Source organism: Delftia lacustris, from assembly GCF_040267515.1.
GTDB lineage: Bacteria > Pseudomonadota > Gammaproteobacteria > Burkholderiales > Burkholderiaceae_C > Comamonas > Comamonas tsuruhatensis.
In genome coordinates, this window is the sequence record NZ_CP141274.1 from 4132082 (window position 1) to 4246652 (window position 114571).

Genomic DNA, 114571 nt, shown 5'->3' on the forward strand with positions numbered 1-114571 from the left:
TGAAGCCGCGCCGCCATGAGACCTGTCGCCATCCTCCAGCACGAATCCACCCAGGGCCCCGGCGTTCTGCGTGAACACCTGGAGCAGCAGTGCATTCCCTATCGAATGTTGCAGCCCGCCCTCGATGGCAGAGCCCCTGTGCATGCCGCCGACTACAGCGGCATCGTGGTGCTGGGCAGCAACCATTGCGTCAACGAGGGCCTGCCCTGGATGGAGGATGAACAGTCCCTGCTGGCCGACGCGCTGCGGCATGACGTTCCCGTGCTCGGCCACTGCTTCGGCGCGCAGATGCTGGCGCGCGCCATGGGCGCCAGGGTCTGGCGCAACCCCTGCCCCAACATTGGCTGGAGCCGCATCTGGGTGACGGCCGCCGCCCAGCAGCTCATGGACCTGCCGCGCGAGGCCACGATCTTCCATTGGCACTACGACACCTTCGAGATCCCGCGCGGCGCCGTGCGCACCATGTACGGCAGCCATTGCCTGAACAAGGGTTTTCGACATGGCCGGCACTGGGCCTTCCAGGGCCACATGGAGGTGACTGCCGCCAGCGTGGCTGCCTGGTGCGCCGAAGGCCATGACGAGCTGCTGCGCGCACGCGGCCCCGCGGCGCAGACCGAGAGCGAGATCCTGCGCCACCTGGACCTGCGCATTCCCGTGCTGCACGCCCTGGCCCACCGCACCTACCGGGCCTGGACGTCACAGCTGCAGCGGCCCGTGGTCGTGCCCCTGAGCGCGGCCAGCCGGTAAACCTTCCAGGCCAGGCAATCCCTGGTGAATACCCTGGGTGCGCTTGACGCAGCTTTTGCGTGCAGGGAAACTTTCTATACGAAATAGAAAACTTTCGAATCGAAAGAATCCATGCAGGAACAAGGCAACAGTTCACTCAAGCGCAGGCTGCAGATCGTGGAGCTGGCGCGCAAGACCGACGAGGTGCGGGTCGAGGCGCTGAGCGTGCTCTTCGGCGTCTCCACCGTCACCATCCGCAACGACCTGCACTACCTGGAGCAGCAGGGCTATGTGGTGCGCGCCTTCGGCAAGGCGCGCTACAACCCGGCCCTGCTCAAGACGGCGGCCGAGCTGCCCGGCGCCCACGCCGCCGCACAAGGCCCGGCACAGGCCCAGGTGGCCCAGGGCGCCCTGGGCTGGATTGAAGACGATGCGTCCGTCTTTCTTGGCGGTGGCCGCATCACCCACCGCGTGCTGCCGCTGCTGGCCAGCCGCCAGGGCATTGCGCTGACGCTGCACGACCTGTCCATGGTGGCGACGGCTCGGCAGTTTCTCGATTGCGCCATCCACGTCACGGGCGGCTCGATGGCCGGCGACGAGCCCTGCCTCATCGGCCCCGGCGCTGAAACGGGCCTGCGCGGCCGGCCGCTGGACATCTGCCTTTTCGAGATCTGCGGCATCGACGAGCGCAACCGCCTGCTGTGCCGCGACCCGGGCGCCGCGCGGCTGTACGCGGCAGCCGTGGAGCACAGCGCCAAGGCCGTGGCGCTGGCACTGGATCTGGACAGCACCTCGGGCGGACACCCGGTCTGCGACATCGCTCAACTCGACGGCCTGTGCGCGCACCAGGACATGGAGCCCGGCGCCTTCGATCTGCTGGAACGCCACCGGCTGCAGGCCACCCACAAAGCCGAGGGCCGCATCGAGTTCGCCAGAAGCTGAGTTTTTCCACAACGACAGAGGGAGGGAGACCGCCATGGACCGCAACACGTTTCTCCGGCGCATGCTGGCCGGCGCATTCACATTCGGCCTGCCGGCCAGCCCGGCGCTTGCACAGCCGGGCCCCGGCCCCGCGCGCACCCTCGGCGTGTCCCTGCTCACGCAGCAGCACCCGTTCTACCTGGAGCTGGCCCAGGCCATGCAGCAGGAAGCCGCGCGGCAGGGGCTGAAGCTGGACCTGAGCATTGCCAACCAGGACCTGGGCAAGCAGATCTCCGATGTGGAGGACTTCGTCAGCAAGAAGGTCGATGCCATCATCCTGTCGCCCGTGGATTCACGCGGCGTCAAGGCCGCCGTGCTCAAGGCCGCCGCCGCCCGCATACCCGTGATCACCGTGGACATTGCGGCCAGCGGGGTGGAAGTGGCCTCGCACGTGGCCACCGACAACCGCGCCGGCGGCGTGCTGGCCGGCCAGCTCATGGCCCGCGCCACGGGTGGCAAGGGCCAGATCGGGGTGCTGCACTACCCGTCCATACAGTCCGTGGTCGATCGCGTGGAGGGCTTCAAGTCGGCCATCGCGGCCTTCCCCGGCATGAAGATCGTCTCGGTACAACCCGGCATCACACGCGCCGAGGCCCTGTCCGCATCGCAGAACATGCTGCAGGCCCACCCCGACCTGGCAGGCATCTTCGGTTTTGGCGACGATGCGGCCCTGGCCGCGCTGGCCAGCGTCAAGGCCGCCAGAAAGCTGGAGCAGGTGAAGATCGTGGGCTTTGACGGCATGGCCGAGGCCCGCGCAGCCGTGGACCGCGAACCGGCCTTCGTGGGCGTGATCCGCCAGTACCCCGACCAGCTGGGACTGCAATCCGTGGCCCTTGCCGCGCAATTGCTGTCGGGCAAGCCGGTGGAAAAACTCCACCCCGTGCTGCCCGGCGTGTACACGGCTGCCGCCAGGTAAATGAACCTGCGGAGCCCGCCATGCCAGGCCCCACTGCACACAGCCGCCCAGGCCGTGCCATGCTCGACGCCGTTGCGCCGCCCCCCATGCTCGAAGCCCGGGCGCTGGCCAAATCCTTCGGCGCCGTGCAGGCGCTCAAAGGCGTTTCCTTCCGCCTGCGCGCAGGCACGGTGCACACGCTGCTGGGCGAGAACGGGGCCGGCAAATCCACCCTGCTCAAGATCCTGGCCGGCGTACACCGGCCCGATGGCGGACAGCTGCTGGTGGCCGGCGCCCAGGCCCGGCTCGGCAGCCCCGGCGATGCGCAGCACCACGGCATCGCCATCGTTCACCAGGAGCTGAGCCTGGCGCCCAACCTCAGCGTGGCGGACAACCTGTTTGCCGCGCGGCTCCCGCAGCGGGCCGGCTGCGTGGACCGCCGCGCACTGCGCCGCGACGCCGCCGCGCTGCTGGCCCGACTGGGCATGGACCTGGACCCCAACGCGCAGGTGGCCGAACTGTCGCTGGCCCAGCGCCAGCTGGTGGAGATCGCCAAGGCGCTGTGCCAGCCCTCGCGCATCGTCATCATGGACGAGCCCACGTCCTCGCTCAGCGACAGCGAGGCGCAGATTCTCTTCACCCTCATCGCCCGCCTCAAGGCCGAGGGGCGCGCCATCATCTATGTCTCGCACCGCATGGACGAGATCATGCGCATCTCGGACGAGATCACCGTCATGCGCGATGGCAGCTCCATCTGCACCCTGGCGCGGGACGAGACCGACATCGGGGCGCTCATCGCGCTCATGGTAGGGCGCCAGATGCAGGACATCTATCCGCCGCGCGGCCCCGCCCCTGACCGCAGCACGCGCGCCCTGCTCCAGGTGCGCGGCCTGGGCCTGGCCGGGCGCTTCGAAGGCATTGACTTCGAGGTCCATGCGGGAGAGATCGTGGGGTTCTTCGGGCTGGTGGGCTCGGGCCGGTCCGATGTCATGGATGCGCTGTTCGGCATGCACCGCTGCACGGGCAGCATCCTCATGCACGGCCGGCCGCTGCGCCTGCGCTCGCCGGCCGACGCCATCGGCCACGGCGTGGCTTTCGTGACCGAGAACCGCAAGGAGCAAGGCCTGGTGCTGGACCAGTCCGTGCAGCACAACATCTGCATGGTGCAGGTGCACAGCGGGCGCGGCGGCGCACTGCTCACCGACGAGGCCGCCGAGCAATCGCTGGCCCGCGCCTGCGTGCAGCGGCTGAAGATACGCGTTGCCGGCCTGCACCAGCCCGTGCGCCAGCTGTCGGGCGGCAACCAGCAAAAGATCGTGTTCGCCAAATGGCTGGCCATGCGGCCCCGGCTGCTGGTGCTGGACGAGCCCACGCGCGGCATCGACGTGGGCGCGAAGTTCGAGATCTATGCCCTGATCCGCGAGCTGGCAGCGGCCGGCACCGCCGTCATCCTGGTGTCGTCGGAGCTGCCCGAGGCACTGGCCCTGAGCGACCGGCTGCTGGTCATGCGCAACAAGCGCCTGGTCCAGAGCATGGACACCCTCCATCTGCGCCAGGAGACCGTGATGGCGCACGCCACCGGAGCAGGACTGCCATGACCCCTTCCGAACTGAGCATCACCGCATCTGACTACTCCAAGGCCTCCAACGCTTCCGACGCCGCCGAAAGCATCCCGAACCGCCAGGAAACATGGCGAGACGGCTTGCGAGGTGGCTGGCGATCGCTGCGGCGCCACGCCGGCACCCTCATGGGCCTGGCCGCCCTGGTGCTGCTGTTCTCCCTGCTGTCGCCGGCCTTTCTGACGGGCGGCAACCTGCGCAACGTGCTGCTGCAGGTGTCCATCATCGCCATCGTGGCCTTCGGCATGACCTATGTGCTGCTGCTGGGCGAGATCGATCTCTCGGTGGGATCGGTGGTCGCCCTGGCAGGCAGCGTGGCCGGCCTGATGCTGGGCCAGGGCCTGGCGCCCGCCCTGGTGCTGCCCGCCGTGCTGCTGTGCGGCCTGCTGCTGGGCGCGGTCAACGGCTCGCTGTCGGCGCTGCTGCATCTGCCGTCCTTCATCGTGACGGTGGCGACCATGGGCATCTTCCGGGGGCTGGCCTATATCGTCTCGGGCGGCATGCCGCAGCCGGTGGACAGCGAAGCCTTTCTGTGGATCGGCAATGGCGAGCTGCTGGGCATGCCCGTGCCCATCTGGATACTGGCCGCGCTGCTGGCTGCCAACCACTTCGTGCTGTCGCGCACCGTGTTCGGCCGCAAGACCTATCTGGCAGGCGGCAATGCCGAGGCGGCCATCTATGCAGGCATACGCGTGAGGCGGCTCAAGATCGCCATCTTCATGCTGTCGGGGCTGATGGCGGCCGTGGGCGGCCTGCTGCTCACCTCCCGCCTGTACTCGGCCCAGCCCAACGCGGCCATGGGCTGGGAGCTGGACGCCATTGCCGCCGCCGTGCTGGGCGGCACGCGCCTGGCCGGAGGCCACGGCAGCGTTGCGGGCACCTTGATAGGGGCGCTGATGATCGGCGTCATCAACAACGGCATGAACCTGATGAGCGTGCCCTACTTCTATCAGCTCATCGTCAAGGGCAGCGTGATTCTGGTGGCCGTGTGCATCGATGTGCACAGCAGGCGCAGGCGCTGACGCATGGGCCGGCGGTGCAGCGAACGGCGCACGGGGTTTGATTCCAAAGGGAGGGAGAGCATGCAATCCATCATGACCATGGGCGAGATCCTCGTCGAAATCATGGCCGAGCGAAAAGGCCAGAGCTTTCGCGTGCCGGGGCCGCTGGCCGGGCCCTATGCCAGCGGGGCGCCCGCCATCTTCATCGACCAGGTGGCCCGGCTGGGGCATCCGGCCGCCATCATCGGCTGCGTGGGCGATGATGATTTTGGCTGGCTCAACATCGACCGCCTGCGCCGCGACGGAGTGGACACCAGCGCCATCGCCGTGTGCCAGAACGCCGTCACGGGCAGCGCCTTCGTCACCTACCGCGACAGCGGCGAGCGCGACTTCATCTTCAACATCACCAACAGCGCCTCGGCCCAGCTGCAGCCCGAGCAGGTCAACCAGGCCGTGCTCAAGGACTGCGCGCATTTCCACGTCATGGGCTCGTCGCTGTTCTCGTTTCGCATCATCGATGCCATGAAGAAGGCCATCGAAATCGTCAAGGCCCAGGGCGGCACCGTGTCCTTCGATCCGAACGTGCGCAAGGAGATGCTGCGCATCCCCGAAATGCGCGAAGCCCTGGCCTACATCCTGGAGTTCACCGACATCTTCCTGCCCAGCGGCCACGAGGTCACGCAGCTGGCCCGCTCGGCCGACGAGGCCGGCGCCATCGCCGAGATCTTCGCGCGCGGCGTGCGCGAAATCGTGGTCAAGCGCGGCGCCGACGGCTGCAGCTACTTCAGTGCCGACGAGCGCATCGACCTCGACGCCCTCCGCGTGAACGTGGCCGACCCCACGGGTGCGGGCGACTGCTTTGGCGCCACCTTCATCGCCTGCCGGCGCCTGGGCAAGACCGCGCTGCAATCGCTGCGCTACGCCAATGCGGCTGGCGCGCTGGCCGTCGCAAGCAAGGGGCCGATGGAGGGGACATCCGGCTTTGCGGGGCTCGACGCACTGCTGGCACAACAGCCGCAGCACCTGCGGCATGCGGTGATGGAGGGCTGAAACCATGCCCGCCCACCTCACCCACCTCACCCGCCTGGCGCAGTCACGCTCCGGGCAAACGCCAGCAGCCGCAGGCGATGCGCGCGCAACAGGCAGCGCACTCGGCATCTACTCCATCTGCTCGGCCCATCCCCTGGTCATCGAGGCCGCCATGCACCAGGCGCTGGACGACGGCACGCCCCTGCTGGTGGAAGCCACCGCCAACCAGGTCAACCAGTTCGGCGGCTACACCGGCATGCAGCCCGCCGACTTTCGCCGTTTCGTGCTGGCCATTGCCGACCGCTGCGGCCTGCCGCAGGACCGCGTGCTGCTGGGCGGCGACCACCTGGGCCCCACGGCGTGGACACACCTGCCTGCCGCCGAGGCCATGGACCTGGCGCAGGACCTGGTACACGCCTATGCGGCGGCCGGCTTCGTGAAGCTGCACCTGGACGCCAGCATGGCCTGCGCGGGCGACCCCCAGGCACTGGACGACGCCACCGTGGCCCGCCGCGCCGCCCTGCTCTGCCAGGCGGCCGAGCAGGCCAGCACCTGCCCCGCGCCCGGCCCGGCCTACGTGATCGGCACCGAAGTCCCCGTGCCCGGTGGCGCCGCGCATGCGCTGGAGCATGTGGAAGTCACCGCGCGCGCCGACGCCCAGCGCACGCTGCAGGTGCACCGCGACGTCTTCGCGCAGCAGGGGCTGGACGCTGTCTGGCCGCGCATCATCGCGCTGGTGGTGCAGCCGGGCGTGGAGTTCGATCACACGCGCGTGGTGGACTACGCGCCAGCCGGGGCAGCCGACCTCCGGCAGTTGCTGCGCCAGCATCCGCAACTGGTCTTCGAGGCCCACTCCACCGACTACCAGCGGCCCGAGGCCCTGCGCCAGCTGGTGCAGGACGGCTTTGCCATCCTCAAGGTCGGCCCCGGCGCCACTTTTGCGCTGCGCGAGGTGCTGTTCGCGCTGGCCTCCATCGAAGAGCAGCTCATCGACGCGCACCAGCGCTCCCACCTGCCCGCCGTGCTGGAGTCCGCCATGCTGGGCCGCCCCGCCAGCTGGGAACGCTACTACCGCGGCGAGCAGCCCGATCCCGGCGCCCAAAGGCTGCTGCGCATCTACAGCTACAGCGACCGCATCCGCTACTACTGGGCCGACCCCACGGTGAACGCCGCCGTGGCGCGGCTGCTGGACAACCTGTCCGCCTGCGCCCTGCCCGAGAACATGCTCAGCCAGTTCCTCCCCGCCCAATACCAGGCCGTGCGCGCCGGGCGGCTGACCCCCTCACCCCACGCGCTGGTGCTGGACCGCGTCCGCGAGGCGATCAGGCCGTATGCGGCGGCTTGTGGGAGCTGCCCTGACAATCCAACGCGGGGTGGTTGCCATGCACAAACTCACACTTGATCTGGATGACGTCACGTACGGCTTGTTGGAGCAGGCAGCCAAGGCCCAGGGCATGTCAAAGAGCCGCTGGATGGCCCTGGCAATTCAGGACCACTTCAGGGGAGAGTGGCCTCAGGACTGTCTGGAATTGGCGGGCCGTTTCGCTGACTTTCCGCTATGCAATGAGCCGGCGCAGCTCACAGCTGCCCCGCTTCCCCCCTGATCAAATCCCACACGCTTTGCGCCACGGGCGACAGCTCGCGCTGGCGGCGGCGCACCAGCATGATGTCGCGCTGAACGCGCGGCAGCAGGGGACGGCTTGCGAGGGCGTCGGGGGTGGTGGCGCCACTCGCGGGAGTTCGCCATGCCTGCGGCACGGCCAGTTCCGGCACCACGCTCAGGCCCAGGCCGGCCTGGAGCATGCAGAAGATGGTGGTGGTGTGGCCGACTTCCTGCACGACGGCGGCCTCGGCGTCGTGGGCCTGCAGCGCGGCGTCGATCAGGCGGCGGCTGCCCGAGGCGTGGTCCAGCAGTACCAGCGGCTGGCCGGCCAGGTCGCTCCAGGCCACCTGACGCTTGCGGGCCAGCCGGTGCGTGGCCGGGCAGACCAGGCAAAAGGGCTCGCTGAGTATGGTTTCGCAGTACAGGTCATCGCGGCCCTGCGGGTCGATGACCACGCCGAAGTCCACCTCGCCGCTGCGCACGCTTTGCAGCACGTCGCTCTGGATGCGGTCCAGCAGCAGCAGCTCGATGCCCGGCGCCTGCTCGCGGCAGCGCGCAATGCAGCGCGGCATCAGGTGGGCAGACAGCGTGGGGCTGCTGGCCACGCGCACCTTGCCCAGGCGCTGGGTGGCCAGGCCGCTGACTTCGAGCAGGCACTCATCCAGCGCGTCCAGCACGCGCGTGGCATGGCCCTGCAGCAGGCGGCCGGCGTCGGTCAGCTCCACCTCGCGCGTGGTGCGGTGCAAGAGCTGCACGCCCAGGGCCTGCTCCAGCTCGGTGACATTGCGGCTGACGGCAGGCTGGGTGAGCGCCATCAGCTCGCCCGCGCGGCTGAAGTTGCGGCTTTCCGCCACGGCAAGGAAGGCGCGCAGCTGGCGCAGGCTGATATTCATACGGAAAAATTATAAAACCATCAGATAAATCCATTTCTCTTTTCAATGGCCGTGGCGTCCAATCGGGGCCTTGCAGCCTGGCTGCACGAACCGATAGTTAGTTGGAGAGAGTTTTCCCATGGCACGCCCCCGCTTCGCCCCTGACAATTTCACGCTGATGCTGCTGTCCACCGTGGCACTGGCCAGCTTCCTGCCCGCCTCGGGCGCCGTATCGCAATGGCTGGAGGTGGCGACCACGCTCATGGTCAGCCTGCTGTTCTTCCTGCACGGCGCCAAGCTCTCGCGCGAGGCCATCTTTGCCGGCATAGGCCACTGGCGCCTGCACCTGACCATCTTCGCGGCCACCTTCGTGCTCTTTCCCCTGCTGGGCTGGGCGCTGCGCCCCGTGCTGGAGCCCCTGGTCACGCCCGAGATGTACATGGGCGTGCTCTTCCTGTGCACGCTGCCGGCCACGGTGCAGTCAGCCATCGCCTTCACGGCCATGGCGCGCGGCAACATGCCCGCTGCCGTGTGCAGCGCATCGGCCTCCACGCTGATGGGCATCGTGATCACGCCCATCCTGGTCAGCATGCTGCTGCACAAGAGCGCCGAAGGGGGCGATGCGCTGCAGGCCATCGGCAAGATCGCGCTGCAGCTGCTGCTGCCCTTTGTGCTGGGCCATCTGCTGCGGCCCGTGATCGGCGGCTTCATCTCGCGCCATGCCAAGCGCGTGAAGTTCGTGGACCAGGGCTCCATCCTGCTGGTGGTGTACACGGCCTTCAGCGCCGCCGTCATCAGCGGCCTGTGGCAGCAGACGCCCCTGCCTGCGCTGCTGGGCCTGCTGCTGCTGTCGTCCATCCTGCTGGCCCTGGTGCTGGTCATCACGTCCTGGACGGCGCGCCGCCTGGGCTTTTCCAAGGAGGACGAGATCACCCTGGTGTTCTGCGGCTCCAAGAAGAGCCTGGTCAGCGGCGTGCCCATGGCCAAGGTGCTGTTCGAGTCCAGCGCCGTGGGCGCCATCGTGCTGCCGCTGATGATCTTCCACCAGCTGCAGCTCATGGTCTGCGCCGTGCTGGCCCAGCGCTATGCACGCCGGCCCATGCACCCCGAGGCGATCGAGGATGGCGCCGTGCCCGCCAGCGCTGCGCCGGCCGCCAAGGCCGGAACGGCGCCGGCCAAATAAGGCACTGGCGCGCTCCCACAACGAAAAAGCCTGGCTCTCGCGCCAGGCTTTTTTGCATCTCAGCCCTTCAGGGCCAGGTTGTTGAGCTTGTCCAGTCGTTCAGGCCAGGTTCCCTGCTGCGCCGACTGCAGCAGGATGCGCGTCCAGGCGATCCAGGCGTCCCACTGCACGCGCTTGTCCCAGGCATTGCCCCAGCCGCTGAAGCACTGCAGCGCGCTGGTGGCTGCGCGCGCGGCGTCGTCGGCGCGGCCGGCAGACAGGTAGAGCTGGGCCAGTACCATTTGCGGCTCGCCCACCCAGGGGTTCAGGCGCACGGCGCTTTCCAGCACGGCCGTGGCGGCGTCCAGGTCCACCAGCGGCTGGTCCAGCTGGATCACCGACCAGTACAGCGACACGGCAGCGGCCTCGTCGCCGGGCGACAGCTGCCGGCTGCAATGGTCGAACACCGGCGGCAGCGGCAGCTGGGCGCGCAGCGCCGGGTGCTGCAGCGCACGGCCCAGGTCACTGATCTGGCTGAGCATGCGGCTGGCAGGCCGCATGGGACCGGGCCACAGCGAGGCCGCCCAGTGCACGCCCTGCTGCCGCTGGTTCTGCACCTGCGGAAACTGCGAATAGATGTCTTCCTGCCAGCTGAACCACTGCTCCATGGCATCGGCCATGCTCACGATGGTGAAGGCCGCCACCTCATAGGCGCTCAGGCGCTGGCTGCGGCCGGCGGATTCCAGCGCCATGGAGCCGTCTTCGGCCAGGTCGCCGGCCAGGATCTTCTGCATGAACTGCGTGCGGCTCATGGTGCAGAACAGGTAGACCAGGTGCTCGGCGCCCTCGCCCACCAGTTCGCGCAGGCGGCCGCGCTCGCTGCCCGCGTCGAACTTGACCAGGTCCACGAAGGCGTTGCCGTAGACGCTGTGCAGCAGGCCCAGCAGGCGCACGTCGCGCGGCTGGCGCCACAGCGCCAGCGAACGGGCCACGCCCGCCAGGTGGTGGCGGAAGGTGCCGGCCTTGTGCCAGTCCCGGCCCACGCCGCGCGCCAGCACCACGGGCAGCACAGGAGCGAGGTCGGCATCCTTGGCCAGCCATTCCTCGTCCAGCAGGTCCTGGGCGCGCGTGAACAGCGCATCGTCAAGTGTCTGGAACAGTGTCGGGACAGGCAGGCTCATGCGGGCACCTCCATGGCAGCGGCGGGCCGCTGGGTATATTGCGCCACCCAGCCCGCCGTATCGGCGAACAGGCGCAGCGCCTTGATGCGCCGCGTGGCGGTCAGCGTGAAGCGGTGCTCCACGCCGGCCGGTATGCGCAGGTAGTCGCCGGGCTGCACGCGCAGCACGCGCTCTTGGCCGTGGGCATCAAAAAATCCGAACAGGCCTTCGCCTTCAAGGACGTAGCGCACCTCGTCATCGGCATGGGTGTGAGGCTTGTCGAAGCGCTCCAGCGCCTCGTCCAGGCCCGGCGTGCCTGGGTGCAGCACGACCAGGTCCATGCTGTGGTAGCCATGGGCCACGCATTCGTCGACCACCAGCATGCCCACGGCCTGGACCACGGTGGCCTTGCCGCCGTCGTCCAGCTGGGCCTGCGCCAGCAGCGCGGCCAGGCCGGGCTCGGGCGCCAGCGGGCGGTGCTGCCATTGCACGCCGATGGCGGCCACGAAGTCCGCGTCGGAAACCCGGTGGGATGCGAGGCTGCCCATGCTCTTACCAGGCCGCCGTGTAGGCGCCCTTGAACTGCGTGTCGATGAACTGGCGCACCTCGGGCGACTGATAGGCCTTGACGAAGGCCTGCAGGCCCGCGTCCTTTTCATGGCCGGCGCGCGTGGCGATCAGCACGGTCACGTACGGCGTGTCCGTGGCTTCCAGCGCCAGCGAATCCTTTTGCGGCGACAGGCCTGCGGCCACGGCGTAGCTGCTGTTGACGGCGGCAGCGTCCAGGTCGTCCAGCGAGCGCGCCAGCTGGGCGGCCTCCAGCTCGACGAACCTCAGCTTCTTCGGATTGGCCGTGATGTCCAGCACCGAGGCACGGGCGCCCGCGCCGGTCTTCAGTTCGATCAGCTTTTGCGCGGCCAGCACCATCAGCGCACGCGAGCCATTGGTGGGGTCGTTGGGGATGCCCACGCGCGCACCGCTCTTGAGGTCGGCCAGGCTTTTGATCTTCTTGGAGTACACGCCCATCTGCTGGTTGACCGCACGGGCCACGGGCACGAGCTTGTAGCCGCGGTCCTTGTTCTGGGCGTCCATGAAGGGCTGGTGCTGGTAGATGTTGGCATCCAGCTCACCCTGCGACAGCGCCGCATTGGGCTGGATGAAGTCGCCGAACTCGACCAGCTTCACCTTCAGGCCGTTCTTCTCGGCCACTTTCCTGGCCACCTCGGCGATCTGGGCATGCGGGCCCGAGGTCACGCCGATGGTGACCGAGCCGTCGGCCGCATGGGCCGGCAGCGCGGCCATTCCCGCCAGGGGCAGGACGGCAGCCAGGGCCAGCGATTGAAGCAATGCGCGCTTTTTCATGGAATCCCTCTTTCAGACAATCTCGCGGCAGCTTGCCGCCCCGGCCACGCCAGCCGCACCGGCCGCCGGGGTGTGTGGATCAGCGGTGGCTCAACCTGCGCACCGCCCAGTCGCCCAGGCTCTGGATGGCCTGCACGAAGAAGATCAGGATGATGACCACGGCCAGCATCACATCGGGCAAAAAGCGCTGGTAGCCGTAGCGGATGCCCAGGTCGCCCAGGCCGCCGCCGCCAATGGCGCCGGCCATGGCCGAGTAGCCGGTCAGGCTCACGAAGCTGATGGTCAGGCCCGCCACGATGCCGGGCAGCGCCTCGGGCAGCAGGATCTTCCAGACGATCTGGCCCGTGGTGGCGCCCATGGACTGGGCCGCTTCCACCAGGCCGTTGTCCACCTCGCGCAGCGCGGTCTCCACCAGGCGCGCCACGAAGGGGGCTGCCGCAATGGTCAACGGCACCACGGCCGCCCAGGTGCCGATGGACGAGCCCGTGATCAGACGCGTCAGCGGGATGATGGCGACCAAAAGGATGATGAAGGGGGTGGAGCGCAGGGCATTGACGATCCAGCCCACGATCTTGTTGGCCGGGCCGTTCTGCAGCACGCCGCCGTGGTCGGTCAGGCGCAGGAACACACCCAGGGGAATGCCGATCAGGCCGCCCACCAGGCCCGAGACGCCGACCATGATGATGGTCTCCCACAGCGAGCTGACGAACAGCTCCAGCATCATTTCCGAAAAATTCTCAAACATCGCTCAATCCCTGGTGGAAACGATCTGCACCTGCACGCCGGTGGCGCGCAGATGGTCCACGGCGGCATCGATCTTTGCCGCGTCGCCGCTGGCGAAAACGGCCAGCGAGCCGAAGGTCTGCTCCTGGATCTCGTCGATCTGGCCATGCAGGATGGACAGGTCCAGCCCCAGCTCGCGGATCAGGTGCGACAGGATGGGCTGGTAGGCGCTCTCGCCCGCATACGACAGGCGCAGCAGCCGGCCTTGCTGGCCGGGCGCCAGCTGGGCGGCCAGCGCATTCACGCGCACGGCCACCGACTCCGGCAGTTGCTGGGGAACGATCTCGTCGATCAGGCTGCGCGTGATGGCCTGCTGCGGGCGCGTGAACACGTCGATCACGGGGCCCAGCTCGGCAATCTCGCCGCCGTCAATCACGGCCACGCGGTCGGCGATCTGCTTGATCACCTGCATCTGGTGCGTGATCAGCACCACGGTCAGGCCCAGCTCCCGGTTGACCTTGCGCAGCAGGTCCAGGATGGAGCGCGTGGTCTCGGGGTCCAGGGCCGAGGTGGCTTCGTCCGACAGCAGCACCTTGGGGTGGCTGGCCAGCGCGCGCGCAATGCCCACGCGCTGCTTTTGCCCGCCCGAGATCTGCGCCGGATAGCGGTCGCGCAGCGCGCTCAGGCCCACCAGGTCCAGCAGCGGGTCCACGCGCTTCTTGATGTCGTCGGCCGACATGCCCGCCAGCTCCAGCGGCAGCGCGGCGTTGTCGAACACCGTGCGCGAGGACAGCAGGTTGAAATGCTGGAACACCATGCCGATGTCGCGGCGCGCCGTGCGCAGCTCGGCATCGCTCAGCTGCATCAGGTCACGGCCGCCCACCAGCACCTGGCCCGAGGTCGGGCGATTGAGCAGGTTCAGGCAGCGCACCAGCGAGCTTTTGCCCGCGCCGCTGCGGCCGATGATGCCGAACACCTCGCCCGACTCGATCTGCAGGTTGATGCCCCGCAAGGCATGGACGGGCCCGGTGGGGCCCTTGTAGGTCAGGGAAAGATCCCGAATCTCGATCATGAAAAAACGCCGCGGCGCAGGACGGCCTGGGGACGCCGCTGCGCATTGTTGGGAAGTGGGAGCAAATATAGGTTGCGCGTATAAAAACGCAAACTATAAAAAAATAAAGTAATAAGAAGCTCCGGTTATGCCCGGGACTTCACTACTTTCTGCACAACCCTCAACTATGCCTGAATGTGGACACGCCCTTGCCCTGCCGGGCTATGCGCGGCGCCACGGAGCACTGCGGAAAGGCCGTTCTTGCGGCGGCGTCTGATTGACAGTGCGGCCGGCACGCTGCCGTCGCGGCCTGGCGGCCCCGGCCCGCTCCTGCTTTTGACGATGGCAGGCACCCGCCGCTGCCGCCGCGCTGACGCCAGAAGCAGCCTTTGCTGACAGGCCGCGCGGCATGCGCCCTCCTACAGTGGGCTCAACCCCACAGGAGAAGAGCGCCATGCGCCCAGAACAACACTCCGGCGCCGGCAGCCAGGCCGGCACGGCTCCCTTGTCGCGGCGCGGCTTTCTGCAGGCCGCCAGCATCGCAGGCGTCAGCGTCTGGGTGGCGCCGCTGGCCAGCCAGGCCTATGCAGCCCTCTTTGAAGACCGCGTGCTCGGCAGCGTGGCCCGCGAGCCGGCCACGCAGCTGCCGCGCATGCGGCTCGATGGGCGCTCCAAGGTCATGGGCGCCAAGGTCTTCGCCCGCGACATCCGCGCACGCGACATGCCGCACTGGCCCCAGCAGCAATCCCATGCCTTCATCGTGCGCACCACGCTGGCCGACCGGCTGTTCGACGGCATGGACCTGTCTTCCCTGGACGGCGAGCTGACACCCGACCGCGTGGTCACGGCCGACGACCTGGCGCGCGACGGCCTGGCCTTTCCCGAGTTCTATGGCGAAGACATGCTGCTGCACGCAGGCAAGACCCCCGCCTACCTGGGCCAGGCCGTGGCCATCCTGATCTACCACGACTTCGCGCGCTTTCGCTTTGCCAAGGAAAGGCTGCAGGCCACGGCCGGCGTCATCCGCTACGGCCGCATCACGGGCGCGCTGGACCGTCCGCCCTGGGGCGTGTTCCGCTATGTGCGCCAGGGCGGTGCCACGGCCTTTGACGACGACGTGTTCTCCAGCCTGCGCGATGCCCCGCTGTTCCCCGCCGAACGCAAGCCGCTGGTCTGGCCGCAGATCTCCAAGGCCGACGCGGTCACGGCACGCGGCCTGCGCGCGGCCGAGCAGATCGCCCAGGAGCTGGCCACGCCGCCCGCCGACTGGCTGGTGCTGCAGCGCCACTACGCCACGCAATCGGTGGACACGGCCGCGCTGGAGCCCGACAACGCCAACTGCTGGTATGACGCGGCCACGCAAAGCCTGCACATGGTGCTGGCCACGCAGTCGCCGCACGAGGTGGCCGAATGGGCTGCGCAGATGGTGCAGGCCAGCAGGTTCCCGCTCAAGAAACTCTTCGTCCACCCGTGCTACACGGTGGGCTACGGCTCCAAGGACCACGCGCCCATGCCCTACTACGGCCTGGTCTGCGCGCTGTATGCGGACGGCAAGCCCGTGCGCCTGGCCAATGACCGGTTCGAGCAGTTCCAGTCCTCGCTCAAGCGCCATGCCTTCGAGATCGACTACACCATGGCCATCGACAGGAAGACCGGCCTCTTCCAGAGCCTGGTGGCCAACATGACGGCCAATGGCGGCGGCCGGGCCAACTTCTCGCCCTCGGTCGCCATGGTCGGCGGCACGGCGGCGCAGTCCATCTACTACTTTCCCAAGAACGACATCACCGCCGTGGCCCTGGCCAGCCGCGCGCTGGACGCGGGCTCGGCACGCGGCTACGGCACGCTGCAGAGCATGGCGGCCACCGAAATGATGGTGGACGAAATCGCCGAACTGCTGCAGATCGACCCCATCGAGCTGCGCCTGCGCAACGTGCTGACCTCGGGCGCCAAGAACACCCAGGGCGCCATTGCCGCCGGTGCCCTGCGCGCCGACGAGGTGCTGGAGCGCGCCCGCCGCCATCCGCTGTGGACCGAGCGCGCCAAGCGCAAGACCGCCTACGAGGCCAGCCACCCCGGCCAGCGCTACGGCGTGGGCTTTGCCTGCGTACAAAAAGACTTCGGCACGGGCGGCGAGGCGGCCTTCGCCCGCATCGAAATATCGCCCCAGGGCCGCGTGCTGCTGCACCACTCGGGCACCGAGATCGGCACGGGCATGGGCACCTCGCAGGCCCAGCTGTGCGTGCAATGGTTCGGCAAGCCCGCCGACGAGCTGCAGACCGCCTGCCTGGACTGGCCGGAGCTGCCGCTCAAGGCCGAGGGCGACAACTACACCATGCCCCAGGCCGACCAGGACCGCTTCGCCACCCGGCCGCTGTGGACGCCGGTCTACGCCTCGCCGGCCAGCGCCAGCAACTCGGCCTACTACTACAGCCACGCCACCAGCGAGACGGCGCGCGTGGTCTTCGAGCACGGCCTGTGGCCGGCCGCCGTCGCCATCTGGAGCCAGGGCACGGGCGGCGGCCAGAAGGCGCCCTACGTGGTGCGCCGCGAGGACGCGCGCTGGGTCAACGGCATGCTCACGGCCAACGGCATGCAGCCGCTGTCCCTGCAGGCCCTGGCCCAGAAGGCCCATGCCATGCAGCTGGTCACGGGCGCCGTGGGCCATACCTTCAACCGCTGGCAATGGGCCGAGGCGGACTTCGACATCCTGGGCACCAGCGCGCGCCGGCCGCTGGACGCGCTGGCCGTGCGCCTGGGCAGCGCGCCCGATGCTGGCGCCGTCACGCCGGCCCCTGACACCACCGACACGCCGCAGGCGGCCACACCCGTCGAGGCCTCTGTCACCGCGCGGCGCAGCGCCGCCGGCTACCGCATGATTGCGCGGCGCAACCTGTTCTATCCGCCCATGCAGCGCAACAACGCGGGCGTCACCTACTACAGCGCCAATGCGGCCCTGGTCGAGCTGGCGGTGGACACGGGCACGGGCGCAGTCGAGCTGCTGGCCCACCACTCCATCATGGAGTGCGGGCGGCCCATCGTGCCCGAGCTGGTGCACGGCCAGCTCGAAGGCGGCATCGCCATGGGCATAGGCCATGCGCTGTACGAAACCATGCCGCTGTACGAGGGCGGCCCCGGCGACGGCAACTGGAACTTCCACCGCTACCACCTGCCGCGCGGCAGCGAGGTGGCGGTCTGGAAGCAGACGGCCGAGCTGCTGGCACCTCTGTCGGACACCGATCCGCCCAAGGGCATTGCCGAGGTGGTGATGATTCCCATCGTCGCCGCCATCGTCAACGGACTGCATCACGCCATAGGCAAGCGTTTCCATGACCTGCCCGTGACCCCGCAAAAGATCAGGGAGGCACTCGCACCATGAGCCTTGTCCCGCGCCCCTTGTCGCTGACCGTCAACGGCCAGAGCGTCGGCCCCATGGACGTGCCCGAAGGCATGCCCATGATCGACTTCCTGCACGAATACCTGAACCTCACCGGCTCGCGCCTGGGCTGCGGCATCGGCGAATGCCGGGCCTGCACCATCATCGTGGACGGGCCCGAGGGCAGCCGCGAAATGCGCACCTGCATCACCGGCGCCCACTACTTCCAGGGCCGCAAGGTCCGCACCATCGAAGGCATTGCCGACCCGGCCGGCGCGGACACCGCGCCCCTGCCCTCGCCCGGCGCCTCGGGCCAGCCGCGCAAGGTCATCGCCATCAGCCCCGTGCAGCAGAAGTACCTGGAGCATTTCAGCTTCCAGTGCGGCTACTGCACGCCGGGCTTCGTCATCGCCGCCACGGTGCTGGTCGAGCGCCTGGCCAAGGCACCCATCCGCGCGGCCGATGTGGAACAGGTCGTGGGCGAGGCGCTGCAGCCCCACCTGTGCCGCTGCACCGGCTATGTGCGCTACTACGCGGCCGTGAAGGACCTGGTCCTGAACACGCCCGGGCTGACCTTGAAAGGATGAGCGCCATGTCCGCCGCCGACCCCAGCGCAGCCGCCGCCGCGCCACCCGCAGACTACAGCGGTGCCCGCCCCCCGCCACCGCGCAGGCCCAGGCGCCGCTGGCGCGGGCTGCTGCTCGTCCTCCTGCTGCTGGCCGTGCTGTTTGCCATTGCCGCCGTCTGGGGCAACCGGCCCCATGTGCCGCAGCGCGAGCCGCAGGCCGTGCACCGCAGCCCCCAGCAGCTGGCCCAGGGCCTGTACCTGGCGCGCGCCGCCGACTGCATGGCCTGCCATGACGGGGTGGGTGGCATAGGTGGCGCCCGGGAAGGCCAGCCCTTTGCGGGCGGCAAGCCCCTGCCCACGCCCTTCGGCACCCTCTACGGCACCAACATCACCCCCGACCCCGACCACGGCATAGGCCGCTGGACGGCCGAGGAATTCCACGCCGCCGTCACCCGCGGCACGGCGCCGGGCGGGCGCCAGCTCTACCCGGCCATGCCCTATGCCTCCTACCACCTGATGAGCCGCGAAGACTCGGACCTGATCTACGGCTACCTGATGAACATCCGGCCCGTGGCCCAGCCCAACACCAAGCCCGCCCTGCCCTTCCCCTTCAACCTTCGCGTGCTGATGTTCGGCTGGAAGACGCTGTTCCTGTCCAGCGCGCCGCTGCCCGTGGGCTCGCAGGGCCAGAGCCCGGCCTGGCTGCGCGGGCAGTACCTGGGCAATGTCATGGGCCACTGCGCCGAATGCCACACGCCGCGCGGCATGTTCGGCCAGATGCAGAAGGACCGCTGGCTGCAGGGCGGCACGCTGTCGCTGTTCACGGCCCCCGGCATCACCGCCGAAGCCCTGGCCGCACGCGGCTGGACGCGCGAGGGCATGGCCCAGTTCCTGCAGACGGGCTTCTCGGCCCACGGCAGCGCCTTCGATGAAATGCACGAGGTCATCGCCAACAGCACCCGGTACCTCACGGCCGAGGACATGACGGCGCTGTCCACCTTCCTGCTGGGCGACAACCCGCCCGCGCCCCAGCCCCTGCCGGCCGCCGCGCCCCCGGACTCCGGCACCGGCAACAGCGCGGGCAACAGCGCCGGCAACAGCGCCGGCAATGGCGCGGTCAACGGCGCGGGCACGCTGGACGCGGGCCGGGGCCACTACATGGCGCTGTGCGCCAGCTGCCACGGCAGCGAGGGCCTGGGCCGCAGCCTCACGATGCCCCCGCTCAAGGGCAACAGCACCGTGCGCCAGGCCGACGCCCGCAACCTGGTGCTGGCCATCCTCGTAGGCCTGCCCAAGCACCCGGCCACCCAGCAGGGCCCCACGCCCCTGCCCGGCATGCCCGGCTTCATGCAGGAGCTGACCGATGGCGAAGTCGCCGCCCTGGCCAACTACACCCGCACCGCCCTGGGCGGCCAGCCTGCCGACGTGACCGCCGCCCAGGTGGCCGACCTGCGCAGCGCAGCCGGAAAGTCAGGGCACAAGGCTGCGCCGTGAAACACCGGCTGTTCTACGGAGCCCAACCCGTATGCCCGCGCCTGCGGCGTGGCGGTTGCGGGGTTGCAAGCCTGCCGAAGGACAGGCTTGCTTCGTCATCTGACTCGCCGTGATGTTTGAGTGAAGCGCGCAGCGCGCAACGAGTTTCACGGCGAACCCCGCAACCGCCACGACGCAGGTTGCCCGCAGCGAAGCGGAGGGTCGCGGACATCCGGGTCGCCTTCTTTGATCTGACCTTTCTTGGCGAATCAAGAAAGGGCAGTCGGCTGCCGGGCCGAGACCCGGCCTCGAAAAACAACCACCCGGCAGGGGGAAATGAGCCCCCCTGCACTCGCTGACAAGCCGCGGTCACAGCCCCAAAACACAAGCCCATTGTTTCCACCACGGAACCAACCGCGTTCCACCACCCTCCTTTGCCAGCCGCCCCTGTCTCCCTAGAGTGAAAGCAAAAGGAGACAAGCATGTTCGAAGCCAATCTATTCCAGGGCCAGCGCGTCCTGATCACCGGGGGCGGCACGGGGCTGGGCCTGGCCATGGCGGCCAAGCTGGCGGAGCTGGGTGCCGAGCTGCACCTGTGCGGCCGGCGGCATTCCGTGGTGCAGCAGGCCTGCGAGATGCTGAACAACGACACGGGCGCGCAGGCCTTTGCGCATGAACTCGACATTCGCCAGCCCGAGGCCGTGCACACCGTCATCGACCGCATCTGGGCCGAACACGGCCCGCTGACGAGCCTGGTCAACAACGCGGCCGGCAACTTCGTCAGCCGCACCGAGGACCTGAGCATCAACGGCTTCCATGCCATCTCGGACATCGTCTTCCGGGGCACCTTCTACGTCACCCAGGCCGTGGGCCGCCGCTGGATCGCCGAAGGGCTGCCGGGCTCGGTGCTGTCCATCGTCGTCACCTGGGTGGATACGGGTTCGCCCTTCGTCGTGCCCTCGGCCATGTCCAAGGCCGGGCTGGACGCCATGACCAAATCGCTGGCCGTGGAATGGGGCCCCAAGCACATACGGTTCAACGCGATTGCACCGGGCGTGATTCCCACCCAGGGCGCCAGCCAGCGCCTGCGCCCCAGGATCGACGGCAACGAGGACTCGGCCGACCGCCGCCGCCTGGACAACCCCACGCGCCGCCTGGGCACGGGCGAGGACATCGGCAACATGGCCGCCTTCATCCTGGCCCCGGGCAACACCTGGCTCAACGGCCAGACCATCACGCTGGACGGCGGCGACGCCCTGGCCAACGGCGCCTACTTCACCGAATACCAGGCCTGGGACGATGCCGACTGGGCGCGCGCCCGGCAGATGGCCAAGGCCGCCAACCAGCCCAACGTCAACGATGGGGAGCAGGAGGCCACGCCCACATGAGCACCGCCGCCACGCCCCATTCCACCCTGGTCTTCGAACAGCGCACGCTGACCGGCGCCGCCCAGCAGCAGCGCGGCCGCCAGCTGGCCCAGGGCCTGCGCAGCCTGGGCCTGGCCGAAGGCGACGTGCTGGCCGTCTTCCTGCGCAACGGCATCGAATACGCCGACGTGGTCCATGCCTGCCGCATTGCGGGCATCTACTACTGTCCCATCAACTGGCATTTCACGGCCACGGAGATCGACTACATCCTGGCCGACAGCGGCGCCCGCGCCCTCATCACCAGCCAGGACCTGCTCGACGGCCTCAAGGGCGAACTCTATGCGGACCTGCCCCGGCGCGTCGCCCACGCACGCGAGCCGGAGCAGGACTACGAAACCTGGCTGGCCGCCCAGGCACCCTACGACGGCCCGCTGGTCGCGCCGCGCGGCCACATGGCCTATACATCGGGCACCACGGGCCGCCCCAAGGGCGTGCTGCGCAAGGCGTTTCCCGTGGAAGAACTGCCCCGGCGCCTGGCCGTGAACCAGGCGCTGATCGCCACCGCCTACGGCCTGCAGCCCGGCGCGCGCACCCTGCTGACCGCGCCCATCTACCACAGCGCGCCCAGCCTGTACTTCCAGAACGCGCTCATGCTCAGCGAGCTGGTGGTGCTGGAGCAGCGCTTCGACCCCGAGCGCTTCCTGCAGCTGGTGCAGGAGCACCGCATCGACACCGCCTACATGGTGCCCATCATGTACGTGCGCCTGCTCCGGCTGCCGCGCGAAGTGCGCGAGCGCTACGACATCTCCTCGCTGCGCTTCATCGCCTCCACCGGCTCGCCCTGCGCGCCCGAGGTCAAGAAGGCCATGATCGAGTGGATGGGACCCATCATCAACGAGACCTATGCCTCCAGCGAGTCGGGCCTGGTCACCTTCATCGGCTCGGCCGACGCCCTCACCCACCCGGGCAGCGCGGGCCTGCCGCTGCAGGACGCCGAGGTCCGCATCCTCGACAGGCAGGGCCAGGCCCTGCCCACGGGCGAGGTGGGCCTGATCTACGTGCGCCAGCCCGCCTATGCCGACTTCACCTACAAGGGCAACGAAGAGGCCCGCCGCAAGATGGACCAGGGCGGCCTCATCACCCTGGGCGACATGGGCTACCTGGACGAAGAAGGCTTTCTCTACGTCTGCGACCGCGACTCGGACATGGTGATCTCCGGTGGCGTGAACATCTACCCGGCCGAGATAGAGAACGAGCTGCTCAAGCACCCCGGCATAGCAGACTGCGCCGTCATCGGCGTGCCCGATGCCGAGTACGGCGAACGGCTGCTGGCCCTGGTCGAGCCCGGCCAGTCAGGCACACTGCCCGAGGCCGAACTGAAAGAATGGCTGCGCGGCCGGCTGGCGGCCTACAAGCTGCCGCGCAGCTTCGTCTTCCAGCGCCTGCCCCGCGACGACAACGGAAAGATCGCCAAAAGAAAGCTGCGCGACGCCCACTGGGGCGCGACGCAGCGCAAGATCTGAACCCGCCAACACCGAAAGAGAAGGAGACAACGCATGAACAAGGCCATTGCATTGCTGCTTGCCGCTGCGGCCACCGCAGCCGCAGCCCCCGGGTTCGCCCAGTCCGACTACCCCAGCAAGCCCATCAAGCTCATCGCCCCGTATGCGCCGGGCGGCTCGGTCGACGTGCTGGCCCGCACCCTGGCCACGCACCTGTCCACGGAGCTCAAGCAGTCCGTGGTCGTGGAGAACCGGCCGGGCGCCAACACCATGATTGCCGCCTCGGCCGTGGCGCGCTCGCCGGCCGACGGCTACACCCTGCTGCTGGCCAGCAATGCCAGCATGGTCCTCAACCCCTTGCTCTACAAGAAGCTGAGCTACAACCCCGACCGGGAGCTGAAGCTCACCAACATCCTGGCCGAGGCCCCGCTGGTGCTGGTCACCAACAGCCAGACCGGCATCAAAAACGTGGCCGACCTCAAGGCCTACTCCAAGGCCCACGCGGGCAAGCTCAACTACAGCTCGGTCGGCCTGGGCAACCCGCTGCAGCTGACCACCGAGCTGATCAAGTCCCGCCTGGACGTGGCCGCCACCCACATTCCCTTCAACGGCAGCGCGCCGGCCCTCACCGCCCTCATGGCCAACGACACCCAGCTCATGGTGGACGTGGCCGGCACCTCCCTGCCCCACATCAAGGCCGGCAAGCTGGTGGCCATTGCCACCACCGGGCCGGAGCGCTCGCAGTTCCTGCCGCAGACGCCCACCATTGCCGAATCGGGCGTGCCGGGCTTCAGGGCCTCCACCTGGTTCGGCATTGCCGTGCCCGCAGGCACGCCCGCGGACGCGCGCAACACCCTGCAGGCCGCCGTCAACAAGGTCATGCTCAACCCCGAGTTCGCCAGCGCCCTGGGCAACCAGACCCTGGCCGCCAGAAAGCCCCAGACCCAGGCCCAGCTCGACGACTTCCTGGCCGCTGACGGCCAGATGTGGCGCAAGGTGATCGCGGACAACGCGATTGCGCTGGAGAACTGAAGACCGAAAAGGTGATGAACTAAGGGCCTAAGGACCTAAGGGCCGGACACCTCGGCCTGCTCCACGAAGCGCAGCAGGCTGGCCCTGAGGAACTCGGTCATCACCTTGACGGCATGCGAGGGCCGGCGGTCCTCGGCCGTGATGATGTACAGCCGGTCGCCCAGGCCGGACACCGTCCAGTCCGGGCACACGCGCTGCACCGCGCCCGATCGCAGCTCGTCCATCACCATGTAGTTGGGCAAGGTGGCCACGCCGCTTCCCCGGAGCATGGACTGCTTGAGGAAGGGGAAATGCTCGCTGGTGATACAGGGCTCGCACTTGAGCGCAATCTCCTGCTGCCCCTTTTTCACCGAGACGGCATAGGTCTTGCCGTCGCCGGGCGGCGTCAACAGCACGCCGTGGGGAATCTCGGCGGGGTCGTGGAACGGCCGCGCCTTGGCATAGGCGCTGCTGGCATACAGGCCAAAGCCCACCGGCCCCAGATCGCGCGCCACCAGGTGCTCCTGCACGTCGCGCGCCACGCGCACGGCCACATCCACCTGGGCGCTCATGGGATCGCTCACCCGGTTGGAGAACAGCACGCGGATGCGCACCTGCGGGTGCCGCTTCTGGAACGCCAGCAGCATGTCGGCCAGGTACAGCTCGCCCAGGCCCGTGGGAATGCTCAGCCGCACCGAGCCCGTCACCACATGCTGCAGCGCGTCGATGGCGCCCTGCGCCGCCTCCACCTCCTGGATGATGCTGCGCCCATGCTCGTACAGCACCTCGCCCGCCGCCGTCAGCAAAAAGCTGCGCGTCGTGCGGTGCAGCAGGGTCACGCCCAGCGCCGTCTCCAGCGCCTTGAGCTCCTTGCTCACCTTGGAGCGCGTGATGTCGCGCTTGCGCGCCGCAGCGCTGAGGCTGCGCGCGTCCACGATCTCTACGAAATTGCGGATGAGGTTGATGTCCATGGCTTGGGAGCGGCAGGTCAGGCGGGCGGCCTTGTTCGCGGCCTTGTTTGCGGCCTTGTGCGCGGCCGCAGGCAACGCGCCCGGACCGCCACCCCCGGACTATGGCACCGTCACGACGCCTGGCCCCGCCACCCGTGGGCGCCGGGACACAGGGCTTTCCCCGGTGCCATCAGTCCAGGCTGATCTGCGACGAAGAGGCCACCTGCTTCCAGGTCGTCACATCCTTGAGGATCACCGCGCCGAACTGCTCCGGTGTATTGGCCACCACCGTGCCGCCCAGCTCCGCCAGGCGCTGGCGCAGTTGCGGATCGGCCAGGGCCTGCACGCTGGCCTTGTGCAGCTTGTCGCGGATGTCCTTGGGCAGGCCCTTGGGCGCCAGCAGGCCGTTCCAGGCCTGCACGGCGTAGCCGGGCACGCCGGACTCGGCAAAGGTCGGCACATCGGGCAGCTCGCTGCTGCGCTGGGCCGTGGCCACGGCCAGCGGGCGGATCTTTCCGGACTTGATGTGCGGCAGCGAAGCCGGCAGCGGCTCCCACAGCATGGACACCTGGCCGCCGATCAGATCGGTGAAGGCCGGGCCCGCGCCACGGTAGGGCACATGCATGATCTGCACGCCCGCCTTGGCCTTGAACAGCTCCATCGCCAGATGACCCAGACCGCCCGCGCCCGAGGACGCATACGACAGATGGCCCGGCTGCGCCTTGGCCAGCGCGATCAGCTCCTTCAGATTGGCCGCCTTGACCGAGGGATGCACGCTGAGCACGCCCGGCACCGTGATCACCTGGGTGATGGGCGTGAAATCCTTCACCGCGTCATAGGGCAGCTTGGTGTAGACGGCCGGATTCGTGCCGTGCGTGCTGGACGTGGCGCCCAGCAGCGTATAGCCGTCCGGCTTGGCATCGGCCACGAAGCGCGTGCCCAGCGAGCCACCGGCACCGGCCTTGTTCTCCACGATCACCGAGGCGCCCAGCACCTTGCCCAGCTGCTGCGCGAACAGGCGGTTCACCACATCGGCCGTGCCGCCGTGCGGGAACGGCACGATCAGGCGGATGGGCTCGGCCGTGGGCCAGCCCGCATCGGCCGCCAGGGCCGACTGCGCGGGCGCCAGGGCGCCCAGGGCCAGGGCCGCCGTGGTTGCAGACAGGCTGCGGATCATGAAATTGCGGCGTTGCATGAGATTTTTCTCCTCGTTGAAATTCTTCGGGACCAGCACCGGCCAGTCACTGGCAAGTCATCGGCCCAGGCGCTCCAGCCAGGCCAGCACCCGGCCCAGCACCTCGTCGCCATTGGTGTCCAGCATGCAGAAATGCGAATTGCCGGTGATGCCTGCGGCCGGCAGGTCCAGCACCTCGGCACGGCCGCCCAGGCGGCGCAGCAGCTGCCAATACACATCGGTCTGCGCGCGGTACTTCTGCCACTGCGGGCTGTGCGCGAAATGGTCGCCCCACACCGCCAGGTGCGGGATGGCCGATGCAGGCGCGAAGGCATCCGCCCCCTGCTGACCCTGCTGCCCTTCTTGCACCACCGGCATGCCCGTAGGCTCCACGCCCACCACGGCGCGCACCAGGTTCGGCTTGCGGATGGCCGCATGCGCGGCAAAGCCACCGCCCTGGCTGTGGCCCATCACCACGCAAGGGCCGAACTGCTCCAGCAGCGCGTCATAGGCCGCCATGGCCATGGCCTCATGCCCCAGCCAGCGCGGCACCATCTGCCGCACCAGGGCGTCAAAATTCTCATGTGGAAACCGCTGGCCGACGAAGGGCTCGCCCACACCGTCGCCCGAAGGCGCGCCATGGCCTATGCGAAACAGCGTCCATGCCTCCTCGGCACTGCGGAACACGGGCGCCTCGGCATAGATCTCGGGGAACATCGCCCAGCCCGCGCGGCCGCGCTCCACGGCATCGCAGACCACCACGTCGTGGCCGGCCTCCAGCAGCCGCCACAGCCAGCCCTGGCGCCCATCGGGCGTGGACTCCCACTGCGCACCCGTCATGCCGCCGCCATGCCACAGCAGCACCGGCAGGGGGCTGCGCGGACGCGCCAGCCGGTACTCCATGGCGTACATCTGGCCCACGGCGTAGCTGCCATTCATGTCCAGCGGCCGCTCGCCGCCATTGCGCACCACCTCCCTGTGCTGGATCGGCAGATCCCGCACCGTGCGCTGCGCACCGCCAATGAAATGGCTTTGCATCTTCCTGAGGCAAACTTCAGGCATAACAGGGCTTCTCTCGCATGCCGCCATGCTAGGCATGCCCCGCCTTGGTGCTGTGCCGATTGCGGCGGCGCTGTGCCGGATCAGCACAGCCCTGCACCCACCCTACCCATGCACGAACTCAACCTCAAACTGCTGCAGGACCTGCAGGCCCTGGCCGACACCGGCAGCCTCTACAAGGCCGCCGAGCGCCGCCACATCACCCACCCGGCCTTCGGCCGCCGCATCCGCGCGCTGGAGGAATGGGCGGGCACGCCCCTGGTCGAGCGCGGCCACCAGTCCACCACGCTCACGGCCGCCGGCAAGACGCTGCTGGCCTCGGCCCATGAAGTGCTGGGCATCCTGGAGCAGACCCACGGCCTGCTGCAGCGCCCCCACCGCACGCGTGATGAAACCATCACCATCGCGGCCGGCCGCACGCTGTCGCACACCGTCCTGCCGGGCATCATCACCGCCCTCAACCAGGCCATGCCCCAGCTGTGCTGGAAAGTGGTCACCACCAGCCTGGACTACGGCGTGGAAATGCTGCTGCAAGGCAAGGTGGACCTGCTCATGTGCCACGCCCAGCCCGCCATCGAAGGCAGCCTGCAGGGCCACCACCTGGCCTGGCTGCCCGTGGGTCAGGACACGCTGATCCCCGTCAGCATCCCCCTGGTCCCCCAATTGCCCAAGTACGCCCTGCCCGCCCACGGCGGCGGCCCGCTGGTGCCCTACCTGGACTACGCGCAAAGCATGTCCCTGGGCAAGATCCTGCGCAGCCACCTGCACGAGCTGTGCGACACCACGCGCCTGCGCACTGTCTACGAGGCCGACCTCGCCGACTCCCTGCACGCCATGGTCCACCAGGGCCTGGGCCTGGCCTGGCTGCCGCTCACCCTGGTCAAGACCGACCTGACCGATGGCCGCCTGGCCCGCGCGGCCGGGCCCGACAAGGACGTGCCCATCAACGTGCGGCTCTACCGGCGGCCTGCGGCCCAAAGCAAGCCGCTCACGCGCAGGGTGTGGGCGGGGTTGGAGAATCTTTATGGGAGGAGTCAGAAGTCGTGAGGCGGGTGGGTCAGTTTGTGTGACTTGGCGGCTGCGGCCTTGCGTTGTTTAACGTCTGTAAATTTGAGCGCCGCGCGCTCTTCTTGCCCCTGCCGGGCGGTTTCTTTTAGAGGCCGGGTCTCGGCCCGGCAGCCGACTGCCCTTTCTTGATTCGCCAAGAAAGGTCAGATCAAAGAAGGCGACCCGGTACGACTCACACTCATAGGTGACACATCAGTACAAGGACATGGGTAACAGATCCAAGCTTGGCAGCTGGAGCCAACAGCAGCCAAGGAGCGATCACCATGCCCTGGAAGGAGTGCGCACCCATGGACGAGAAACTGCTCTTCATAGCCGACCACCTGCGCGGTGGTGCGCCGCTGAGCGAGCTGTGCAGGCGCTACGGCATCAGCCGCAAGACGGCCTACAAGTGGGTTGAGCGTTACCGCCAACTGGGCATGGATGGATTGCAAGAACGCAGTCGCAGGCCCCACGGGAACAATCAGGCGATCAGCTATGCACAGCGCCGGGCCATCATTGAGCTGCGCACGCAGCAAAGGTCACAGATGGGGCCCAAGAAGCTGCACGCTTTGCTCCTGCAGCGCTGGGGCCCACAGGAGACACCCAGCAAAACCACCATCTACAACGTGCTGAAGGCTGAGGGGCTTGTTTGCAGCAGGCGTGTACGCAGACGCTCGGTGCCTACGGCCCAGCCCTTGCGAACGAGCAAGCAGCCCAATGGGGTGTGGAGTGCAGACTACAAAGGCCAGTTCAAGACAGCCGATGGTCACTGGTGCTATCCATTGACCATCATGGACCACGCCAGCCGTTATTTGCTGGCCGTGCATGTCTACGACAGCCCCAACTACGAGGATGCCAAACGCAGCTTCGAACAGGTGTTTCGGCAATACGGACTGCCCGAGCGCATACGCAGTGACAACGGTCCGCCGTTCGCGACTACTGGCGTGGCGGGCCTGTCACGCCTGGCGATATGGTGGATAAGGCTGGGCATCAGGCCGGAGCGCATCGAGAGGGGCAAGCCACAGCAAAACGGTCGCCACGAGCGGATGCACCGCACGCTCAAGCATGCCCTGGGCAAAGAGCCTGCGGCGGACAAAGCGGCATTGCAGATGCAGCTCGATGCCTTTGTGGAGCACTACAACCAGCAGCGCCCGCATGAGGCCTTGCAGCAAAGCATGCCGGCCCAGCATTACAGCGACTCGACCAGGCCATACCCCTCAAAGCTACCCGAGCTGCAGTACCCGAAGCATTGGGAAAGGGTTCGGGTCAGCCACAACGGCTTGATCTACTGGCGAGCGCTGCGGGTCTACATAGGCTACCTGCTGGCGGGGCAGTGGATCGGGATGCAGGAGGTGGCCGCTGGCCAGTGGGATGTGTATCTGGGGCCGGTGCGACTGGGCTGCTTCAACGAAGAGGATGTGCGAGGACCGCAGAAGGACTATGTGAGCTTGAAGTGTTACCCATGTCTGTGAGCTGAGTTGTTACCCATGTCCTTGACACGTACAACCCGAATGTCCGCGACCCCTTCGCTTCGCTGCGGGGCAACCTGCGTCGTGGCGGCTGCGGGGTTCGCCGTGAAACTCGTTGCGCGCTACGCGCTTCACTCAAACATCACGGCGAGTCAGATGACGAAGCAAGCCTGTCCTTCGGCAGGCTTGCAACCCCGCAACCGCCACGACGCAGGCGCGGACATACGGGACGGGACGGGACGGGTCGCGGCGGGCGCGCCCAGGACTTTCCCCTTGGCCCCGCTGCAGCCTTGAACTAGCATGGCCTGCACCGCCCCGGCCGGGGCGGCTCTCCTTTGGGTATCGATGAGCTTTCCCGTTCAGATTCCGATCCGAGTCCCCTGCCCTCCGGGCGCCTGCATCTGCGAGCACGACGCCCTGCTCGCCGACTCCATGGCCGACCAGCGCATCCTGCGCCTCACCAAGGAAGAGGAAAAACGCCTGCTGCTGCGGCTAGAGCAGATCACCAGCCTGCAGGACCTGCGCCATGTGGAGCAGCGCATGTATGAGCAGCTCGGCATCCGCGTGCACATCGAGCCCGGCGCCAGCGAAGTGCGCACCGTGCGCGGCATACAGATCGAGGTCCTGCCCATGCGCGGGCTGTGCAGCAAGACGCGGCAGGCGATTCCTGCGGCGATTCGGCGGGGGATGGAGAGGACGCCTGAGGTGGCGTTTGAGTTGTTGGATGAGGGGGGGTTGTTTGGGTGAGGTTTAGCGTCTTGGACACACTCGATCACCAATCAATAAATTTCTAAGAAATATATCTACCGCCTGCTCAAATTAATTTTTTACTTCGTTCTTTAGAAGACCAAGTGCTTGGTATTGCTTTTCAATTTCCGCCAAAGAAAGATAGTGGTTGAACCATTTGTTGGGCGCACGAATATACTGCACATAGATGATTGGGTTTCCGGGTTTGCTCCTCGAACTACTGAAGTCTACGGTTGAGACTTCCTGGCAGTATGGCTCCCTGCGTACGATCTCGGCTGCCTTGTATAGATAGTCGGCGTACTGCTTCTGCTCAGGCTTCAGATAATCAAGGTATATCGCACCATCGTTGATGGGAGCAACATTCTGTCTGTACCTCGGTGCTGATTTATATTTGTCTGGCAATTTTTCCGTATGCAAGGAGTACGAAGAAGGCTGACTTATGACTTGCTCATAAACAACATCTCGCCCCGCTAAGGCCTCCATTACAGAGTGCTGTGTGATCTTAGTGCAGCGGAGGCCAAAATAAACCACCTTAACAGCCCTGTAGTCGTGTTCGTGCAAGCCGGGAGGGGTAGTTATGACGCGCACTTCCTCCTCGTATGCCCATGGCTTCGACTTAACGCCGAGCATTTTCGTCAGAACATCAAAATGGGACTCGGATTTTATCAGGTCAGCGGGCAGTATGGCTGGGGCCGTGTTGCTGTACTGAACGTCAAGAAAATGATGAACGTTAGGTTCAAACTCAACTAATTTTTCTAAGTCATACCCAATGCAGAATCCGCGATGAGAGCCGCCGTAGTGCGCCCAAATCAACTCTTGCAGAGGGTTATAGCTGAGCGAAAAAACCCCGCTCTTGTCAACAAATTCAAGAACCTTGCTCGCCGCATCAGAGACTTCGTCAAATGATGCACAAGCCGTAGGCGCGTTCGCTGCCACCCAACCCCGTATCGCATCAAACTGAGCGTCGAGTGGCACACGATCAAAGCGCCCTTCGAACGGATCATTCAACGTATGACGCTCAGCCGCATAGAACGTTGCATTTTGAAGCGATACCAAATCGCGCTCGAGTGTGGTGAAGTCGCCGCTACGGTACTTATAGGCGAGGCGCCTAGTTGGATTATTCACGATGCACAATGTTTTTCATAACAGGTGATTGAAAGGCCGTAGGCCGGAAATCATCCTCTCGATGGATTGTTGATTAATCACGCGACACTAATATTTTTCCTAATGCAGCAAAAACCAAGCTTGTTTTTTAGGATCTTTATAGAAGTAGGCAACATTGAAAGGTGATTTTTTATAATTCCCACGCCCCAGCGATGGCCAGTCTCTAAATCGGCTTATTTCTTCGTCATTGGCAGGTGAGTCAGAGAAATCCAGTAAGACCAACAATGCTAGACCATCATGTTTCATTAATTTCTTCATCTCATTTGAATTGACCGACGAAGAGATTGTAGATTTTGCTTTTCCTTTATTTCGAACCGCCAATTCAACAGCAACATTGTCGATCAGATAATCAACACGCCCCCCTCCACTCAACGATCCAGGGAGAACTACGGAGGCCTCTGGCACAATTGACTCTCCAAAGTAGCCCAAGAGGAATGTTCTGACCAACGGCTGTAACTCACGCTCTGTAAAATCTTTCAATTTAAGACTTTTACAAAATTCTTTGCGATGCATTGAAATGAAGAGTAACTCAAATGCTTTAACCACCTCTTTAACAGTGACTGCCACTAGATAAACCTTTTAAAATATTAACATGATTCCGACTATGCCCATCCATAGACCGAAACTGGAGCCTGCGGTCTAAATTAGATGACGAAAATCTCTTACCGCATATCACTGCGGCGAATGGCATGTATAAGTTTATATTACTAATAATACGTCTGATTTCTGCTGTTGCCGACTCAGAACCGAGAGCTAGCTTGCTACGAATGCTACAAATTAGACTTGACATCATCCTGACTGACCGCTTTAGAGCGCTGATTAGAGTGGCTAACACCACTTCGTCACAGGCCCCCGCAGAGCAGTTATGCTCGCTGCCCTCATGGCACGACGACCTGTAAGCAAAGAACTGTGGCGACAGCTACAACCCCTCATCCCTGCCTTCGTACCTTCCGCCAAAGGCGGTGCGCGCAAGCTCGCAGTCAGCGATGAAGCCGCCCTCAACGGCATCCTGTTTGTGTTGCAAACAGGCATTCCGTGGGAAGACCTTCCCCAATCCCTTGGGTACGGCAGCGGCATGACTTGCTGGCGCCGCCTGCGCGACTGGAACGCTGCTGGTGTCTGGGAGCAGCTGCACCAGGCCATGTTGACTCGCTTGCGTGAACATGACCAGATTGATTGGAGCCGGGCTAGCATTGATGGCTCCTCGGTACCAAGCCCCCGGGGGGCCAGGAAACGGGCCCCAACCCCACGGACAGAGGCAAGCTCGGCTCCAAGCGGCACATCGTCGTAGATGCCAGAGGCATCCCGCTGGTGATCTTGGTCAGCGGCGCGAACCGGCACGACTCCAAGATGTTCGAGAGGTGCGTGGACGCGATTCCTGCGATTGCAGGCTTGGGAGGGCGCCCCCGCAAAAGACCATCGAAGTTGCACGCCGACAAGGGCTATGACTACAAGCGTTGCCGTGCGCACTTGAGACAACGGGGCATCGCCAGCCGCATTGCCAGGCGAGGCGTTGAGAGTAGCGAGCGACTGGGCAAGCATCGCTGGGTGGTGGAGCGGACCCATGGATGGTTTGCAGGCTTTGGCAAGTTGCGAATCCGCTTTGAAAGACGACTGGATATCCACGAAGCGCTGCTAAAACTGGCAGCGGCGATCATCTGTGCACGCTTCGTGGATCGGTGGTGTTAGCCACTCTTAGGAGACTACTCCCCCAACATCTCCCTCACGCACTCCCTCACCTCCCCACTCGCCCTCCCATACCTGAGCAACAACTCCGCCACCTCATCATCCGTATCCGAATGGAAAAACGCCATCGGCACCTTGAGCACTTCCGCCAACTTGCGCACGGTCAGGAGGTCCGGTCTGTGTTTCCCCAGCTCATAGCGATTGACCCGTGGCCAACCACAAACTGGTAGGCACCTGCCTCAAGTCCATCCGGCAGTCCCCATCTTCTTGAACGCCCTGTCAATCAGCTACGCAACTCGTAGTATCTGCGTCAAGAAAAACCGGCACGCATCATCCCTTTCTGAAGGAGATGCCATGTCAGACGCCAATGGAATGCTTCGTGGAGAGTCGAACCCATGAAGCACATCCCCCCATCCCCTCCCCCCGAAAACACCCACGCCCAGAAGCTCGCAACCGCGCTGCATGAAATGGACCGCTTTGTGCAGCAAGGCTGTGCCGAGGTTTCCGCCCTGGCCCAGTTGGCGCTGGCCTGGCTGGAGATCCCCGAGGGCCATCAGCGGCTGGACGTGGTGGCGCAGGCGCTGGTGACCATTCGCAACAGCGCTGAATCGCTGGCGGAATACGCCGGCAGCGAAGCCCGGGTGATGAACTGCGAGTACGAGGACCAGGCGGAGGTGCGCCGCAGCGAGGCGGCCAAGGTGGCTGCCGAAGAGGCCGGGCATGTGTACACCGTGGTGGGGCCTGGGGCAGCGCGGGGCGTCAGGTAGTCCCGGAGGCCATGGGGCTGCGCCCCGTTGCACCCTGCACGGCCGTCTATCCCTTGCGCGTGCGAAACAGCAGCCACAGCAGATACACCCCGCCCAGCAGCCCTGTCACCAGCCCGATGGGCAGATGCAGGCGCACGGGCGCCCACTGGCTGAGCATGTCGGCCGCCAGCAGCAGAACGGCGCCCATGGCTGCCGCCGTGCACAGGGGCACGTCGGGCGACAGCCCCAGGCGCCTGGCCACCTGGGGCGCGGCCAGCGCGATGAAGGCGATGGGCCCCGCCGCTGCCGTGGCGATGGCGGTCAGGGCCACTGCAGCCATCACCATGGTGAGCCGCGTGCGCGGCACGTTGACGCCGAGCTGGGTGGCGGCATCGTCTCCCAGCTCCAGCAGGTTGATGCGGCGGGCGCACCACAGCACGACGGGCACGATGGCGATGAAGCCCAGCGCGGCGGGCACGACATGCGCCCATGTCCGCGCGCTGAGCGAGCCGGCCAGCCAGCGCTGCGCGGCGACGGCCCGGTCCAGGTCCCCCATGACCAGCAAGATGGTATTCAGGCCCGAGAGCGTGGCCCCCACGCCTATGCCCACCAGCACCAGCCGGTAGCCGCCGGCAGCACGCCGCCCTCCGGACAGCGCAAGCACGACCGCCGCCGTGGCCATGCCCGACAGCACGGCGGCCAGCGATGTCCACAGCGGCCCGGCGTCACCCAGCACGATGAGCGCAATCGCCCCGCTGGCCGCGCCGGTGGTGAAACCGATCACGTCCGGCGAGCCCAGCGCGTTGCGGGAGATGGACTGGAAGATGGCGCCCGCCATGCCAAGCGACGCGCCCACGAAGACGGCCGTGAGGACACGCGGCAGCCGCACCCGCTGCACGATGCGCTCTGCTGCGGGGTTGGAGCCCGTGCCCAGCAGGCTGTCGAGCACTTCGGCGGGGCTGAGGGGCAGGGTTCCCGTGCCCAGCAGCAGCACACCCAGCACCAGGGCCAGCACGACCAGCGCCATGCCCACGGCCAGCGGCCTGGGCCGCCAGAGAAACGAACAGGCTCCCCAGCGCACGACGGATGTGTTCACGGAGGTCTTCATAGCCTGCTCAACCGGTATCTGCACGCCACCCAGACAAAGAACGGCCCGCCGATCAGGCAGGCGACGATGCCCGCAGCCACTTCGGCAGGCGCCGCGACGACGCGGCCCAGCACATCGGCACCCAGCAGCAGCACCGCCGCGTAGAGCGCGGACAGCGGCAGTATCCAGCGGTAGTCCGGCCCGCACGAGAGGCGTGCAAGATGCGGCGCCACCAGGCCGACGAAGGCGATGGGCCCCACGGCCGCCGTGGCCGCCCCGGCCAGCAGCATGACCGCAAGGCAGGCCAGTTGCGCGGTGGCGCGCACATTGACACCCAGCGCCAGGCCCACGTCATGCCCCAGCGCCATGGCGTTGAGCTGGCCGACGATGGCCCAGGCCGCCGCCAGCCCCGCCGCCACGGCAGCCGCCAGCACGGCGGCGCTGGCATAGCCGCTGCCCTCCAGGGAACCGGCCGCCCAGTGGCGGAAGCCGTCGAAGACTTCCGGGGGTGCGTTGAGCAGGATGATGCCGGCGCTGGAGGTGAGCATGACCGACAGGCCTGCCCCGGCCAGGACCAGGCGCACCGGGTGCGCGCCCGCGCCCCGGGACTGGCCGAACGCGAAGACGGCAGCGCCCGCCAGCCCCGCGCCGGCAAAGGCGCACCAGACGTACTGGAGCACGGACGTCAGGCCGAAGGCCGTCATGCCGATGAGCACGGCCAGCGCCGCACCCGCGTTGACGCCCAGCAGGCCCGGCTCCGCCAGGGGATTGCGGGTGACGGCCTGCATGAGCGCGCCGGCCACGCCCAGCGCCATGCCGGCCAGGATGGCCACCACGGTGCGGGGCATGCGCAGCAGGCTGACGATCAGGTGCTGGTCATCACGCAGGTTCGGAGCCCGCAGCGCGCCGAGGATGTCGGCCAGCGCAATGTCGCGCGAGCCGACGGTGATGCCGAGCACGGCAATGATGGCCAGCGCCAGCAGCCCGCCTGCAAGGCCCAGCCAACGCCTGCAGTGCAGGGAGGAGCGCGAACAGGAGCGCTGGGCAGGCCGCGCCACCGCGCCTAGGAGCCGTGCACGCATGGCTCAGCGGAAATGGCTTGCCACGGCGTCGACCATCTGCTGCCCCGAGTAGTAGTCGATGCGAAACGAGGTTGGGCCCAGCGGATAGACGCGCCGGCCGGCAACGGCGGGCAGGTTGGCCAGCAGTGGGTCGTCCAGGAAGGCCTGCACATCGCCCTGCGAGGCGCCGAGCAGGAAGACGGAGTCGCCGGTGATGGCGGCCGAGAGATTCTCGCGGGAGATGAATTCGAAGTCCGAGGCGCGTGTGACCTGGGCGGCCAGCGCGGGCGGCAGGCCCTCCACCTTGAAGCCCAGTGCGGCCAGCAGCCGCGCATGGGGGCTGGCGGCGCGTCCTATGGAGTAGCTGCCGGCCAGGTTGTAGGCGACGATGCTGACGGGCCGGACCGGGGGCGTGATGGAGGCGGCGGTCTGCGCCACATGGGCATCGAAGCGGGCAATGGCTGCGGCGGCCTGCTTCGCATGGCCGGTGATGCGGCCCAGCTCGGTGGCGATGTCCTGCCAGGACTGGCTGGAGTAGTCGACCACGACCATGGGCACGCCCTGCGCCTGCAGTTCGGTGCGGTGCTGGGCCACGCTGTCGGCCCCGGTGGCGGAGGCCACCAGCAGGTCGGGGCTGGCGCCGATGGCGGCCTCGATGTCGAATTGCAGGTTGCGGTAGAGCACCTGCACGCCGCGCTTGTCGGCAACCGCGGCCCATTGCGAGAAAAAGCCCTTGTCGTCGGTCATGCGGCTGGGCGTGGTCGCGGCGGTCGCGACGACTGGCGCATCGATGGCCAGCAGGATGCCGGTCACGCTGGGCGAGGTGGAGACGATGCGCCGGGGCAGCGGTGCATGGTCTGCGTGTGCTGCAGCCGGCGCATCCGATGTATGCGGTGCGGCGCCCGCCACGGGAACGGCGGCGCGTGGAAACCATGCGAAACAGGCCAGCACTGCCAGTGCGGCGGCCGCGCCCAGGGCGGCAAGTTGGAGTCTGTTCATCTCGATCCGAAGCGACGGGGCCGGGCGCCAGGGCGGCGTCTTCAGCGTATTCCGTATTGTAGAATTCATTCCACATTGCAAACACCGAAGGACCTATCGATTGTGGGAAATGACCGGCCATGACGCAGCGCCTGAGTGCTGATGCGGTGACGCTGCGCTACGGCGAGCGCACGATTTCGCAGGGCCTGTCCCTTGCCATTCCCGATGGCTCCTTCACCGTCATCGTGGGGCCGAATGCCTGCGGCAAGTCCACCCTGCTGCGCGCGCTGTCGCGGCTGCTGGTGCCGGTGGCCGGGCAGGTCATCCTGGATGGCCGGCACATCTCGCAATTTCCCGCCAAGGAGGTGGCGCGGCGCCTGGGCCTGCTGCCGCAAAGCGCGGTGGCGCCCGAGGGCATCACGGTGGCGGACCTGGTGGCGCGGGGGCGCTACCCCCATCAATCCTTCCTGAGGCAGTGGACGGACGCGGATGAGCAGGCCGTGGCCGAGGCCATGCAGGCCACCGATGTGGCAGCACTGTCCGACCGCCTGCTGGACGAGCTGTCAGGCGGCCAGCGCCAGCGGGTGTGGATTGCGATGGTGCTGGCGCAGCAGACGCCGATCCTGCTGCTGGACGAGCCCACGACGTTCCTGGACATCGCCCACCAGATCGAGCTGATGGAGCTGCTGGCGGATCTCAACGACGCCGGCCGCACGGTGGTTGCGGTACTGCACGACCTCAACCAGGCCTGCCGCTATGCCTCGCACCTGATCGCCATGCGCGACGGGCGCATTGCCGCGCAGGGCGCGCCCGGGGCGATCTTCACGGAGCAGTTGGTGCAGGAGGTGTTCGGCCTGCCGGCCGTGATCATTGCAGACCCTGTGTCGGGGACGCCCCTGGTGGTGCCCAGGGGGCGCAGGGCCGTGAATGCCGTGGAGCGCGCCGCAGGGAACTGAGGCGCCCGGGCATTTCTCCCCGCGCGGCTTTCAAGGCGAATCTGCGCTGAAGGCCCGCCCGCCCGTGGACTGGTTGATCAGGCTGGCCTCGCGGAACAGCGCGACCCGGTCTTCCGGTGATTTGAGCTGGCCCAGGTCCGAGACGGTGGTGACCGCGCAGACGATTTCATGCTGCGCATCGAACACCGGCGCCGCCTGGCCCGTGACGTTGGACAGCAGGTGGCTGGTCATCTCGGACCAGCAGCGCTCGCGCACTTCGTCGAGCACGGCCTTGGCCGGCGGCTTGCCACGGAAATGGGCGGGCTGCTGGCGCCTTGCGGCGTCGATGGTGGCCTTGGGCAGGAAGGCCTGGAACACCAGGCCGCAGGCAGTGTTGTCTATGGGCAGGATGTCGCCCAGCGCCAGCGGGTTGATCGAGAAGTAGGCGCTGCGGTACCAGCGCACCAGGGTCGGCCCCCGGTCGGTCCAGATGGCCACGCCGCCGCTGAGCGCATGGCTGTGCGTCAGCGCCTTCATGCGCTGCGCCGCAATCTCCACCGCATCCACACGCTTGAGCGCGCCAATGCCGATGCTCAGCGCCGCGCTGCCCAGGTCATACAGGCCGCTGGCCGGGTCCTGCTTGGCCAGGCCTTCCTTGACGAGGCTTTGCAGGTAGCGGTGGGCCGTGGAGCCCCCCGTTCCCGTTCGCCGGGCCACCTCGCCCAGCGCCAGCTCGCTTTCGGCATTGGCCAGGACCATGAGAAACCGGGTGGCGATGGAGACGGACTGGATGGTGCCGGAGCGCTTCTCGCCGGCTGTCGTCTGAGGTGTTGTTGTTTTCAAGGGCTGGGCTTTCTTGCCTGTACCAGGCGCATCGCAGGTGGGGGCGCAGGCGCCGCCGGTGTCGATGATACCGGCTCTGCCGAAGGCTCTGCACGGGTGCGCGCACACCATTTCTCCGCTGTTTCTTCCTTCCGCATGTGGGAATGCATTCCCTACTGTGGAATTTCAATGCATGATGGCGACCTTTGAAAAATACGAATCATTCTCATCAAAGGAAGATGCTGTGAAGCTGTGTTTCCATCGCAGGCTCCCGTCCCGGGCGGGCGCCATCGCACTCTCTACCCTGATGGCGCCGGCCGGCGCCTTCGCTCAGGGCGCGTCGGGTTCCGGGGGGGAATCCAACGCGCTTGAAGCGGTCGTGGTCAGCGGAGAAAAGGTCAGGCGCGAACTCAAGGACACGGCCTCCTCCGTGTCGGTCAAGGCCGGCAAGGACCTGGCCCGGCAGGAGTCCGGCAATGCCTCGGTCCACGAGGTGCTGCACGACGTGCCCAACGTGGTCTACACCGACACGGTGGGCGCGCCCATCATCCGAGGGCAGGACACGCAGGGCCCCAACAACGGCCAGAACGTCTTCTGGGGCGGCACGGTGCCGCGCGCCACCATCAACCTGGATGGGCACTACCTCAACTACAACGAGATGTTCTTCGGCGCGACCTCGGTCTGGGATGTGGAGAGCATCGAGGTGTTCCGCGGCCCGCAGACCACCTCGCAGGGCGCCAATGCCATTGCGGGCGCCATCGTCGTGAACACCAAGGACCCCAGCTTCAAGCGCGAAGGGGCCTACCAGCTGGAGGCGGGCGACTACCACTCGCGGCGTGCGTCCATCGCCGTCTCCGGCCCCGTGGGCGAGGAGCTGGCCGCGCGGCTGGCCGTGGACTACTCGGGGCGCGATACCTTCATCGACTACACCAATCCGCAGTTCCAGCGGGGCCAGGCCGATCAGGATTTCCGCGCGCTGAACGCACGCATGAAGTTCCTGTGGCTGCCCAGCAGCGTTCCGGGCCTGGAGGCCAAGTTCACCTATTCCCACAACGACAGCAACCGCCCCAGCCAGGAGGCGGCGTCCGCTCCGTTCAACGCGCTGGAGCACTGGACCACGACCATGCCCAGCTGGAAGCAGAAGACCGACACCGGCATCCTCGACCTCAGCTACGAGCTGGGCAACGGCGTGCGGCTGGTCAACCAGTCCCAGTATTCGCGCTCGTCCGTGCAGCGCTACACGGGCATTCCCGGCGAGGGCGATGCCGATATCCGCCAGAACAATGTCTCCAATGAGTTCCGCGCCCTGGTGGGCAGCGACAAGGACCGCCTGAGCGGCTTCGGCGGCGTCTACTACGCGCGCACCGGCACGGACGAAAGCCTGCTGCTGCGCGGCCTGTCCGCCTTCGACGACACGAAGAAGAACCTGGGCGTCTTCGGCGAGCTGAACTGGCGCCTGGCCGACCGCTGGACCCTGACCAGCGGCCTGCGCTACCAGCACGACGAGGTGGTGCGCAATGGCACCTCCGTGCTGGCACCCACCGCCCTCGACTACACGAAAACCTTCTCGGCCCTGCTGCCCAAGCTGTCCCTGGCCTATGCCGCCACACCGCGCTGGACCGTGGGCGCGCTGGTCAGCCGGGGCTACAACCCGGGCGGTGTGTCGCTGAACCTCACCAGCCGGCAGTGGGCGTATTTCAAGAAGGAGTCGATCTGGAACTACGAGCTGTTCAGCCGCGCCAGCCTGCTCGATGACCGGCTGATGCTCAACACCAACCTGTTCTACATGGACATGCGGGATGCGCAGTACAACATCCCCGTGGTCATCTCCCCGGGCGTGGCCCAGTCCTACACCATCAACGCGGAGAAGGCCCATGCCTACGGCTTCGAGCTGGGCGCCGACTACCGCGCGCTGGACAACCTGCGGATCAAGGCCGGCGTGGGCGTGCTGCGCACCCGCATCGAGGAAATGGGCAGCAACCCCGGCTACGAGCACAACCGCTTCGCCCGCTCGCCCGGCTACAACCTGAGCCTGGGCGTGAGCTGGGACGCCAGCCCCCGGTTCAATGTCTCCGGCCAGGTGCGCCACCTGGACGGCTACTACTCCGATACCGCCAACACGCGCGCCTATGCGGTCGGCTCCAACACCATCGCCGACCTGCGCATGACCTATGCCTACAGCGCGCGCGTGCAGCTGTACGGCTATATCAAGAACGTCTTCGACAGGCGCGCACCGACGTATCTGCAGCAAAACCGCGGCATCGGCGGCATCGAGGCCAGCATGACCGCACCGCGCATGATCGGCGTGGGCGTGCGCGGAACGTTCTGAGATGGGAATGGCACCAGACATGACAACCCGCAAACCCCTGCACATCGGCCTTTCGCTGGCCCCCACCTGGCTGAGCGGCGACGCCTGGCGGCGGCCCGGCAGCAATATCGAAGGGCTGTACTCCAGCGACTTCGCCCTGGACCTGGCCCGGCGCGCCGAGGCCGCGCACCTGGACTTCGTCTTCCGCCCGGACGTGAGCTTTCTGCCCATGGAGGCGCTGGAGACGGGCGCGGGCTTCGCCAGCCTGGACCCCACGGTGCTGATGGCCGCGCTGGCGCGCGAGACCTCGCGCATCGGCCTGGTGTCCACGGTATCGACCACGTTTTTCCCGCCCTATGCGGTGGCGCGCCAGCTGCAGTCGCTGCACTGGATCAGCAACGGCCGCGCCGGGTGGAACATCGTCACGGCCCTGCAGGGCCACGAGAACTTCGGGCTGCACGCCATGCCCGATGCCGATGAACGCTATGCGCGGGCCGCAGAGTTCACCGACGTGGTGCGCCGGCTGTGGGCCAGCTTCCCCAACGAGGCCTTGAAGATCGACCGGGACAGCGGCCGCTACGCCGATGCCTCGCTGGTCCACCCCATAGACCATGAGGGACCGCACCTGAAGGTGCGCGGCCCCCTGAACCTGCCGGCTTTCGGCGGCCCGCGCATTCCGCTGGTGCAGGCGGGCGCGTCCAGCACCGGGCGCGACTTTGCCGCATCGGTGGCAGACATTGTCTTCGCGCCCACGCCGGACCTGGACGCGGCGCTGGAGCTGCGCCGGGACCTGTCTCAGCGCGCCCAGCGCCATGGCCGCCGGGCACAGGATGTGCGCCTGCTGCCCGGCCTGAGCCTGTACCTGGCCGACACCCGCGAGCAGGCCCAGGAGATGTTCCAGCAGACGCACGGCCGGGTGGACAGGGGCCGCAAGCTGGCATCGATCAAGGCCATGGTCGGCCTGGACCTGACGGACTGGCCCGCAGACCGGCCGATCACCGCAGCCGACCTTCCGCCGCCCGTGGCAACCCCGTCCAGCCGCACGCATGCGGGCCTGCTCAGGCGCCTGATGGAGCGCGAGTCATTGCGCATCGACGAGCTGCTGCAGCGGCCGGAAATCCTCTCCGCCGCGCACTGGCAGGTGGTCGGCACGGTGGACGATGCCGTGGCGCAGATCACCGAGTGGAGCGCCGCTGGCGCCATCGACGGCTTTCTGGCCGCGCCTGGCGGCTCCGTCGAGTCCCTGCATTGCGTGCTGGAGCAGCTGGTGCCGCGCCTGGTGGAGGCCGGTCTGTTCCGCTCCCGCTACACGGGCACCACGTTCATGGAGCACCTCGACGAGTCGAGGTAGGGGCTGCGCCCTGCCCTCGCCTGGCCTTCACTGCGCCCGCGTGTCGGACCCGCCATCGGGCTCGAACGCAAAGCCCACGCCGTACACGGAGCGAATCCACTCATGGCGGTCGTCCGCCGCCTTGAGCTTTTTGCGCAGGTTCTTGATGTGGCTGTCGATGGCGCGTTCGTTCACGTCCAGCGTGTCGGCGCAGGCCAGCTCCAGCAGCTGCGCGCGGGAGTACAGGCGGCCGGGCTGGCGCATCAGGGCCTGCAGCAAGGTCAGCTCGCGCTTGGTCAGCGGCAGCACGCTGCCGTTGAGCATGGCGCGGCCCTGCTCGGGCAGCAGCGTCAGGCGTTGCTGCGCGGGGCCGGGGCCGGCACTGCGGCGCAGCACGGCCTTGACGCGGGCCACGACTTCGCGCGGTGCGAAGGGTTTGCAGATGTAGTCGTCCGCGCCCAGCTCCAGGCCCAGCAGGCGGTCCATTTCCTCGACACGCGCGGTGAGCAGGATGACGGGGCTGGCGCTGTGGGGGCGGAACTGGCGCAGGATGTCCAGGCCGTCCAGCCCCGGCAGCATGATGTCCAGCACGGTGAGGTCGGGCGGGGAGCGCAGCATGCGGTCCAGCGCCTCGCGCCCGTGGCGGATGTGCTCGACTTCGTAGCCTGCATGGCGCAGGTAGTCGATGACGATGGCGGCCATGTCGGTTTCGTCTTCGACCAGGAGGATGCGGGCAGGCTTCATGGCGCGGGATTTTCCAGCAAGGGCAGCCACAGCGTGATGCGCAGGCCGCCCAGCGGCGAGGCAGCGGCCTCGATGCTGCCGCCATGGGCCTGGACGATGGTGCGGCAGATGGCCAGCCCCAGGCCGGAGCCGCCCAGGCCGTCGCCATCGCGCACGCGGGAGGCGTCCACGCGATAGAGGCGGTCGAACAGGCGCGGCAGGTGCTGGCTGGCCACGCCGGGAGCCGTGTCGTCCCAGCGCAGCTGCAGCATGCTGCGGTCCTGCATCTGGACGATTTCGGCGGACACCTGCAGCCGCCCGCCCGCAGCCGTGTAGCGCAGGCTGTTTTCCAGCAGGTTGGCAAACACCTGGTGCAGCCGGTGCGGGTCGCCCTGCACCAGCGGCGGCGGAACGCGCGCGACCAGCTGGTCCACGGTGGAGCGGTCCAGGCCGATGCCGACCTGCTCGAAGCCGGGCCGCGCGCCGTCCAGCGCCTCGCCCAGCAGGGTCAGCACATGCACGGGCACATGGCCCGAGCCGTGCAGGGCCTGCGGGTCGTCCAGGCTCACGCGCAGGTCGCTGACCAGCCGTATCAGCCGCATGATCTGCCGGTGCAGGCGCAGCGCCATGCGGTCGTCCATGGGCAGCACGCCGTCCTGCACGGCCTCGACCTCTGCGCGCATGGTGGACAGCGGTGTGCGCAGCTCATGCGCCACGTCGGCCAGCCAGCGCTGGCGCGAGGCCTCCATGGTGGCCAGCTGCACGGCCATGTCGTTGAAGGTTTCCGCAAGGCGGGCCAGTTCCGCATCGCCCCTGATGGCCACGCGCGTGTCCAGCCGCCCGGCCGCAATGCCGCGCAGGCCGTCGACGAAGGCGGTCAGCGGCTCCAGCCAGCGCCGCGTGAGCCAGGCCGACAGCAGCAGCGCCAGCAGCAGGCCGGCCAGCCCGGTCCAGGCCACAAAACCCATCTGCTGCGCGAGGAAGGCGCGGTCCAGGTCGCGCTGCATGCCCTGCCCTGTCTGCACGGGGGACAGCACGATCTCGCCAATGGCCTGCCCGTTGGCGGCGCGCAGAACGCGGTGCGCCGCACCGGGCTGCGGCGCCATGCCGGAGATGAGTTGGCCCTGGGCATCCAGCAGGCCCACGCGCGCCCACGGGCCGCCGAAGGGGCGGTCCGGAGGCGGGCCGGGGCGGTCTGTACGGTCGGAGCGATCTGATCGATCGGCAGGCTCTCCGCCTTCCGGCCCAGGTGGCGGCGGAAACTCCGGGCCCGGCCCCGGGCCGTGGCTTCCCTCAAAATCAGGCCTCGGCTCCGGCATGGGCATGGACATGGGCATGGGGGGCCGTGGCCCGGGCTCGCCCGCAGGAAAGCCCCGGCCCATGCCTGCGCCCGGGCGCACCATGTCGCGCCAGAAACCGGGGTTGGCGCGCGCCACATCCCAGCCGCCATTTTGCTCATGGTGCTGGACCAGCCGCTCGGCCAGCCCGTCCATGCCGGTCAGCTCCACCTCGGCCATGTAGGGCCCCAAGCCCCTCTGCAGCCCCAGGCGCGAGAAGCCGAGAAACACCAGCAGCAGGGCCACCAGCAGCACGGCCAGGGCGAAGAAGGCCTTGTGCTGCAGCTTCAGGCGTGGGAGGCGGAGGCTCATTCAGTTGCTGCGTCAGACGGCAATGCCGATGGATATCGTGGCGGTGTGGCCATTGGTGGTGTCTCCGGTGAAGGTGGGCGTCTGCCAGGCGATCTGCTCGCTGGTGTTGTCGCCGAAGACATTGTCCGATGTCACGCTGACCCGCGACAGGTTGGAGACGCTGGCGCTGTAGCCGCTGACACCGGCATAGACGGCGCTGGCGATGTCCTTGGGCATGGCCATCTGCGAGGTCAGCAGCTTGTTGGTGTAGCTGCCGGCCGTGTTGAGGCTGCGGAACACCTCGAAGTGCATGTGCGGCCAACGCCCGTCATAGCAGCCCGGGAAGATGGTCACAAAGGTGCATTCGCCATTGCTGTCCGTCGCCTGCACGCCGCGCAGGAAGTTCTGGTTGAGCAGGTCGGTGGAGTACAGCGAATACTCGCCCTCGCGGGTGCAATGCCACAGGTAGATGGCATAGCCTTCCAGCGGGCTGCAGTTGGTGCTGACGTTGACCAGGGTGATCCTGAGCGTCAGCGGCAGGCCCGCAGCCGTGCCGCTCATGCCGCCAAAGCTGCTGCGCAGGTCGCTGCGCACCACGCCGCTTTGCGACAGCACATTGACCAGGCTGCCGCGCGAGCCGTTGGAGCCGTCGGCGGGGTAAGGGCCTTCGGTTTCCGTGGGATCGACCATGCAGGTGCCGGTCGTGGTTCCCGTACCTGTGCCCGTTCCTGTGCCTGTGCCCGTACCCGTGTCGGTGCCCGTTCCTGTCCCGGTTCCGGTGCCCGTGCCGGTTCCTGTCGAATCACTGGAATCACCACCGCCGCCACAGGCGGACAGAAGCGCTGCAGCGCCGCCAGAGGCCATCAGGCCCAGCATGCGGCGCCGGTCGAGCAGGCGGCGCGCCATGACTTGCAGATCGTGCTGAAGGCCCAGGTCGTGGGCAAGATCATCGGCATCGTGAGAGTGGTTCATGGGGATGGCTTTTCATGAGGGCCTGTACGCAGGCCCGTGGGGTTGCAGACAGCCCGGCGGCGTGGCCCGCCGGGCCACGCGATCACTGCTGCGGATGGGGCGGCGGCCCACCTGCGCCGGGCCCGCCGGCCGGCATGGCCACCAGCTGCCCGTTCAGGCTGCGGCAGGTGCCGGCCAGCGTCTTGCCATCGGGCATGGTCAGCGTCACGCTGTCGCCCTCGGCCTTGCCCTGGCAGGCCGTATAGGCCTCGGGCGGCGGCGACGGCGGATTGCCATGCCCCCCGTGGCCCTGCGCATGGCTGCAGGCCGCCGCGAAGGCCGCCACAGCCAGCACCAGGGCCGGGCGAATGCGTGAAGCGTTGGTTTGCGAGAAATCAATCATGGTCTTTTCCTGGAGTTGCCAAGGAATTCTTGCGACCAATCTGGGGGGAAATTGGGAGAAGTGACCGTGATCGAAATGCATGCGGCAGGCGGCAAAGATCGCACCTACGGCCTGGAAGGCCAGCAGCTCAGCCTGGCCCAGTTGAAAAACGCGCTCTCCAAAAAATCAGCCGCTCACAACGCCAGCGCCACCCCGCTGAGCCGCGCCAGCGCCTGCAACTCATTGATCAGCGCAGACGACAGAGGGATGCCTTCGGCGCGGCGCTGGAGCTCGCATTCATGCTGGCGCAGTCCGGGATAGCGGCCTTGGGTGCCCTGGGCCGCTAGCAGGCCGGTGATCCAGTTGGCCATGTAGTTGTCAAATCCCTGGGGTGACGGTGCGGCCAGGGCTGGGTTGATGACCAGCAGAAAGGCGCAGGCGTTGGCGGTGGAACCTTCCGCCGATCCGGGTACAGCGGGCTGGAACAGGCCGCCGCCCAGCGCGCCCGCCAGGCATTCGACCACCATGGCAAGGCCCAGGCCCTTGTGGCCGGCCATGGGCTGCATGGCGCCCTGCAGTGCGGCGTGGGGATCGGTGGTGGGATGGCCGTGTGCGTCCAGCGCCCAGTGCGGCGGGATTTGCGCATGGCCGTCGCGGGCGGCAGCCATGACGGCGCCGCGTGCGACCGCACTCAGGGCCATGTCGAAGACCAGTGGCGGCCGTCCGGCCACGGGCGCGGCGAAGGCGATGGGGTTGTTGCCCAGCGCAGGCCGCGTGGCACCGGGCATGGCCATGATGGACGGCGTGCGCTGGCACAGCAGGGCCATGCAGCCCTGTTCCACGGCGGGCAGCAGCAGCACGCCCAGGGCGCCGAGGTGACCGCAGGCCTCGATGTGGCAGGCCACCACGGCCTGGCTTGCGGCCCTGTCCAGGCAGGCTTGCAGCGCCAGCTCCAGCACGGGCTGGCCCAGGGCATGGTCGCCATGGCAGCGCAGCAGGCCGTTGCGCTCCTGCAGGCTGGGCTTGGCCCGGGTATGGATGGTGCCTTCGCGGATGCGCTGCACATAGGGCGGCAGCCTTGCCACGCCATGCGTGTCCACGCCGCGCAGGCTGGTGCGCACCAGTGCCTGGGCGGTGGCCTGCGCGTGGCATGCGCTCACATCAAAGGCCTGGAGCACGCCAGCAGCCCAGGCTTGCAGCGCTGCGGCGGGCATGCGCACGGCGTCGGTCAGCGGGTTCAGGGAATCAGTCAATGCGCTGCAGCTCCTGGCGAAAGGACATTGCACGCTCCACGTAGCTGGCGGCGCTTTGCAGCAGGCCCGCGACTTCTTCGTCACTGAGCGTACGCACCAGCTTGGCGGGGGCGCCAAGAATCAGCGAGCGCGGAGGGAACTGCTTGCCTTCGGTGACGATGGCGCCGGCACCCACCAGGCTGTGCGCGCCGATGACGGCACCGTTGAGCACCACGGCCTGTATGCCGATGAGCGAGCCCTCCCCCACGCTGCAGCCATGCAGCATGGCCTGGTGGCCCACGGTGACATGGGCAGCCAGGGTGAGCGCGAAGCCGGGATCGGCATGCAGCACGGCGCCTTCCTGCACGTTGCTGCCCTCGCCTATGCGCACGGGTTCGTTGTCGCCGCGCGCCACGGCGCCGGGCCAGAGGCTGGCGCCCTCGCCCAGTGTGACGTCGCCGATGAGCGTGGCCTCGGCCGCCACATAGGCGGATGCGGGCAGCCGCGGTGCCTTGTTCCGATAACGATAGAGGGCCATGCGCTTACTCCAGCGTGACATTGGCTTTCTTGACCAGGCGCGCAAAGCGTTCCTGCTCGGAGCGCAGGAACTGGGCTGCCGCCTCGGGGCTGTTGAGCACGGTGTATTCGTCGCGCCGTGCAAAGCCGGCCTTGACCTCGGGGTCGGCAAAGGCAGAGGCGATGCTGTCGTGCAGGCGGCGCACCTGGGCGGGCGGCATGCCCTTGGGGCCTATGGCGGCCACCCAGCCGGCGATGTCCACGCCGGGAAAGCCCTGCTCTGCCACGGTGGGCACATCGGGCAGCGACGCCACGCGCTCGCGGCCCATGATGCCGATGGCACGCAGCGCGCCGGATTTGAGGTGCGCCTGCGCCGTGCCCACGGCGATCACGCCGAAGTCCACCTGCCCGCTGAGCAGGTCCACCACCATCTGGCCCACGCCCTTGTAGGGAATGTGGCGTGCCGTGGTGCCGGCCGCGTCCAGAAAGACTTCGGCCGCGAGGTGGAAGATGGTGCCGTTGCCGGACGAGGCGTAGTTGAGGTCGCCGGGCCGCGCCTTCATGAGCGCCTGCAGTTCGCGCGCATTGCGCGCCGCCACCTTGGGGTGGACGACCAGCACAAAGGGCGAGCCGCCGACGATTGACAGCGGCGTGATGTCGGCCAGGCTGTCGTAGGGCAGCTTCTTGAACACGCTGGGGTTGACGGCGTGGTTGTTGGAGATGAAGGCGATGGTGTTGCCATCGGCCGGCGCCTTGACCAGGGCCTGCGTTCCCGTGATGCCGCCCGCGCCCGGCAGGTTCTCCATGACCACGGGCTGGCCGCCCAGCGAGCGCACCAGCGCAGTCTGGGCCGAGCGCACGATGGTGTCGGCGCCCGAGCCTGCCCCCACGGGCAGGATGACGCGCAGCGGCGTGCCATTTTGGGCGCGCACGCCCAGGGCAGCGGCCCCCAGCGATGCGCCGGCCAGGGCCAGCAGGGTGCGGCGGCGTAAGGGATGGGACGAGTGCATGGGGTTGTCTCCTTTTTGTGTTGTCTCATGCGCGCCGGGGTGGTTTTTCTGCGGCCTTCGGCGCCCGGGGTTGGCTGTCAGGTCCGTGATGCAAGGGCTCCGAGGATTTCTTCGGTGTGCTCGCCAATCCCGGCCAGCGGCATGCGCACGCCGGGACGGTGGCCGTTCATGAGCAGGGGCAGCAGCACCACGTCGGTCTGGCCGCCGTCTTCGGTCTGCATGGAAGCCAGGCCGCCGCTTTGGCGCAGGTGCGGGTCGTCCACCAGTTGCTCGGGACGCGTGATGGGCGCGTAGGGAATGCCTGCGGCCTCCAGCTGCGGCGCAAGCAGGGCCGATTCATGGCTGGCCAGGATGGCGCCCAGCTCGGCCAGCAGTTGGGGGCGCACGGCCACACGGGCGGCGTTGTCGGCGTATTCGGGGCGCTGCAGCAGGTCGGCGCGGTCCAGCACGCGGCACAGGGTGGCGAACTGCTTGTCGCTGACGGCGCCGATGAACAGCTGCTCGCCACCGGCCAGGGTGAACACGTCGTAGACGCTCCAGGCCGACACGCGCGAGGGCATGGGCGGCGGTGCCTCGCCCGTCATCAGGTACTGCTGCATGTGCTGGGAGGACAGGAAGACGCAGTTCTCGAACAGCGCGCTTTGCACCTCCTGGCCGCGCCCGGTGCGCTCACGCTCGCGCAGGGCGGCGAGCACGCCGATGGCGCCGAACATGCCGCCCATGATGTCGTTGACGCTGGTGCCCGCGCGCAGCGGCCGGCCCACGGGGCCGGTCATGTACGACAGGCCGCCCATCATCTGCACCACCTCGTCCAGCGCCAGGCGCTTCTCGTAGGGGCCGGGCAGAAAGCCCTTGTGGCTGACGTAGATGAGACCGGGCGCGCGCTGCGACAGCGTGGCGTAGTCCAGGCCCAGGGACTGCATGAGGCCGGGGCGGAAGTTCTCCAGCACCACATCGCTGCCAGCGGCCAGCTCGGCAGCGGTGGCGCGGCCCGCTTCGGTGGTGATGTCCAGCACCACGCTTTTCTTGTTGCGGTTGAAGCTGCGGAAAAAGCCGATGCCCAGGCCAGGCAGCGTGCGCGTTTTGTCGCCGCCCGGTGGCTCGACCTTGATGACTTCGGCGCCCAGGTCGGCCAGGATCATGCCGCAGGTGGGGCCCATGACCATGTGGGTGAATTCGATGACGCGGATGCCGGACAGCGGCAGCAGGGGTTCGGTGGCCATACAGGTGTGCTCGTGGGAAGGTAAGGGGTTCATGCAGCGGCAGGGGCTGCGTCGGCTTTGACGCTGCGCGGCAGGCCCGCGCGCCACAGCGCGCCATGCAGGCTTTCGCCGTCCAGCCAGGCGGCCACCTTGGCGCGCAGGCGCAGCAGGGCCTCGATGTCCAGGCCCGTGTCGATGTCCATGGTGTCCAGCATGAAGGCCAGGTCTTCGGTGGAGGCATTGCCGCTGGCGCCGGGCGCATGGGGGCAGCCGCCGATGCCGGCCAGCGTGGCGTCGAAGCGCGTGACGCCGGTTTGCAGTGCGGCATGCACATTGGCCAGCGCCAGGCCGCGCGTGTCGTGGAAGTGGCCGCACCAAAAGCGTTCGCCCGCAATGCGCCGCGCCTGCTCGAACAGCGATTGCACCTGGCCCGGCCCGCCATGGCCCACGGTGTCGGCCAGGCTGACGCGGTCGGCCCCCGCGTCCAGCAGGGCCTGCATGCAGCGCAGCACCTCGGCCGGTTCCACCCGGCCCTGCAGCGTGCAGCCGAAGGCCGTGCCAATGCCGCCCTCGATCAGCATCGTCGAACCCGCCGCATCGCGTGCGGCACGCATGCGGGCCACCTCGGCCACGACCTCATCGGGCGTCTTGCGCAGGTTGGCCAGGCTGTGGGCATGGCTGGCCGACAGCGGCACCAGCATCAGGTCGGCCCCGCTGGCGATGGCGCTTTCGGCACCACGCATGTTGGGCACCAGCACGGAGACGAACAGGCCCGGCAGCGTTCGGGCATAGGCCACCAGCTCGGCCGTGTCGGCCAGTTGCGGCAGCAGGCGCGCGGGGACGAAGGAGCCGACTTCGATCTCGCGCTGGCCGGCAGCGTAGGCATCGCGTATCCATTCCTTCTTGCGCTCGGTGGACAGCACGGTCTGGATGCTTTGCAGGCCATCGCGCAGGCCGACCTCGCGGATGACGGCGGACTGCGGGGCACGGATGGGTTCTGGCATGGGAAGGTTCGCGTGGGGTGGTTTGTCTTGAATGGCACTTTAGACATTCCAACCAGCGTGCAGAAGCGATAATTTTTCGCCTCAGAGTTTCCCGAATGGAAATCCATAAACGCCATGAAAGACCTGGACCTGACCACCCTGCGGCTCTTTGTCGCGGCCTGCGACCTGGGCAACATCGCCCGCGCGGGCGAGCAGCAGCACATCGGCTCATCGGCCATCAGCAAGCGCATGGCGCTGCTGGAAGAGCAGGTGCAGGCCCCGCTGCTGGAGCGCCACCGCCGGGGCGTGGTGCCCACGGCAGCCGGGCTGATGCTGCTGGAGCATGCACGCGCCATGCTGGCCAGCGCCGACCGCGCGGCCCGCGACATGGCGGCCTACCAGCACGGCGTGAAGGGACAGGTGCGGATACTGGCCTCGGTGTCGTCGATTGCCGAGTCCCTGCCCGATGACATTGCGGCCTTTCTGCAAAAGCCCGAGCACGCGCAGATCCGCGTGGACATCGAGGAGCTGACCAGCAGCGAAATCATCCGATCCATCCGCGAAGGCCTGGCCCTGGTGGGCGTGTGCTGGAACGCGGCCGATCTGGAGGGCCTGCAGACCCTGCCCTACCGCTGCGACACCCTGGCCGTGGCCGTGCCGGCCGGCCACCCGCTGGCCTTGCGCGACAGCTGCAGCTTCAGCGAAACGCTGGATTGCGAGCATGTGGGCCTGCCTGCCTCCACGGCCGTCTACACCATGCTGGCGCGGGCGGCGGCCATCATCGGCCGGCCCATCAATTACCGCGCCGTGGTCAGCTCCTTCGACGCCACGATCCGCTGCGTGCGCGCCGGCCTGGGCGTGGCCATCATGCCCAGGGAGATACTGGGCATGGCGGGCTCCGGTCATGGCGGACAAGGTGTGCAAGGCGTGAACATGGTGCCGCTCACCGATGCCTGGGCGCGGCGGCAGTTCGCGATCTGCTTCAGGGACGGCAGCCGGCTATCGCCTGCGGCGCGCACGCTGGTGGACTATCTGGCCGGGTGCGCCCAGGCGGGCTGAGCCGGCCTTGGGAATTATCACGATTAATTGAAGTTTGCGTGATACATCCGCTACAGGGTCCCTCCAACAATGGGACCCATGAACACCGCCCTCATCACCCCCCAACCGGCACAGCCCAAGGATGGCCAGCGCATCCACCCGCTGTGGCTGCGCCTCACGCATTGGCTCAATGCGCTGGCCGTGGTCATCCTGGTGACCAGCGGCTGGCGCATCTACAACGCGGCGCCGTTCTTTGATTTCAGCTTTCCGGGCTCGATCACGCTGGGCGGCTGGCTGGGCGGGGCGCTGCAATGGCATTTCGCGGCCATGTGGCTGCTGGTGTTCAACGGGCTGCTGTACCTGCTGCTCAACATCGCCAGCGGCCGGTGGCTGCGCAAGTTCTTTCCCATCACGGTGCAGGGCGTGCGCCAGGACCTGTTGGCCGCCCTCAAGGGCCGGCTCTCGCACGCCGACCCGGCCCGCTACAACCATGTGCAAAAGCTGGCCTACCTGTTCGTGGTGCTGGACCTGGTGGTGATCGTGCTGTCGGGCCTGGTGCTGTGGAAGTCGGTGCAGTTTCCGCTGCTGCGCGAGTTGCTGGGCGGCTATGAATCCGCAAGGCGCGTGCACTTCTTCGGCATGGCTGCGCTGGTCGCCTTTGTGGTGGTGCACCTGGCAATGGTCGCCCTGGTGCCCCGGACCTTCCTGACCATGATCCACGGCCGTGCGCCCAAGAAACCATGAAAATCTTCAAAGCCCCTTCCCTGCCCGGCGTCGATGGCGAGGCCGTGGTGCGCGAGGCACGCTCGCTGATCGCCCGCAAGCTGGACCAGCCCGCACGCCGCGCCTTCTTGCAGCGATCGCTCACGCTGGGCGGCCTGTCCCTGCTCACGGGCTGCAGCATCAGCGATGACAGCCACGTCGAGGCCGCGCTCAATCAGGTATCGCGCTTCAACGACCGCGTGCAGGGCCTGCTGTTCAGCCCCACGCGGCTGGCGCCCACCTATTCAGCAGCCGAGATCACGCGCCCCTTCCCCTTCAATGCCTACTACGGCGAGGACGAGGTGCGCGAGGTGGACGGGGCCAGCTGGCGCCTGGAGGTGACCGGCATGGTCGCCGACCGCCATGCCTGGAGCCTGGCCGAGCTGCGCGCCATGCCGCAGGAAGAACAGATCACGCGCCATATCTGCGTGGAGGGCTGGAGCGCCATAGGCCGCTGGGGCGGCGTGCGTTTCGCCGATTTCCTGCGCCATATAGGCGCCGACACCAGCGCCAAGTACGTCGGCTTCAAGTGCGTGGACGACTACTTCACCAGTATCGACATGGCCACGGCCCTGCATCCGCAGACGCTGATGGCATTGACTTACGACGGGCAGCCCCTGCCGCCCAAATATGGCTTTCCGATGAAGCTTCGCATGCCCACCAAGCTGGGCTACAAGAACCCGAAGCACGTCCAGGCCATGTTCGTCACCAACACCTACTCCGGCGGCTACTGGGAAGACCAGGGCTACAACTGGTTCGGAGGCAGCTGAGCGGCCTCACAAGCCGCTGTGCCGCCAACGAAGGTGCGAGGCCGGGCCATGCAAGGCCGGCCGATTGTGCAACCTGCAAACCGCTAATCCAAAGGAAGACTCAAATGACCAAGTTCACCACCACCGTGCTCGCCGCCTGCCTCGCCCTGGCCGGCGCCACCTCGGCATTCGCTGCGGATGAGATGTCCAAGGACGGCATGTCCAAGGGCGCAATGACCAAGGATTCCATGTCCAAGGATGGGATGAAGAAGGACTCCATGTCCAAGGATGGAATGAAGAAGGACTCCATGCACAAGGACGGCATGCACAAGGATGGCATGTCCAAGGACGCAATGAAGAAGGACTCCATGGGCAAGGACGGAATGTCCAAGTAAGCCGGGGAACTCGCCTGTCCCGGCCGATGCCGCCCGGGCGGCCGGGCTGGCGGGGCTGCCGGCCATGGGACCAGGCGCAAAGCCGGGTCCTTTCTGTGCACCCCCCATGCCCGCTCCGAGGCAAGAGCGGGCTGGCAGACCTCAGCGGCGCTGCGGTGGGCGCTGGCCCGGGGCGCCGCCGGAGCGTTGCTCAATATGACGGAACGTGAGACGGCCCTTGTTCAGGTCATAGGGCGACATCTCGAGCGTGACCTTGTCGCCGGCCAGCACGCGGATGCGGTGCTTGCGCATTTTTCCGCCGGTATAGGCGATGAGCTGGTGGCCGTTTTCCAGCGTTACGCGGAAGCGGGAATCAGGCAGCACTTCGTCTACCCGGCCTTGCATTTCGATCAGTTCTTCTTTAGCCAATGGGACTCCTGTGAGTACATGTTGAAAGGGGTGCGTCGCCGCAAGTTGCCGGTGCAGCACCATGCTGCGGCCTTGGGCCAGCGCAGGATGACCGCCGCACACAGGCAGCGGATCATCGGAAAAAAGGGAAAGAGGCCCCTGCAGGTGGCAGGGAGAGTGCGGGCCCGGGGAAGGGTGTTGGACCCGCGTGGTGCTCGCCGATGGGAGTGACAGTTGCGGACTTCGTCACAGTGGGCGGCCAACGGCAGTCCGGGGACTGCAAGAATGTCAGACGGGCACTGAGGAGGCGAACAACAAGGACAGCACCTCCAGCAGTATAGGTCAATTGCCGGACCCGCGTTGAAGCGGCGCCGGGTACCGCACCTGTAAGGGGCGGCATTTTCCCTGCCGCGACTGGGGCAATTCGCAGTCGAACCGGAAGAAGTGCCCTCTCTTGGTGGTTGCCGCGGCATCGAAGCGGCCGCCGTCGGCCTGCCTCATGCCTTTCACCTATCCCAGCTTGGGCAGCAGGTTGAACAGCAGCACCATCAGCAGGCCCACAAAGGACACGATGGACTGCACCACGGTAATGGTCTTGGTGGCCTCGCCCATGCTCATGCCGAAGGACTCCTTCACCATCCAGAAGCCCGCGTGGTTGGCATAGTTGAAGAACAGCGAGCCGCAGCCGATGGCCAGCGCCAGCAGCGGCACGTTCAGCGAAGGATCGGAGGCCGCCAGCGGCGCCAGCAGGCCAGCCGCGCCCACGATGCCCACGGTGGCCGAGCCGGTGGACACCGACAGCAGCATGGCGATCATCCAGCCCAGCACCAGCGGAGGCAGGGCGAACTGCTGGGTCATGTGGACGATGGCATCGCCCACCTTGGCGCTGGTCAGGATCTGCTGGAACGCACCGCCGCCCGCAATGATGAGCATGATGCCGGCGATGGGCTTGAGGCTCTGGCCCAGCGCGTCGCGCAGCTTCTCTGCATCGGCGCCGCGCAGATAGCCCAGGGTGATGGAGGCAAACACCACGCCCAGCAGCATTGCCACCAGCGGATTGCCCAGGAAGGCCGCCGCATGCAGCAGGCCCGAATCCTTGGACAACAGCACCTCGGCCAGCGCATGCACCAGCATCAGCAGCGCGGGCAGCAAGGCGCACAGCACGCCCATGCCGATGCTGGGCGCACTGCCCTCCCCGCCTTCCTTCTTGCCTGATGTGAACTGCTCCAGCAGGGCTGCATCGGGGCGCGTACTCATGCGCGGCGTGATGAAGGCGCCGTACAGCGGGCCGCCCAGCACCATGGCGGGGATCACGGCCAGAAAGCCGTACAGCATGGTCGGGCCGACCGTGGTGTGCAGCGTGGCAATGGCGGTGAGCGGGCCGGGGTGCGGCGGCACCATGCCGTGCATGGCGGCCAGCGCGGCGATCACGGGCACGCCCACATAGACATAGGCCGATCCCTTGAAGCGCTCATTGCTTTCCAGCTTGCGCGCCACGCTGAAGATCAGCGGCAGCATGACCACCAGCCCCACCTCGAAGAACATGGGAATGCCGATCACGAAGGCCACCAGGGTCATGGCCCAGGGAATCATGCGCTCGGACGTGCGCTACAGGATGGCACCGGCCAGCCGCTCGGTGGTGCCGGAGTCCGCCAGGATCTTGCCCAGCATCGCGCCCAGGGCAATCACCACCCCCACCGCGCCCAGCGTCTTGCCCGCCCCGTTGGTGAGGTTCTTGACGATCTCGCCCGGCGCCATGCCCGTGGCAAAGCCCACGCCGATGGAAACCACCAGCAGCGCCAGCAGGGGATGAAGACGGATGCGCGAGACGATCAGCGCGACCAGGACCAGCACGCTGGCCAGCACGCTGGCCAGCGCGATGAGCAGCAGTTGGGTATCGAATGAAGACATAGGAGGCTTGGAGTTGTGTTTTTATGATGGACGCCCGCACGCTGGGATGCATGCGGTTTCCAATCGCTGCAAATCCTATGCCTGACCCTGAAGGGGACCTGTAGGCTCCAGGCTTGTTCGCAGGAGACTGGCTCAGAGCCGTGCCTCCCGTTCCACTACTGCAAGACCAATGAACAACCTCGGCTCCGCTGGCACTCTCGAAGTCTTTGTCAGAGCCCCCATCCAGCCGGAATTTGTGGATTTGGTGGCAGATGCGCGCGCAGCCATCGCCAGCGCCCTCGGCGAGGCGCTGGACAGCCTCTACCTGTATGGCAGCGTGGCGCGCGGCTGCGCGAGGGCGGGCTTCTCGGACCTGGATCTGACGATCGTGCTGGCCCGCCCCCTCTCCAGGCAGGAGAGGGCCCGGTTGGAACAATCGCGCCAGGACCTGCAACTACGTCACACAGAAGTCGTGAAGATCGATTTCGACCTGGGCACTCGGCAAGAGGTGCTGGACCCGGCCCATCTCTACAGCTGGGGCTACTGGCTCAAGCATGAGTGCCGCTGCATACATGGAGAAGACCTGGCGCAGCAGTTTGAGGCGTTCGAGCCGTCCAGGGCGATTGCACAGGCCGTCAATGGTGACTACGTGCAGGTGCTGAACGACTACCTGCAGCGCATTGCTGCAACCCGGGACGACATGGAGGCCCTGCGCCTGCAACGCGAAGCCGCACGCAAGCTGATCCGGGCCACCAATGTGCTGCGCCCCTGCTCAGGGGGCTTCTGGCCGCGCACGCTGGAGGAGTTCGCCGATTGCTTTGCGCAGCTCCATCCGGAAATGGCGCAGTCCATGGCTTTCTTTCTGGCGCAGGCAAGGACGCCCGAGGCACCCAGAGCTCGTTTCAACGCAGAGCTTTCGGCCTTCATCAGCTGGATTCGGCGCCAGCGGGCTGCATCTACGGCAGTCTAGGTACCGGGCAACGCCAGGGCCCAAGCCGCCAAACGCTTGGCTGCCACAAAAGCTTCAAATCTCCGTCACCGCACCGTCACGCGCAGCGGGTGCAATGTAAACGTTTTCAAGAAATCGTTTACATCCATGAGCATCACCGAGGTTGCACGCCGCGCGGGCCTGTCCGTCGCCACTGTTTCGCGGGTTTTCAATTCGCCGGAGGTGGTCAATGCGCAAACGCGCAGCACGGTGCTGCGTGTGGCGCAGGAAGTGGGCTATGTGGCCAATGCCAGCGCCCGCACGCTGCGCACGCGCAGCAGCAAGGTGCTGGGCGTGGTGCTGCCCACGCTCACCAATCCGGTGTTTGCCGAGTGCCTGCAGGGCATTGCCTCACAGGCGGCGCTGCGCGGCTATGCGATTTCGCCTTGCACCACCGAATACGACCACGCCGGTGAAGACGCGGCCACCACGCGGCTGCTGGCCAGCGGGGTGGATGCGCTGGTGCTGGTGGTCTCCAACCCTGGCGATTCGGGGGCGCTGGCGCGTGTGCGCCAGGCCGGCAAGCCCTATGTGCTGGCCTATCACCACACCCATGAGCATGCCTGCGTGGGCGTGGACAACACGGGCGCCGTCAGGGAGCTGGTGCTGCGCCTGGCTGCGGCAGGCCACAGCCGCATCGGCATGGTCACGGGCCAGTTGCAGGCGTCCGACCGCGCCCAGCAGCGCTGCCGTGGCTATGCGCTGGGCATGCAGGCCGCAGGCCTGTCGCCGCTGCCGGTCTGGGAGGTGCCCTTTGCCGCCACCGCCGTGCAGATGCTGCAGCAGCACCTGAGCGAGCAGGCGCCGCCCACGGCCATTGTCTGCAGCAACGATCTGCTGGCGATACGCACCATCCGCGCGGCATCGCTGGCCGGGTTCTCCGTGCCTGCGGACCTGAGCGTGGTCGGCTTTGACGGGATTGCCATGGCCGGCGATCTCACGCCTTCGCTGGCCTCGATTTCCCAGCCCAACCACGAGATCGGCTCGGCCTGCGTGCGCCTGCTGTGCGATGCGCTGGCAGGCAAGAAAACCCTGGCCGCGCAGGACAGCCTGTGCCTGCCGCATGGCTGGCGCAGCGGCGAGTCCTGCCGGCTCTGAAACCAACAACAGCGGCCCGCGCAAGCCAAGGCCGCGCCCTTCCCTTCCCCACGCTCCCCCACCTCTTCGAGTACGCACCATGAAACTGACTGCCCTCCCCTTCAAGCTCTCCTTCAAGCGCCTTGCCCTGCTGGCCGCCACCACCGCCGTCTGCGGCACGGCCCTGGCCCAGAGCGCCATCTGCTACAACTGCCCGCCCGAATGGGCCGACTGGGGCACGCAGATCAAGGCCATCAAGGCCGATACCGGCATCACCGTGCCGCCGGACAACAAGAACTCCGGCCAGTCGCTGGCCCAGCTGGTGGCCGAGAAGGCCAGCCCCGTGGCCGACGTGACCTACCTGGGCGTGACCTTCGCCATCCAGGCGCAGAAAGACGGCGTGGTCGCCGCCTACAAGCCCGCCCACTGGGACCAGGTTCCCGCCGGCCTCAAGGACCCCAAGGGCGAGTGGGTGACCATCCATTCGGGCACGCTGGGCTTCATGGTCAACAAGGCGGCGCTGGGCGGCAAGCCCGTGCCGCAGTCCTGGGCAGACCTGCTCAAGCCCGAATACAAGGGCCTGGTCGGCTACCTGGACCCGGCATCGGCCTTCGTGGGCTATGTGGGCGCCGTGGCCGTGAACCAGGCCATGGGCGGCACGCTGGACAACTTCCAGCCCGCCATCGACTACTTCAAAAAGCTGCAGAAGAACGAGCCCATCGTGCCCAAGCAGACCTCGTATGCACGCCTGCTGTCGGGCGAGATCGGCATCCTGCTGGACTACGACTTCAACGCCTACCGCGCCCGCTACAAGGACAAGGCCGACGTGGACTTCGTGATCCCCAAGGAAGGCACCGTGGTCATGCCCTATGTGATGAGCCTGGTGAACAAGGCGCCGCACACGGACAACGGCAAGAAGGTGCTGGACTATGTGCTGTCCGACAAGGGCCAGTCCATCTGGGCCAACGCCTACCTGCGCCCCGTGCGCGACGTGGCCCTGCCCAAGGAGGTGGCCGGCCATTTCCTGCCCGCCAGCGAGTACGCACGCGCCACCTCGGTGGACTACCAGAAGATGGCCGACGTGCAAAAGGGCTTCTCCACGCGCTACCTGCGTGAAGTGCGTTGAGCCGGGCGGACTGCATCGTGGGCATTCCCTCCCAAGCGCCAGGCGACTGGCGCGCCCGCGCGCTGCTGCTGGCCTGCAGCGCGCCGGCCGTGGCCTTCTTCGCGGCGTTCTGGCTGCTGCCGGCCGGCCTGCTGCTGGCGCTGCCGGCGCGTGAAGGCTGGCGCACCTATTTCGCCACCCTGACCGACGCGCTGTACCTGCAAAGCCTGCTGCAGACGCTGGCCCTGTCGCTGGCCGTGACCGTGGCCACGCTGCTGATCGGCGCGGTGATGGGCATTGCGCTGGCGCGCCACCGCTTCACGGGGCGCGGCCTGCTGCTGTCGCTGCTGACGCTGCCGCTGTCGTTTCCGGGCGTGATCATCGGCTTTTTCATCATCCTGCTGGGCGGGCGCCAGGGCGCACTGGCCGACCTGTCGGTGGCCCTGGGCGGTGAGCGGATCACCTTCGCCTACGGGCTGCTGGGCCTGTTCCTGGGCTACCTGTACTTCTCGCTGCCGCGCGCCATTGCCTCCTACACGGCAGCGGCCGAGGCGCTGGACCCGCACCTGGAGGAGGCCGCGCGCTCGCTGGGCGGCAACGGCTGGAGCGTGGCGCGTGATGTGTGGTGGCCGCAGCTGCTGCCCACCACGCTGGCCTGCGGCGCCATCGTGTTCGCCACGTCGGTCGGCGCCTTCGGCACGGCCTTCACCCTGTCGAGCAAGTTCGAGGTGCTGCCCATCACCATCTACAACGAGTTCACCAACTACGCCAACTTCGCCCTGGCCGCCAGCCTGTCGATCAGCCTGGGGCTGATCACCTGGCTGGTGCTGTGGCTGTCGCGGCGCTGGGCGGGTCCCGCCGCCACAGGAGTCTGACCATGCGGACCACACAAAAAATGCCACCGCTGATGTGGCTGGTGACCGCCACCGTCACCCTGTTCATGCTGGCGCCCATGCTGCTGTCGGTGCTGGCCGGGCTGGTGCAGAACTACGGCCAGGGCCTGTCCAGCGGATTGACCACGCGCTGGCTGGCCGAGGTCTGGGCCGGCTACGGCAATACCGTGCTGATGTCGCTGCTGCTGGCCTGCGCCTGCGTGGCCATGACCTTGGTGCTGGGCGTGCCCTGCGCCTATGCGCTGGCGCGCAGCCGCTCGCCCTGGGCCCGGCATTTCGAGGAGCTGCTGACCCTGCCCGTGGCCATTCCGGGCCTGGCCAGCGCCCTGGCCCTGCTGCTGGCCTATGGCAGCGTGGCCGCCTTCCGCCAGAGCTTTGCCTTCATCCTGGTGGGCCATGTGGTGTTCACCCTGCCCTTCATGGTGCGCATGGTGGGCTCGGCACTGCGCCGCCAGGAGCTGGTGGCGCTGGAGGAGGCTGCGCGCAGCCTGGGCGCCTCGTTCGCGCAGCGCTTCCTGGGCGTGCTGGTGCCTGCCGTGCTGCCCGCCATCGTGGCCGCCTGCCTGATGGTGTTCACCCTGTCCATGGGCGAGTTCAACCTGACCTGGATGCTGCACACGCCGCTGACGCGCACCCTGCCCGTGGGCCTGGCCGACAGCTATGCGTCCATGCGCATCGAGGTGGGCTCGGCCTACACCCTCATCTTCCTCATCGTCATCCTGCCCGTGATGTGGCTGCTGCAGGCGCTGGGGCATTTCATCGAGAAGCATTATGGAAAGTAATAGCGTCGCCATCGACATCCGGCAGTGCGCCAAGACCTATGCCGACGGCACCCGCGGCCTGCAGGCCACCGACCTGCGCGTGGAGCCCGGCGAGGTGCTGGCCCTGCTGGGACCCTCGGGCTGCGGCAAGACCACGCTGCTGCGCATCATCGCGGGGCTGGAGACGCCGGATGCGGGCAGCCGCATCGCCTTCGGCGACACCGACGTCACCCGCGTGCCCATAGAAAAGCGCCAGGTGGGCATGGTGTTCCAGCACTACGCGCTGTTCCCGCAGATGAGCGTGCAGGCCAACATAGCCTACGGCCTGCGCATACGCGGCGTGTCCGAGCAGGAGCAGCGCCGCGTGGTGGGCGAACTGGTGGACTTGGTGCGCCTGAACGGCCTGGAGCACAAGCGCCCGGCCGAACTGTCCGGCGGCCAGCGCCAGCGCGTGGCCCTGGCCCGCGCCGTGGCATCGCGCCCGCGCGTGCTGCTGCTGGACGAGCCGCTGACCGCGCTGGACGCCAAGCTCAAGGAAACCCTGCGTGACGAACTCGCACAGCTGCTGCGCCAGCTGCGCATCACCGCCGTCCACGTCACGCACGACCAGCAGGAGGCCATGGCCATTGCCGACCGCATGGCCGTCATGCAGGCAGGCCGCATTCTGCAGGTGGGCGACGGTGAGAGCCTGTACCGCCGACCGGCCCATCCCTTTGTCGCCACCTTCCTGGGGCGCGTGAACCAGGTCGAGCGCAGCGAAGACGATGCGCGCAGCAACCGGCTGGCGCTGGCCGGCATGGAGCTGGCCTGCCCGGCCGAATGCACGGGCGCGGCCCGGCTGCTGCTGCGCCCGGAGGACATCGAGGTCTGCGCCGCCGGCACGCCGGGCGCCGTGCCCGCATCGGTGGCGCGCCGCGTCTTTCTGGGCGACCGCCTGCAGCTCACGCTGGAACTGGCGGGCCACACGCCGCTGATGGCCGACGTGGCCCGCGACCACGCCGCGCAATCGGGCGACCGCGTGGCCTTGCGCATCGCCCCCCACCAATGGATGCCCAACCATGCCCACGCCTGAAACCCTGCGCCCCTCCATGACCACCTTCCTGGCCCAGCTCACCGACCTGCACATCCGCGAACCCGGCCGCCTGACCTACCGCCGCATCGATACCGCCCAATACCTGGAGCGCACGGTGCAAAGCGTGCTGGCCCTGCCCCAGCAGCCGCACGCCCTGGTGATCACCGGCGACCTGACCGACTTCGGCCGGCCTGCCGAATACGCCCACCTGCGCAGCCTGCTGGCACCGCTGGGCACCCTGCCCGTCTACCTGCTGCCCGGCAACCACGATGACCGCGACGCGCTGCGCACCGCCTTTCCCGAGCATCCCTGGCTGCGCAGCGAAGGCTTCATCCAGTACGCCGTGGACATTGGCGCGCTACGGCTGATCGCGCTGGACACCGTGGTGCCCGGCCACAGCGAGGGCGCGCTGTGCGAGGAGCGCCTGCAATGGCTGGAGCTGCAACTGGCCGCCAGCGAAGGCCGCCCCGTGGTGATCGCCATGCACCACCCGCCCTTCGAGACCCTGATAGGCCACATGGACAAGATCGGCCTGCTGCAAGGTGCACAGGCGCTGGAAGACCTGGTGCGCCGCCACCCCAACGTGCAGCGCGTCATCTGCGGCCACCTGCACCGCAGCATCCAGGTCGCCTTTGGCGGCACGGTGGCCATGACCTCGCCTGCGCCCGCCCACCAGGTCTGCCTGGACCTGGCGCCCGACGCCGCATCGGCCTGGACGCTGGAGCCGCCCGGCTTCATGCTGCACGCCCTGCCGCCCGGCGGCCGGCTGGTCAGCCATGCCGTAGCCAGCGGCCAGTTTGACGGCCCGCACCCGTTCTGGGATGCGCAGGGGCGGCTGATCGACTGAGCCCGGACGCGCGCGGCCCTGGTGAAAGCCGACGAGAATATCCGCCATGGATATCAACAACATCAAGGGCCGCCTGGACTTCCTGCGCGAGGCGGAAAAGCTCAAGAGCGTGCTGCGCAGCGCCCACACCTCCACCGGCCGCACCGAAAGCACGGCCGAGCACAGCTGGCGCCTGTGCCTGATGGCCATCGCCTTCGAGGACCAGTTCGCACAGCTGGACATGCTCAAGCTGCTCAAGCTGTGCGTGATCCACGACCTGGGCGAGGCCATCCACGGCGACATCCCCGCCGTGGAAAAGAACCAGCACCCCGACAAGAGCGCGCAGGAAAAGGCCGACCTGCTGCACCTGACCCGCTCGCTGCAGCCCGGGCACCGCGACGCCATCATGGCCCTGTGGCAGGAGTACGAAGACGCCGCCACCCCCGAGGCCCGTGCCGTCAAGGCCCTGGACAAGCTGGAGACCATCCTGCAGCACAACCAGGGGATCAATCCGCAGGATTTCGACTACGGCTTCAACCTGGGCTACGGCAGGAAGTACACGGGCGCCGATCCTCTGTTCGCCCAGGTGCGCAGCCTGCTCGACGAGGACACGCGCCAGAAAATGGGCGCCGCCGCGCAGGACGCCAGCGCGACCTAGCTGCGCCAGCGCCCCTGTGGCCGCGTCAGCGGCCCGCGCCGACCCGCTGGCGCCGCCCCAGCCCCATCCATCCGATGGCTGCGGCCAGCAGGCTCAGGACCGCAAGGGCTGTGTGCTGCAGCGTCGGCACGGGGGTCACCTGGCCACCGCCGGGGAAAGCCGCCACCGTATTGATGGACGCGGAAGCCATGCACGGCACCGTTCCCACGACCTGCCCTGCTTGCATGCACTGCACCGACGGGTCCCCGGCATCCACGGTGGCCACATTGGTAATGGTTGCGGGCGCCGGGTTGGACACGCTGGCCATCACGGTGAACACCAGCGAGTCTCCTGCCGCGAACACGGGCACCGTGACTGCCAGCGATCCGGAGCCTGACGCCCCGGGACATGGCGTGCTGGCGCCGGGCGTACAGGTCCAGGTGGCGCGCTCCAGGCCGGCAGGCAGGCTGTCGGCAATCTGCGCCTGGGTGGCGGGCACGGTCCCCGTATTCCTGACGGTGATGGTGTAGCGCACCTCCTGCCCCGCCTGCACCTGGCCTGCGGGCGAGATGCTGTGGGTCAACGACAGGGCAGGATGCACGGCCTCCCTGTGCCAGGACATGACGTTCTGGTTTTGCACGGGCGCCCCGGTCCACGCAACGGACACGCCGTTGTCGGGCATCTCATAGGTCCCCAGACAGGTGTCGCTCTCACCCGAATGGCTGACCTGCTGGGATGTTTCCGAGAACAGGGAAGCGCACATCGCGTTGTTCACGGCCGCCACCTGTTCCGTGGCCATTTCAAACCGGCTCAGCATATCCACATCATTGGGAGATCCACCCGGGCCAACGCCATTGATGGAGCGGTGCGGATTGTTTCCCGTCAGCCAGCGTTGAAGGTGGATTCTGTTTCTCACGATATTGGACCCACTGTCCGTGGAAACCCTGAATATGAATGCGCGCACATCCGGGTCGGCACTGCTGTAGGTGGTCAATCCGTCCGAGAAACTATAGGAAGTGACCAGCGCCCTTATTTCGCTCTCGTCCAGGTCGGGCTGCAAGGGTGCGGCCATTTCAAACCAGCCGACCAGGCGGGCGGTCCTCGGATAATCCTGGCATGAGCCGTGAGGCCCCAGGGGACAAGCCGTGCGATCCTGGAAATCCGAGTAGGAGGTTCTCATCTCCCCGAAGTAACGCGTCACTTGCGCGCTGGCGGGTGGGCAGGCCGAGATTGCTGCACCGGCCATCAAGGCAGCCATGAGGGCGTGATTTTTCATAGAACTCCCAGCGATAGATAGATTTGAACTATCAAGGTATCACTGGTATTGAACTTTAAAAATCACCAATCCCAAAAATTCACCCTTTAATGACAAATATTTGCAATACCGCCATTGGAATGGAACTCCAAGTTGCCGTCCTGCCTACTTTTCAACGGAGAGCGCCGATGAATGCGGAACTCCATAACAACCGATCTGCCGTCCAATATCCATTTGGATGGGATCGCACAATACCCCATTTGAATCAAATCTATTGTGACAAACGTTTCAAACAGTAAATAACAATAAGGAATGGGGGTAGATCCGACCCTGGAACGCCGAGGACGGCTCCCTCACCGATCCAAAGGCAGCGCCAGCGTCTCCTTGACCTCTTCCATCACCACATAGCTGTGCGACTCGGCCGGCACGGGCAGTTTCTTGAGGATGTCGCCCAGCAGGCGGCGGTACTCGCGCATGCCGCCCAGGCGGGCCTTGACCAGGTAGTCGAAGCTGCCCGAGACCAGGAAGCACTCCAGCACGTCGGGCACGTGCAGCAGTTCCTGGCGCACCTTGTCGAAGACCTCGCCCGATTTGGACGACAGCTTGATCTCCACGAACACCAGCAGCGTCTTGCCCAGCGCCTCGGGCGACAGATGGGCGTGGTAGCCGGTGATCACGCCATCACGCTCCAGGCGGCGCACGCGCTCCGAGCAGGGCGTGGCCGAGAGGCTGACCTGCTCGGCCAGCTCGGTCATGGAGATGCGGCCGTCGCGCTGCAGGATGTCGAGGATCTTGCGGTCGGTGCGGTCGAGTACGCGGTTTTCACTTCTGGCGGCCATGGCGGTGCTTCCCGAGGATGATCAATCACTGGAGAGTATCAATATTTCAGTGGTTTCCACTGCCTCATCGTCAATAGACTTTGATTTCATCTTGTTGACTTGGCGGTGAATCCCATGAAAGTCCTTGTTCTTGGCGGCGGCGTCATCGGCGTGACCAGTGCGTACTACCTGGCGCGGGCCGGTGCCGAGGTCACGGTGCTGGACCGGCAGGATGCGCCCGCGTCCGAAACCAGCTTTGCCAACGCGGGCCAGGTCTCGCCCGGCTACTCCACGCCCTGGGCGGCGCCCGGCATTCCACTCAAGGCCCTGAAGTGGATGCTGCAGGAACACGCGCCGCTGGCCGTGCGCCTGGACGGCAGCCTGTTCCAGCTGCGCTGGATGGCGCAGATGCTGCGCAACTGCTCTGCCCAGCGCTACGCCGTCAACAAGGAACGCATGATGCGCGTGGCCGAGTACAGCCGCAGCTGCCTGCAGCAGCTGCGCGCCGACACCGGCATCGCCTACGAGCAGCGCACGGGCGGAACGCTGCAGCTGTTCCGCACCCAGGCCCAGCTGGACGCCGTGGAGCGCGATGTGGCCGTGCTGCGCGAATGCGCCGTGCCCTACGAACTGCTGGACCGCGACCAGCTGGCCCAGGTGGAGCCCGCCCTGGCCCAGGCGCGCGACCGGCTGACCGGCGGCCTGCGCCTGCCCAAGGACGAGACCGGCGACTGCCACCGCTTCACCAATGAATTGGCCCGCATCGCCACCGGCCTGGGCGTGGAGTTGCGCTTCAACCAGAACGTGGATGGCCTGGTGGTCGAAGGCGGCCGCATTGCCGGCGTGCGCGTCAATGGCGAACTGCTGACCGCCGACCGCTATGTGATGGCCTTCGGCAGCTACTCGCGCCAGGCGCTGGAGCCGCTGGGGCTGGACCTGCCCGTCTACCCCGTCAAGGGCTATTCGCTCACCGTGCCGCTGGGCAACCCGGCGCTGGCGCCGCAGTCCACCGTGCTGGACGAGACCTACAAGATTGCCGTCACCCGTTTTGACGACCGCATCCGCGTGGGCGGCATGGCCGAGCTGGGCGGCTTCGACCTGCGCCTGGACCCGCGCCGCCGCGCCACGCTGGAGCTGGTGGTCAACGACCTGTTCCCGGGCGGCGATGTGGCGCGCGCCAGCTTCTGGACCGGGCTGCGGCCCATGACGCCGGACGGCACGCCCATCATCGGCGCCACGCGCTACTCCAACCTGTTCCTGAACACCGGCCACGGCACGCTGGGCTGGACCATGGCCTGCGGCTCGGGCCGGCTGATCGCCGACCTGATCACCGGCCGCAGCCCCGAAATCAGCACCGACGGCCTGGCCCTGGACCGCTACACGCACCGGCCGGCCCGGCACCTGGGGGGCAGCTCCACGCCCGTCTCTGCCTGAGCGCAAGACACCTTGAACATCTGAGGCCAGCCTGCACCGGCCCTGCGTTACGGGCCGCTACCCCAGCGTCAGGTCCCGCAGCGCGGACATCAGCGGCGACCAATGGGCCTTGGGGTGGCTGATGAGAAGCCAGCTGCGGCGCGTGCGCAGCTCGGGGATGGGCAGGGACTGCAGGCGCTCGGGATTGCTGCGCAGCACATGGCTGGGCACGTAGCACAGCAGATCGGTCTGGCCCACGATGTCGATGGTGGCCTCGGTGTTGTGCTGGATCTCCAGGGCCACGGTGGGCGCGCCCAGGCCCTGGGCCGCGAAGGCCTCGTCCACCACCTTGCGCACGGCGGCGCCCGGTGCCGGCAAGGCCCAGGAGTAGCCCTGCAAATGCCCGAACCTCAGGCCCTGCTCCAGCGCCAGCTGGAACAGCGGGTGGCGCGGCCGTGCGGCGGCCCATAGCTCGTCCTCGCCAATGACCACCTGGGCGCAGCGCGTGGCATGGCCCGGGTAGGACGGCACCACGGCCAAGTCCAGGCTGCCGTCGAGCAGCGCGCGCTCCAAGTCGTCGGACTTACCCACGGTCAGCCGCACGCGCAGGCCGGGGCGGCGGCGCAGCAACTCGGCCACGGCCCGGGTGGCGCGGCTTTCCGAGGTGGCCTGCGTGAAGCCCAGGCGGATCAGGCCCACATGCTGGGCCTGGATGTCGCTGGCGGCGCGCATCGTCTCCTCATGCCGCAGCACCAGTTGACGCGCAGGCTCCATGAACAGCTGGCCGCTGCTGGTCAGCGCCACGCCATGCGTTCCGCGCGTGAACAGGGCCGCTCCCACGCCCTGCTCCACGCGGCGCACGATCTTGGAGACGGCCGGCTGGGTCAGTTGCAGGGCAGCGGCCGCACGCCCGAAATGGCCATGCTCGGCCACGGCCAGAAAGCAGGCCAGCTCGTTATAGGCAAATCCCGTCATGCCATTCCTTGTCAACGAAGAAAAACGAGAAAGCTTGCTACCTTGCCGAGCAAAGCCATTCCAGATGTGCATCGATTTTCGCTGGTTTGGTTATCACCAAGACAGGGCTTGTGGCTAGAGTTTTGGCATGGAAACTTTTTGAGCCACATCATGAACCCACCAAATATCGTGCTCATCGTCGCGGACAACCTGGGCTGGGGCGAGCTGGGCTGCTACGGCGGCGGTGCGCTGCGCGGCGCGCCCACTCCGCGCATCGACCAGCTGGCCTGCGAGGGACTGCTGCTGCAGAACTTCAACGTGGAAAGCGACTGCGTGCCCACGCGCTCGGCCCTGATGACGGGGCGCCATCCCATCCGCACGGGTGCCCTGCAATCGGTGCCGGCCGGGCTGCCACAGGGCCTGACGCGCGGCGAGACCACGCTGGCCCAGCTGCTGTCGGCCCAGGGATATGCCACGGCGCATTTCGGCAAATGGCATCTGGGGGACATTCCGGGGCGTTATCCCTCGGACCGGGGTTTCGACGAGTGGTACGGCATTCCCCGCACCACGGACGAAAGCCAGTTCACCGCGACCACGGGCTACGACCCCCTGGTGGCGCCCCTGCCCCACATCATGGAAGGCCGCGCGGGCGCGCCCTCGGACGATGTCAAGGTCTATGACCTGGAATCGCGGCGCAACATCGATGCCGAGCTGGTGGAGCGCTCGCTGGACTTCATGCGCCGCAACCACGCCCGGGACCGCCGCTTCTTTCTGTACCTGCCCCTGGTGCACCTGCACTTTCCCACGCTGCCGCATGCGGATTTCGCGGGCCGCACCGGCCAGGGCGACTTTGCCGACTCCATGGTGGAGATGGACCATCGCGTGGGCCAGATCTCGGACGAGATCGACCGGCTCGGCCTGCGCGAGGACACCCTGTTCATCTTCTGCAGCGACAACGGCCCCGAGTTCCGCCAGCCCTACCGCGGCACGGCCGGCCCCTGGCGCGGCACCTACCACACGGCCATGGAGGGCAGCCTGCGCGTGCCCTTCATCGCACGCTGGCCGGGCCGCATCCAGGCCGGGCGCACCAGCAATGAAATCATGCACGTGACCGACATCTTCTCCACCCTGGCGGCGGTGGCGGGCGCCGCCATGCCACAGGACCGGCCCATCGACGGCCTGGACCAGACGGCCTTCCTGCTGGGCGAGCCCCGGTCCGCGCGCGAGGGCTTTCTCTTCTACATCAAGGACCAGCTGCGGGCCGCGAAGTGGCGCGACTGGAAGCTGCATTTCTACTGGGAGCCCGAGGTCAACGAGAGCAAGGGCAAGCTGGAGTCACCCTACCTGTTCAACATCGTGCGCGATCCCAAGGAGGAGCATGACGTGCTGATCTTCAACACCTGGGTGCTCAACCCCATGCTGACCATGGTCCAGCGCTTCAACGAAAGCTGCAAGGCACACCCCAACACCGCGCCCGGCGCCCCCGACCAATGACCTGCGCACCCCTACCCGCCCCGCAGGCCAGCGGCCGCCTGCCGACCACCCGCCGCCATGCACTGCGCCCCCTGGCCGCCGCAGCCCTGCTGGCCCTTGCACTGCCCACGGCCCGCGCGGCCGAGCCGGCGGCGCACGCGCCGCAGGGCAAGCCCATCACCTGGATCGTGGGCTTTGCGCCCGGCGGCAGCCTGGACGTGCTGACCCGCCATGTGGCCCGGCAACTGGAGGCCAGGGCCGGTGTCAGCGTGGTGGTGGAGAACCGGCCGGGCGCCTCGGGCGCGATCAGCCTGCAGGCGGCAGCCAAGGCGCCTGCCGATGGCCTGACCCTGGTCTCCGTGCCCGGACCGCAGCTGTCCGGCCCACGCCAGCCCGAGGTGGGCCGCGAGCTGACCGCCGTGGCCGTGATGGCCCGGGGCGCCATGGTGCTGGTGGGCCCTGCCCCGGGTGCGGCCGGCAGCCTGGGCGAACTGGTAGCCGCCATGAAAGCCAAACCGGGCCAATGGAGCTACGCCAGTTCGGGCACGGGCACCTCCCAGCATCTGGCGGGCGAACTGCTCAACGCCCTGGCGGCCACCAGCATGGTGCATGTGCCGTACAAGGGCGGCGGCCAGGCCGTGACCGATGTGGTGGGCGGGCAGATCCCCCTGGCCATGCTGGGCGTGACGCCCGTGCTGCCGCACATCCAGTCGGGCCGGCTGAAGGCCTATGCCGTGACCAGCGCCACGCGCATAGACAGCCTGCCTGATGTACCGACCATGCGCGAGGCCGGCGTGCCCGGCTACGAGGCCACCCAGTGGTATGCCGTGGCCGTGCCATCCGGCACGCCCCCCGAGCGGCTGGCCCAGCTCAACCAATGGATCAACCAGGCCATACAGTCGCCCGAGCTGCGCCCCACGCTGCAGGCCGCCGGGGCCGTGGCCACGCCCATGTCCCTGTCCGAGATCCAGCGCTTCATGTCCCAGGACAACGCCAAGTGGAAGAAGCTGGCTGCAGACCGGCGCCTGGCGCTGGACTGACCCCACAGCGCCGGGCCACGCCAGGCCGGGCCACGCCGGACCGGGCCACCAGCCCCTTTCAATGCGCCGAGAACCCCAGCAGGTACTCGTAGCTGAGGCTGGTGGTGCGCGCGTCGCCGGAGACAGGCAGCCGCACGATGGCCAGCAGCTGGTTGAGCCCGGCACGCGGCAGCACGGTCACCAGGCCGTCGGCATCGGTCTCCAGGGGCTCGCCCTTTTCTCCCAGCGACACGCGCACGCCGGCCCGGGGCTGGCCGCCCAGCAGCACCTGGAATTGCTGGGGCTCGCCCGCGTGGGGGGAGCGGCGGGTCTTGGCGACGATCTCCAGGGTCTGGCCCAGCTTCTCGCGGGTGACCGGGCCCCATTCGAGGATGGTCTTGTGGAACTTGAGCGCATGCACGCCGCTGGTGGCACCGGGGTTCTCGGTCATGGGCTTTTCGACCATCGGCCCCTCGCCCACGCGGCTGAAAAATCCGTTGTCGAAATGCGCGGCCAGCAGCGCGGCCTTGCGCGCCGGCGTGGCGCGGGCGCCGCCGGGCACGGGCTGCACGGCCACGTCGATGCGGCGGCCGCGCGTGTCATAGGCCTCAACGCTCTTGAGCTTGCCGGCCGCAAAGTTCTCCTGCTTGCCCTCATGGCCGCCGAATTGCACGGTGTAGGCGCCGTCGGCGTCGGGCTCCAGCCAGACGTTGTGGGCCTGGGCCAGCGGTGCGCAGGCCAGCAGCGCAGCGAACGCTGCGGCGGCGAAGGGATGGCGGGCTGTCATGTACCTGTTTCTCATTTGGGGTTTCCTCAAAACTGCGTCTGCACGCCGACCTTGAGCGTGCGCGGCGCGCCGGGCGCGAACAGCGGCACACCGCGGATGACCGAGGCCGACGTGGCATAGGCCTTGTCCCCCAGGTTGGAGACCACGGCGTAGATGCGGCTGCGCGCCGAAGGCAGGCGCCAGCTCAGGCCCAGGTCCCAGGTGGCGTAGCCGCCATAGAAGACGCTGTTGTCGGCGGTGACGGCATAGCGGCCTACGCGGCGCCAGGTGAGCGTGCCCTCCCACTGCGCCAGCGGGCGCCAGGCCAGGCCCACGGTGGCCGTCTGCCGGGGCACGCCGGCCACCTGGTTGCCGACCAGGGCCGGGTTGCCGTTCTCGGTCACGCGCGAATGGGCGCTGCCCCAGGCCACTTGCAGGTCCAGGTTCTTGCGCACGGCCCACAGCGCGCTGGCCTCCACGCCCGTGCGGCGCGTTGCGCCGAAGTTCTCATAGACGCCGGGCGCCACGCTGCGGATCTCGCCCGAGGACTGCAGCCTATAGGCGGCCACATCCAGCACCAGGCCCGGCATGGGCTTGATCTGCGCGCCCACTTCAGTCTGGCGGAAGATGTTGGGATCGAGCTGCGCGGCGCCCAGCGCGTACTTGGCGAAATCGCTGGCCAGCGCAAATCCTTCGGACCAGCTGGCGCGCAGCAGCACACCCGGCGCCACCTGCGAGCGCAGGCCCAGCTTGGGGCTGGCATGCGAGGTGCGCGCCAGCGGGCCGCAGGGGTCGCTGCCCGCCTCAGGGCCGTTGGGACGGCAGCCGCCCGTGAAGCGATCCCAGCGCAGGCCGGCGGACAGCTGCAGCAGGCGGTGAACGGGTGCATCCACCTCGGCAAAGGCCGAGAGGGTGTTGAGCCTGGAATTGCGGTCATCCAGGGCAGCGCCCGTGCGCTCGCGCCACTGCAGGCCGTCGTAGAACTGGTAGTCGGTGGACTCACGCACGGCCTCCAGACCCGCCACCCAGTTGATCGGGGTCAGCGCCGTGGCATGGCGGCCATTGAGGCTGGTGCCTGCGCCGTAGACGGCGCGGTCATAGCTTTCCTCGCGCTGGCGCCACTGCAGTGCGTCGATGGGCCGGCTGAACCAGCGCGTGAAGCTTTGCTGCGTGGTGTAGGCATAGCCCAGCCAGGTCAGCCGTGGCGAGAGCGCGTACTGCACATCGGCGCGCAGCGTGGCAAAGTTCTTGCGCGTGCCATCGTTCATGGCGCGCGGATCGATGCCGCGCGGATCGCGTGCGAACTGCCCCGCCGTCAGGTACGAAGGCGAGTCGCCCTCGCCGTGGTGCAGCCGTGCCGACAGCGCCACTTCCAGCTGCGACGAGAGCCGCTTGCTCCAGCGCAGGGATGCCGTGCTGCGCTGCATTTGCGACTGCGCGCGGAAACCGTCCGTGCGGTAGTGCTGGGCCGCCAGGTTCAGGAACTCGCCATCGCCCGGCTTCAGCCCCAGCGCCGCCTGAGCGTCCAGCGTGCCGTGCGAGGCCAGGCTCACGTCGGCCTCGCGGTAGGGGGTGTAGTCGCCCTGCTTGCGCGTCTCTATCGCCATCAGCCCTGCGCGGTTGAAGTTGCCGTACAGCGCCGACACCGGCCCCTTGTAGATGCTGATGCGCTCCATCTCCAGCGGCACGATGACGCCCAGGTCCACATAGCCGTCGGCATGCGACATGGCCTCGTTCAGGGGAATGCCGTCCAGCACCACGCCCACGTCGCCGCCGTGCCCGCCGCCGCCGAAGCCGCGCATGACGATGGCGTCACCCACGCCGGACAGCTGGTAGTTCTGCACATTCATGCCCGGCACCTGGCGCAGCAGCTCCTGCGGATGGCTGACATGGGCGTTGGCGATGTCCTCGGCCTCGATCACGCTGGTGGTGTAGGCGGCCGAGGCGCCGCGCGCGGTCTGGCCCTTGACCTCGACAGGCTGCAGGCTGGCCGTGGCGTCGCCCGCCTGCTGTGCACCGACATGGGGAATGCAACCCAGGCCCAGCAGGCCAGCTGCTGCAATCTGGTGCACGGCAAGGCGCCGGGAAGGGGAATTCAGGGGATGTGTCATGCGTTTCCAGGAGTTGTATGAAGAAAAAAGCAAACTTCATACCGACCTGCATGACAGGGGCTGCGCAAGGCGCCCGGCCCCGGGCTGGCTCAATCGTCGTGCGAATGCGGATGGTGGTGCGCGTGATCGTGCCCGCCAGGCTCTGCCCTGCGAACCATCACCACGTTGAGCTGGCCGTGGTGCACGCCGCGCTCGGCCGTGATGGTGTCGGCAAAGCGCCGCACGGCGCTGGCCGGGCCGCGCAGCATGACGGTTTCAATGCACTGCTCGTGGTCCAGGTGCACGTGCGTGGTGGCCATGTGCAGCTCATGGTGGTCGTGCTGCAGACTGGCCAGGCGCTCGGACAGATCGCGCTCGTGGTGGTTGTAGACATAGGACAGGTTGGCCACGCACAGGCCGTCGGCGTCCTCGCGCTCGCGCACCTGGGCCAGGTGGGCACGCAGCACGTCGCGTATGGCTTCGGAGCGGTTGTCGTAGCCGCGCGCGGCGATCCAGCCGTCGAAATCACGGGCCAGGTCGTCGTCGATGGAGATGGTGAAGCGTTCCATTGGCAGCACAAGTGAAGGAAAACAGGAAGATGGCGGCAACAGCGGGGCAGGCGCAAAAGACAGGCATCACGCCGGATCTGCCGGCCATTGTCCGGCCATCCAGGCCCTTGCCCCACATGCCTCACATGCCTCACATGCCTCACATGCAACACCCGCGCCAATCACTGTCGGTACGGACTGGCAATAGCGACAAACCACCACGGTCATGCTTTGTTCACATTCGCGCCATATCCGGTTACGCTGATCGAGGATGCGCGGTGCGCACCGTCGATCGCTGAAAGGGGCGCGGCATGCAGTATTCATTCGATCAGCTTCTGGACATGCTGCTGTCCCTGCTGGAGGCTGCGCCCGCCTGTTCTTCTCGCGACCAGGCCTTCGAACAGCTGCGCACGCTGTGGCTGCAGACCCACACCTATTTCGCGGCGCCCGAGTCCGAGCTGCGCCGCATCGCCGGCCGCCGGCTGGTCGAGCCCCATGGCTGGAAGGACCTGGACAAGGACCCCTGCTACCTGGACCACGATCCCGGCAACGGCAGCGCCCTGCGCATCTACCTGCACCGCGATGGTGGCATGGTGATACAGCGCCTGCAGGGCGACGGCCGGCAGATCCTGTTCTCGCGCCTGGGCATGCAGCTGCAGCCTGCCAGCTGAGCCTGCACCCCGCCAACCCATCCCACGCTCAGGCGTAGGCTAGGATGTCGGCCAGCGGCCTGCGCGCCTTCTGCGGGCGCAGCGTGCCGGCCGCGTGGCCCACGGCCACCAGCATCACGGGCAGTTCGTGGGCCTGCAGGCCAAAGCCCGCTGCCAGCAGTTCCGCATCGAATCCCACCATGGGGCAGCTGGCCAGCCCCAGGCCCTGGGCGGACAGCATCAGCGTCATGGCCGCCAGCGAGGCCGAGCGCACGGCCTCGTCGCGCTGCAGCTGCAGGTTGTCCGCATGCGCGGCATGGGCCTGCGCCACCCAGCCATCGGCCGTGCGCTGGCTCATCACGCCGCTGTCCACGCTGGGCTGCAAAAACTCCGCCAGCCGCGCATGGGCGGCCAGCGTGCCGCAGACGATGAAGACGGCAGAGGCGTCCTCCACCTTCTGCTGCCCATAGGCGGCGGCTTTCAGGCGCGCCTTGGCCTCGGGTGTGCGCACGGCAATGAAGCGCCAGTTCTGCAGGTTGTAGGCCGACGGGGACAGCGAGGCCTGGGCCACCAGCGCGGCCAGCGTCTCATCGGCCAGCGGGCGGCCCGGCTCGAAACGGTCTGCGGAAATGCGCGAAGCAATGGCCTGCCCGATGGGCATGGAGGAAAGTTCGGAAGAAGTCATGTGAAACGCTCGGTGGGGAAAAAGAGGAACCTCGATGCCAGAAACTCAGGCGCCGCGCGAAGCAGACCACTGCACCACCAGCACGCTGGCCAGCACCACCAGCAGGCCCAGGAAGGACATGCCCGTCATGGACTGCGACAGCAGCGCCCAGCCCAGGACCACGGCCGTGAGCGGGCTCAACAAGCCCAATGACGACACGGCCACCGAAGGCAGGCGCCCGATGCCGCGAAACCACAGCACATAGGCCAGCAGCGCGCCGGCAAGACACAGGTAGGCATAGGCGCCCAGCTGGGTGAGAGACAGCGCGGGCAGCGGCGCATCCACCCACCAGGCCAGCGGCAGCAGCATCAGCCCGCCAAACAGCAGTTGCCAGCCCGTCAGCGCCAGCACCGGCAAGTCCACGCGCCAGCGCCGCGTCAGCCACGTGCCGGCCGCCATGCACACCGCGCCGGCCAGCGCCGCCGCCATGCCCACGGGCTCGAACACCGTCTGCGGCGACAGCAGCAGCACTGCCATGCCCGCAATGCCGGCTACGGCGGCCCACAGCGTCAGCCGCGCGGGGGAGCGCCCGTCCACCCCCCAGGCCAGGGCCATCACCAGCAGCGGCTGCACGGCGCCCAGCACGGCCGCCAGCCCGCCCGGCAGCCGGTAGGCCGCCACGAACAACAGCGCCTGGAACACGCCGATGTTCAGCGCACCCAGCACCGCCAGCCGCCACCAGCCCGAACCCGCTGGCAGCCGCCGCGTGAACAGCACCAGCAGCAACCCGGCCGGCAGCACGCGGATCAGCGCGGCCGTGAACGGCCGGTCCGGCGGCAGCAGTTCGGAAGTGACGATGTAGGTGGAACCCCAGATGGCGGGCGCCAGCGCGGTCAGCAGGATGTCGCGCCATGACATGGCAGCGCTGGCTGCAGCAGGGGCCGTGGAGGCACAGGACGATGAGGAGGAGGACATGGATTTATCTTCAATTCAAGACAAACCCATTATGCACGATTTATCTTAAAATCAAGACAAATGACCCAACCCCCCTCCCAACCCTCCTCCCAACCCTCCTCCCAACGCCTGCCCGACCATGTCGACACCATCCTGGCCCAATGGCGCCGCGAACGCCCGGACCTGGACCCCAGCCCCATGGGCCCCATAGGCCGCATCAAGCGCTGCGCCGCCCTGCTGGAGCAGCGGCTGGAGGAATGCTTTGCACGCTTCGGCATGACCATGTGGGAGTTCGACGTGCTGGCCACGCTGCGCCGCTCGGGCGCGCCCTTCTGCCTCACGCCCACGGCCTTGTTCTCCACGCTCATGGTCACCTCGGGCACCATGACCCACCGCATGAAAAGCCTGGAGACGCGCGGCCTGGTACAGCGCCTGCCCAACCCGCAGGACGCGCGCAGCATGCTGGTGCAGCTCACCGACCAGGGGCTGGAGCTGATAGACCGCGCGGTGGAAGCGCACCTGGACAACGAGCGCGCCATGCTGGCGCCCATGCCCGCCGCCGAACTGGCCGCGCTGGACCAGCGGCTGTCCCTGCTGCTACGCGTGCTGGAGGGCGGGCCTGACGAGGGCACCCGCCCTGCCCCCTGAACTGGCGTCTATCCAGGTCGTTGGAACTGGCGATGGTCGTGGTGCTCACGCCCTTCGTCATGACCCGGGAACGCTTTTGGCAAAAGAGGTGCTTCCCTTGAAGCACGTCGCAGGCACCCAGCCGCTTCTCGATGCGCCATGGCAGCAATTGCTTACCCGCATGTCTCAAGACCCGCGCTACAGCCCGCATCCCGGACTCGGCTGGGCAATGCCAGAAAATCCTGATCACACAAGCGCGACCCACAGAAGACCATTGGCTTTCCCACAATCTGCTGCAAAAACCTTGGTGTCGAACTTTTGTAGCCAGATGTAATGATTTCGCCAGAGATTTCCACTAAGATGTCCATTCCAACGGTGAAATGGCGATAACAGATTCTCAAACGACTTTGATACTCCCTCAACGCACCACACCATCTTGATAATGGTTTACTAATCTCCCGCCTTGGATACAAAAGGCTGCCGCAGGCTGAATGCACGCGATTTTCAATCGTCCAATGTTCAGGCTTCTTCGGCTGATCCTTTACCGCACAATTTCTACACGAATGGCATGACGCCAGTTTATTCAGTCGGTAAACAGGCTCTTTAGCGAGTTATTCAATCTTTCAAACGGCACTGTGCAAAGCAGTCTCGCCGAGGCTTCGGCGTGGAATGGCCCTATGGCATCGGCACATAAAAAATGGGAGACATACCATGGACATATCGGAAATAGCTTTGGCAAATAGCGAATGCCATCTCGATGCTGAGCATCCAACAGCAGATGAAGTCATCGCGTCTGCACTCACTGCGCGCGAAATCGATGTACTCGAAGCGATGGCCAAAGGCCTTGGTTGCAAGGACATTGCGCACACGCTGGGCATCAGCGAACACACGGTACGCAAGCACCGCAGCAATATGTGTACACGGCTGGGCCTGCGCAATGCCGTAGAACTCGTCACGCATGCCAGGCGGCAAGGCTGGTTGAGCGCTGCCCGCTCACCGCTCCCTCTGTCTCCGCGCGAGCAGGAGGTGTTGGCGCACGTGCTGGCGGGACACACCAGCAAGGAGATCGCACGTTCGCTTTACCTCAGCGACTTGACCGTGCGCAAGCATCGCGAAAACATTCTGCGCAAACTGGGCCTGACAAGCACCGCCCAGTTGCAGACATTCGCGCCAACGGCAACTCGCAATGGCGGCGACACCTGATATCCAGGCCAGCGTGCATCGCCTGTCCGTACCCACCGAATACGACATTGGAAGTATTCCACCCTCCTGGTGCAATTGGGCATGATGAGCACAACGAATCTCGGACATTGACTTTCGCGACTTTGGATCAACCGGAGGGCGAGCAATCTCCTTATGGCGGCTGCAGCAGGCACCATTGCATTTGAGGTTTGTGCGGTTGACATGGAATATCCGCGCGAGCCTTGAACGACTGCAGAGGCTCATATCTCTTCGCCTTTTAGTCTCTTCGCCTTTTAGTCTCTTCGCCTTTTAGTTTTTTCGTCTCTACGGTCCGCATCCGTCGAGGCATCTTCCCGGCACCCACGTGTCGGATCCTTGCACGCAACTCAAAGGAGTATCCCGCCATGAATCATTCTTCGCGGTCACCCCCTGCGATTTCTCCCAAGCACCCCATGCCTTAGGCCCAATACCGGGCAATCATTCTCATTGGCAAAGAAAAGCGTTCATGACTTCAAACCTCATGTCGCTCCCTATCCATTCAATTTCAGGAATTGCACGCCATGTCAGATCAAGCCATGTTCAGCCAGTTGTACAACGCCCTTGTCGATAATCTCGGCACCCCGAATTTCCAGTTGCTTGGCACCCCCAAGGACTTCAGCTGGGGCACGGCTCCGACCGGGCAATGGGACCCGGCCGCCTATCAGATCGTCAGCGGCATGCCGCAGTGGTCCGCGATCGGCCAGTACGGCAGCCTCGATGCGACGCTCTTCGACGCCGTTCGCCAGATCTTTGGTCACGTGACATTCAAGGTCAGCCCCGAGCAGCAGGCCAATCAGGCGGAGCTGGCCAACCTGTGCGTCCAGAAAAGCAATGCGATGGCCAAGGCCAACAGCGACATGAACCAGTTCTACCTGAGTTCAAAGCAGAACGGCGGCTTGATATTCGCAGCCCGCTACCCTGACATCAACACCTGGCTCAACAACGCGCCGGAGGCTGCTGCCTACGTTGCCGCCATCCAGGCGGCCACCAACGCCTACAACCAGGCGGTGAAGATGAAGATGGAGCTGGAGCGGGCCAGCATGCCCAGCGATCTGCAGCGCGCCATCGACATGATGCAGATTCCGTCGGGCGACCCTGCCTCAAACAACGCACCGGCAGGCTGGACCAAGGTGCCGGATGGCTCGGGCATCCTGCGCTGGCAGCCGGACTTCCACATCGACACGACGGGCGCGGACTGGCGCGCAGCGCTCAGCAATGGCAGTGCAGGCGCGTTCTCGATCGCGATGAAATCTTCGCAGTCGAGCAGCGACTTCAAGTCCTCGTTTGCCAAGGGCTCGACCAGCGTTGGCAACTTCTTCTGGAGCGTCAACGCATCGGGCGGCTGGAGCAAGTCCGACCTGTTCAACCAGGACTCGAGCTCGGCCGTGAAGATCAGCTGCGAGTCCTCCACGCGCGTGAAGGTGAATCCGGGCGACTGGTACCCGGGCGGCTTCATGAGCGAACTGGCCAAGGCCCAGCAGGGGCCGGGCGGCCAGGGCTACACCATCGTCGCCCCGTGGGTGGCCAACGGCGGCCCGGGATCGAGCTCCCTGTTCGGCCCGAACGGCATCGTCGCGGCACGGGTGTCCGAGCTGCTGGTCGTCTACAAGCCTTCGTTCGAGATCACGATGAGCGCCAACACCTACCAGCAGAACAAGCAGGCCTTCGAGGCCAGCGCGGGTGTGCGCATCGGGCCCTTCACCTTCGGTGGCACGGGCGGTCACCAGTCCGAGTACACCAAGAGCACCGCACAGGCCAATACCTTCAAGGGAAGCAGCACCTCGGTGAACCCGCAAATCATCGGCGTGATCGTTGATTTCCCGGGCATCCACTGACCTGAAGACCAGCGGGTGGGCGGGACGCCGCGGCCGGTCCTGCCCACCCCGCCCACCCCCGTCAACCGGAGACAGCGTTCATGAACGTGATCCATCAGTTCCTCGGCGGCCTGGCTGATCTGGTGCCTCCGCCCCCAAGGGCTCCAAGCGTATCGAGCGGGCCGAAAACCGGCATGGTGTTCAAGCGCTCGGCATCCATTTCGGCGCCGCTGGTGCGGGGGCAGATGCTGATGCCGGTGACCGCGTGGAACTGGCCGGATCCAGTGACCGGCACCATGGCCGACGCGCAGTTCCTCTTTGCAGATACGGTGCCCCAGTCCGCTGCCAATGGCGCGCTGTACCAAGCGTCGGGGCGCAGCTTTTCGCAGGGATACAAGACCTTTCTGCAGGTACTCGAAGCCTGCAAATTTCCCTATCAGTCGATGCTTGCAGGCGCCATGCAGAAGATGGCAACGCCTCCAGGCGAACCTGCATACTCGCCCACTCCTGTGGGATGGACCAAGGTGTACGAGACCGGCTACCTCCAGTGGAAACCGATCTGGACACTGCCCAAGAGTTCGTCGGAGTGGAGCGCAGCAGTGGCTGTCGGCACGATCGCAAACCCCGGCACCTTGCGCTTGAATCTCAACGACACATCCGGCGCAGGGCCGCAGGCTCCGGCTTCCCTGCAGGCCCTGGACGCTTCCGGCCGCGTCCTTGCGCTACCCGCCGCTTCGCTGGAGACGGTGACGATCACCTCTGAATGCTGGGACCAAGTGCCGATTTACCCCGGCAGCTGGTACGACGCCTCGATGGTGGCGCTGGGTCGCGGCCTGGTGCCGGATGCAGGCGTATTCTTCGGGCCTGGCGGCCTGATGGCGTGCCGTGTGTCAACTTTCTACGTCGCGTTGAAACCCCGCTTCGACTTCACTGCCGCAGCGCCGATCCCCGCCTCGCTGCGCCAGACGCTGGATGAGGCTGACACCGTGCAGGCCATGGGTGTGACGGTTCAGCGCGCACGCGGAGACGGACAGCCAAACCAGGCCTTGCGCCTCGTGAACACCGATCCTGCCCCCGTCATCGTGGCCGTGAGCCTTGAAACCTTGGCGTGATCCGTCACGTCCACACCACGTCACTTCCCGTCAGACGATTTGCATTGGGCACCCTCAAGGCCGCAAGGCGCGGGCTGCTTGCCATGACGCAGCAAAGTGCGTGGTGGCCGCATGCGTGGCGGCCACCGGCCCTATCGCAAACCTTCCGCCTGGAGCGACTGGCGCACGGCAGGCCGCTCCCGCATCCGCGCATACCAGCCTGCAAGATGCTCCAGGCCATCGAAGCGAATGCTCGTCTTGTAGACCGACTCCAGCCACGGCGCCTGCCCCCACTGCGTGAGCGCGTACAGATAGGCATCGGCCACGGTGAAGCCATCGCCCATCAGGTAGCGCTTGCCGGCCAGTTGCGCGTTCACCCAGGCATACCGCTGCTCCAGCTTGGGCTTGGCCGTCTCCACGCCGTACTTTCCCGCCAGCACGGCATACAGCAGCGGGATGAAACCCTTGTGGATCTCCGAATTCAGAAAGGCCAGCCACTCCAGCAGCCGATAGCGCTCCAGGCTGCCATGGGCCGGCGCCAGAAGCGATGCAGGCCCCAGGTCCGCCAGGTACTGCAGGACGGCGGGCCCTTCCCGCAGCAGGCTGCCGTCGTCCAGCTCCAGCAGGGGGACGTAGCCGAACGGGCTGAGCGCACGGAAGTCCCTGCCGTCTTCCGTCTGGTGGGTCTTGTGGTCCACCCGGACCAGTTGGAAATCAAGCCCCAGCTCGTTCAGGACAATGTGCGGCGCCAGCGAACAGGCGCCCGGCAAGTAATACAGCTTCATGCAATTTCTCTGGTGATGGAACAAGGGGCCTGCGCGTTCAGGCACAGCCCCTGGCCAATGTCATGCACCAGGGATAAATCTGGAAGAAGGCAATAAAACTGCCCATAGGTTAAAAAAATATACCTGCCGCCTGCCTATGATGGATGTGCTATGAAATCCAACATCTCCGGCTGCTCCGTGGAAGAAGCCATGCGCCTGCTGGGCGGCCGCTGGAGGCTGCTCATCGCCTCCTACCTCATCGACGGCCCCCGGCGTTTCAACGACCTGCGCCGCGACATGCCCGGCATTTCCCAACGCTCCCTCACCCTGGACCTTCGCGCGTTGGAGGAAGCGGGCCTGGTCAAGCGCACCGTCTACCCCACGGCGCCGATCAAGGTGGAGTACGAATTGACCCAGGATGGGGAGCGGCTCAAGCCGGTGGTGGGGGTGATGAAGGAGTTTGGGTTGTGGGTGAAGGGGAAGGCGCCGGCCTGACGAGAACCGCGCCGGCTGGTCGTCTCCATCCGCCCCCCAGCTGACAGGCAGGCCCCATCGCCGCATGCACGGTGATTTCCAGAACAACGACCATGACGAACAAGCCTTCCGAGCAGGCATCCCGCGCCGAGTACGCGCGACGGATCAATCGCGTGCTCAACTACATCGATGCCCACCTGGATCAGCCTCTGGATGGTGCGCATCTGGCCGACATCGCCAATTTCTCGCGCTTCCACTTTCACCGAATTTTTTCCGCATGGATGGGAGAAACGCTGGGCAGCTATGCGCAGCGGCGACGGCTGGAGAAGGCGGCGTTCCGGCTGTCCTGCGGCAGCAAGGAAACCGTGCTTGAAACCGCGCTGGCCACCGGCTTCCAATCGGGCGAAGCATTTGCGCGCGCCTTCAAGCTCAAGTTTGGCTGCACGCCATCGGCCTGGCGCTCCACCACGCTTGAGAGGCTGAAAACCCAGGCGGCCGCCATCGGGCAGCCGCCAGGCAGCCAGGAGAGCAATCCTGATCAGGTCTTCGGCAATCTCCATCAGGAAGACCCATGCGCGTTCGGCGAACCTCAGGGCTCTTGTCACCTGAAGGAAGAAATCGCCATGGACGTCCGCATCATTGATCTACCGAAAGCACATGTCGCCTATCAACGCTTGATCGGCCCCTATGGCCCAGCCATAGGCCAATTCTGGCGAGGCACCATTGCGCCGTGGATGCACTCCAATGGCCTCAGCGATCAAACGTGCTACGGCATAGGCTATGACGACCCCTCTCTCACACCCGCCAGCAAATGCCGCTATGACGCCTGCGTGGAAGTCCCCGCGCATTTCGTCGCCAGCGGCCAGGTGGACATCCAATCCCTGCCGGGCGGCCGCTACGCCGTGGCAAGGTTCAAAGGAAAACCCGAGGGCTTGGCCAATGCCTGGATGTGGCTGACGCGCGAATGGATGCCGTCCAGCGGCATGCAATGTGACGACCGGCCTTGCTTTGAGATGTTTTCTGTGGCCACCGCAATGGATGCCGAGACCGGGGAGTTCTGCTGCGACATCTGCATTCCAGTGCGGGCGCTGTAAAGCGACTCAAGCCAGTTGAGGTTTGACGAATGTGTTGGGTTGGCCAGGTGAATTCACTACCCGCTGCAGGCGTTCGACCTTTGCCGTCAGGTGTCGGCTTTGCAGCGGGTGCGGTCGTCTACGTCAAAACCTTGGGCCTATGTTCCGCGACCTGAAGGCGTCATCGGTTCGCCGGTAGACCTGCTATCGGCAATGACCGCTATTAACCGCGAATCAGCTGTAGAGAAAGTAGGTCCGCTGCAGGGAGTACAACGAGCTGGTGCATTCGACCCGGAGACACCGTTCTGGCGGCTGCTTCACTTATCCTCCTCAACATTGAAGAGGAGGTCGGGTTTGCACCGAATAGGCTTGGCAGGTGTTGTCCGTACGCTTCAATGCTGGCGGAGCCGAATGCGACATCTGTATGCGCGACAACCGAGGGAGCACCCTATGCCGGACACCACTGCGAACCCTGACCACTACCTCATCTCGGCCAATGGCAAGCTTGGCGCGTCTCCTCTCAGCGCCGTGACGGAAGTGGAGCGTGTGATGAACCTCGCAGCGACGGCCGCCCCTTCAAACGGTCTTGTCATTCATTTCCATGGTGGCCTAGTCTCGAAGGACTACGCCCTGCCCAACATTGCTGGCCCGCTCACAGAGGTCTATGAGACGGCCGGGGCGTACCCGCTGTTCTTCATCTGGGAGTCAGGCTTCGGTGAAGCCATTTGGAACAACAAGGGCGACTTGGTCAGCGATCCCGCGTTCCGGGAGCTGGTCAAGAAGGTCTCCGAATGGGCGCTGAAGAAAATTTCCATCAAGGGGGCCTTCAGTTTCAGGGGCGCCAGCGGCCAGCAAATCGAGGACATCGACGCCTTCCGCAAAGAGTTTGACAAGTGGTTCGACCAGTCTACGGATGCGCAAACGCGCCCTCCGACGGAGACTACGGACGTTGATGTGTCGCCGGAAGCGACTACGAAGGCCAGAGCCGTAACTCCAGACGAGGACGAGCTAGCCCAACAAATCAACAGCGGACTCGACGACGATCCAGCCTTCAAGAGGGCGATGGCTGCCGCATTCAATGCCGCAATGCCCGCAGAGAAGATAGCTACCCGGGGTGTAGGCGTAGGCTTAGCTCGTTCGCAGAAGCTGCTGCTGAGCAGCGACGCCCTAGACGAGATGTTCCCGCCGGAAGACGGGGTGCCTGAAGCTGAGGGGAAGGTCAAGTCTCGGGGCGTCTTTAGCTGGATCACGGTGGCAAAGTTCGTTGCCAAGATCGTCATCGCTGTCATCAAGCGGTTCAAAATCGACCGTGATCATGGCATGTATTGCACCGTAGTCGAGGAGGTCCTGCGCTCGGCGTACGGTGACCTCGTTGGTGCTGCGATCTGGAACCAGATGAAAAAGGACACCCTCGACAGCTTCGCCGACGGAGCGGACACATGCGGCCTTGCCGTGGTCAAGAAGCTAAAGTCCCTTGAAGTTAAGGGAAAGGCCTTCAAGAAGTTGACCCTCGTGGGGCATAGCACCGGTGCAATCTACATTTGCAACTTCCTTGACGTGGCAAAGAAGGTCGGACTTGTGACACCGATTCAGGTCATCTTTCTGGCACCAGCAGTGACCTGCGGAAGGTTTGCTCAGGCGATTGATGACCACGGCAACGAGAGGCTGAAGAGTTTCCGAATGTTCGCCATGAAGGACGAGCGTGAGACCGAAGACAAAATGCTCAAGCCGCTGTACACCCGCAGCTTGCTTTACTTCGTCTCGGGTCTGCTCGAAGGCGAAGCTGTAGGCGGTGGCTGGAACTCAATCCTCGACATGCCCTTGGTCGGCATGGCTCGGTATTACGACATGTCCAAGGTGTTCGGCGACGACCAGGCAGTGGCGAAGGTAAAAGCCTTCTTCAACGATGGCGCGCACCGCATGGTTTGGTCACAAACGCTGGATGAGGCCGACGGTCTGAATAGTGATGCCGCGCGGCATGGCGATTTCGATAACGATGAGGCAACGCTGAAGTCAGTCTCTGCCCTCATCAAGAATGGGATGTGAGGCGCAAGTGCCGGACCAGGACTACGCGATAGTGGTTGGAATCTCGCGGTACAAGGACCGCGAGAAGTACCCTTCTCTTGATGGCCCGTTGAACGATGTTGAACGGGTGGTGACCTGGCTGAGGGACTTGGAGGGCGTTGGGATCACCGACCCGAACCGTATCATTAGCCTCCGAACGCCAGATGAACTTCTTGGGGAGCCGCCGACGGGGGGGTGGCCGGACGGGACGGGTTGGCATCCAACGCGCAATCACTTCTCAGATGCCTTTGATCGCATAACGCTCGACGGCAACGGCGAATTCATCCGGCGCGATGCACGCCTATACTTGTACCTGTCGGGGCATGGCTTCTCGCAGAGCACGGATCAGGTGCCTTCCGCCTCTCTTTACGGGGCCGACAACTACGGCAAGAAAGTCAGCAACTTGGCGGGTACTCTGTACGCACAAGCTGCTAAGAACGCCAAGCTGTTTAAAGAGGTAGTCCTCATCATGGACTGCTGCAGGGACGCTGAGACCAATGTGGCCTATAGCCCGCCCGACCTGAACAAGGTGGAGAACGATGGCTCCGAGAATGTGCAGATGATGGCGATATATGCCGCTCCGAAGCGCGGCAAGGCGCAAGAACGCGAACTGGTAGAGCCAGACGGAACAAAGGTGGTTGGATTGCTCACGACTGGTTGGCTTCGGGCGCTCCGCGAGGCCCCTTGCGACGTCATTGGTCGTGTGCCAGGACAGCTTTTGAAGCAGTACATCTCGAACAACTGGCAGAAGTGGTACCCCAATCAGACTCCGCCAATGCCGAGGTTCGTCGTGCCAGAAACCGGGGACATCTACTTCGCCTCTGGCAAGGCGTTGCTGGATCAACAGTTTGTTATCAGTGCTGGTGCCTCCGAGGATATTCAGTACCGCTTGACCTCCACCACGCTCAACGCAGTGGGAATGGTTAGCGGGCAGATCATCCTTTGGCAAGACCAGTACAGCTCGTGGGAGTCGGTGGTTCCACTTGCAAAGATGGAAGACGGCTCTAAGACTTTCAACTTGCGCCTCTGTGTTGACGAGCATCGACTGAGTAACGGAATGAATGGCCAAGGCACCCCTTTCAAACCCGGCGGCGCCAATGCGGTCAACTGCTGACGAGGAACGGCGCGATCCGGACACCGCGAGGGCCGTCAAGGCCGCACGCGAGAAGATGGACGCGCTAGCCAAGGTAACGACCCTAATTAGCGGAAGCGATCCGAATGGCGGAATAGAGGTCGAGGTAGCCGCACCGTACGGAGCCGGTGACCTTAGCATCGTCAACGGAAGCTATGCCTTGGTAGCCTCTGGAGTAGGCTGGGTGAATGCCTCCCTTCCACCGGGAACATACAGCGTTCGCCATCAGTTGGGGGATGAGTCAGCGATAGAGACGATCAAGGTGTTTGAGGGCGGTCCACGAAAATTTGATATTCCTCCCCTACCTTTTGCGTCGCCGATTCCACTCTTCGGGACACGGTACTTTCATAACGGCTCGGACCTCAGGAGTCTGGCTCGTGCGGGAGGCAACTTCCGGCTACTTCTTTGGGCGCCGGCTCCAGAGACCCCCGTCGGTGCTGACAGCAACAGAACTCGAATCGAAGCCGAGCTCAAGCGCCTGAGACTTGAAGTGTTCGCGGCCACCGGCTCATCGGGAAGGCGACGCATTGAGCTGCCAGCCCCAACCTGGACAAGCAACGGCAGTGCACTGTCATGGTCCAATGAAATAGGACACCTCGATAGGGGCCCATAGACCCCAGAGGAAATGACGAACATGAAAGACAAAAGAGCGCGCAGGGCGTTTGACGCAGCCTTCAAGCTACAAGTGGTCAAGATGGTCCGAGAACAGAATCTGAGCGTGGCTCAGGTCAGCAAGGATCTGGATCTGGTTGACAGCGCGGTGCGCCGCTGGCTGGCGCAGTACGACGAAGAGGCGGCCGGACGTCCGGGTATTGGCAAGCCGTTGACGGCCGAGCAGCAACGCATTCGGCAATTGGAGTCGCAGGTCAGGCAACTGCAATCGGACAATGAACTCCTAAAAAAAGCGTCGGCCTTCTTCGCCCGGGAAATGAAATGATTCAGGACCTGATGAGTGCGCAAGCACAGGCGCAGAAGGCCCCAGTAAGCCAGTGGTGCAGGGTGTTGGGCATGAGCCGCTCGGGCTGGTACGCGGCGCGCAAGCGCGCCACCACAAAGGCTGCAGTGAGCCCACTGAGCCTTCAGGCCAAAGCAGTCTTCCATGCCAGTGGGAGCAGCTACGGCAGTCGCCGCCTGAGTGCACAGCTGAAATTGCAAGGCTGGGCTGTTGGGCGCTACAAAGCACGCACTTTGATGGCCGCGCACGGACTGCGAGCACGCTGGCGGCGCAAGTTCACGCACACCACCGACAGCCGCCATGGCTTGCCTGTTGCAGACAATGTGCTGCAGCGCCAGTTCAAACCTGAAAAGCCCAACCAGACATGGGCCAGCGACATCACCTACGTTCGCACACGCAGTGGCTGGCTCTATCTGGCGGTGGTGCTGGACCTGTTCTCCAGAAAAGTAGTGGGCTGGGCCATGGCCCCGAGCATGCCAGCACAGCTGGTGTGCGAGGCGCTGCGCATGGCCATCACAAGCCGCCGCCCCAAGCCAGGATTGCTGGTTCATTCGGACCGAGGCAGTCAGTACGCCAGCGAACTGCACATGGGGTTGCTGGAGAGCCATGGCCTGGTGTGCAGCATGAGTCGCAAGGGCAACTGCTGGGACAACGCAGTGATGGAGAGATTCTTCCTGAACTTGAAGATGGAGCGTGTCTGGCAGCGCGACTATGCAAACCATGCTGAGGCCCAGGCGGACATCGCGGACTACATCGTGGGCTTCTACAACCCTATCAGGTTGCACTCCACGCTGGGATACCAGTCACCCAATGACTACGAGATGCAGCAGGCGTTGGCAGCTCACTCAGCTTGAACGAACATCCCCTATCGGAATGTCCGAAAAGACTTGACCACGACACACTTCTTTCCATCACTCTCGAGCCGGGCTGCTACGTGCTTGTTCAGTCAGACCACACCGGTCGACAGCGTTGCTTGCCTGCATGGGTAAATCCCGGCCTGATGACGTGCGTTTTCCTGCTGTCACTGGAAATGGATGGCTCCTCTGTTCCTTTGGACCTCAACCATGCCGGCATGACGTTCCAACTGTTGGACGGCAAACGCGGGAAGAGGTGGATCGACAGCCTCTACCAGTTGGAGGCCGCGCGCAAAACACTGACCCAAGGTCGGCAGGTTCAAGGTTGGGCTGGCAAGTCCGCCAACTCCGCGGACTACACAAAGCAGAACCCGCTATTACATCTGGTTGACGCCATCCTCGTCTTCGGGTCTACGAGCGCGTCCTCCAGAGAAGCACCGCTTGAATACGGCTCATGCGCTGCCGAGTGCTACGACAACACCTTCCCCGACGCCCAGGCTCTCCGGGTAGCGATGACGCGGCTGAAGCGAGGAGACCTGGCGCCCTTGCCCGATGAGTTCACGTTTGCCGGTCCTCCGCTACTGCGCAGGAGCTGGGAGCTATTGCTGCGAGGCCCGAGGGGGAATGCCGCGCTCGGGAAGGTAATGGACTTCCCTTTCACTGCTGAAGGCAATGGGGCGTGGTTTGTCTGGTCGGAAGATCCGACTCGAACGCAGGCAGAGCTCAATGTCAGAGAGCCGGATGTCCGACATTCGGAAGCACTGACCAGGGCCAGCGCGCTGTCGATTCAGGGGGCGAGCGCACTTTCGGCCATATTGGTTGCGGGGGGGAAGCTGATTGGCGGCATGTTCACGAAGAGCTCCAGTCCTGAACTGGAAGCACCTGCGGTCGCTGGAGAGCACGCTCCCGATGCTGCAGCTCCGGCTCTGCAGGGCCAGTTGGCTGCGCCTGAAGGCCCCGTGGTCACGTTCGACAACGTGGTTGGTTTGCTCGTAGCGCTGGCAGAGAAAGACATCATCCAGAAGTATCTGCACAGCGGTCGTAGGTACGCAGCGTCAAAAGGAGTCCCAATTGACGATGAAGTGCTGAATCGACTGGTGCAGTCGTTAACTGTATTGAAGAACAAGACGTTGGTGAAGGCCCTCACCGCTGAGGTGTTGGTCAGAGAGGCCCTTGTCAGTCTCAGCCTGCCCAAGGAGAAGGTGATCCAGTTGGTGCGGGCCGTACTCGCAGACCTTATGAGCAGCCTTAACGACCAAGATCGCGTGCTGGCGAACCAGGTCATGGCTCGTGTGTTGGACACGGTGGAGCGGTGGCTGCCCTTCGCTCAGCGCGGCAGCAGTCGATCGGGCGACGCTGGGCGTGCGGCATCGGGCGAGTGACCGATTGCAAGAGCGCAGCAGTCATCGCCGGTGCCGACCCGCATGTGCCCGCTTTCGGCGGTCACGGACATTCGACCTCGCGGATCTAATGTCCGTGACCAACCTGAAGCCGTCATCTACCGGGATGTCTGTGAGGACCGCTCCTGGCCGTCTGCTGACCCACAGGTCCTGAGCAACTGATCTGCAAAGCAGCCAAACCACCTGATGTAGCTCTCGCAAATCACTGCAGAGCCCTCCAATCAACACGCCCCTGCATCATCCATCCGCTACACCTGCGTAGACGAGTTGGACAGCGTCCGCACCCACACACCTGCTACGATCCACCCCGGTGCTCAACACACCTCATAGGCGGAAGCCACTCCCGTAAGTCCAGTGGCTTTTTTTCGTCCATACGTTTCGTCTTGCCTCGAGCTCCGGGGCAAGGCTTGCTTATGGCCGGGTGGCGCGCAGCTATACAAGACCCTTCGGGGGAAATCTGCGGGCTGGGCTGCTGCCGGTCTCGTTGACACCGACCTAAGCTTCTTGAGCTTGCTCGAACTGTACGGGACTGAGATATCCGAGCGTCGAATGCCGACGCGTCGGGTTGTAGAAGCACTCGATGTAATCGAACACATCTGAGCGGGCCTGGCCTCGTGTCCTGTACACCTTACGGGCCGTGCGCTCGGTCTTCAGAGAACTGAAGAAGCTCTCCATGGCCGAGTTGTCCCAGACCTCGCCAGCCCGACTCATGCTGCAAGTGATGCCCTGTTCGTCCAGCAGCCTCTGGAAGTGCTCGCTTGTGTATTGGCTACCCTGGTCCGAGTGGTGCAGCAGTGCCACTGGCCTGCCCCGGCGCCACACAGCCATCATCAGCGCGTCCACCACGAGCTGCGAGGTCATGCTCTCCTGCATCGACCAGCCCACGATTCGACGGGAGTACAGGTCCAGTACCGCAGCTACGTAAAGCCAGCCTTCTGCCGTCCAGATATAGGTGAAGTCGGCCACCCATTTCTGGTTCGGACCATCTGCCTGGAACTGACGGTCCAGCACGTTGTCAGCCACAGCACCACGCGCGCCACGGTCCTTGGGTAGTCCACGCCTTCGCGGTCTCGCACGCAGCGCCTGCTCCCGCATGAGCCGCTCAATACGATGCAGCCCACAGGTCTGGCCTTGCTCCAGCACGTCGTGCCACACACGGCGTGCGCCGTAGGTGCGGTCGCTGCGTACAAAGCTCTGATGCACTTGCGCACCCAGCACCTCGTCGCTGAGGCTACGCCGGCTCCTGGGTCGTGTGAGCCAGGCGTAGAAGCCGCCTCGCGAGACACCGAGCGCCTCGCACATCAGATTGACCGGCCAGGCCCCTCGGTGTTTCGCCACGAAGCCGAACTTCACATCGACTCCTTCGCGAAGTAGGCCGCGGCTTTTTTCAATATGTCGCGCTCCATCTTGAGCTTGGCCACTTCCTTGTGCAGCCGTGCTATCTCAGCATCCTGCGCCTTTTGTTTGCCGTTGCCAGGGAACGCCTCCTGAGGCTCCTGCCTCAGCTCACGCACCCACTTGCGCAGCACGTTCTCGTGAACGTCCAAGTCTTTGGCTGCCTGGGCCACAGACACGCCACGCTCAACGACCAGTTTGACCGCCTCGAGTTTGAACTCGCGACTGAATGTCCTTCTTCTCTCCATTAACCACCTCCGGTTTCATCTGCCACCTTAACAAGGTGTCATCGAAACCGGCAGCAGCCCAGGCGGCCCTATGACCGTGTTGAAGCACCCGGCCGCCTCTCTCAACAGGAGGCGAAGTTGGTAGTCCAACGAATCATAGGAGGCCAGTCATGGCTACGCAGACCCCGTCCGTCCGTGGAATCCCTGCAGACGACACCACTCCCCAAACCCTCCACTTCGGCGACATCCCGATCCGCACATTCCGCAGGAACGGCGTGGACCTGGTTCATGGCCAAGGATGTGTGCACAGCTTTGGGAATCTCCCGCCACAAGCTGGCCATCGGCAAGCTCGCTGAAGACCACCGCTGCACCGTCCGCCTTGCCAGCGAGCCCGGCCGCATGCCCAGGCGCCAAGCCTTGGCAGCTGTCAATGCGAACGGCCTGCAGGCGCTGATTCAAGCCAGCCCATCACCTGAGGCCAAGCCCTTCAGGCGCTGGGTGCAGCGCAAGGTGTTGACTGGCGTGGATGCCCCGGCCAAAGACAGCAAACCCAAGTACAAGACCAAGCCCGGGCACGATGCCATGCACCCGCCCCAGAGCCTGATCCCGGGGCCTGCGCCCAAGGTCTTGCGCCGCATCCGCACCTGCGATGACCTGTCTTTCACACGGCGCAATGCGAAGGGGGAGCGCATTCAGTGGTTTGTGCCGCCGCGCGTGAACAGCGGGCATGAGCACTACGGGATTGGAGAGATCTGGTTCAGCGAGGTGGTGGAGCTGGCCCGCCACAACCCCAGGCATGCCTATGACGCCATGCGGTTTGCGGGGCCGGAGATGGCGCGGTACAGGAACCATGGGCACCCTGACGGCTTCTTCGACCGCATGGCGCGTTGGGCGCTGGGGGCCATTCTTGCCAATGCGCAGGAGCCCATGCTGCCGTTCGAGCTGCCCTGCCTGGGCTTTGCGCCGCTGGAGGGCATGGAGGCCATGCTGGCGACTGCGGCTGCGCCCCGGCCGCTGCCGGACCATGTGCAGGAGGCCATCGACAGGCAGGCCTGGCAGGAGGCGGCCGAGTGCCAGCGGCATTACTACGAGCGCCGCCGCCGTGACCTGATGGCGCGGCACGACTGAGGCGGGCGCGACGCCTAGAAACTGTCCCAGTCGTCATCGGCCGTGGAGGCCATGGCGATGGGCTTGGCGGCAGCCGGTTTTGCCGAGGCAGCCGACGCGGCCGGGGTGGCAGGCTTGGCAACGGCAGGCGGGGCGGCTTGGGGCACAGATGCCTTGGCCGCGCCGGGCGCCAGCGACGGTGCACGGGGCGCCGCCTGCGCCTGGGCATTGCTGACGCCCGGCAGCCTGAAGATGGAGACCACGCGCACCAGTTGATCGGACTGGTGGCGCAGGCCGGCGGCGGCGCCGGCCATTTCCTCGACCAGGGCGGCGTTCTTCTGCGTGGTCTGGTCGATGTGGGTGATGGCCTCGGCCACCTGGGCGACGCCGCTGTTTTGCTCGGCGCTGGCGTGGCTGATGTCCGAGATGAGCTGGGTGACCTTGCGGATTTCCTCCATGGCCTGTTCCATGGTTTCCCCGGCAAACGCGGCCTCCTGGTTGCCGGTGTGGATTTCAGCGACGCTGTGGCTGATGAGCTGCTTGATTTCCTTGGCGGCCTCGGCGCTGCGGCCTGCCAGGGCGCGCACTTCCTCGGCCACCACGGCAAAGCCGCGGCCGTGCTCGCCCGCCCGGGCCGCTTCCACGGCGGCGTTGAGGGCGAGGATGTTGGTCTGGAAGGCAATGCCGTCGATGACGCCGATGATGTCGGCAATCTTCTTGCTGCTGGCGTCTATGCCCTGCATGGTCTGCACGACCTTGCGCACGGCCTGCCCGCCTTCGGTGACGACGCGCTGGGCCTCGCGCGTGATGCGGTCGGCCGATTGCGCGTGGTCCGCGTTGTGGGCCACGGTGGAGCCCAGCTCTTCCATGGCGGCGGCGGTCTGCTCCAGCGCGCTGGCTTCGCTTTCGGTGCGGGCGGCCAGGTCCTGGTTGCCCTGGGCGATTTCCGCGCTGGCCAGGGCCACGCTGTGGGCCTGTTCGTTCACGCTGCCGACCACGCGGGTCAGGCCCGTGCTGGTGGTGTTCATGGCCTCCAGCAGGTGGCCGATTTCGTCATGGCGGTCGCTGTGCACGCGCAAGGTGAGGTCGCCATCGGCAATGGCGTAGGCCATGTGGCTGGCCTGCTTGAGCGGGCGCACGATCATGCGGCGGATGAGCCAGAACCACGCGGCCGACAGCAGCAGCACGGCGCCCAGGCCCATGAGGGCGAACTGCAGGATCAGGCTGCGGGTCTCGGAGACGAATTCGTCCACGTAGGCGCTGGTGGCGATGACCCAGTTCCAGGGCGCGTAGTGGCTGAAGACGACCAGCTTGTCGCGGGGCTGCTCCTCGCCCGGGTTGGTCCAGGGATAGGCGATGCTGCCCTGCTTGCGGTCCAGCATGTCGCGGATGAAGAAGCGGCCGTCGCCGTCCCTGGACTCGCTGATGTTCTTGCCCTCCATGGCGGGATGCACCACCAGCTGGCCGCGCTGGGGGCCGTCTTCGGCGTTGAGCACGAAGTAGTAGCCGGTCTGGCCGACCTTGAGCGCGCGGATGGAGTCCTTGAAGTGCTCCAGCAGTTGCGAGAAGTCCTGGCCCACGAAGGCAATGCCCACGGTGGCGCCCGCCGCGTCCTTGAGCGGGCGGTAGTGCGTCATGTACTGGCGGCCGAACAGGTGGGCCAGGCCCATGTAGCTTTGGCCGGCCTGGATGGCGGCGTAGGCGGGATGGGCGCGGTCCAGGCGGCTGCCCAGCACGGCCCCGCCCTTGTCATCCTTGTCGTTCTTCAGGGTGGTGGCAATGCGCACGAAGTCGCCCTGCCCCTGGGCCGCGAACACGGTGGCCACGGCGCCGGTGCTGCGCGTGAAAGCCTGCAGCTGCGCATCGTTGCCGTTGAACGGCTGGCCGTCCAGGCTCAGCACCGGCTCGCTGCCGCCGGTGTCCAGGCTGAGCGTGCCCTGCAGGCTGTGCGCCAGGCTGTCGGCCAGGAACTGGGTGCGCTGGCGCAGCTCCTTGTCGTTGGACTCGATGAAGTTGTACAGCGTCCGTATGCCCTGCTGCATGTCGCTGTTCATCCTGGACTGCAGGGACTTGCTGACATCCCAGGCAATGCCCAGGACCAGCAGGCCCAGGATGGAGGCGACCCAGACGAAATTGGTGATGGACAGTTTGGTGCCCAGCCCTTGGCGGCGCCAGAAACGTTGGCCGATGTGCATTGATGCATCTCCTGTGCGGCGTAGGGCGCCGCTGTTGTGTGCGCACGCGGTATCGGCATGGAATGCCTGCGTGCCAGGCCAGGCTGACCCAAGTCAAGCCGTGGCGATTCATGGGCCGAAGCGTATCGGCGCCGCCGCCTGGGGGATTTGAGATGGGTCAAGGAAGTAACCAAGTGTTGCAACAGCAGCGGAAACTGTCGGATTGCCGCCGGCGGCGGCATTCATTGCAACGGATATGACAGCCGACGATAAGAATCGTCTTAACCTGGATTGCGCAGGTTCTGGCAAGACTGGACAGCGGTATATCGATCCGTTTTATTTCCAGAAATGCAGCCGAAAACAACCCAGAAACTGTGCGACCCATGCTACGAATTGCTGAGCAATACATCCCTGTCCAAGCCGCACCCCGGACTGAGGTTCCGCTTTTACTCGCTGGAGCAGGATGCCAATTTCGTGAACTATGGCTGCGTGCATTGCCAGGCGCCCCTGGCGATGAAGACAAGCCGGCGCGGGGCACTTCTGGGGTTTCGCCTGATGCCGTCCGAACCGCACTATCGCCTGGGCGAGGTGGACGCCGAGGGCGGCAGCCAGGCGCAAGGCCAGGCGCTGGAAGGTTGACCGGCTGGTGCAGCCCGCAGGCCGGTCAGTCGAAGAGATGGTGCTCGGCGCAGAAGGCGGCCAGGTCCTGGTTGCTGTCCACGTTCAGCTTGCGCATGGCGGAGTTCTTCTGGAGGCTGACGGTCTTGACGCTGCGCCTCAGGCGTGCGGCGATTTCCGTGATGGATTCCCCCTTGGCGAAATGCCTGAGGACTTCGAATTCGCGCGGCGAGAGGTTGTTGGCGCGTTCGCTCAGGAAAACCGTCCTCTCCTGCCTGGGCGTGCCTGCCTGGAACGAGGGCGAGTAGTAGCGCGTGTTGAGGCGCACGCATTGCAGCGCCGCCATGATCTGGCTGAGCGGGTCTTCCTTGAGCAGCACGCCGGCGACGCCCGCGTCATACAGGGCCGAGATGATCATGGGATTGGAGACGGTCGTCAGCACCAGCACCTTGATGTGCGGGAAATGGCGTATCAGGTAGTCCACGTAGCGCAGGCCGTCTCCGTAGAGGTCATCGCCCGGCATGGAGTAGTCGGTCAGAACCACGTCCAGGGGGTTCGATCTGGCGTATTCCATCAAGGACGACGGGGTATCGAACGTGGCCACGACCTGGAGATTGGGGTCCTGCTCCAGGAAGTCCTTGACGCCAAGCAGGACCACGGCGTGGTCGTCCACGACAGCAATGCGCAGTTTCAGTTTCATGGGATCGCAAGCAAAGGGTTAGGGCTGGGGCAATTGCACCATCATGGCGCGAAGGTCGGCCAGGAGGTCGTCCAGCAGGACTGACAGCGCGGCCTGCAGGCCGGGCTCCGGGGCGCCGTTCAGGAGCCGCTCCTCCAGCGCCTGGGTGCGGGCGGCAAGCTCCTGCATCCTGGCCAGCAGCAAGGCGCCGCGCATGCGGTGCAGGGCCTGGGCGGCCAGGTCGGGCCGGCGCTCCTGCAGGCCGCGGGCCAGCATTGCGATGTCGTCGTTCATGCACTGCACGAAGACCTGCCTGTGCGTTTGCAAAACGTTGGGCTCCGACAGGGCCGGGGGTGGGGGAATGTCCGCCGCCGCAGCGCCGGCCTGGGCAGGCGCCGGACGCAGGCGTTTTCTCGGCGCGAACTTCTCCAGGGTGCGGACCAGCGTGCGCAACTGGATGGGCTTGACCAGCCAGGCATTCATGCCGGCGTTCAGGCAGCGGTTTTCCTCGTCCAGCATGGCATTGGCGGTCACGCCGACGATGGGGCAGGCAACCCCCTCCGAACGCAGCCGCTCGGCGAGTTCGTAGCCGTTGAGGTAGGGCATGTTCACATCCGTCAGCACCAGGTCGTGCGGGCTGATGTCCCACAGCGCCAGCGCCTCCTCCCCGTCGTCGGCGACCGTGACTTCGCAGCCCAGGCTCTCGAGCTGGCCGCGCAGCGTCACCTGGTTGACGGGATTGTCCTCGGCGACCAGCACGCGCAGGTCGAACAGGGGCAGATCGGTGCCGGCGCTGGCAGAGCGCTGCGCACCGCCAAGCACCTGCGCAATGCCCTGGCCGATGCTCAGGACGTTGTGCCCGTCAATGCCCCGGTTGTCCGGCGAGGACAGGTTCAGGTGCGGCCCCGTCCATCCGGGCGCGGGGCTGTCCGCCGGCAACAGGACGTCCAGCAGCAGTTCATCCTTGTCCGCGGCCACCGGGGCGGCGCTCGCCGCGCGGGCCTGGCCGCCCCAGCGCTGCAGCCAGGCACAGATGTTGTCCGTCAGCTCGGGGTGGGGAGTGCGCACCGCGATCCGGGCACCCTTGAGCTCGGGCGCCTCCTCCTCCTCCTGCGCGACGGTCTCCAGCCCCAACTCGAACCAGAACCGGCTGCCCAGGCCGGGCTCGCTCCAGACCTCGATGGAGCTGGACATCATCCGGGCCAGGCTCCAGCAGATGGACAGGCCCAGGCCCGCTCCACGCGCCGTGCGGCTGCTGTTCTTGACGAGATAAAAGGGCGTGAAAAGCTCGCCATGCAGGGATTTCTCTATGCCCACGCCCGTGTCGCAGACCTCGAACACCAGCCGGGCCTGCGAGGCCGGGCCCGGCATGCTGCGCAGGCGGACGATCACATGGCCGGCCTCCGTGAACTTGATGGCGTTGCTGATGAGATTGCCCAGGATCTGGCGGATGCGCACCGCATCGCCCAGCACCGACTCGGGCACCTGCGCGTCCACGCAGGAAAACAGCAGCAGGCCGTTTTGCTGGGCCATGGCGGCGTAGGAGCTGGTGCAGTTTTGCACCAGCTCCCGGGGATTGAAAGGGGCCTTTTCCAGCTGCAGCTGGCCGGCCTCGATCTTGCTGGTGTCCAGGATGTCGCTGATGATCTGCAGCAAGATGGACGAGGACGCTTCGATACGGTCCACGTATTTGCTCTGCAGCTGGGTGAGCTCGGTCATGCCCAGCAGCTCCAGCGTTCCCAGCGCGCCATACAGCGGCGTGCGGATTTCGTGGCTCATGGTCGCCAGAAAGGTGGACTTGGCCTCGTTGGCCTCGTCCGCCGCGATTCTTGCCCGCTCCAGGTTGCTTTCGATCTCCGCGCGCGCGCTGACGTCGGCAAAAATGCACAGCGTCACATCCTGGCCGAGGTAGCGCGTGGGCGCATAGGCCACATGAAGCGTCCTGCCCTGCTCGGTGACCAGGCGCTCCATGGTGCCTGCGGCCCGGGCATGGACAATCTCCTCCAGCGCCGCCTTGTTCTCCGGCGAGCCGGGACGCAGGTAGCCATCGGCCGAGTGCAGCCACTCCTGCACCAGCGAGTTGCTGAAGATGATTTTCCCGCTGCCGTAGGCCACAAGGCAGATGGCCACGGGAGCGGTTTCGATCAGCGTCCTGTTGAATTCATTGCTCTCGACGATGACCCGCTGCGCCTCCTGCGCGGGCGCAATCACCTTGCGGTTGAACCACCGGGTATAGGCCACGCCGGCCAGCAGGCTCAGCAGCAGGGCCAGCACCAGGCCGGCAGAAGGGGCGAACAGCCTGCCCTGGAAAAAGGTGGCGTAGTCCACCTGGTAGTAGCCGGTCCACCGGCCGGAGGCATCCTCGGTCTTGAGGATCAGGCCATTGCGCGTGTACTGCATCCCCGTGTCGTCCACCTGCGGGACGGGGCCGGTGCCCATGAGCACGCCGAAATCCCGGTGCTCCAGCCAGAAAAGATGCCTGGGCAGCGTATGGATGGTTCTTTCTATGGCGCTGATGCGCTGGCGGCTGAAAAGGATGGCGGCGTAGATCGGGCTTGTGGCGGCTTCGTCGCCGGCTTCGAGATGGCTTGAAAAGCCGGCGGCGACCATGCCGATCATCTTTTCCGGGAACTGGGGCGACCGGAACCAGACGATTTCCTGCGCCGGCGCCGTGGAGCCGGCGCCCGGCCGGGCATCGGCGGCCCTGGACCGCAGATGCGCCTTGACGGCGGCAATCGTGCTGTCGAACATTTCCTGCGTGACACTCTCGTTGCCGATGGGCACGTCGATGGCCGGCACGCCGATGCTGATCGCCCCGTCCTCCTTGGTGAAGAAGGCAGCGGCTGCCGGGAAGTAGGAGCCTGCCCAGAAGGAGGAATAGCCTGCGGCCAGGGAGCTGCCCAGCGAGAAAAGCCGGTCCGGGAGCGTGTCGCAGGCCACGCGCGCAGAGCATTGCAGTGAAAAGGGAATGCCGCCGATGGCCTCGCGGCCACGGAACATGCGGTAGTCCGCCTGCGCAGGAGCGGGCACGTCGACGATGGTGGCTATCCGCTGGTCCGGCAGCGCTTTCCAGGACTCGTTGCGGCCCTTGAGCCGCCGAAGGAAGATTTCCTGCTCCTGCAGCGAGCCGACGATGGCGGAGAAGTTCAAGGCCAGGCGCCCCTGCTCCTGCTCGAAGATCCTCTCCGAGCCCCACAGCAGCACGGCGATGAGGAAGATCGCCAGGGGAAGCGCTCCAAACAGTACCCGGTTCTGCCAGCGTGTGGTGCGTGTGATCTTGCTGAACGGGGAGTCGGGCATGGACGCCTTGCGTGCTTGGGTCAGGTGGGGTTGCCTTGGTGCCGGGGTTCGGACGCCAGCATAAGGGCAAATTCAACCGCAGGCACCGCGGCGGACAGCAGATAGCCCTGCACGCAATCGCATCCGATGCTGCGCAGCAACTCCAGGTCCCGGGTGGTCTCCACGCCTTCCGCCGTCACCGTCAGGCCCAGCTGCCGCCCCAGTTGCACCGACGACGTCAAGGCCGCAGTCCGCACCTCGTCACCTGCCGCACCGGCCACGAAGGCCCGGTCGATCTTCAATTCGGTGAAGGGCGTGGAGATGAGGCTGTACATCGAGCTGTATCCGCGCCCGTAGTCATCCTGGGCCAGGCCGAAGCCCTTGAGGCGCAAACGGCTCGCGCTCATGTAGTAGTTGGCGGGTATGCCGACGGCCTGATCCTCCAGCAGCTCGAACGTGATGTTCTCCGCAGCAATGCCGCACCGGGCCGCCATGCCGTGCAACTCGTCCGGCAGGCCGATATCGTCCAGCAGCGGTACCGGCAGGTTGACGGACACAGGCACGACATGTCCGGCACTGCGCCAGGCCAGGTGCGCCGACATGGCATCTTCCATCATCCGCACCAGCAAGGCATGGTCCAGCCCATGGAACCGGATGGCGGACATGAACGAGCCCGGCATCATGAAACCGAACTGCGGATCGTTCCAGCGCGCCAGCGCTTCCACGCCGACGATGTGGCCAGTGAGCAGGGATCTCTTGGGCTGGAACCAGGCCTGTATGGTTTTCTCCTGCAAAGCCTGCACCAGGTGGGCCTTGGCGAAAATCGGCCGCTCCCTGATGCCGGCAGCGGTTTTCCCCTCGTTTGCATGGACGGACCTGAGTTGGCTGACCAGCGCCTGGACATGGTCCGTGCCGAACGGCTTCTGGAACATCCCGATGACGGAAAAGCCGGACTCCTTGGCCATGAGACTGACGCTGTTCATCAGCCGGCGCGAGCAGGAGGTGGATATCACGAGCATGGGATGCAGGTCGCGCCGGCTCAATTCATCGATGAACTGCAGGCCGTCCATGTCAGGCATCTTCAGGTCGGTGATGACGAGATGGAATCCGCCGTCGCCCAGCTTCTCCAGGGCCTCCCGCGCGTTGCAGGCCATGTGCGTGTCCGTGAGTCCCGCCTCCATGAGCAGGCTGCGCGCGTGCTCGCAGCACAGGGGATGGTCGTCCAGGATGAGTACTTTGAATGGGGCCAGCATGGGTTCAGGTCCTGCCTTGCTTGATGTTATTCAAGGTGGTGCGCAGCACCGCCAACGTGAATGGCTTGCACAGCAGGCTGTCGAAGCCGGCCGGCAGTCCGTCGCCCTGCCCCTGCCCCTGCACTTGCACTTGCGATTGCTCTTGCGCCTGCGTCTGGGTCTGCGGCTGCGGCTGCGGCTGCGCATTGGCCGTCAGACCGACGATCGGGCGGCCATACCCGCGCTTTCTGAGCGCACGCGCCAGGGCCGGGCCGTCCAGCAACGGCATGTGCAGGTCGGTGAGAACGGCATCGAATTCGAGCAGGCCGGGCAGGGACAGCGCGTCCTGTCCATTGCTGGCCTGCTGGACCTCGCAGCCCAGCAATTGCAGCTGCTCTCGCAGGATGATCCTGTTGATGGGGTTGTCCTCGACGATGAGCACCCTCAGCCCCAGGGGCTCGTGGACCTGGGCGGCGGCGGCATACAGGTCGGGGCGCGCACCCGGCGCAATGCCCTGCTGGGCCAGGCCCAGCGCATGGCCCACTGCCGGCACGCCAGGCGCGCTGGCCTCCCACACGCAGGCCTGCACGGTCTCGCGGGGGCTCTCGCCCGGCGCCAGCGCCAGAACGCATTTGCCCGTCCATTGCGGACGGCGCAGCGACCGCGGCCAGGCTTGCACCAGCACGGCCTGCTCATTGGGACCCTGCACCTGGTCCCGGTAGGGCTGGGCCATGGCGCCCCAATGCCGCAGCCAGGCGCACAGGTTGTGCACGACTTCCGGAATGGCGCCATCCACGTAGACGGTGTGCGGCAACAGACTGGGCACTGCCTCATAGCCTGCCGCGCTCTCGCGCGGCAGGCGCAGCTCGAATGACACGCAGGTCCCCAGTCCCGGCTGGCTGGCGGCCGTCAGCCGCCCGCCCATCTCCTGGCTGAGGCGCAGGCAGATGGACAGTCCCAGGCCCGCGCCCTGGACCTGCTGCTGGGTGGCCGCATGGGCACGGAAGTACGGGTCGAACAGGAAGGGCTGCTGCTCCGGGTCGATGCCGATGCCCGTGTCCTGCACCTGGAACCGCAGGTCGGTGCCTTCCTCGCTGTCGCCCATGACCTGCAGGCGCAGGGCCACGTGGCCGGAGAACGTGAACTTGATGGCATTGCCCACCAGGTTGTCCAGGATCTGCCGCAGCCGCAAGGCATCGCCCACCAGCAGGGGCGGCGTTTTCACATCGGAGACGGCATACAGCTGCAGGCCCTTTTGCTCGGCACGCGACAGCAGGCCTGCGGCCACGCTGTCGAGCAATTCGGTGGCCGAGAACGCCTGGGCCTCCAGCTGCAGCCGGCCCGCCTCGATGGCCGACAGATCCAGGCTGTCGTTGACGATGCGCAGCAAGGAGGCCGATGCCTGCTGCATGGCCCCCAGGTAGCGGGTCTGTTCGGAAGGAACCCTGGACAGGGCCAGCAGCTCCAGCGTTCCCAGGATGCCAAAGAGCGGTGTGCGTATTTCGTGGCTCATGGTCGCCAGAAACTGCGTCTTGGCCTGGCTCGCCGATTCGGCGCGCTGCTTGGCATCGACCAGCGCTGCCTGCGCCTGCCTGAGCGCCGTCACATCGCTGACCAGGCAGAAAACCACCGGTTCGCCCCCGTGGGTCGTGGGCGTGGTGCGGACCTCCACCCATCGCCCGTCCCCCAGCGCCAGCTCACGCGGGCCCTGCTGCGTGCCCCCGGCCACGGCCTGCTCGAACCAGGAAGCATCACTGCACACCCACTGCCGGGCCAGCGCATTGGACAGCAGCAGGCTGCGATCGCTGCACCGCACCAGCGCCAGGCCCACGGATGCCGTGTCCAGCAGCTTTCGGCAGAGCGCGTCACCGGCGGCGCAGGCCCCTGCCCGGCTCCAGGCCGAAGCCGGCACGCCGCGTCGCAGCCGGCCCACGCACCATGCAATTGCAGCCATGAAGGCAAGTCCCAGCGACACGGACCACAGCAGCAGCCAGGCGTGGGCCCTGACCAGTTGCCGCACGGGCTCCCAGCGGTCTGCAAGCCATGCGGCGTTGTTCACGGATTTGCGCAGCAGCAGCGATTCGGGAAGGCCCCGGCCCACATGCATCAGCGAATACAGCGGCACGAGGTGGTCCTGCGGTGCGCTGGTGCGCCACGGCCATGCCAGACCGGCCTGGGAATGGACGGCCGCGCGGGTCGCGCCCACGGCAGCGTCCAGCAGCAGGAAATACCGGTCCATGAAAAACAGCTGCATGTCCCCCACAGGCACATGCGCGCGGCTGCGGGATGGCGGCGCCGGGGCGGCATCGTCCCTGCCGCTGTGCAAGGCGCAGGCCAGCATGGCCATGATTGCCAGTGCAAATACCGTCCAATCACGCAGCGACGCCATCCAATCGCGCAGTGCCATGGACGGGCACCACCCGTGCCGAGTCGAGCGGGAAGAAAACAGAAGGTCTTGAAACTGGCGCATTGCCAAATCATAGGAATCGGATGAAGAAACAGGGCTAAGAATTTTCTTAATCCTGCAAACCCGTGCACGCCGCTTCACCCGGGAATATCGCCCGCCTCGCTTCGTCATCAAAGACCTTGTCCGATCTCTTCAGCGATTTCAGCAGTCTTGATGATTTAAGAAAATTCTTAGACCCAAACTCGGATGCCCCGGGGATCATTGCCGGCTTGATTCATCAACAAGGGCTGCTTCATTTTCTTGGGTCAGGCCCCGGGATATTCCACACAGACGCCGCACATGCGAAATTGCAGCGCCCTGTCCAGCAATTGCGCAATCAATGCCCGCAAGGCGTTTCGGCAGTCCATTTCAGGGAAAGTAAAAAGGCAATGAGCATATACAGGCAACGATTCACTCCCACGGCGGCACGCAGGCCCCTGCGCCTGCTCGCCCTGGCATTGCTGTCGCAAGGCTGCATCGCCACGGCCCACGCATGGACCGTCGTGGTGGACAGCGCCGCCGACGCAACCGGCCCGTGCGCCAGCACCGGCCTGGGCCCCTGCACCCTGCGCGATGCCATCACCTACGCCAACGCCAACCGCAACCAAGGCGGCGACAACCGCATCGAGTTCCGCATCGGTGCGGGGGGAGAGCAGACCATCGTCGCCCAAAGCAACTGGAATGGCAGGCTCATGCAGCCCATTGCACCGGCCACATCGCTCACCGTGGACGCCAGCACGCAGCCCGGCTATGAGGCCCACTTGCCACGCCGCCCCCTGATCACGCTGCAGTCAGGCAGCCCCGAGTTCGGCATAGGGCTCGAGCTGGCAGGCGCCATCACGGTGCGCGGCCTGGCGATAGGCGGCTTCAATACGGCCCTGGCGGTGACCGGCGACGGCAACACCGTGCTGGGCTGCCATATAGGCGTTGACGCATCGGGAACGGTTGCCATGGGCAATCGCAGCAACATCCTTGTCCACTCCAGCAACCGCAACCGCATCGGGAATCTGGATATTGGCGGGCGAAATGTCATTTCCGCGGCGGAGAATTCCGGAATATGGCTTTCCTGGCCAGGCGCGGGTACAGGAAACATCATTCAGGGAAACTACATAGGCACCGATATCACCGGCAATGTGGCCCTGGGAAACCAGGGAAACGGCATCAGCGTGGCATCAGACTTTACCGGCACGCTGATCGACAGCAACCTCGTCTCCGGCAATGTCAGGCAAACAGGCGGCTCCTCCGCGATTTCCATTTCCGGCGCCCACACGCTGGTGACCCGCAACCGAGTCGGAACCAATGCAGCCGGCACGGCCATGATTCCCAACAATGGGCCAGGCATTGCCGTATTCTTTTCGTCGGAGGGCGGACATCGCATTGGCACAGGCCCTGAGGACGGCAACCTGGTTGCCGGAAACAAGGAAACGGCCATTGAATTGAATGGAAACTACGGCGCACGCAACCCGAATACCCTGATTGCCGGGAATATCGTGGGAACCAGCCTGGATGCCAGCACCATGCTGCCCAATCAATGGGGCATCGTCATCAAGGATTCGGACGAGGTGACCGTGCGCGCAAACATCGTCGGTGGCAGCAAGGCGTCCGGCATACAGTTCCAGGGCGCCAGCAAGAACAACCTCGTGCAGGGCAACTACGTGGGCGTCAGTCCCCAGGGAACCGCCCTGCCCAACGGTGAAGGCGTTTCCTTTTTCCAGAAGGCCCATGACACCCTGGTCGGCGGTGACGACGGGGCACATGCCAACGTGATTGCCCACAACAGGCTGTTCGGCGTGGGATTGCGGGGGGACGAAGTCAAGGGCGTCTCCATGCTCGGCAATGCCATCTACGGCAATACCGAGGGAGGCATCGCACGAACCAGCCTGGCCAACGGAGATCCTGCCGAGCCGGTGCTGCTCACGGTGACGCCCGAGGGCCTGTCCGGCACGCTGGACAGCGTTGCCAACGAGAGCATGCGCATCGAGTATTTCTCGACGCCCAGGCTGCCCGACGGGCTGGTGGAGCGCGCCGCCGGCAAGGTTCTGCTCGGCTCGCAGACCGTGACCACCGATGCCTCCGGCCATGCGCCCTTGGTGTTCAAGGGCGCCATGCCCCCGGGCGACCAGGCCGCTGTCACGGCGACCGCCACCCGGATTTCCACCGGTGACACCTCGCGCTTTTCCAACGCGATGGCGGCCAACGCCGCCCCCGTGGCCCTGCCGCAAGCCGTCACGACCCCGCAGGATACGGCGCTGTCCATCACCCTCGCTGGCACGGACTTCGAGTCGGACCCGTTGCGCTTCGAGATCACCGCCGGCCCCGCCCATGGCGTCATCAGCGGCTTCGATTCCCAGACGGGTACGCTGGTCTACACGCCGGCGGCCGGCTACTCCGGGCCCGATACCTTCGCCTTCACGGTATCCGACGGGCACCAGAGCGCTGCCGCACCGGCATCCGTGACCATCGAGGTGATCGCTGCCGATCCTCCCGATCCCGGCCCGGGCACCGATCCCGACCCCGGTCCGGGCACGGACCCAGGACCCGGTCCCGGCCCCGGAAATGTCCAGGCCGTTCCCGGCCTGGGCCAGGGCGGCATGCTGGCGCTGCTGTGCGGCATGGCCTATCTGGCCAGCCGCAGGATGAGGAAAAGGCAGGCCTGAGCCCGCAGCGGGCGCAGGTCCCGCGCATACGTCAAGCCGGCAGCCAGCGCAGCCAGCTCGGCCGCCAGGTCAGGGTGAAGGCAATGGCCAGGGCGGCGGCTGCCAGCGTCATGATCCAGACCAGGGAGGCCATGGAGGCATGGTCCACCGCCAGGCACAGTCCCAGCGAGGCGGCCAGGCCTGAAGCGCCCAGCCAGCGCAGCAGCCTGACCTTGCCATCGGGCTGGGGCATGTCGCCGTGCACCTGCTCCCAGTGCACGTCCTTGGCCAGCGCAAACCAGGCCATGCCCAGCAGCGATGCCGCAAAGGCGGCGGCCAGCAGCAGTGCGTCCATCAGCCCCTCAGACATGGGCCACCTCCGCAGCGCGCGAGGGCATGGCGGGCGCGGCGCGCGTCTTGAGCTTGCGCGCCACCACCACGGCCAGCACGGCGCTGGCCAGCATGAACAGGTCCACGCCGGCCACCGGCCAGTAGCCCTCGCCCAGGGTCTTGAACAGGTGGTCGCCCGTGGTCAGCCAGTTCAGCAGCACGGCCGTGACGGCCATGGCGGCCACGGCCCAGCACTGCTCGCGCCAGGCAGGATTGGGCAGGCCCCGGGCCACGGGGGCGCTGCGCACAAAGGCATGCGCCATGGCCAGCAGCCAGGTGGCCCAGAAGAAATAGCGTTCCATGTCGCCCCGGCCCGGCCAGCCCTGGGGCATGGCCTCGGGCAGCAGGCGGTTGGCGATCAGCATGCCCAGCGTGGCCACCAGCATGCCGGTGACCGTGGTGACAGCCAGGGCATCGACCACGCGCGCGCCCTGCACACCCTGTCTGGCGTGCTGCTTCTTGCGCTTTTCCACGAAGAAGACAAAGCCGGTGGCAATGCACACGCAGCCGGCCAGGCCGCCCAGCACGTACAGCCAGCGCAGCAGCCAGTGGCGGAAGTGCTGCAGGTGCAGGCCGGTGAGGAAGGTGTTGATGCTGTCCACGGCCGTGCGCGGAGGATCTTCGCGCAGCAGGGCGCCCGTGCTGGCCTTGAAGTGGATGCCCTCGCCCGTGAGCGCGATGCGGTCGGTGCCGGCGCGGTAGACGCTGACGTAGCCGTTGGCATCGCCCACATGGGTGACGGACAGGAAGCCCACGTCGCCGGCCATGCCCTTGGCGGCCCAGCGGCGCTGCGCCTCGGCCACCATGGCGTCCACCGAGGCCATGGGTGCGGCCACGCCGGCGCGGTCGTGCGGCAGGCCGGTTTCCTCGGCCTCCATCTTCTCGTGCAACTCGTGCAGGGGCTCCAGCTGGGTATGGGTGATGGGGAAGTAGATGCCCGCAAAGATCACCAGGCCCGTGAAGGCGAAGAAGAAGTGGAAGGGCAGCGCCACCACGCCGGTGAGGTTGTGCAGGTCCAGCACGCTGCGCTGCGTGGCCTTCTTCGGACGGAAGGTGAACAGCTCGCGGAAGATCTTGCGGTGCATGACCACGCCGCTGACCAGGGCCACCAGCATGATGAGCGCGGCAAAGCCCACGATCCAGTAGCCAAGGTTCATCCAGTTGAGCGTCAGGCTGTAGTGCAGCGGGTAGAAGAAGCGGCTGCCGATCTTGAGGTGGTCGTCCGGCAGGGATTCGCCATTGCGCGGGTTGATGGTGCGCATGGCCCAGATCAGGGTCTCGGGCTTCTTGGCGTTGGGCACCTCGTAGCCGGCGAACAGGCCCAGCACGGGATCGCGGTGGGTGGTGTAGGCGCCCCAGCGCTGGGGCGTGTCGAAGCGCTCGGGCAGCGGGCCGTTGACCTCGCCGCGCATGGCATCGCGCGCCTGGGCGTTGGGCTGCATGGACTCGAAGACCGGCTTGAGGATCTGGTCGTACGAGGGCATGGGCGTGGGCTCGAAGCGCGAGGCCGGGATGGCCCAGCGGTCGATCTCGCGGTCGAACACCGACAGCGCGCCGAAGAAGAAGGCGGCCATGAGCACGAAGCCGAGCGCAAGCCCGAACCAGGTGTGCAGCCAGGCCATGGAGAGGCGGAAGTTCTGGAACATGGGGCGTTCTCCGGATTCAGGGCAGCAGCATCTGCTGGAGCAGCGATGCGCAACCGGTCATGACAATGCCGCCGCCGGCCAGCACGGCCCAGACGCGCGGGAGGCTCTGCGCCGCAAAGGCCCAGAGGAACACCGTCAGAAACACCAGGAAGCCGAGGATGTAGCCCAGATGCTCGGCATCGTGGAACTCCATTCCGGCGGCAAACATCAGCGCCACGCCCAGGGCGATGAAGCCCCAGGTGAAGGCATAACCGCCGAAGACGGCGGCTGCAATGCGAACCAAAATAGTTTTCATTTACAAAGAAAAATACAGTCGTGGACCAAAGTGCTCGGGGCGCATTATCCCCGAGCGCCGTCAAAACCCGTGATCGGCCGTGGTGTCCCTATGCGGGCTGGCCTGCCGCCTGCGCCTTGGCCTGCGCCTTGGCCTGCGGCGCAGAAGGCTTGAGCGTGGGCGGCGCGAACTGGAAGGTGTGGGCGCTGGCGCCCGGCCAGTAGAGCTTGAACACGTTGTGCTGCTTGTCCAGCGGCCCCAGCAGAGCGCCGGGCTCCACGCGCAGGACCAGGTTGGCGAGCTGGCGCACCTCGGTGTCGGAGATGCGCCGCACGATGTGGTGGGCCGTGATGTCGCAGGGGTGCTCCAGGCCCGCCGCCTGCACCAGCTCCTGCAGCGCATGCAGGGTCTTGTCATGGAAGTTGGCCACGCGCGTGGCCTTGTCGGGCACGACCAGGGCCTTCTGGCGCGCCGCGTCCTGCGTGGCCACGCCCGTGGGGCAGTGGCCGGTGTGGCAGTTCTGCGCCTGGATGCAGCCCAGGGCCATCATGAAGCCGCGCCCGGCGTTGCACCAGTCGGCGCCCAGCGCCATCATGCGCGCGATGTCGAAGGCCGTGATCACCTTGCCGGCCGCACCGATCTTGATGCGGTGGCGCAGGCCCACGCCGATCAGCGTGTTGTGCACCAGCAGCAGGCCTTCCTGCAGCGGCACGCCCACGTGGTCGGTGAACTCCACGGGCGCCGCGCCCGTGCCGCCCTCGGCGCCATCGACCACGATGAAGTCCGGCGTGATGTCCGTCTCCTGCATGGCCTTGACGATGGCGAACCACTCCCAGGGATGGCCCACGCAGAACTTGAAGCCCGTGGGCTTGCCGCCCGACTTCTCGCGCAGGCGGGCGATGAAATGCATCATCTCCACCGGCGTCCTGAAGGCGCTGTGGCTGGAGGGGCTGATGCAGTCCACGCCCACGGGCACGCCGCGCGCGGCGGCGATCTCGGGGGTGACCTTGGCGCCCAGCAGCATGCCGCCGTGGCCGGGCTTGGCGCCCTGGCTGAGCTTGATCTCGATGAGCTTGACCTGCGGGTCGGTGGCATTGGCGATGAACTTCTCTTCGCTGAACGTGCCATCGTCGTTGCGGCAGCCGAAGTAGCCCGAGGCCACCTCCCAGATCAGGTCGCCGCCGTGCACGCGGTGGTGCTGGCTGATGGAGCCCTCGCCCGTGTCGTGCGCAAAGCCGCCCATCTTCGCGCCCTTGTTCAGCGCCAGGATGGCATTGGCCGACAGCGCGCCGAAGCTCATGGCCGAGATGTTGAAGATGCTGGCGCTGTAGGGCTGGGTGCAGGGCGAGGCACCTTCATCGGCGCAGCCGATGGTGATGCGGAAATCATGCGAGGCCAGCCTGGTGGGCTGCATGGAATGGTTCACCCATTCATAGCCCTGGGCCGTGACATTGAGCTGCGTGCCCAGCGGGCGGCTGTCCGGGTCGCCCTTGGCGCGCTGGTACACCAGGGAGCGCTGGGCGCGCGAGAACGGCAGCGCCTCATGGTCGGACTCGATGAAGTACTGCCGCATCTCGGGCCGGATGAACTCCAGCAGAAACCGCAGGTGGCCGATGATGGGGTAGTTGCGCAGCACCGAATGGCGCACCTGGGTCATGTCGCGCACGCCCAGCAGCGCCAGCGCGGCGCACACGCCAAAGCCCAGCCACCACCACATCCCTCCCCACACCAGCGCCGCCACCAGCAGCCCCGCGCTGCCGACCAGGCTCAGGCAGAACGTGGTGTAGCGCAGCGGCACCCATGCGGGCAGGCGATGAACGGGAGAGGCAGACGTTGACATGGCGTGGGTCCTCGGAACGAGTTGACGATCTTGTGCATGCCGCGCCTTCGAGGGCGCGCTGTGCACAAGGGTAACCCACGATCCGCGTCAGCCCTGGCGCGGCCGGGCGCCGGCGCCCGTTGCCTGCGCGGCCGCAGGCAGCACGAACCGGAAGCTCGCCCCCTGCCCCGGCGGGTCCACCAGCTCGATGCGGCAGCCGTGCAGCTCCAGCATGCGGTGGACGATGCGCAGGCCCAGGCCGCCGCCGCGGCGGGCGCCGCCCACGGTGAAGGGCCGCTCGAACAGGCCTTCGCGCAGATCGGCCGGGATGCCGGGGCCGGTGTCGGCCACGGTGACTTCGACGGCGTTGCCCGCCGCCGCCAGCGCCACCAGGATGCTGCCGCCTTCGGGGGTGTGGCGCAGCGCGTTGTCCAGCAGGTTGCCCAGCACGCGCTCGATCATCCCCAGGTCGGCCTGGACGACGGGCAGGCGGGCTGGGAAGTCGGCCCGCAGCGCCACCTGTCGCGCCTCGGCACGCAGCTCGAATTTCTGGAACACGTCCTGCACCAGGTCGGGCATGGAAAACGGCTCCGGCTCGGGCTGGACAAAGCCGTATTCCAGGCGCGCCAGCTCGAACAGGCTTTGCGCCAGCTCGCCCACCTTCTGGCTCTGTGCCAAGGCAATGCCCAGGTAGCGGCGGCGTTCGGTGGTGTCGAGCACGGCGTCCTTGAGCAGCAGCGTTTCCAGGTAGCCGTGCAGGGACGACAGCGGCGTGCGCAGGTCGTGCGAGACGTTGGCGATGAGTTCGCGCCGCTCCTGGTCCTGGCGCGTGAGGGCGCGCCACTGCTCGCCGATGCGCGCCACCATGCGGCGGTAGGCCGCGTCCAGCACGGCGATCTCGTCGCGGCTGTCCTGCGCGGCACCGGGCTGGGGGGCCGGCAGGTCCGGGGGGGTGCCATGGATGTCGAAGCCGGCCACCTCTTCGGTGAGCCGGCGCAGCGGCCGCGTGATCAGCGCAAAGGCCACCAGGCCGGCCACCAGGCACAGCAGCGCCACCAGGCCGATGGACCACAGCGCCGTGCTGAGCACCGAGTTGGCCGAGCCCTGCGCCACCAGCTGGTCATGCGCCTCGCCCTGCAGCACCACGTAGATGAAGCCCACTTCCTTGCCGTTGACGCGCAGCGGCGCCGCGCTGAAGACCTTGCGCCCTTCGGTGCTGCGCGGGTCGTCGCCCAGGATGGGCAGCGTGCCGCCTTCCAGCAGCCGGTGCACGGGCGCCAGGTCCACGCGCTCGCGGCGCACGCGGCCGTCGGGGGCGGCATGGCCGGCAATGCGGCCGTCGGCGTCCAGCAGGTAGACCTCCACGCTGGGGTTGACCAGCATGAGCTGGTTGAAGAAGCTGCGCACGGCGCCGGGCATGAGGCCGTTGGCGTCGGTCAGCTGGGCGTCGCGCGCAATGCTTTCGGCCACGTCGCGCGACAGGCCCTGCACCACTTCCAGCTCATGCATGCGGCTGGCGCGCAGCTGCATCCAGGCAGAGGTGCCGCTGCACACCAGCAGCAGCACGGCAAAGACCAGGGACAGGCGCTGGGTCAGTGTCAGGCGCAGTTTCATGGTCATGCGCCCTCGCCCGCTTCGGCGAACTTGTAGCCGCGCCCCCAGACGGTGAGGATGCGCGCGGGCTGGGCCGGGTCGGCCTCGATCTTGGCGCGCAGGCGGTTGATGTGGGTGTTGACGGTGTGCTCGTAGCCTTCGTGCTGGTAGCCCCAGACGGCATTGAGCAGGTCCATGCGCGAGAACACCTTGCCGGGCTGGCGCGCAAAGAAGTACAGCAGGTCGAACTCGCGCGGGGTCAGGTCCAGCCGGGCACCATGAAGCCGGGCATCGCGCGCCACGGGGTCCATGGCCAGGCCGTCAATGGACAGGCTGCCGGACTCCAGCCGCGCATTCTGGGCCAGCGCCTCCACGCGGCGCAGCAGCGCCTTGACGCGCGCCACCAGCTCCAGCACGGAAAACGGCTTGGCCAGGTAGTCGTCGGCGCCGATCTCCAGGCCCAGGATGCGCTGCACCTCGCTGGAGCGCGCGCTGATGATGATGATGGGCGTGTAGCGCGCCATGGCGCGGGCGCGGCGGCAGATCTCCAGGCCGTCCACGCCGGGCAGCATGATGTCCAGCACCAGCGCGTCCCAACCGCCGCGCTCCAGTTGGCGCAGGCCGTCGTCGCCGCGCGCGCAGTGCATGACTTCCAGGCCTTCGTCGCGCAGGTGCAGCGTGAGCAGGTCGGCGATATGGGCGTCGTCCTCGACGAGAAGTACGCGGCGCGTGGCGGTCATCGGATGCGGTTTCCTGGAAGTGGCGGGAGTGGCTGCCATTGTGCGCAATACCGGGGCCGGGAGTTATCACGAATCTTTGAACTCTGCGTGAGGACTTCGGGAGGCCGGCGCCCTAACCTGACTGGCATCGCATCGTTTTCAGACGCACGCAACCTTCAGGAGCACACCATGACCACCAGACGCCATCTTCTGTGGACTGCAGGCGCCGGCACCACCGCCGTGCTGGCGGCCAGCCTGTTCCCGCGCCGCGCGCCAGCGGCCGCCTCCAGCGAGGTCTTCGAGGTCAGCTACACGGATGCCGAGTGGCGCGCCCGCCTCACGCCCGAGCAGTACCGGATCCTGCGCAAGGAAGGCACGGAGCGTGCAGGCTCCAGCCCGCTGAACAAGGAGCACCGCGCGGGCACCTTTGCCTGCGCGGGCTGCGCGCTGCCCCTGTTCTCTTCCAAGACCAAGTTCGACAGCGGCACGGGCTGGCCCAGCTTCTGGCAGCCGCTGGACAAGGCCGTGGCCACGCGCCAGGACCGCACCTACGGCATGCTGCGCACCGAGGTACATTGCCGCCGCTGCGGCGGCCACCTGGGCCATGTCTTCGACGACGGCCCCAGGCCCACGGGCCTGCGCTACTGCATGAACGGGCTGTCGCTGACGTTCACGCCCCAGCCTGCCTGAACCCGGGAGCCACGCCATGCTGCTGATCGTCCTGGCCTATCTGGGCGGGGTGCTGACCATCGTCAGCCCCTGCATCCTGCCGGTGCTGCCCTTCGTCTTTGCACGCGCCGACCAGCCCTTCGCCAAAAGCGGCCTGCCGCTGCTGGCGGGCATGGCGCTGACCTTCGCCCTGGTGGCCTCGCTGGCCGCCGTGGGCGGCGGCTGGGTGGTGGCCGCCAATGAATACGGCCGCTGGCTGGCCCTGGGCCTGGTCGCCGTGTTTGCGCTGACCCTGCTGTGGCCCGGCCTGTCCGAGCGGCTGACGCGGCCGCTGGTGGCGGCGGGCTCGCGCCTGTCCGAGCGTGCCCAGGGCACGGACGGCGGCGCCCGCCCCGGCGCCTCGCTGCTGCTGGGCGTGGCCACGGGCCTGCTGTGGGCGCCCTGCGCGGGCCCCATCCTGGGCCTGATCCTCACGGGCGCCGCACTGCAGGGCGCCAATACCACCTCCAGCCTGCTGCTGCTGGCCTATGCGGCCGGTGCGGCCACCTCCATGGCGGCGGCCCTGCTGCTGGGCGGCAAGGTGTTTGCGGCGCTCAAGCGCATGCTGGGCGCGGGCGAATGGGTGCGGCGCGGGCTGGGTGCAGCCATGCTGGCCGGTGTGGGTGCGATTGCGCTGGGGCTGGACACGGGCGTGCTGGCGCAAGTGTCCACGGCCTCCACCGGCGGCCTGGAGCAAAGGCTGGTGGACCGCCTGAGCAGCAGGCCCGAGGGTGGCGCCATGGCCATGCAGGGCGGTCCCGCAATGATGGCCGCCGTGGACAGGGGTGAGGGTTCGGGCCAAGGCTCGGGCCAGGGCTCCGGTGCCGGCCCGGCCATGATGGCCGCAGGCGGCGCCATGCGCTTGGCCGGCGGCCCGTCCCGCGCCGCCCTGCCCGACGAAGGGCTGGCCCCTGCGCTGGACGGCGCCACCGACTGGCTCAACTCCACCCCGCTGACGGCCGAACAACTGCGCGGCAAGGTGGTGCTGGTGGATTTCTGGACCTATTCCTGCATCAACTGCCTGCGCACCCTGCCCTATGTGAAGGCCTGGGCCGAGAAGTACCGCGACCAGGGCCTGGTGGTGGTGGGCGTGCATGCGCCGGAGTTCGCCTTCGAGCGCAAGCTGTCCAACGTGGAAAAGGCCATCAAGGACCTGGGCATCAGCTACCCCGTGGCCGTGGACAACGGCTACAAGATCTGGCGCGCCTTCAACAACCAGTACTGGCCGGCGCACTACTTCATCGATGCCCAGGGCCGCATCCGGCACCACCACTTTGGCGAAGGCGGCTATGCCGAGTCCGAGCGCGTGATCCAGCAACTGCTGCAGGAAGCCGGATCGAAGCAGGTGGACCTGGGCCTGATCGACGTGCAGGCCCAGGGCGTGCAGCAGGCAGCCGACATGGCAGCCGTGCGCTCGCACGAGACCTACCTGGGCTATGAGCGCGCCGAGCAATTTGCCGCCACGCCTGCCGCCGTGCACAACCAGGCCACCGCCTATGCCACGCCCGAGCGCCTGCCGCTCAACGCCTGGGGCCTGAGCGGCCAATGGACGGTGGGCCCGGAAAGCGCCACGCTGGACGGCGCCACCGGCCGCATCACCTACCGCTTCCAGGCACGCGACCTGCACCTGGTGCTGGGCCCCGGCAGCGATGGCAAGCCCGTGCGCTTCAAGGTGCTGATAGACGGCAAGGCGCCCGGCGCCTCGCGCGGCATGGACGTGGCCGCCGACGGCAGCGGCAGCGTGACCGCGCAGCGCCTGTACCAGCTGGTGCGCCAGGACGGCGGCGCAGCCGAACGCACCTTCAGCATCGAATTCCTGGACCCCGGCATCTCCGCCTATGCCTTCACCTTTGGCTGATCCCTGGCCGCTTCACTTTCACCGGAGAGACACCATGACCAACGATTCCCCCCTCGCCACCGCACCCCGCCGCCGCGGCCTTCTCCAACTGCTGACCGGCAGCGCCGTGCTGCTGGGCGGCGCCCTGCTGTGGCAGGGCAGCGACCTGCAGGCGGCCGAGCAGGCCGTGCGCATTCCGCCACCCGCGCAGGACATGCCGGCCACGGGCCAGGGGCCGCAGAAAGCCATCTTTGCGGGCGGCTGCTTCTGGGGCGTGCAGGGCGTGTTCCAGCATGTCAAGGGCGTGCAGCGCGCCGTCTCGGGCTACAGCGGCGGCACGGCGGCCCAGGCCTCGTATTCGGCGGTGAGCAGCGGCCGCACCGGGCATGCGGAGTCGGTCGAGATCACCTATGACCCGGCCCAGGTCAGCTACGGGCAACTGCTGCAGATCTACTTTTCCGTGGCCCATGA

General features: G+C 66.4%; 101 protein-coding genes and 1 pseudogene (1 of these 102 only partly in view). 54 read left to right on the forward strand and 48 right to left on the reverse strand.

Annotation, left to right across the window (positions count from 1 at the left end; genetic code table 11):
- Window positions 1-15: 15 nt before the first annotated feature.
- The 7 genes from U6958_RS20230 (at window position 16) to U6958_RS20260 (ending at window position 7653) form a co-directional block, all read left to right on the forward strand.
- Window positions 16-747, forward strand: a complete 732-nt coding sequence (locus U6958_RS20230; RefSeq protein ID WP_016448076.1) for a type 1 glutamine amidotransferase — start codon at window positions 16-18, stop codon at window positions 745-747.
- Window positions 748-858: 111 nt separating this feature from the next.
- On the forward strand, window positions 859-1668 hold the full coding sequence (locus U6958_RS20235; RefSeq protein WP_074923627.1) for a DeoR family transcriptional regulator: 810 nt from the start codon (window positions 859-861) through the stop codon (window positions 1666-1668).
- A 34-nt stretch (window positions 1669-1702) separates the two neighbouring features.
- Window positions 1703-2623 carry a substrate-binding domain-containing protein gene (locus tag U6958_RS20240; RefSeq protein ID WP_047217327.1) on the forward strand — a complete coding sequence of 307 codons (921 nt, stop codon included), beginning with the start codon at window positions 1703-1705 and terminating at the stop codon, window positions 2621-2623.
- A gap of 20 nt (window positions 2624-2643) precedes the next feature.
- A complete protein-coding gene (locus tag U6958_RS20245; protein ID WP_074923628.1) occupies window positions 2644-4200 on the forward strand; it encodes a sugar ABC transporter ATP-binding protein in 1557 nt (518 codons plus the stop codon).
- On the forward strand, window positions 4197-5243 hold the full coding sequence (locus U6958_RS20250) for an ABC transporter permease (RefSeq protein ID WP_074923629.1): 1047 nt from the start codon (window positions 4197-4199) through the stop codon (window positions 5241-5243). The genes U6958_RS20245 and U6958_RS20250 overlap by 4 nt, the downstream gene beginning before the upstream one ends.
- A gap of 60 nt (window positions 5244-5303) precedes the next feature.
- Complete coding sequence (locus tag U6958_RS20255) at window positions 5304-6272, forward strand: sugar kinase (RefSeq protein ID WP_074923630.1); 969 nt, start codon at window positions 5304-5306, stop codon at window positions 6270-6272.
- A 4-nt stretch (window positions 6273-6276) separates the two neighbouring features.
- Window positions 6277-7653: a D-tagatose-bisphosphate aldolase, class II, non-catalytic subunit gene (locus U6958_RS20260; RefSeq protein ID WP_074923631.1), complete on the forward strand. Its 1377-nt coding sequence runs from the start codon at window positions 6277-6279 to the stop codon at window positions 7651-7653.
- Between the two features lie 176 nt (window positions 7654-7829).
- Here U6958_RS20260 and U6958_RS20265 read toward each other — a convergent pair whose 3' ends face one another.
- Window positions 7830-8747, reverse strand: a complete 918-nt coding sequence (locus tag U6958_RS20265; RefSeq protein WP_074923633.1) for a LysR family transcriptional regulator — start codon at window positions 8745-8747, stop codon at window positions 7830-7832.
- 118 nt (window positions 8748-8865) lie between these two features.
- Between U6958_RS20265 and U6958_RS20270 the strand changes: the two genes are divergently transcribed.
- Complete coding sequence (locus U6958_RS20270) at window positions 8866-9909, forward strand: bile acid:sodium symporter family protein (protein ID WP_043791305.1); 1044 nt, start codon at window positions 8866-8868, stop codon at window positions 9907-9909.
- Between the two features lie 59 nt (window positions 9910-9968).
- On the opposite strand, the gene U6958_RS20275 is transcribed toward U6958_RS20270, so the two are convergent.
- From U6958_RS20275 to U6958_RS20295, 5 genes are all read right to left on the reverse strand, one after another.
- A complete protein-coding gene (locus tag U6958_RS20275; protein WP_074923634.1) occupies window positions 9969-11069 on the reverse strand; it encodes a DUF6817 domain-containing protein in 1101 nt (366 codons plus the stop codon).
- Complete coding sequence (locus tag U6958_RS20280) at window positions 11066-11596, reverse strand: cupin domain-containing protein (RefSeq protein ID WP_016454656.1); 531 nt, start codon at window positions 11594-11596, stop codon at window positions 11066-11068. The genes U6958_RS20275 and U6958_RS20280 overlap by 4 nt, the downstream gene beginning before the upstream one ends.
- 4 nt (window positions 11597-11600) lie before the next feature.
- Window positions 11601-12410 (reverse strand): MetQ/NlpA family ABC transporter substrate-binding protein, encoded by an 810-nt coding sequence (locus tag U6958_RS20285; protein ID WP_012205012.1) that lies wholly within the window; start codon window positions 12408-12410, stop codon window positions 11601-11603.
- 79 nt (window positions 12411-12489) lie between these two features.
- Entirely contained in the window at window positions 12490-13155 is a 666-nt protein-coding gene (locus U6958_RS20290) for a methionine ABC transporter permease (protein WP_012205011.1), read from the reverse strand.
- Window positions 13156-13158: 3 nt separating this feature from the next.
- Entirely contained in the window at window positions 13159-14205 is a 1047-nt protein-coding gene (locus U6958_RS20295) for a methionine ABC transporter ATP-binding protein (protein WP_016448088.1), read from the reverse strand.
- Window positions 14206-14638: 433 nt separating this feature from the next.
- Between U6958_RS20295 and U6958_RS20300 the strand changes: the two genes are divergently transcribed.
- The 6 genes from U6958_RS20300 (at window position 14639) to U6958_RS20325 (ending at window position 23499) form a co-directional block, all read left to right on the forward strand.
- Complete coding sequence (locus U6958_RS20300) at window positions 14639-17560, forward strand: xanthine dehydrogenase family protein molybdopterin-binding subunit (RefSeq protein ID WP_074923635.1); 2922 nt, start codon at window positions 14639-14641, stop codon at window positions 17558-17560.
- Window positions 17557-18144, forward strand: a complete 588-nt coding sequence (locus tag U6958_RS20305) for a (2Fe-2S)-binding protein (protein WP_074923636.1) — start codon at window positions 17557-17559, stop codon at window positions 18142-18144. The genes U6958_RS20300 and U6958_RS20305 overlap by 4 nt, the downstream gene beginning before the upstream one ends.
- A 5-nt stretch (window positions 18145-18149) precedes the next feature.
- Window positions 18150-19619 (forward strand): cytochrome c, encoded by a 1470-nt coding sequence (locus tag U6958_RS20310; RefSeq protein ID WP_083393679.1) that lies wholly within the window; start codon window positions 18150-18152, stop codon window positions 19617-19619.
- Window positions 19620-20080: 461 nt separating this feature from the next.
- Complete coding sequence (locus tag U6958_RS20315; protein WP_074923637.1) at window positions 20081-20986, forward strand: SDR family oxidoreductase; 906 nt, start codon at window positions 20081-20083, stop codon at window positions 20984-20986.
- Entirely contained in the window at window positions 20983-22488 is a 1506-nt protein-coding gene (locus tag U6958_RS20320) for an acyl-CoA synthetase (RefSeq protein ID WP_074923638.1), read from the forward strand. Before U6958_RS20315 ends, U6958_RS20320 begins: the two co-directional genes overlap by 4 nt.
- 33 nt (window positions 22489-22521) lie before the next feature.
- Window positions 22522-23499, forward strand: a complete 978-nt coding sequence (locus U6958_RS20325) for a tripartite tricarboxylate transporter substrate binding protein (protein WP_012205004.1) — start codon at window positions 22522-22524, stop codon at window positions 23497-23499.
- Between the two features lie 35 nt (window positions 23500-23534).
- Here U6958_RS20325 and U6958_RS20330 read toward each other — a convergent pair whose 3' ends face one another.
- The 3 genes from U6958_RS20330 to U6958_RS20340 form a co-directional block, all read right to left on the reverse strand.
- Window positions 23535-24449: a LysR family transcriptional regulator gene (locus U6958_RS20330; RefSeq protein WP_016448094.1), complete on the reverse strand. Its 915-nt coding sequence runs from the start codon at window positions 24447-24449 to the stop codon at window positions 23535-23537.
- A 169-nt stretch (window positions 24450-24618) separates the two neighbouring features.
- On the reverse strand, window positions 24619-25623 hold the full coding sequence (locus tag U6958_RS20335; protein WP_074923643.1) for a tripartite tricarboxylate transporter substrate binding protein BugE: 1005 nt from the start codon (window positions 25621-25623) through the stop codon (window positions 24619-24621).
- Between the two features lie 57 nt (window positions 25624-25680).
- On the reverse strand, window positions 25681-26640 hold the full coding sequence (locus tag U6958_RS20340) for an alpha/beta fold hydrolase (protein ID WP_074923639.1): 960 nt from the start codon (window positions 26638-26640) through the stop codon (window positions 25681-25683).
- Window positions 26641-26772: 132 nt separating this feature from the next.
- Here U6958_RS20340 and U6958_RS20345 point away from each other — a divergent pair, with 132 nt between their 5' ends.
- The 3 genes from U6958_RS20345 to U6958_RS20355 all read left to right on the forward strand — a co-directional run bounded on the left by U6958_RS20345 (window position 26773) and on the right by U6958_RS20355 (window position 29924).
- A complete protein-coding gene (locus U6958_RS20345) occupies window positions 26773-27708 on the forward strand; it encodes a LysR family transcriptional regulator (RefSeq protein WP_071955294.1) in 936 nt (311 codons plus the stop codon).
- Window positions 27709-27992: 284 nt separating this feature from the next.
- Entirely contained in the window at window positions 27993-29180 is a 1188-nt protein-coding gene (locus U6958_RS20350) for an IS481 family transposase (protein WP_012202818.1), read from the forward strand.
- A 297-nt stretch (window positions 29181-29477) separates the two neighbouring features.
- Complete coding sequence (locus tag U6958_RS20355; protein WP_074924433.1) at window positions 29478-29924, forward strand: hypothetical protein; 447 nt, start codon at window positions 29478-29480, stop codon at window positions 29922-29924.
- A gap of 72 nt (window positions 29925-29996) precedes the next feature.
- Here the strand turns inward: U6958_RS20355 and U6958_RS20360 are convergent, their stop codons facing one another.
- Window positions 29997-31049: a DUF2971 domain-containing protein gene (locus U6958_RS20360; RefSeq protein WP_167368437.1), complete on the reverse strand. Its 1053-nt coding sequence runs from the start codon at window positions 31047-31049 to the stop codon at window positions 29997-29999.
- 99 nt (window positions 31050-31148) lie between these two features.
- A complete protein-coding gene (locus tag U6958_RS20365) occupies window positions 31149-31655 on the reverse strand; it encodes a hypothetical protein (protein WP_143044736.1) in 507 nt (168 codons plus the stop codon).
- A gap of 313 nt (window positions 31656-31968) precedes the next feature.
- Between U6958_RS20365 and U6958_RS20370 the strand changes: the two genes are divergently transcribed.
- Window positions 31969-32777 (forward strand): IS5 family transposase gene (locus tag U6958_RS20370; RefSeq protein WP_156815040.1). Its coding sequence is split into 2 segments (ribosomal slippage): window positions 31969-32299 and window positions 32299-32777, totalling 810 coding nucleotides; the frame shifts between segments, so codons are not numbered across the junction.
- A 14-nt stretch (window positions 32778-32791) separates the two neighbouring features.
- Here U6958_RS20370 and U6958_RS20375 read toward each other — a convergent pair.
- Complete coding sequence (locus U6958_RS20375) at window positions 32792-32965, reverse strand: XRE family transcriptional regulator (protein WP_143044702.1); 174 nt, start codon at window positions 32963-32965, stop codon at window positions 32792-32794.
- Between the two features lie 204 nt (window positions 32966-33169).
- On the opposite strand from U6958_RS20375, the gene U6958_RS20380 reads away from it, so the two are divergent.
- Complete coding sequence (locus U6958_RS20380) at window positions 33170-33541, forward strand: hypothetical protein (RefSeq protein ID WP_046240848.1); 372 nt, start codon at window positions 33170-33172, stop codon at window positions 33539-33541.
- Between the two features lie 46 nt (window positions 33542-33587).
- On the opposite strand, the gene U6958_RS20385 is transcribed toward U6958_RS20380, so the two are convergent.
- From U6958_RS20385 to fepB, 3 genes are read right to left on the reverse strand one after another with little or no spacing between them, the layout of a single operon-like run.
- On the reverse strand, window positions 33588-34628 hold the full coding sequence (locus tag U6958_RS20385) for an iron chelate uptake ABC transporter family permease subunit (protein WP_074923964.1): 1041 nt from the start codon (window positions 34626-34628) through the stop codon (window positions 33588-33590).
- Window positions 34625-35689 carry an iron ABC transporter permease gene (locus U6958_RS20390; RefSeq protein ID WP_012204990.1) on the reverse strand — a complete coding sequence of 355 codons (1065 nt, stop codon included), beginning with the start codon at window positions 35687-35689 and terminating at the stop codon, window positions 34625-34627. The genes U6958_RS20385 and U6958_RS20390 overlap by 4 nt, the downstream gene beginning before the upstream one ends.
- A gap of 3 nt (window positions 35690-35692) precedes the next feature.
- Window positions 35693-36667, reverse strand: coding sequence for a Fe2+-enterobactin ABC transporter substrate-binding protein (gene fepB / locus U6958_RS20395; protein ID WP_074923962.1), 975 nt, complete (start codon window positions 36665-36667; stop codon window positions 35693-35695).
- Window positions 36668-36786: 119 nt separating this feature from the next.
- On the opposite strand from fepB, the gene U6958_RS20400 reads away from it, so the two are divergent.
- Entirely contained in the window at window positions 36787-37602 is an 816-nt protein-coding gene (locus U6958_RS20400) for an ABC transporter ATP-binding protein (RefSeq protein WP_074923959.1), read from the forward strand.
- Between the two features lie 30 nt (window positions 37603-37632).
- On the opposite strand, the gene U6958_RS20405 is transcribed toward U6958_RS20400, so the two are convergent.
- Window positions 37633-38424: an IclR family transcriptional regulator gene (locus U6958_RS20405; RefSeq protein ID WP_096916011.1), complete on the reverse strand. Its 792-nt coding sequence runs from the start codon at window positions 38422-38424 to the stop codon at window positions 37633-37635.
- A gap of 358 nt (window positions 38425-38782) precedes the next feature.
- Between U6958_RS20405 and U6958_RS20410 the strand changes: the two genes are divergently transcribed.
- Entirely contained in the window at window positions 38783-40732 is a 1950-nt protein-coding gene (locus U6958_RS20410; RefSeq protein WP_244160579.1) for a TonB-dependent receptor, read from the forward strand.
- 19 nt (window positions 40733-40751) lie between these two features.
- A complete protein-coding gene (locus tag U6958_RS20415; RefSeq protein WP_074923955.1) occupies window positions 40752-42062 on the forward strand; it encodes an NtaA/DmoA family FMN-dependent monooxygenase in 1311 nt (436 codons plus the stop codon).
- Window positions 42063-42089: 27 nt separating this feature from the next.
- Here the strand turns inward: U6958_RS20415 and U6958_RS20420 are convergent, their stop codons facing one another.
- From U6958_RS20420 to U6958_RS20460, 9 genes are all read right to left on the reverse strand, one after another.
- A complete protein-coding gene (locus tag U6958_RS20420; RefSeq protein WP_012204984.1) occupies window positions 42090-42785 on the reverse strand; it encodes a response regulator in 696 nt (231 codons plus the stop codon).
- On the reverse strand, window positions 42782-44413 hold the full coding sequence (locus U6958_RS20425; RefSeq protein WP_074923952.1) for an ATP-binding protein: 1632 nt from the start codon (window positions 44411-44413) through the stop codon (window positions 42782-42784). Before U6958_RS20425 ends, U6958_RS20420 begins: the two co-directional genes overlap by 4 nt.
- Before the next feature lie 12 nt (window positions 44414-44425).
- The gene (locus tag U6958_RS20430; protein ID WP_074923950.1) at window positions 44426-45364 is read right to left on the reverse strand and encodes an intradiol ring-cleavage dioxygenase; all 939 of its coding nucleotides are present in this window, start codon (window positions 45362-45364) and stop codon (window positions 44426-44428) included.
- Between the two features lie 82 nt (window positions 45365-45446).
- On the reverse strand, window positions 45447-45746 hold the full coding sequence (locus U6958_RS20435; protein WP_016448111.1) for a hypothetical protein: 300 nt from the start codon (window positions 45744-45746) through the stop codon (window positions 45447-45449).
- A gap of 173 nt (window positions 45747-45919) precedes the next feature.
- On the reverse strand, window positions 45920-46978 hold the full coding sequence (locus U6958_RS20440) for an Ldh family oxidoreductase (RefSeq protein ID WP_244160578.1): 1059 nt from the start codon (window positions 46976-46978) through the stop codon (window positions 45920-45922).
- On the reverse strand, window positions 46971-47495 hold the full coding sequence (locus U6958_RS20445) for a gamma carbonic anhydrase family protein (RefSeq protein WP_013802883.1): 525 nt from the start codon (window positions 47493-47495) through the stop codon (window positions 46971-46973). The genes U6958_RS20440 and U6958_RS20445 overlap by 8 nt, the downstream gene beginning before the upstream one ends.
- Before the next feature lie 4 nt (window positions 47496-47499).
- The gene (locus tag U6958_RS20450) at window positions 47500-48483 is read right to left on the reverse strand and encodes a tripartite tricarboxylate transporter substrate binding protein (protein ID WP_074923947.1); all 984 of its coding nucleotides are present in this window, start codon (window positions 48481-48483) and stop codon (window positions 47500-47502) included.
- A gap of 77 nt (window positions 48484-48560) precedes the next feature.
- Window positions 48561-49706 (reverse strand): CaiB/BaiF CoA-transferase family protein, encoded by a 1146-nt coding sequence (locus U6958_RS20455; RefSeq protein WP_341866213.1) that lies wholly within the window; start codon window positions 49704-49706, stop codon window positions 48561-48563.
- 29 nt (window positions 49707-49735) lie between these two features.
- A complete protein-coding gene (locus U6958_RS20460; protein ID WP_074923942.1) occupies window positions 49736-50689 on the reverse strand; it encodes a hydroxymethylglutaryl-CoA lyase in 954 nt (317 codons plus the stop codon).
- A gap of 114 nt (window positions 50690-50803) precedes the next feature.
- Here U6958_RS20460 and U6958_RS20465 point away from each other — a divergent pair, with 114 nt between their 5' ends.
- The 4 genes from U6958_RS20465 to U6958_RS20480 all read left to right on the forward strand — a co-directional run bounded on the left by U6958_RS20465 (window position 50804) and on the right by U6958_RS20480 (window position 53612).
- A complete protein-coding gene (locus U6958_RS20465; RefSeq protein WP_074923939.1) occupies window positions 50804-51727 on the forward strand; it encodes a LysR family transcriptional regulator in 924 nt (307 codons plus the stop codon).
- 69 nt (window positions 51728-51796) lie between these two features.
- Window positions 51797-52450 carry a cytochrome b/b6 domain-containing protein gene (locus U6958_RS20470; RefSeq protein WP_074923937.1) on the forward strand — a complete coding sequence of 218 codons (654 nt, stop codon included), beginning with the start codon at window positions 51797-51799 and terminating at the stop codon, window positions 52448-52450.
- Window positions 52447-53238, forward strand: a complete 792-nt coding sequence (locus tag U6958_RS20475) for a molybdopterin-dependent oxidoreductase (RefSeq protein WP_074923934.1) — start codon at window positions 52447-52449, stop codon at window positions 53236-53238. The genes U6958_RS20470 and U6958_RS20475 overlap by 4 nt, the downstream gene beginning before the upstream one ends.
- Before the next feature lie 104 nt (window positions 53239-53342).
- Window positions 53343-53612, forward strand: coding sequence for a pentapeptide MXKDX repeat protein (locus U6958_RS20480; RefSeq protein WP_074923931.1), 270 nt, complete (start codon window positions 53343-53345; stop codon window positions 53610-53612).
- A 141-nt stretch (window positions 53613-53753) separates the two neighbouring features.
- On the opposite strand, the gene infA is transcribed toward U6958_RS20480, so the two are convergent.
- The gene (gene infA / locus U6958_RS20485) at window positions 53754-54020 is read right to left on the reverse strand and encodes a translation initiation factor IF-1 (protein WP_016448120.1); all 267 of its coding nucleotides are present in this window, start codon (window positions 54018-54020) and stop codon (window positions 53754-53756) included.
- A gap of 489 nt (window positions 54021-54509) precedes the next feature.
- Window positions 54510-55910: pseudogene (locus tag U6958_RS20490) on the reverse strand (GntP family permease).
- 169 nt (window positions 55911-56079) lie between these two features.
- Between U6958_RS20490 and U6958_RS20495 the strand changes: the two are divergent.
- The 8 genes from U6958_RS20495 to U6958_RS20530 all read left to right on the forward strand — a co-directional run bounded on the left by U6958_RS20495 (window position 56080) and on the right by U6958_RS20530 (window position 63269).
- On the forward strand, window positions 56080-56859 hold the full coding sequence (locus U6958_RS20495; protein WP_074923929.1) for a nucleotidyltransferase domain-containing protein: 780 nt from the start codon (window positions 56080-56082) through the stop codon (window positions 56857-56859).
- Window positions 56860-56985: 126 nt separating this feature from the next.
- Window positions 56986-57975 (forward strand): LacI family DNA-binding transcriptional regulator, encoded by a 990-nt coding sequence (locus tag U6958_RS20500; protein WP_074923926.1) that lies wholly within the window; start codon window positions 56986-56988, stop codon window positions 57973-57975.
- Between the two features lie 79 nt (window positions 57976-58054).
- Complete coding sequence (locus U6958_RS20505) at window positions 58055-59080, forward strand: ABC transporter substrate-binding protein (protein ID WP_017407209.1); 1026 nt, start codon at window positions 58055-58057, stop codon at window positions 59078-59080.
- Window positions 59077-59934 (forward strand): ABC transporter permease, encoded by an 858-nt coding sequence (locus tag U6958_RS20510; protein ID WP_074923921.1) that lies wholly within the window; start codon window positions 59077-59079, stop codon window positions 59932-59934. The genes U6958_RS20505 and U6958_RS20510 overlap by 4 nt, the downstream gene beginning before the upstream one ends.
- Window positions 59935-59936: 2 nt before the next feature.
- Window positions 59937-60734: an ABC transporter permease gene (locus U6958_RS20515; protein ID WP_026062847.1), complete on the forward strand. Its 798-nt coding sequence runs from the start codon at window positions 59937-59939 to the stop codon at window positions 60732-60734.
- Window positions 60724-61785: an ABC transporter ATP-binding protein gene (locus tag U6958_RS20520; protein ID WP_016448130.1), complete on the forward strand. Its 1062-nt coding sequence runs from the start codon at window positions 60724-60726 to the stop codon at window positions 61783-61785. Before U6958_RS20515 ends, U6958_RS20520 begins: the two co-directional genes overlap by 11 nt.
- Complete coding sequence (locus U6958_RS20525) at window positions 61772-62632, forward strand: phosphodiesterase (protein ID WP_047328104.1); 861 nt, start codon at window positions 61772-61774, stop codon at window positions 62630-62632. Before U6958_RS20520 ends, U6958_RS20525 begins: the two co-directional genes overlap by 14 nt.
- Window positions 62633-62678: 46 nt before the next feature.
- Complete coding sequence (locus U6958_RS20530) at window positions 62679-63269, forward strand: HD family hydrolase (RefSeq protein ID WP_016448132.1); 591 nt, start codon at window positions 62679-62681, stop codon at window positions 63267-63269.
- Window positions 63270-63294: 25 nt separating this feature from the next.
- On the opposite strand, the gene U6958_RS20535 is transcribed toward U6958_RS20530, so the two are convergent.
- Window positions 63295-64065, reverse strand: a complete 771-nt coding sequence (locus U6958_RS20535) for a DUF11 domain-containing protein (RefSeq protein ID WP_350337281.1) — start codon at window positions 64063-64065, stop codon at window positions 63295-63297.
- A 791-nt stretch (window positions 64066-64856) separates the two neighbouring features.
- Window positions 64857-65342 carry a winged helix-turn-helix transcriptional regulator gene (locus U6958_RS20540; RefSeq protein WP_017407393.1) on the reverse strand — a complete coding sequence of 162 codons (486 nt, stop codon included), beginning with the start codon at window positions 65340-65342 and terminating at the stop codon, window positions 64857-64859.
- A gap of 114 nt (window positions 65343-65456) precedes the next feature.
- Here U6958_RS20540 and U6958_RS20545 point away from each other — a divergent pair, with 114 nt between their 5' ends.
- Window positions 65457-66755 (forward strand): D-amino acid dehydrogenase, encoded by a 1299-nt coding sequence (locus U6958_RS20545; RefSeq protein ID WP_016448135.1) that lies wholly within the window; start codon window positions 65457-65459, stop codon window positions 66753-66755.
- A gap of 57 nt (window positions 66756-66812) precedes the next feature.
- Here the strand turns inward: U6958_RS20545 and U6958_RS20550 are convergent, their stop codons facing one another.
- On the reverse strand, window positions 66813-67709 hold the full coding sequence (locus U6958_RS20550) for a LysR family transcriptional regulator (RefSeq protein ID WP_013802902.1): 897 nt from the start codon (window positions 67707-67709) through the stop codon (window positions 66813-66815).
- Window positions 67710-67859: 150 nt separating this feature from the next.
- On the opposite strand from U6958_RS20550, the gene U6958_RS20555 reads away from it, so the two are divergent.
- Both U6958_RS20555 and U6958_RS20560 read left to right on the forward strand, forming a co-directional pair.
- Complete coding sequence (locus U6958_RS20555) at window positions 67860-69182, forward strand: arylsulfatase (protein ID WP_016448136.1); 1323 nt, start codon at window positions 67860-67862, stop codon at window positions 69180-69182.
- Entirely contained in the window at window positions 69179-70201 is a 1023-nt protein-coding gene (locus U6958_RS20560; protein WP_047328102.1) for a tripartite tricarboxylate transporter substrate binding protein, read from the forward strand. The genes U6958_RS20555 and U6958_RS20560 overlap by 4 nt, the downstream gene beginning before the upstream one ends.
- A 58-nt stretch (window positions 70202-70259) precedes the next feature.
- On the opposite strand, the gene U6958_RS20565 is transcribed toward U6958_RS20560, so the two are convergent.
- From U6958_RS20565 to nikR, 3 genes are all read right to left on the reverse strand, one after another.
- Entirely contained in the window at window positions 70260-70967 is a 708-nt protein-coding gene (locus tag U6958_RS20565; protein WP_074923916.1) for a DUF4198 domain-containing protein, read from the reverse strand.
- 26 nt (window positions 70968-70993) lie between these two features.
- The gene (locus U6958_RS20570; RefSeq protein ID WP_074923914.1) at window positions 70994-73057 is read right to left on the reverse strand and encodes a TonB-dependent receptor; all 2064 of its coding nucleotides are present in this window, start codon (window positions 73055-73057) and stop codon (window positions 70994-70996) included.
- A gap of 89 nt (window positions 73058-73146) precedes the next feature.
- Window positions 73147-73605: a nickel-responsive transcriptional regulator NikR gene (gene nikR / locus U6958_RS20575; RefSeq protein ID WP_016448139.1), complete on the reverse strand. Its 459-nt coding sequence runs from the start codon at window positions 73603-73605 to the stop codon at window positions 73147-73149.
- 290 nt (window positions 73606-73895) lie between these two features.
- On the opposite strand from nikR, the gene U6958_RS20580 reads away from it, so the two are divergent.
- Complete coding sequence (locus U6958_RS20580; protein ID WP_016448140.1) at window positions 73896-74255, forward strand: hypothetical protein; 360 nt, start codon at window positions 73896-73898, stop codon at window positions 74253-74255.
- A 28-nt stretch (window positions 74256-74283) separates the two neighbouring features.
- Here the strand turns inward: U6958_RS20580 and U6958_RS20585 are convergent, their stop codons facing one another.
- Window positions 74284-74919 (reverse strand): nitroreductase family protein, encoded by a 636-nt coding sequence (locus U6958_RS20585; RefSeq protein WP_016453668.1) that lies wholly within the window; start codon window positions 74917-74919, stop codon window positions 74284-74286.
- Window positions 74920-74964: 45 nt separating this feature from the next.
- Window positions 74965-75816: an EamA family transporter gene (locus U6958_RS20590; RefSeq protein WP_034367241.1), complete on the reverse strand. Its 852-nt coding sequence runs from the start codon at window positions 75814-75816 to the stop codon at window positions 74965-74967.
- A 117-nt stretch (window positions 75817-75933) separates the two neighbouring features.
- On the opposite strand from U6958_RS20590, the gene U6958_RS20595 reads away from it, so the two are divergent.
- The 4 genes from U6958_RS20595 (at window position 75934) to U6958_RS20610 (ending at window position 80626) form a co-directional block, all read left to right on the forward strand.
- A complete protein-coding gene (locus U6958_RS20595; RefSeq protein WP_074923910.1) occupies window positions 75934-76500 on the forward strand; it encodes a MarR family winged helix-turn-helix transcriptional regulator in 567 nt (188 codons plus the stop codon).
- 690 nt (window positions 76501-77190) lie between these two features.
- Window positions 77191-77682, forward strand: coding sequence for a response regulator transcription factor (locus U6958_RS20600; RefSeq protein ID WP_046988640.1), 492 nt, complete (start codon window positions 77191-77193; stop codon window positions 77680-77682).
- Window positions 77683-78221: 539 nt separating this feature from the next.
- Entirely contained in the window at window positions 78222-79535 is a 1314-nt protein-coding gene (locus U6958_RS20605) for a hypothetical protein (protein ID WP_046240757.1), read from the forward strand.
- Between the two features lie 80 nt (window positions 79536-79615).
- The gene (locus tag U6958_RS20610) at window positions 79616-80626 is read left to right on the forward strand and encodes a hypothetical protein (protein WP_026062936.1); all 1011 of its coding nucleotides are present in this window, start codon (window positions 79616-79618) and stop codon (window positions 80624-80626) included.
- A 131-nt stretch (window positions 80627-80757) separates the two neighbouring features.
- On the opposite strand, the gene gstA is transcribed toward U6958_RS20610, so the two are convergent.
- The gene (gstA, locus tag U6958_RS20615; protein WP_074923907.1) at window positions 80758-81390 is read right to left on the reverse strand and encodes a glutathione transferase GstA; all 633 of its coding nucleotides are present in this window, start codon (window positions 81388-81390) and stop codon (window positions 80758-80760) included.
- A 150-nt stretch (window positions 81391-81540) separates the two neighbouring features.
- Between gstA and U6958_RS20620 the strand changes: the two genes are divergently transcribed.
- The 6 genes from U6958_RS20620 (at window position 81541) to U6958_RS20645 (ending at window position 89303) form a co-directional block, all read left to right on the forward strand.
- Window positions 81541-81864 (forward strand): helix-turn-helix domain-containing protein, encoded by a 324-nt coding sequence (locus U6958_RS20620; RefSeq protein WP_013802924.1) that lies wholly within the window; start codon window positions 81541-81543, stop codon window positions 81862-81864.
- A gap of 92 nt (window positions 81865-81956) precedes the next feature.
- Window positions 81957-82937 carry a GyrI-like domain-containing protein gene (locus tag U6958_RS20625; protein WP_074923904.1) on the forward strand — a complete coding sequence of 327 codons (981 nt, stop codon included), beginning with the start codon at window positions 81957-81959 and terminating at the stop codon, window positions 82935-82937.
- 429 nt (window positions 82938-83366) lie between these two features.
- On the forward strand, window positions 83367-84962 hold the full coding sequence (locus U6958_RS20630) for a hypothetical protein (RefSeq protein WP_074923900.1): 1596 nt from the start codon (window positions 83367-83369) through the stop codon (window positions 84960-84962).
- On the forward strand, window positions 84952-86094 hold the full coding sequence (locus U6958_RS20635) for a caspase family protein (protein ID WP_074923897.1): 1143 nt from the start codon (window positions 84952-84954) through the stop codon (window positions 86092-86094). The genes U6958_RS20630 and U6958_RS20635 overlap by 11 nt, the downstream gene beginning before the upstream one ends.
- A 643-nt stretch (window positions 86095-86737) precedes the next feature.
- Window positions 86738-87921 (forward strand): IS3 family transposase gene (locus U6958_RS20640; protein ID WP_201266015.1). Its coding sequence is split into 2 segments (ribosomal slippage): window positions 86738-87020 and window positions 87020-87921, totalling 1185 coding nucleotides; the frame shifts between segments, so codons are not numbered across the junction.
- Window positions 87918-89303, forward strand: coding sequence for a hypothetical protein (locus tag U6958_RS20645; protein WP_143044743.1), 1386 nt, complete (start codon window positions 87918-87920; stop codon window positions 89301-89303). The genes U6958_RS20640 and U6958_RS20645 overlap by 4 nt, the downstream gene beginning before the upstream one ends.
- Before the next feature lie 513 nt (window positions 89304-89816).
- On the opposite strand, the gene U6958_RS20650 is transcribed toward U6958_RS20645, so the two are convergent.
- Window positions 89817-90964, reverse strand: a protein-coding gene (locus U6958_RS20650; RefSeq protein ID WP_089577556.1) for an IS3 family transposase whose coding sequence is annotated in 2 segments (ribosomal slippage) — window positions 89817-90703 and window positions 90703-90964 — 1149 coding nt in all. Because the reading frame shifts where the segments join, the coding sequence is not laid out codon by codon here.
- A gap of 291 nt (window positions 90965-91255) precedes the next feature.
- On the opposite strand from U6958_RS20650, the gene U6958_RS20655 reads away from it, so the two are divergent.
- A complete protein-coding gene (locus U6958_RS20655; protein WP_350337282.1) occupies window positions 91256-92071 on the forward strand; it encodes a BRO family protein in 816 nt (271 codons plus the stop codon).
- 14 nt (window positions 92072-92085) lie between these two features.
- On the opposite strand, the gene U6958_RS20660 is transcribed toward U6958_RS20655, so the two are convergent.
- Complete coding sequence (locus U6958_RS20660; protein WP_074923435.1) at window positions 92086-94245, reverse strand: methyl-accepting chemotaxis protein; 2160 nt, start codon at window positions 94243-94245, stop codon at window positions 92086-92088.
- 372 nt (window positions 94246-94617) lie between these two features.
- Here U6958_RS20660 and U6958_RS20665 point away from each other — a divergent pair, with 372 nt between their 5' ends.
- Entirely contained in the window at window positions 94618-94863 is a 246-nt protein-coding gene (locus tag U6958_RS20665) for a hypothetical protein (protein WP_223275363.1), read from the forward strand.
- A 25-nt stretch (window positions 94864-94888) separates the two neighbouring features.
- Here U6958_RS20665 and U6958_RS20670 read toward each other — a convergent pair whose 3' ends face one another.
- From U6958_RS20670 to U6958_RS20685, 4 genes are read right to left on the reverse strand one after another with little or no spacing between them, the layout of a single operon-like run.
- The gene (locus U6958_RS20670; protein ID WP_016448158.1) at window positions 94889-95542 is read right to left on the reverse strand and encodes a response regulator transcription factor; all 654 of its coding nucleotides are present in this window, start codon (window positions 95540-95542) and stop codon (window positions 94889-94891) included.
- A gap of 18 nt (window positions 95543-95560) precedes the next feature.
- Window positions 95561-98821 carry a hybrid sensor histidine kinase/response regulator gene (locus tag U6958_RS20675; RefSeq protein WP_074923436.1) on the reverse strand — a complete coding sequence of 1087 codons (3261 nt, stop codon included), beginning with the start codon at window positions 98819-98821 and terminating at the stop codon, window positions 95561-95563.
- A gap of 20 nt (window positions 98822-98841) precedes the next feature.
- A complete protein-coding gene (locus U6958_RS20680) occupies window positions 98842-100053 on the reverse strand; it encodes an EAL domain-containing protein (RefSeq protein ID WP_074923437.1) in 1212 nt (403 codons plus the stop codon).
- A 4-nt stretch (window positions 100054-100057) separates the two neighbouring features.
- Window positions 100058-102439 (reverse strand): ATP-binding protein, encoded by a 2382-nt coding sequence (locus U6958_RS20685; protein WP_074923438.1) that lies wholly within the window; start codon window positions 102437-102439, stop codon window positions 100058-100060.
- Window positions 102440-102618: 179 nt separating this feature from the next.
- Between U6958_RS20685 and U6958_RS20690 the strand changes: the two genes are divergently transcribed.
- On the forward strand, window positions 102619-105135 hold the full coding sequence (locus U6958_RS20690) for an Ig-like domain-containing protein (protein ID WP_244160546.1): 2517 nt from the start codon (window positions 102619-102621) through the stop codon (window positions 105133-105135).
- 31 nt (window positions 105136-105166) lie between these two features.
- On the opposite strand, the gene U6958_RS20695 is transcribed toward U6958_RS20690, so the two are convergent.
- From U6958_RS20695 to U6958_RS20720, 6 genes are all read right to left on the reverse strand, one after another.
- The gene (locus U6958_RS20695; protein ID WP_047327262.1) at window positions 105167-105484 is read right to left on the reverse strand and encodes a DUF3325 domain-containing protein; all 318 of its coding nucleotides are present in this window, start codon (window positions 105482-105484) and stop codon (window positions 105167-105169) included.
- Window positions 105477-107150: a PepSY domain-containing protein gene (locus tag U6958_RS20700; RefSeq protein WP_074923440.1), complete on the reverse strand. Its 1674-nt coding sequence runs from the start codon at window positions 107148-107150 to the stop codon at window positions 105477-105479. The genes U6958_RS20695 and U6958_RS20700 overlap by 8 nt, the downstream gene beginning before the upstream one ends.
- Window positions 107151-107166: 16 nt before the next feature.
- Window positions 107167-107445 carry a hypothetical protein gene (locus tag U6958_RS20705; protein ID WP_016448165.1) on the reverse strand — a complete coding sequence of 93 codons (279 nt, stop codon included), beginning with the start codon at window positions 107443-107445 and terminating at the stop codon, window positions 107167-107169.
- Between the two features lie 88 nt (window positions 107446-107533).
- Window positions 107534-109264: an FMN-binding glutamate synthase family protein gene (locus tag U6958_RS20710; protein WP_074923441.1), complete on the reverse strand. Its 1731-nt coding sequence runs from the start codon at window positions 109262-109264 to the stop codon at window positions 107534-107536.
- Window positions 109265-109351: 87 nt separating this feature from the next.
- A complete protein-coding gene (locus U6958_RS20715) occupies window positions 109352-110857 on the reverse strand; it encodes a HAMP domain-containing sensor histidine kinase (protein ID WP_074923442.1) in 1506 nt (501 codons plus the stop codon).
- A gap of 2 nt (window positions 110858-110859) precedes the next feature.
- Entirely contained in the window at window positions 110860-111576 is a 717-nt protein-coding gene (locus U6958_RS20720) for a response regulator transcription factor (protein WP_016448168.1), read from the reverse strand.
- 168 nt (window positions 111577-111744) lie between these two features.
- Between U6958_RS20720 and msrB the strand changes: the two genes are divergently transcribed.
- The 3 genes in view from msrB to msrA are tightly spaced (at most 34 nt apart) and all read left to right on the forward strand, a layout consistent with a single transcriptional unit that may run on beyond the window.
- Window positions 111745-112245: a peptide-methionine (R)-S-oxide reductase MsrB gene (msrB, locus tag U6958_RS20725; protein ID WP_016448169.1), complete on the forward strand. Its 501-nt coding sequence runs from the start codon at window positions 111745-111747 to the stop codon at window positions 112243-112245.
- A gap of 16 nt (window positions 112246-112261) precedes the next feature.
- Entirely contained in the window at window positions 112262-114121 is a 1860-nt protein-coding gene (locus U6958_RS20730) for a cytochrome c biogenesis protein DipZ (protein WP_074923443.1), read from the forward strand.
- A gap of 34 nt (window positions 114122-114155) precedes the next feature.
- Window positions 114156-114571 carry the 5' portion of a peptide-methionine (S)-S-oxide reductase MsrA gene (msrA, locus tag U6958_RS20735; protein ID WP_061287803.1) on the forward strand. Its footprint extends 334 nt past the window's final position, so the window shows 416 of its 750 coding nt (coding positions 1-416); the start codon lies at window positions 114156-114158; its stop codon lies beyond the right edge, outside the window.

Bases quoted from the DNA above. Each gene is read 5' to 3' on its own strand.
- U6958_RS20230 (WP_016448076.1), top strand. From the start codon at position 16: ATGAGACCTGTCGCCATCCTCCAGCACGAATCCACCCAGGGCCCCGGC.
- U6958_RS20235 (WP_074923627.1), top strand. From the start codon at position 859: ATGCAGGAACAAGGCAACAGTTCACTCAAGCGCAGGCTGCAGATCGTG.
- U6958_RS20240 (WP_047217327.1), top strand. From the start codon at position 1,703: ATGGACCGCAACACGTTTCTCCGGCGCATGCTGGCCGGCGCATTCACA.
- U6958_RS20245 (WP_074923628.1), top strand. From the start codon at position 2,644: ATGCCAGGCCCCACTGCACACAGCCGCCCAGGCCGTGCCATGCTCGAC.
- U6958_RS20250 (WP_074923629.1), top strand. From the start codon at position 4,197: ATGACCCCTTCCGAACTGAGCATCACCGCATCTGACTACTCCAAGGCC.
- U6958_RS20255 (WP_074923630.1), top strand. From the start codon at position 5,304: ATGCAATCCATCATGACCATGGGCGAGATCCTCGTCGAAATCATGGCC.
- U6958_RS20260 (WP_074923631.1), top strand. From the start codon at position 6,277: ATGCCCGCCCACCTCACCCACCTCACCCGCCTGGCGCAGTCACGCTCC.
- U6958_RS20265 (WP_074923633.1), bottom strand. From the start codon at position 8,747: ATGAATATCAGCCTGCGCCAGCTGCGCGCCTTCCTTGCCGTGGCGGAA.
- U6958_RS20270 (WP_043791305.1), top strand. From the start codon at position 8,866: ATGGCACGCCCCCGCTTCGCCCCTGACAATTTCACGCTGATGCTGCTG.
- U6958_RS20275 (WP_074923634.1), bottom strand. From the start codon at position 11,069: ATGAGCCTGCCTGTCCCGACACTGTTCCAGACACTTGACGATGCGCTG.
- U6958_RS20280 (WP_016454656.1), bottom strand. From the start codon at position 11,596: ATGGGCAGCCTCGCATCCCACCGGGTTTCCGACGCGGACTTCGTGGCC.
- U6958_RS20285 (WP_012205012.1), bottom strand. From the start codon at position 12,410: ATGAAAAAGCGCGCATTGCTTCAATCGCTGGCCCTGGCTGCCGTCCTG.
- U6958_RS20290 (WP_012205011.1), bottom strand. From the start codon at position 13,155: ATGTTTGAGAATTTTTCGGAAATGATGCTGGAGCTGTTCGTCAGCTCG.
- U6958_RS20295 (WP_016448088.1), bottom strand. From the start codon at position 14,205: ATGATCGAGATTCGGGATCTTTCCCTGACCTACAAGGGCCCCACCGGG.
- U6958_RS20300 (WP_074923635.1), top strand. From the start codon at position 14,639: ATGCGCCCAGAACAACACTCCGGCGCCGGCAGCCAGGCCGGCACGGCT.
- U6958_RS20305 (WP_074923636.1), top strand. From the start codon at position 17,557: ATGAGCCTTGTCCCGCGCCCCTTGTCGCTGACCGTCAACGGCCAGAGC.
- U6958_RS20310 (WP_083393679.1), top strand. From the start codon at position 18,150: ATGTCCGCCGCCGACCCCAGCGCAGCCGCCGCCGCGCCACCCGCAGAC.
- U6958_RS20315 (WP_074923637.1), top strand. From the start codon at position 20,081: ATGTTCGAAGCCAATCTATTCCAGGGCCAGCGCGTCCTGATCACCGGG.
- U6958_RS20320 (WP_074923638.1), top strand. From the start codon at position 20,983: ATGAGCACCGCCGCCACGCCCCATTCCACCCTGGTCTTCGAACAGCGC.
- U6958_RS20325 (WP_012205004.1), top strand. From the start codon at position 22,522: ATGAACAAGGCCATTGCATTGCTGCTTGCCGCTGCGGCCACCGCAGCC.
- U6958_RS20330 (WP_016448094.1), bottom strand. From the start codon at position 24,449: ATGGACATCAACCTCATCCGCAATTTCGTAGAGATCGTGGACGCGCGC.
- U6958_RS20335 (WP_074923643.1), bottom strand. From the start codon at position 25,623: ATGCAACGCCGCAATTTCATGATCCGCAGCCTGTCTGCAACCACGGCG.
- U6958_RS20340 (WP_074923639.1), bottom strand. From the start codon at position 26,640: ATGCAAAGCCATTTCATTGGCGGTGCGCAGCGCACGGTGCGGGATCTG.
- U6958_RS20345 (WP_071955294.1), top strand. From the start codon at position 26,773: ATGCACGAACTCAACCTCAAACTGCTGCAGGACCTGCAGGCCCTGGCC.
- U6958_RS20350 (WP_012202818.1), top strand. From the start codon at position 27,993: ATGCCCTGGAAGGAGTGCGCACCCATGGACGAGAAACTGCTCTTCATA.
- U6958_RS20355 (WP_074924433.1), top strand. From the start codon at position 29,478: ATGGCCTGCACCGCCCCGGCCGGGGCGGCTCTCCTTTGGGTATCGATG.
- U6958_RS20380 (WP_046240848.1), top strand. From the start codon at position 33,170: ATGAAGCACATCCCCCCATCCCCTCCCCCCGAAAACACCCACGCCCAG.
- U6958_RS20385 (WP_074923964.1), bottom strand. From the start codon at position 34,628: ATGAAGACCTCCGTGAACACATCCGTCGTGCGCTGGGGAGCCTGTTCG.
- U6958_RS20390 (WP_012204990.1), bottom strand. From the start codon at position 35,689: ATGCGTGCACGGCTCCTAGGCGCGGTGGCGCGGCCTGCCCAGCGCTCC.
- fepB (WP_074923962.1), bottom strand. From the start codon at position 36,667: ATGAACAGACTCCAACTTGCCGCCCTGGGCGCGGCCGCCGCACTGGCA.
- U6958_RS20400 (WP_074923959.1), top strand. From the start codon at position 36,787: ATGACGCAGCGCCTGAGTGCTGATGCGGTGACGCTGCGCTACGGCGAG.
- U6958_RS20415 (WP_074923955.1), top strand. From the start codon at position 40,752: ATGACAACCCGCAAACCCCTGCACATCGGCCTTTCGCTGGCCCCCACC.
- U6958_RS20420 (WP_012204984.1), bottom strand. From the start codon at position 42,785: ATGAAGCCTGCCCGCATCCTCCTGGTCGAAGACGAAACCGACATGGCC.
- U6958_RS20425 (WP_074923952.1), bottom strand. From the start codon at position 44,413: ATGAGCCTCCGCCTCCCACGCCTGAAGCTGCAGCACAAGGCCTTCTTC.
- U6958_RS20430 (WP_074923950.1), bottom strand. From the start codon at position 45,364: ATGAACCACTCTCACGATGCCGATGATCTTGCCCACGACCTGGGCCTT.
- U6958_RS20435 (WP_016448111.1), bottom strand. From the start codon at position 45,746: ATGATTGATTTCTCGCAAACCAACGCTTCACGCATTCGCCCGGCCCTG.
- U6958_RS20445 (WP_013802883.1), bottom strand. From the start codon at position 47,495: ATGGCCCTCTATCGTTATCGGAACAAGGCACCGCGGCTGCCCGCATCC.
- U6958_RS20450 (WP_074923947.1), bottom strand. From the start codon at position 48,483: ATGCACTCGTCCCATCCCTTACGCCGCCGCACCCTGCTGGCCCTGGCC.
- U6958_RS20455 (WP_341866213.1), bottom strand. From the start codon at position 49,706: ATGGCCACCGAACCCCTGCTGCCGCTGTCCGGCATCCGCGTCATCGAA.
- U6958_RS20460 (WP_074923942.1), bottom strand. From the start codon at position 50,689: ATGCCAGAACCCATCCGTGCCCCGCAGTCCGCCGTCATCCGCGAGGTC.
- U6958_RS20465 (WP_074923939.1), top strand. From the start codon at position 50,804: ATGAAAGACCTGGACCTGACCACCCTGCGGCTCTTTGTCGCGGCCTGC.
- U6958_RS20470 (WP_074923937.1), top strand. From the start codon at position 51,797: ATGGGACCCATGAACACCGCCCTCATCACCCCCCAACCGGCACAGCCC.
- U6958_RS20475 (WP_074923934.1), top strand. From the start codon at position 52,447: ATGAAAATCTTCAAAGCCCCTTCCCTGCCCGGCGTCGATGGCGAGGCC.
- U6958_RS20480 (WP_074923931.1), top strand. From the start codon at position 53,343: ATGACCAAGTTCACCACCACCGTGCTCGCCGCCTGCCTCGCCCTGGCC.
- U6958_RS20495 (WP_074923929.1), top strand. From the start codon at position 56,080: ATGAACAACCTCGGCTCCGCTGGCACTCTCGAAGTCTTTGTCAGAGCC.
- U6958_RS20500 (WP_074923926.1), top strand. From the start codon at position 56,986: ATGAGCATCACCGAGGTTGCACGCCGCGCGGGCCTGTCCGTCGCCACT.
- U6958_RS20505 (WP_017407209.1), top strand. From the start codon at position 58,055: ATGAAACTGACTGCCCTCCCCTTCAAGCTCTCCTTCAAGCGCCTTGCC.
- U6958_RS20515 (WP_026062847.1), top strand. From the start codon at position 59,937: ATGCGGACCACACAAAAAATGCCACCGCTGATGTGGCTGGTGACCGCC.
- U6958_RS20520 (WP_016448130.1), top strand. From the start codon at position 60,724: ATGGAAAGTAATAGCGTCGCCATCGACATCCGGCAGTGCGCCAAGACC.
- U6958_RS20525 (WP_047328104.1), top strand. From the start codon at position 61,772: ATGCCCACGCCTGAAACCCTGCGCCCCTCCATGACCACCTTCCTGGCC.
- U6958_RS20530 (WP_016448132.1), top strand. From the start codon at position 62,679: ATGGATATCAACAACATCAAGGGCCGCCTGGACTTCCTGCGCGAGGCG.
- U6958_RS20535 (WP_350337281.1), bottom strand. From the start codon at position 64,065: ATGCTGAGCCGGTTTGAAATGGCCACGGAACAGGTGGCGGCCGTGAAC.
- U6958_RS20540 (WP_017407393.1), bottom strand. From the start codon at position 65,342: ATGGCCGCCAGAAGTGAAAACCGCGTACTCGACCGCACCGACCGCAAG.
- U6958_RS20545 (WP_016448135.1), top strand. From the start codon at position 65,457: ATGAAAGTCCTTGTTCTTGGCGGCGGCGTCATCGGCGTGACCAGTGCG.
- U6958_RS20550 (WP_013802902.1), bottom strand. From the start codon at position 67,709: ATGACGGGATTTGCCTATAACGAGCTGGCCTGCTTTCTGGCCGTGGCC.
- U6958_RS20555 (WP_016448136.1), top strand. From the start codon at position 67,860: ATGAACCCACCAAATATCGTGCTCATCGTCGCGGACAACCTGGGCTGG.
- U6958_RS20560 (WP_047328102.1), top strand. From the start codon at position 69,179: ATGACCTGCGCACCCCTACCCGCCCCGCAGGCCAGCGGCCGCCTGCCG.
- U6958_RS20565 (WP_074923916.1), bottom strand. From the start codon at position 70,967: ATGACAGCCCGCCATCCCTTCGCCGCCGCAGCGTTCGCTGCGCTGCTG.
- U6958_RS20570 (WP_074923914.1), bottom strand. From the start codon at position 73,057: ATGACACATCCCCTGAATTCCCCTTCCCGGCGCCTTGCCGTGCACCAG.
- nikR (WP_016448139.1), bottom strand. From the start codon at position 73,605: ATGGAACGCTTCACCATCTCCATCGACGACGACCTGGCCCGTGATTTC.
- U6958_RS20580 (WP_016448140.1), top strand. From the start codon at position 73,896: ATGCAGTATTCATTCGATCAGCTTCTGGACATGCTGCTGTCCCTGCTG.
- U6958_RS20585 (WP_016453668.1), bottom strand. From the start codon at position 74,919: ATGACTTCTTCCGAACTTTCCTCCATGCCCATCGGGCAGGCCATTGCT.
- U6958_RS20590 (WP_034367241.1), bottom strand. From the start codon at position 75,816: ATGTCATGGCGCGACATCCTGCTGACCGCGCTGGCGCCCGCCATCTGG.
- U6958_RS20595 (WP_074923910.1), top strand. From the start codon at position 75,934: ATGACCCAACCCCCCTCCCAACCCTCCTCCCAACCCTCCTCCCAACGC.
- U6958_RS20600 (WP_046988640.1), top strand. From the start codon at position 77,191: ATGGACATATCGGAAATAGCTTTGGCAAATAGCGAATGCCATCTCGAT.
- U6958_RS20605 (WP_046240757.1), top strand. From the start codon at position 78,222: ATGTCAGATCAAGCCATGTTCAGCCAGTTGTACAACGCCCTTGTCGAT.
- U6958_RS20610 (WP_026062936.1), top strand. From the start codon at position 79,616: ATGAACGTGATCCATCAGTTCCTCGGCGGCCTGGCTGATCTGGTGCCT.
- gstA (WP_074923907.1), bottom strand. From the start codon at position 81,390: ATGAAGCTGTATTACTTGCCGGGCGCCTGTTCGCTGGCGCCGCACATT.
- U6958_RS20620 (WP_013802924.1), top strand. From the start codon at position 81,541: ATGAAATCCAACATCTCCGGCTGCTCCGTGGAAGAAGCCATGCGCCTG.
- U6958_RS20625 (WP_074923904.1), top strand. From the start codon at position 81,957: ATGACGAACAAGCCTTCCGAGCAGGCATCCCGCGCCGAGTACGCGCGA.
- U6958_RS20630 (WP_074923900.1), top strand. From the start codon at position 83,367: ATGCCGGACACCACTGCGAACCCTGACCACTACCTCATCTCGGCCAAT.
- U6958_RS20635 (WP_074923897.1), top strand. From the start codon at position 84,952: ATGGGATGTGAGGCGCAAGTGCCGGACCAGGACTACGCGATAGTGGTT.
- U6958_RS20660 (WP_074923435.1), bottom strand. From the start codon at position 94,245: ATGCACATCGGCCAACGTTTCTGGCGCCGCCAAGGGCTGGGCACCAAA.
- U6958_RS20670 (WP_016448158.1), bottom strand. From the start codon at position 95,542: ATGAAACTGAAACTGCGCATTGCTGTCGTGGACGACCACGCCGTGGTC.
- U6958_RS20675 (WP_074923436.1), bottom strand. From the start codon at position 98,821: ATGCCCGACTCCCCGTTCAGCAAGATCACACGCACCACACGCTGGCAG.
- U6958_RS20680 (WP_074923437.1), bottom strand. From the start codon at position 100,053: ATGCTGGCCCCATTCAAAGTACTCATCCTGGACGACCATCCCCTGTGC.
- U6958_RS20685 (WP_074923438.1), bottom strand. From the start codon at position 102,439: ATGGCACTGCGCGATTGGATGGCGTCGCTGCGTGATTGGACGGTATTT.
- U6958_RS20695 (WP_047327262.1), bottom strand. From the start codon at position 105,484: ATGTCTGAGGGGCTGATGGACGCACTGCTGCTGGCCGCCGCCTTTGCG.
- U6958_RS20700 (WP_074923440.1), bottom strand. From the start codon at position 107,150: ATGTTCCAGAACTTCCGCCTCTCCATGGCCTGGCTGCACACCTGGTTC.
- U6958_RS20705 (WP_016448165.1), bottom strand. From the start codon at position 107,445: ATGAAAACTATTTTGGTTCGCATTGCAGCCGCCGTCTTCGGCGGTTAT.
- U6958_RS20710 (WP_074923441.1), bottom strand. From the start codon at position 109,264: ATGTCAACGTCTGCCTCTCCCGTTCATCGCCTGCCCGCATGGGTGCCG.
- U6958_RS20715 (WP_074923442.1), bottom strand. From the start codon at position 110,857: ATGAAACTGCGCCTGACACTGACCCAGCGCCTGTCCCTGGTCTTTGCC.
- U6958_RS20720 (WP_016448168.1), bottom strand. From the start codon at position 111,576: ATGACCGCCACGCGCCGCGTACTTCTCGTCGAGGACGACGCCCATATC.
- msrB (WP_016448169.1), top strand. From the start codon at position 111,745: ATGACCACCAGACGCCATCTTCTGTGGACTGCAGGCGCCGGCACCACC.
- U6958_RS20730 (WP_074923443.1), top strand. From the start codon at position 112,262: ATGCTGCTGATCGTCCTGGCCTATCTGGGCGGGGTGCTGACCATCGTC.